At 71.4% G+C, this 112751-nt stretch carries 103 protein-coding genes, 1 tRNA gene, 3 pseudogenes and 1 riboswitch (2 of these 108 cut by a window edge); of the genes and pseudogenes, 54 read left to right on the top strand and 53 right to left on the bottom strand.

From position 1 onward, the window contains the following. From rho to ACO0M4_RS02575, 7 genes are all read right to left on the bottom strand, one after another. On the bottom strand, positions 1-162 hold the 5' portion of the coding sequence (rho, locus tag ACO0M4_RS02605) for a transcription termination factor Rho (protein WP_430367871.1). 1893 nt of this gene lie to the left of the window's left edge; only the first 162 of its 2055 coding nucleotides appear in the window; the start codon lies at positions 160-162; its stop codon lies beyond the left edge, outside the window. A 373-nt stretch (positions 163-535) separates the two neighbouring features. Beyond that, positions 536-1453 carry a homoserine kinase gene (gene thrB / locus ACO0M4_RS02600; RefSeq protein ID WP_430367869.1) on the bottom strand — a complete coding sequence of 306 codons (918 nt, stop codon included), beginning with the start codon at positions 1451-1453 and terminating at the stop codon, positions 536-538. Between the two features lie 347 nt (positions 1454-1800). Next, a complete protein-coding gene (gene thrC / locus ACO0M4_RS02595) occupies positions 1801-2886 on the bottom strand; it encodes a threonine synthase (RefSeq protein ID WP_430367867.1) in 1086 nt (361 codons plus the stop codon). A gap of 8 nt (positions 2887-2894) precedes the next feature. Beyond that, complete coding sequence (locus tag ACO0M4_RS02590) at positions 2895-4187, bottom strand: homoserine dehydrogenase (protein ID WP_430367865.1); 1293 nt, start codon at positions 4185-4187, stop codon at positions 2895-2897. Positions 4188-4344: 157 nt separating this feature from the next. Beyond that, entirely contained in the window at positions 4345-5736 is a 1392-nt protein-coding gene (gene lysA / locus ACO0M4_RS02585; RefSeq protein WP_430367863.1) for a diaminopimelate decarboxylase, read from the bottom strand. Between the two features lie 115 nt (positions 5737-5851). Further along, positions 5852-6865, bottom strand: a complete 1014-nt coding sequence (gene nrtL, locus ACO0M4_RS02580; RefSeq protein ID WP_430367861.1) for an ArgS-related anticodon-binding protein NrtL — start codon at positions 6863-6865, stop codon at positions 5852-5854. 162 nt (positions 6866-7027) lie between these two features. Next, complete coding sequence (locus ACO0M4_RS02575) at positions 7028-7630, bottom strand: response regulator (protein ID WP_430367860.1); 603 nt, start codon at positions 7628-7630, stop codon at positions 7028-7030. A 281-nt stretch (positions 7631-7911) separates the two neighbouring features. Here ACO0M4_RS02575 and ACO0M4_RS02570 point away from each other — a divergent pair. Next, positions 7912-7983 (top strand) — tRNA-Arg (locus tag ACO0M4_RS02570). Positions 7984-8262: 279 nt separating this feature from the next. Here the strand turns inward: ACO0M4_RS02570 and ACO0M4_RS02565 are convergent. Together ACO0M4_RS02565 and ACO0M4_RS02560 are read right to left on the bottom strand one after the other, a co-directional pair. Continuing rightward, entirely contained in the window at positions 8263-8451 is a 189-nt protein-coding gene (locus tag ACO0M4_RS02565) for a hypothetical protein (RefSeq protein ID WP_430367859.1), read from the bottom strand. After that, positions 8448-9097: pseudogene (locus ACO0M4_RS02560) on the bottom strand (response regulator). The gene ACO0M4_RS02565 and the pseudogene ACO0M4_RS02560 overlap by 4 nt, the downstream one beginning before the upstream one ends. Before the next feature lie 227 nt (positions 9098-9324). On the opposite strand from ACO0M4_RS02560, the gene ACO0M4_RS02555 reads away from it, so the two are divergent. The 3 genes from ACO0M4_RS02555 (at position 9325) to ACO0M4_RS02545 (ending at position 12975) form a co-directional block, all read left to right on the top strand. Further along, the gene (locus ACO0M4_RS02555) at positions 9325-10323 is read left to right on the top strand and encodes a DUF3800 domain-containing protein (RefSeq protein WP_430367858.1); all 999 of its coding nucleotides are present in this window, start codon (positions 9325-9327) and stop codon (positions 10321-10323) included. 381 nt (positions 10324-10704) lie between these two features. Continuing rightward, a complete protein-coding gene (locus ACO0M4_RS02550; protein WP_430367857.1) occupies positions 10705-10896 on the top strand; it encodes a hypothetical protein in 192 nt (63 codons plus the stop codon). Positions 10897-11097: 201 nt separating this feature from the next. Continuing rightward, positions 11098-12975, top strand: a complete 1878-nt coding sequence (locus tag ACO0M4_RS02545; protein WP_430367856.1) for a DNA/RNA helicase domain-containing protein — start codon at positions 11098-11100, stop codon at positions 12973-12975. A gap of 81 nt (positions 12976-13056) precedes the next feature. Here ACO0M4_RS02545 and ACO0M4_RS02540 read toward each other — a convergent pair whose 3' ends face one another. The 3 genes from ACO0M4_RS02540 to ACO0M4_RS02530 form a co-directional block, all read right to left on the bottom strand. Further along, positions 13057-14946 (bottom strand): DNA/RNA helicase domain-containing protein, encoded by a 1890-nt coding sequence (locus tag ACO0M4_RS02540; protein WP_430367855.1) that lies wholly within the window; start codon positions 14944-14946, stop codon positions 13057-13059. Positions 14947-15094: 148 nt separating this feature from the next. Continuing rightward, positions 15095-16267, bottom strand: coding sequence for a hypothetical protein (locus ACO0M4_RS02535; protein ID WP_430367854.1), 1173 nt, complete (start codon positions 16265-16267; stop codon positions 15095-15097). 174 nt (positions 16268-16441) lie between these two features. Continuing rightward, positions 16442-17740: a cytochrome P450 gene (locus ACO0M4_RS02530; protein WP_430367853.1), complete on the bottom strand. Its 1299-nt coding sequence runs from the start codon at positions 17738-17740 to the stop codon at positions 16442-16444. A 467-nt stretch (positions 17741-18207) separates the two neighbouring features. Between ACO0M4_RS02530 and ACO0M4_RS02525 the strand changes: the two genes are divergently transcribed. The 4 genes from ACO0M4_RS02525 to ACO0M4_RS02510 all read left to right on the top strand — a co-directional run bounded on the left by ACO0M4_RS02525 (position 18208) and on the right by ACO0M4_RS02510 (position 22690). Next, the gene (locus tag ACO0M4_RS02525) at positions 18208-19593 is read left to right on the top strand and encodes an FtsW/RodA/SpoVE family cell cycle protein (RefSeq protein ID WP_430371211.1); all 1386 of its coding nucleotides are present in this window, start codon (positions 18208-18210) and stop codon (positions 19591-19593) included. Next, positions 19590-21044, top strand: a complete 1455-nt coding sequence (locus ACO0M4_RS02520) for a penicillin-binding transpeptidase domain-containing protein (protein ID WP_430367852.1) — start codon at positions 19590-19592, stop codon at positions 21042-21044. The genes ACO0M4_RS02525 and ACO0M4_RS02520 overlap by 4 nt, the downstream gene beginning before the upstream one ends. A 75-nt stretch (positions 21045-21119) precedes the next feature. Next, positions 21120-21602 carry an HD domain-containing protein gene (locus tag ACO0M4_RS02515; RefSeq protein ID WP_430367851.1) on the top strand — a complete coding sequence of 161 codons (483 nt, stop codon included), beginning with the start codon at positions 21120-21122 and terminating at the stop codon, positions 21600-21602. Between the two features lie 305 nt (positions 21603-21907). Then, positions 21908-22690 (top strand): ABC transporter ATP-binding protein, encoded by a 783-nt coding sequence (locus ACO0M4_RS02510; RefSeq protein ID WP_430371209.1) that lies wholly within the window; start codon positions 21908-21910, stop codon positions 22688-22690. Between the two features lie 12 nt (positions 22691-22702). Here the strand turns inward: ACO0M4_RS02510 and ACO0M4_RS02505 are convergent, their stop codons facing one another. Beyond that, positions 22703-23128 (bottom strand): MarR family transcriptional regulator, encoded by a 426-nt coding sequence (locus ACO0M4_RS02505; RefSeq protein WP_430371207.1) that lies wholly within the window; start codon positions 23126-23128, stop codon positions 22703-22705. A gap of 194 nt (positions 23129-23322) precedes the next feature. Here ACO0M4_RS02505 and ACO0M4_RS02500 point away from each other — a divergent pair, with 194 nt between their 5' ends. Next, positions 23323-24213: an alpha/beta fold hydrolase gene (locus tag ACO0M4_RS02500; protein WP_430367850.1), complete on the top strand. Its 891-nt coding sequence runs from the start codon at positions 23323-23325 to the stop codon at positions 24211-24213. A gap of 79 nt (positions 24214-24292) precedes the next feature. On the opposite strand, the gene ACO0M4_RS02495 is transcribed toward ACO0M4_RS02500, so the two are convergent. Next, entirely contained in the window at positions 24293-25201 is a 909-nt protein-coding gene (locus ACO0M4_RS02495; RefSeq protein ID WP_430367849.1) for an ADP-ribosylglycohydrolase family protein, read from the bottom strand. 78 nt (positions 25202-25279) lie between these two features. After that, a complete protein-coding gene (locus ACO0M4_RS02490) occupies positions 25280-26410 on the bottom strand; it encodes a ferritin-like domain-containing protein (protein WP_430367848.1) in 1131 nt (376 codons plus the stop codon). A gap of 206 nt (positions 26411-26616) precedes the next feature. Here ACO0M4_RS02490 and ACO0M4_RS02485 point away from each other — a divergent pair, with 206 nt between their 5' ends. From ACO0M4_RS02485 to tpx, 4 genes are all read left to right on the top strand, one after another. After that, positions 26617-27543 carry an AurF N-oxygenase family protein gene (locus ACO0M4_RS02485; protein ID WP_430371205.1) on the top strand — a complete coding sequence of 309 codons (927 nt, stop codon included), beginning with the start codon at positions 26617-26619 and terminating at the stop codon, positions 27541-27543. A 73-nt stretch (positions 27544-27616) separates the two neighbouring features. Next, complete coding sequence (locus ACO0M4_RS02480; RefSeq protein ID WP_430367847.1) at positions 27617-28357, top strand: TetR/AcrR family transcriptional regulator; 741 nt, start codon at positions 27617-27619, stop codon at positions 28355-28357. A 10-nt stretch (positions 28358-28367) separates the two neighbouring features. Then, positions 28368-28631, top strand: coding sequence for a hypothetical protein (locus ACO0M4_RS02475; protein ID WP_430367846.1), 264 nt, complete (start codon positions 28368-28370; stop codon positions 28629-28631). Positions 28632-28755: 124 nt separating this feature from the next. Beyond that, positions 28756-29256: a thiol peroxidase gene (gene tpx, locus ACO0M4_RS02470; protein ID WP_430367845.1), complete on the top strand. Its 501-nt coding sequence runs from the start codon at positions 28756-28758 to the stop codon at positions 29254-29256. A 72-nt stretch (positions 29257-29328) separates the two neighbouring features. On the opposite strand, the gene ACO0M4_RS02465 is transcribed toward tpx, so the two are convergent. The 6 genes from ACO0M4_RS02465 to ACO0M4_RS02440 all read right to left on the bottom strand — a co-directional run bounded on the left by ACO0M4_RS02465 (position 29329) and on the right by ACO0M4_RS02440 (position 35657). Then, the gene (locus tag ACO0M4_RS02465; RefSeq protein ID WP_430367844.1) at positions 29329-29541 is read right to left on the bottom strand and encodes a cold-shock protein; all 213 of its coding nucleotides are present in this window, start codon (positions 29539-29541) and stop codon (positions 29329-29331) included. 193 nt (positions 29542-29734) lie between these two features. Next, positions 29735-30991, bottom strand: a complete 1257-nt coding sequence (locus ACO0M4_RS02460; RefSeq protein WP_430367843.1) for a styrene monooxygenase/indole monooxygenase family protein — start codon at positions 30989-30991, stop codon at positions 29735-29737. A gap of 56 nt (positions 30992-31047) precedes the next feature. After that, positions 31048-31608 carry a GTP-binding protein gene (locus ACO0M4_RS02455; protein WP_430371203.1) on the bottom strand — a complete coding sequence of 187 codons (561 nt, stop codon included), beginning with the start codon at positions 31606-31608 and terminating at the stop codon, positions 31048-31050. 91 nt (positions 31609-31699) lie between these two features. Then, positions 31700-32110 (bottom strand): DUF742 domain-containing protein, encoded by a 411-nt coding sequence (locus ACO0M4_RS02450; RefSeq protein ID WP_430367842.1) that lies wholly within the window; start codon positions 32108-32110, stop codon positions 31700-31702. Further along, a complete protein-coding gene (locus ACO0M4_RS02445) occupies positions 32107-32604 on the bottom strand; it encodes a roadblock/LC7 domain-containing protein (protein ID WP_430367841.1) in 498 nt (165 codons plus the stop codon). The genes ACO0M4_RS02450 and ACO0M4_RS02445 overlap by 4 nt, the downstream gene beginning before the upstream one ends. Beyond that, positions 32601-35657 carry a nitrate- and nitrite sensing domain-containing protein gene (locus ACO0M4_RS02440; protein ID WP_430367840.1) on the bottom strand — a complete coding sequence of 1019 codons (3057 nt, stop codon included), beginning with the start codon at positions 35655-35657 and terminating at the stop codon, positions 32601-32603. The genes ACO0M4_RS02445 and ACO0M4_RS02440 overlap by 4 nt, the downstream gene beginning before the upstream one ends. A 621-nt stretch (positions 35658-36278) precedes the next feature. Here ACO0M4_RS02440 and ACO0M4_RS02435 point away from each other — a divergent pair. Continuing rightward, positions 36279-37124, top strand: coding sequence for a hypothetical protein (locus ACO0M4_RS02435; RefSeq protein ID WP_430367839.1), 846 nt, complete (start codon positions 36279-36281; stop codon positions 37122-37124). 147 nt (positions 37125-37271) lie between these two features. Here the strand turns inward: ACO0M4_RS02435 and ACO0M4_RS02430 are convergent, their stop codons facing one another. Further along, positions 37272-37763 carry a MarR family winged helix-turn-helix transcriptional regulator gene (locus ACO0M4_RS02430; protein WP_430367838.1) on the bottom strand — a complete coding sequence of 164 codons (492 nt, stop codon included), beginning with the start codon at positions 37761-37763 and terminating at the stop codon, positions 37272-37274. A 303-nt stretch (positions 37764-38066) separates the two neighbouring features. Between ACO0M4_RS02430 and ACO0M4_RS02425 the strand changes: the two genes are divergently transcribed. Continuing rightward, complete coding sequence (locus tag ACO0M4_RS02425) at positions 38067-38927, top strand: lysozyme (RefSeq protein ID WP_430367837.1); 861 nt, start codon at positions 38067-38069, stop codon at positions 38925-38927. A gap of 63 nt (positions 38928-38990) precedes the next feature. Here the strand turns inward: ACO0M4_RS02425 and ACO0M4_RS02420 are convergent. From ACO0M4_RS02420 to ACO0M4_RS02410, 3 genes and pseudogenes are all read right to left on the bottom strand, one after another. Further along, positions 38991-39200, bottom strand: a pseudogene (locus ACO0M4_RS02420) (S16 family serine protease); the annotation flags it as partial. 138 nt (positions 39201-39338) lie between these two features. Beyond that, a complete protein-coding gene (locus tag ACO0M4_RS02415) occupies positions 39339-40517 on the bottom strand; it encodes a methyltransferase domain-containing protein (protein WP_430367836.1) in 1179 nt (392 codons plus the stop codon). Between the two features lie 1040 nt (positions 40518-41557). After that, positions 41558-41770: a hypothetical protein gene (locus ACO0M4_RS02410; RefSeq protein ID WP_430367835.1), complete on the bottom strand. Its 213-nt coding sequence runs from the start codon at positions 41768-41770 to the stop codon at positions 41558-41560. A gap of 112 nt (positions 41771-41882) precedes the next feature. On the opposite strand from ACO0M4_RS02410, the gene ACO0M4_RS02405 reads away from it, so the two are divergent. Continuing rightward, entirely contained in the window at positions 41883-42719 is an 837-nt protein-coding gene (locus ACO0M4_RS02405) for a helix-turn-helix domain-containing protein (protein ID WP_430367834.1), read from the top strand. Further along, entirely contained in the window at positions 42716-42928 is a 213-nt protein-coding gene (locus ACO0M4_RS02400) for a DUF397 domain-containing protein (RefSeq protein WP_430367833.1), read from the top strand. The genes ACO0M4_RS02405 and ACO0M4_RS02400 overlap by 4 nt, the downstream gene beginning before the upstream one ends. A 261-nt stretch (positions 42929-43189) precedes the next feature. Here ACO0M4_RS02400 and lon read toward each other — a convergent pair whose 3' ends face one another. The 3 genes from lon to ACO0M4_RS02385 all read right to left on the bottom strand — a co-directional run bounded on the left by lon (position 43190) and on the right by ACO0M4_RS02385 (position 47717). Then, positions 43190-45625, bottom strand: a complete 2436-nt coding sequence (gene lon / locus ACO0M4_RS02395) for an endopeptidase La (protein WP_430367832.1) — start codon at positions 45623-45625, stop codon at positions 43190-43192. Positions 45626-45774: 149 nt separating this feature from the next. Further along, positions 45775-46728 (bottom strand): pentapeptide repeat-containing protein, encoded by a 954-nt coding sequence (locus ACO0M4_RS02390; RefSeq protein WP_430367831.1) that lies wholly within the window; start codon positions 46726-46728, stop codon positions 45775-45777. 134 nt (positions 46729-46862) lie between these two features. Next, positions 46863-47717 (bottom strand): rhomboid-like protein, encoded by an 855-nt coding sequence (locus ACO0M4_RS02385; RefSeq protein ID WP_430367830.1) that lies wholly within the window; start codon positions 47715-47717, stop codon positions 46863-46865. A 203-nt stretch (positions 47718-47920) separates the two neighbouring features. Between ACO0M4_RS02385 and ACO0M4_RS02380 the strand changes: the two genes are divergently transcribed. The 8 genes from ACO0M4_RS02380 to ACO0M4_RS02345 all read left to right on the top strand — a co-directional run bounded on the left by ACO0M4_RS02380 (position 47921) and on the right by ACO0M4_RS02345 (position 58449). Then, positions 47921-48685 (top strand): spermidine synthase, encoded by a 765-nt coding sequence (locus ACO0M4_RS02380; RefSeq protein WP_430367829.1) that lies wholly within the window; start codon positions 47921-47923, stop codon positions 48683-48685. Between the two features lie 83 nt (positions 48686-48768). After that, positions 48769-49509 carry a response regulator transcription factor gene (locus ACO0M4_RS02375; RefSeq protein ID WP_274913320.1) on the top strand — a complete coding sequence of 247 codons (741 nt, stop codon included), beginning with the start codon at positions 48769-48771 and terminating at the stop codon, positions 49507-49509. After that, on the top strand, positions 49506-50621 hold the full coding sequence (locus ACO0M4_RS02370) for a sensor histidine kinase (RefSeq protein ID WP_430367828.1): 1116 nt from the start codon (positions 49506-49508) through the stop codon (positions 50619-50621). Before ACO0M4_RS02375 ends, ACO0M4_RS02370 begins: the two co-directional genes overlap by 4 nt. Positions 50622-50858: 237 nt before the next feature. Continuing rightward, on the top strand, positions 50859-54647 hold the full coding sequence (locus tag ACO0M4_RS02365) for a multifunctional oxoglutarate decarboxylase/oxoglutarate dehydrogenase thiamine pyrophosphate-binding subunit/dihydrolipoyllysine-residue succinyltransferase subunit (protein WP_430367827.1): 3789 nt from the start codon (positions 50859-50861) through the stop codon (positions 54645-54647). 170 nt (positions 54648-54817) lie between these two features. Beyond that, positions 54818-54997 carry a DUF6104 family protein gene (locus tag ACO0M4_RS02360; RefSeq protein ID WP_004937694.1) on the top strand — a complete coding sequence of 60 codons (180 nt, stop codon included), beginning with the start codon at positions 54818-54820 and terminating at the stop codon, positions 54995-54997. Positions 54998-55203: 206 nt separating this feature from the next. Next, on the top strand, positions 55204-56112 hold the full coding sequence (locus tag ACO0M4_RS02355; RefSeq protein ID WP_430367826.1) for a DUF4097 family beta strand repeat-containing protein: 909 nt from the start codon (positions 55204-55206) through the stop codon (positions 56110-56112). A 2-nt stretch (positions 56113-56114) separates the two neighbouring features. After that, positions 56115-57362, top strand: coding sequence for a helix-turn-helix transcriptional regulator (locus ACO0M4_RS02350; RefSeq protein WP_430367825.1), 1248 nt, complete (start codon positions 56115-56117; stop codon positions 57360-57362). A 322-nt stretch (positions 57363-57684) separates the two neighbouring features. Further along, entirely contained in the window at positions 57685-58449 is a 765-nt protein-coding gene (locus tag ACO0M4_RS02345) for an antibiotic biosynthesis monooxygenase (RefSeq protein WP_430367824.1), read from the top strand. 27 nt (positions 58450-58476) lie between these two features. Here ACO0M4_RS02345 and ACO0M4_RS02340 read toward each other — a convergent pair whose 3' ends face one another. Together ACO0M4_RS02340 and ACO0M4_RS02335 are read right to left on the bottom strand one after the other, a co-directional pair. Continuing rightward, on the bottom strand, positions 58477-59439 hold the full coding sequence (locus ACO0M4_RS02340) for a zinc-binding dehydrogenase (RefSeq protein ID WP_430367823.1): 963 nt from the start codon (positions 59437-59439) through the stop codon (positions 58477-58479). A gap of 192 nt (positions 59440-59631) precedes the next feature. After that, complete coding sequence (locus ACO0M4_RS02335; RefSeq protein WP_430367822.1) at positions 59632-60861, bottom strand: NAD(P)-dependent malic enzyme; 1230 nt, start codon at positions 60859-60861, stop codon at positions 59632-59634. 563 nt (positions 60862-61424) lie between these two features. On the opposite strand from ACO0M4_RS02335, the gene ACO0M4_RS02330 reads away from it, so the two are divergent. The 3 genes from ACO0M4_RS02330 (at position 61425) to ACO0M4_RS02320 (ending at position 64236) form a co-directional block, all read left to right on the top strand. Further along, on the top strand, positions 61425-62408 hold the full coding sequence (locus ACO0M4_RS02330) for an ABC transporter substrate-binding protein (protein WP_430367821.1): 984 nt from the start codon (positions 61425-61427) through the stop codon (positions 62406-62408). Between the two features lie 83 nt (positions 62409-62491). Then, positions 62492-63430 (top strand): amino acid ABC transporter permease, encoded by a 939-nt coding sequence (locus tag ACO0M4_RS02325; protein WP_430367820.1) that lies wholly within the window; start codon positions 62492-62494, stop codon positions 63428-63430. 53 nt (positions 63431-63483) lie between these two features. Then, positions 63484-64236 carry an amino acid ABC transporter ATP-binding protein gene (locus ACO0M4_RS02320; RefSeq protein ID WP_390014961.1) on the top strand — a complete coding sequence of 251 codons (753 nt, stop codon included), beginning with the start codon at positions 63484-63486 and terminating at the stop codon, positions 64234-64236. A gap of 101 nt (positions 64237-64337) precedes the next feature. Here ACO0M4_RS02320 and ACO0M4_RS02315 read toward each other — a convergent pair. Continuing rightward, positions 64338-65022, bottom strand: a pseudogene (locus ACO0M4_RS02315) (class I SAM-dependent methyltransferase). Positions 65023-65109: 87 nt separating this feature from the next. On the opposite strand from ACO0M4_RS02315, the gene ACO0M4_RS02310 reads away from it, so the two are divergent. Beyond that, entirely contained in the window at positions 65110-65757 is a 648-nt protein-coding gene (locus ACO0M4_RS02310) for a CGNR zinc finger domain-containing protein (protein ID WP_430367819.1), read from the top strand. Here the strand turns inward: ACO0M4_RS02310 and sodX are convergent. Further along, positions 65679-66125 (bottom strand): nickel-type superoxide dismutase maturation protease, encoded by a 447-nt coding sequence (gene sodX, locus ACO0M4_RS02305; protein ID WP_430371201.1) that lies wholly within the window; start codon positions 66123-66125, stop codon positions 65679-65681. The genes ACO0M4_RS02310 and sodX overlap by 79 nt on opposite strands. Positions 66126-66290: 165 nt before the next feature. On the opposite strand from sodX, the gene sodN reads away from it, so the two are divergent. Then, complete coding sequence (sodN, locus tag ACO0M4_RS02300; RefSeq protein ID WP_390014633.1) at positions 66291-66686, top strand: superoxide dismutase, Ni; 396 nt, start codon at positions 66291-66293, stop codon at positions 66684-66686. A gap of 183 nt (positions 66687-66869) precedes the next feature. Here the strand turns inward: sodN and ACO0M4_RS02295 are convergent, their stop codons facing one another. Further along, positions 66870-67829: a LysR family transcriptional regulator gene (locus ACO0M4_RS02295; protein WP_430367818.1), complete on the bottom strand. Its 960-nt coding sequence runs from the start codon at positions 67827-67829 to the stop codon at positions 66870-66872. 243 nt (positions 67830-68072) lie between these two features. Between ACO0M4_RS02295 and snpA the strand changes: the two genes are divergently transcribed. Further along, positions 68073-68735 (top strand): snapalysin, encoded by a 663-nt coding sequence (snpA, locus tag ACO0M4_RS02290; RefSeq protein ID WP_430367817.1) that lies wholly within the window; start codon positions 68073-68075, stop codon positions 68733-68735. 241 nt (positions 68736-68976) lie between these two features. Here snpA and crcB (ACO0M4_RS02285) read toward each other — a convergent pair whose 3' ends face one another. From crcB (ACO0M4_RS02285) to crcB (ACO0M4_RS02275), 3 genes are all read right to left on the bottom strand, one after another. Further along, complete coding sequence (gene crcB / locus ACO0M4_RS02285; RefSeq protein ID WP_430367816.1) at positions 68977-69345, bottom strand: fluoride efflux transporter CrcB; 369 nt, start codon at positions 69343-69345, stop codon at positions 68977-68979. Further along, entirely contained in the window at positions 69342-69686 is a 345-nt protein-coding gene (locus tag ACO0M4_RS02280) for a DUF190 domain-containing protein (RefSeq protein WP_430371199.1), read from the bottom strand. The genes crcB (ACO0M4_RS02285) and ACO0M4_RS02280 overlap by 4 nt, the downstream gene beginning before the upstream one ends. A 125-nt stretch (positions 69687-69811) precedes the next feature. Next, positions 69812-70249 (bottom strand): fluoride efflux transporter CrcB, encoded by a 438-nt coding sequence (gene crcB, locus ACO0M4_RS02275; protein WP_430367815.1) that lies wholly within the window; start codon positions 70247-70249, stop codon positions 69812-69814. 222 nt (positions 70250-70471) lie between these two features. Between crcB (ACO0M4_RS02275) and ACO0M4_RS02270 the strand changes: the two genes are divergently transcribed. Then, positions 70472-71248, top strand: coding sequence for a FadR/GntR family transcriptional regulator (locus tag ACO0M4_RS02270; protein ID WP_430367814.1), 777 nt, complete (start codon positions 70472-70474; stop codon positions 71246-71248). After that, a complete protein-coding gene (locus ACO0M4_RS02265; RefSeq protein WP_430367813.1) occupies positions 71248-72525 on the top strand; it encodes a CynX/NimT family MFS transporter in 1278 nt (425 codons plus the stop codon). Before ACO0M4_RS02270 ends, ACO0M4_RS02265 begins: the two co-directional genes overlap by 1 nt. Before the next feature lie 48 nt (positions 72526-72573). Here the strand turns inward: ACO0M4_RS02265 and corA are convergent, their stop codons facing one another. Together corA and ACO0M4_RS02255 are read right to left on the bottom strand one after the other, a co-directional pair. Further along, complete coding sequence (corA, locus tag ACO0M4_RS02260) at positions 72574-73659, bottom strand: magnesium/cobalt transporter CorA (RefSeq protein WP_430371198.1); 1086 nt, start codon at positions 73657-73659, stop codon at positions 72574-72576. A gap of 138 nt (positions 73660-73797) precedes the next feature. Then, a complete protein-coding gene (locus ACO0M4_RS02255; RefSeq protein WP_430367812.1) occupies positions 73798-75357 on the bottom strand; it encodes an MFS transporter in 1560 nt (519 codons plus the stop codon). A 158-nt stretch (positions 75358-75515) separates the two neighbouring features. Here ACO0M4_RS02255 and ACO0M4_RS02250 point away from each other — a divergent pair, with 158 nt between their 5' ends. The 4 genes from ACO0M4_RS02250 (at position 75516) to ACO0M4_RS02235 (ending at position 80475) form a co-directional block, all read left to right on the top strand. Beyond that, entirely contained in the window at positions 75516-76529 is a 1014-nt protein-coding gene (locus ACO0M4_RS02250) for a helix-turn-helix transcriptional regulator (RefSeq protein WP_430367811.1), read from the top strand. An 86-nt stretch (positions 76530-76615) separates the two neighbouring features. Further along, positions 76616-78886, top strand: coding sequence for a heavy metal translocating P-type ATPase (locus ACO0M4_RS02245; protein ID WP_430367810.1), 2271 nt, complete (start codon positions 76616-76618; stop codon positions 78884-78886). Positions 78887-79063: 177 nt separating this feature from the next. Then, positions 79064-80002, top strand: coding sequence for a beta-ketoacyl-ACP synthase III (locus tag ACO0M4_RS02240; RefSeq protein ID WP_430367809.1), 939 nt, complete (start codon positions 79064-79066; stop codon positions 80000-80002). 68 nt (positions 80003-80070) lie between these two features. Continuing rightward, positions 80071-80475: a VOC family protein gene (locus tag ACO0M4_RS02235; RefSeq protein WP_430367808.1), complete on the top strand. Its 405-nt coding sequence runs from the start codon at positions 80071-80073 to the stop codon at positions 80473-80475. A 160-nt stretch (positions 80476-80635) separates the two neighbouring features. On the opposite strand, the gene ACO0M4_RS02230 is transcribed toward ACO0M4_RS02235, so the two are convergent. From ACO0M4_RS02230 to ACO0M4_RS02220, 3 genes are all read right to left on the bottom strand, one after another. Continuing rightward, complete coding sequence (locus ACO0M4_RS02230; RefSeq protein ID WP_430367807.1) at positions 80636-80869, bottom strand: hypothetical protein; 234 nt, start codon at positions 80867-80869, stop codon at positions 80636-80638. A gap of 103 nt (positions 80870-80972) precedes the next feature. Continuing rightward, positions 80973-81890, bottom strand: coding sequence for a glutaminase (locus tag ACO0M4_RS02225; protein WP_430367806.1), 918 nt, complete (start codon positions 81888-81890; stop codon positions 80973-80975). A gap of 10 nt (positions 81891-81900) precedes the next feature. Next, a complete protein-coding gene (locus tag ACO0M4_RS02220; protein ID WP_430367805.1) occupies positions 81901-82704 on the bottom strand; it encodes a helix-turn-helix domain-containing protein in 804 nt (267 codons plus the stop codon). A 103-nt stretch (positions 82705-82807) separates the two neighbouring features. Between ACO0M4_RS02220 and ACO0M4_RS02215 the strand changes: the two genes are divergently transcribed. Then, positions 82808-83041, top strand: coding sequence for a hypothetical protein (locus tag ACO0M4_RS02215; protein ID WP_430367804.1), 234 nt, complete (start codon positions 82808-82810; stop codon positions 83039-83041). 58 nt (positions 83042-83099) lie between these two features. Beyond that, complete coding sequence (locus ACO0M4_RS02210; RefSeq protein ID WP_430367803.1) at positions 83100-84023, top strand: 1-aminocyclopropane-1-carboxylate deaminase/D-cysteine desulfhydrase; 924 nt, start codon at positions 83100-83102, stop codon at positions 84021-84023. 24 nt (positions 84024-84047) lie between these two features. Here ACO0M4_RS02210 and ACO0M4_RS02205 read toward each other — a convergent pair whose 3' ends face one another. Beyond that, entirely contained in the window at positions 84048-85640 is a 1593-nt protein-coding gene (locus ACO0M4_RS02205) for a Na+/H+ antiporter (RefSeq protein WP_430371196.1), read from the bottom strand. 66 nt (positions 85641-85706) lie between these two features. Between ACO0M4_RS02205 and ACO0M4_RS02200 the strand changes: the two genes are divergently transcribed. The 4 genes from ACO0M4_RS02200 (at position 85707) to ACO0M4_RS02185 (ending at position 88251) form a co-directional block, all read left to right on the top strand. Continuing rightward, positions 85707-85967: a UBP-type zinc finger domain-containing protein gene (locus tag ACO0M4_RS02200; protein ID WP_390014589.1), complete on the top strand. Its 261-nt coding sequence runs from the start codon at positions 85707-85709 to the stop codon at positions 85965-85967. Positions 85968-86032: 65 nt separating this feature from the next. After that, the gene (locus ACO0M4_RS02195) at positions 86033-86521 is read left to right on the top strand and encodes an N-acetyltransferase family protein (protein ID WP_430367802.1); all 489 of its coding nucleotides are present in this window, start codon (positions 86033-86035) and stop codon (positions 86519-86521) included. A 307-nt stretch (positions 86522-86828) separates the two neighbouring features. After that, positions 86829-87242: an anti-sigma factor gene (locus ACO0M4_RS02190; RefSeq protein WP_003985353.1), complete on the top strand. Its 414-nt coding sequence runs from the start codon at positions 86829-86831 to the stop codon at positions 87240-87242. Between the two features lie 43 nt (positions 87243-87285). Beyond that, on the top strand, positions 87286-88251 hold the full coding sequence (locus ACO0M4_RS02185; protein ID WP_430371194.1) for an RNA polymerase sigma factor SigF: 966 nt from the start codon (positions 87286-87288) through the stop codon (positions 88249-88251). A gap of 133 nt (positions 88252-88384) precedes the next feature. Here ACO0M4_RS02185 and ACO0M4_RS02180 read toward each other — a convergent pair whose 3' ends face one another. Next, entirely contained in the window at positions 88385-88846 is a 462-nt protein-coding gene (locus tag ACO0M4_RS02180; protein ID WP_430367801.1) for a hypothetical protein, read from the bottom strand. Between the two features lie 95 nt (positions 88847-88941). Between ACO0M4_RS02180 and ACO0M4_RS02175 the strand changes: the two genes are divergently transcribed. Beyond that, the gene (locus tag ACO0M4_RS02175) at positions 88942-89925 is read left to right on the top strand and encodes a diacylglycerol/lipid kinase family protein (protein ID WP_430367800.1); all 984 of its coding nucleotides are present in this window, start codon (positions 88942-88944) and stop codon (positions 89923-89925) included. Between the two features lie 320 nt (positions 89926-90245). Continuing rightward, entirely contained in the window at positions 90246-90503 is a 258-nt protein-coding gene (locus ACO0M4_RS02170) for a WhiB family transcriptional regulator (RefSeq protein ID WP_003983230.1), read from the top strand. 186 nt (positions 90504-90689) lie between these two features. On the opposite strand, the gene ACO0M4_RS02165 is transcribed toward ACO0M4_RS02170, so the two are convergent. Further along, positions 90690-92162 carry a sensor histidine kinase gene (locus ACO0M4_RS02165; protein ID WP_430367799.1) on the bottom strand — a complete coding sequence of 491 codons (1473 nt, stop codon included), beginning with the start codon at positions 92160-92162 and terminating at the stop codon, positions 90690-90692. A 409-nt stretch (positions 92163-92571) separates the two neighbouring features. After that, entirely contained in the window at positions 92572-93195 is a 624-nt protein-coding gene (locus ACO0M4_RS02160; protein ID WP_430367798.1) for a TetR/AcrR family transcriptional regulator, read from the bottom strand. Between the two features lie 138 nt (positions 93196-93333). Here ACO0M4_RS02160 and ACO0M4_RS02155 point away from each other — a divergent pair, with 138 nt between their 5' ends. Together ACO0M4_RS02155 and nagB are read left to right on the top strand one after the other, a co-directional pair. Next, positions 93334-94107, top strand: a complete 774-nt coding sequence (locus ACO0M4_RS02155) for an SDR family oxidoreductase (RefSeq protein WP_430367797.1) — start codon at positions 93334-93336, stop codon at positions 94105-94107. A 177-nt stretch (positions 94108-94284) separates the two neighbouring features. Beyond that, positions 94285-95067, top strand: coding sequence for a glucosamine-6-phosphate deaminase (gene nagB / locus ACO0M4_RS02150; RefSeq protein WP_430367796.1), 783 nt, complete (start codon positions 94285-94287; stop codon positions 95065-95067). 344 nt (positions 95068-95411) lie between these two features. Here the strand turns inward: nagB and ACO0M4_RS02145 are convergent, their stop codons facing one another. The 4 genes from ACO0M4_RS02145 to ACO0M4_RS02130 all read right to left on the bottom strand — a co-directional run bounded on the left by ACO0M4_RS02145 (position 95412) and on the right by ACO0M4_RS02130 (position 100180). Beyond that, positions 95412-96938, bottom strand: a complete 1527-nt coding sequence (locus ACO0M4_RS02145; RefSeq protein WP_430367795.1) for a glycoside hydrolase family 3 protein — start codon at positions 96936-96938, stop codon at positions 95412-95414. 3 nt (positions 96939-96941) lie between these two features. Beyond that, positions 96942-97772, bottom strand: a complete 831-nt coding sequence (locus tag ACO0M4_RS02140; RefSeq protein ID WP_390014564.1) for a carbohydrate ABC transporter permease — start codon at positions 97770-97772, stop codon at positions 96942-96944. Further along, positions 97769-98743: a carbohydrate ABC transporter permease gene (locus ACO0M4_RS02135; protein ID WP_430367794.1), complete on the bottom strand. Its 975-nt coding sequence runs from the start codon at positions 98741-98743 to the stop codon at positions 97769-97771. Before ACO0M4_RS02135 ends, ACO0M4_RS02140 begins: the two co-directional genes overlap by 4 nt. Before the next feature lie 168 nt (positions 98744-98911). Further along, positions 98912-100180, bottom strand: a complete 1269-nt coding sequence (locus ACO0M4_RS02130) for an extracellular solute-binding protein (protein ID WP_430367793.1) — start codon at positions 100178-100180, stop codon at positions 98912-98914. A 241-nt stretch (positions 100181-100421) separates the two neighbouring features. Here ACO0M4_RS02130 and ACO0M4_RS02125 point away from each other — a divergent pair, with 241 nt between their 5' ends. The 3 genes from ACO0M4_RS02125 (at position 100422) to mctP (ending at position 103371) form a co-directional block, all read left to right on the top strand. Then, on the top strand, positions 100422-101183 hold the full coding sequence (locus tag ACO0M4_RS02125; RefSeq protein ID WP_390014948.1) for a GntR family transcriptional regulator: 762 nt from the start codon (positions 100422-100424) through the stop codon (positions 101181-101183). A 266-nt stretch (positions 101184-101449) separates the two neighbouring features. Beyond that, positions 101450-101707: a DUF3311 domain-containing protein gene (locus ACO0M4_RS02120; protein WP_430367792.1), complete on the top strand. Its 258-nt coding sequence runs from the start codon at positions 101450-101452 to the stop codon at positions 101705-101707. Next, the gene (mctP, locus tag ACO0M4_RS02115; protein ID WP_430367791.1) at positions 101707-103371 is read left to right on the top strand and encodes a monocarboxylate uptake permease MctP; all 1665 of its coding nucleotides are present in this window, start codon (positions 101707-101709) and stop codon (positions 103369-103371) included. Before ACO0M4_RS02120 ends, mctP begins: the two co-directional genes overlap by 1 nt. Before the next feature lie 82 nt (positions 103372-103453). On the opposite strand, the gene ACO0M4_RS02110 is transcribed toward mctP, so the two are convergent. Next, positions 103454-104041 (bottom strand): Uma2 family endonuclease, encoded by a 588-nt coding sequence (locus ACO0M4_RS02110; RefSeq protein WP_430367790.1) that lies wholly within the window; start codon positions 104039-104041, stop codon positions 103454-103456. A 134-nt stretch (positions 104042-104175) separates the two neighbouring features. Here ACO0M4_RS02110 and ACO0M4_RS02105 point away from each other — a divergent pair, with 134 nt between their 5' ends. From ACO0M4_RS02105 to ACO0M4_RS02090, 4 genes are all read left to right on the top strand, one after another. Further along, a complete protein-coding gene (locus ACO0M4_RS02105) occupies positions 104176-104679 on the top strand; it encodes a GNAT family N-acetyltransferase (protein WP_430367789.1) in 504 nt (167 codons plus the stop codon). 142 nt (positions 104680-104821) lie between these two features. After that, positions 104822-104975, top strand: a riboswitch (cobalamin riboswitch). Positions 104976-105140: 165 nt separating this feature from the next. Next, complete coding sequence (locus ACO0M4_RS02100) at positions 105141-107546, top strand: ribonucleoside-diphosphate reductase subunit alpha (RefSeq protein WP_430367788.1); 2406 nt, start codon at positions 105141-105143, stop codon at positions 107544-107546. After that, entirely contained in the window at positions 107546-108595 is a 1050-nt protein-coding gene (locus ACO0M4_RS02095) for a ribonucleotide-diphosphate reductase subunit beta (protein WP_430367787.1), read from the top strand. The genes ACO0M4_RS02100 and ACO0M4_RS02095 overlap by 1 nt, the downstream gene beginning before the upstream one ends. Positions 108596-108712: 117 nt before the next feature. Next, positions 108713-110671, top strand: a complete 1959-nt coding sequence (locus tag ACO0M4_RS02090) for a transglycosylase domain-containing protein (RefSeq protein WP_430367786.1) — start codon at positions 108713-108715, stop codon at positions 110669-110671. Positions 110672-110707: 36 nt separating this feature from the next. Here the strand turns inward: ACO0M4_RS02090 and def are convergent, their stop codons facing one another. From def to ACO0M4_RS02075, 3 genes are all read right to left on the bottom strand, one after another. Then, a complete protein-coding gene (gene def, locus ACO0M4_RS02085; protein WP_430367785.1) occupies positions 110708-111337 on the bottom strand; it encodes a peptide deformylase in 630 nt (209 codons plus the stop codon). Positions 111338-111406: 69 nt separating this feature from the next. Continuing rightward, on the bottom strand, positions 111407-112405 hold the full coding sequence (locus ACO0M4_RS02080; RefSeq protein WP_430367784.1) for a tetratricopeptide repeat protein: 999 nt from the start codon (positions 112403-112405) through the stop codon (positions 111407-111409). A gap of 330 nt (positions 112406-112735) precedes the next feature. After that, positions 112736-112751 carry the final stretch of an HD-GYP domain-containing protein gene (locus ACO0M4_RS02075; RefSeq protein WP_430367783.1) on the bottom strand. Its footprint extends 1340 nt past the window's final position, so 16 of the gene's 1356 nt are visible here — the last part of the coding sequence; its start codon lies beyond the right edge, outside the window — the gene reads right to left on this strand; it ends in the stop codon at positions 112736-112738.

Below are 112751 nucleotides of genomic sequence, written 5' to 3'. Positions count from 1 at the left end.
GAGGCCGGAGGCAATCTGCTGCAGCTCTGCCAGGACCATGCCCTCAAGGCCGGTGCCGGAACGGCGGCGCCGCGTGGTGGCAGGCGCGGCGGGAGCGTCCGTGGCGGGCGTGGTGGCACTGCCATCGGTGCGCGCGCCCATCAGATCGGTGGTGTCGCTCACGAAGGGTCCTTCCCTGGAGCGGGCGTCGGCCTGTCTGGCTCGGCGACCGGTTGTGCTGTCCGGCTGGGTCCTTGGTCTTGCGGACCGGGCCGGGGCGGTGGTCCCGCCGGATACGGCGGAAAGATCAATTCAGGGCTCCGGCGTGAAGATCTGGGGTGTGACTGTTGTCGTCACGCCGATTCCGGAGCGTGCTCACTTCTGCTCAGGCCATTGCTCCAAGCAGTTTGGGAGGCTCCCGGAAGAAAGTGGTCCCGATGGGGGACACGAAGCACCGCGCCACACTGGCGTCGAGTACTGACTTGAGGTTAACACTACCGGATCCAACAAACATTCCCCCTCTCAAAGACCGGCAATCGTCGATCACTGGTCGTGGTCACCCGGCGAGCGGCAGCACACACGTACCGGCCGCGTCGAGGGTCAGCCGATTGGCCGCCCACCCCTCTCCCGCCAGCGCCGCGACCTTGTCGGCCGCCGCTTCTTCGACCAGTGCGAGCACCGTCGGGCCCGCACCGGAGATGACTGCGGGGACGCCGTCCGCGCGCAGTCGGTTCACCAGGGCCGTGCTCTCCGGCATCGCGGGGGCGCGGTATTCCTGGTGAAGTCGGTCCTCGGTCGCGGCGAGCAGCAGCTCGGGGCGCCTGGTCAGGGCCTCGACGAGCAGTGCGGCGCGACCGGCGTTGACCGCGGCGTCCACATGCGGGACGGTACGCGGCAGCAGTCCGCGAGCGGTCTCGGTCAGCACCGGTTTTCCGGGCACGAAGACCACCGGAACGATGGAATCAGCGGGATCCATCCGGATCGCCCGGGCGGTGCCGGTTTCCATCCAGGCAAGGGTGAAACCGCCGAGCAGACAGGCCGCGACGTTGTCGGGGTGGCCCTCGATCTCGTTGGCGAGTTCCAGCAGCGCGGCGTCGTCGAGTTTCTGCTCGCCGCCTATGGTCACGGCGCGGGCGGCGACGATCCCGGCACAGATGGCGGCCGACGAGGAACCCAGACCGCGGCCGTGCGGAATGCGGTTGGCGCAGACGATCTCCAGGCCGCGCGGCTGCCCGCCGAGCAGGTCGAAGGCGGTGCGCATGGCCCGTACGAGCAGGTGGCTTTCGTCGCGCGGCAGTGTGTCGGCCCCCTCGCCGGCGATGTCTACGTGCAGACCGGAGTCGGCCACCCGCACCACGACGTCGTCATACAGGCCCAGGGAAAGTCCCAGGGCATCAAAGCCGGGGCCGAGATTGGCGCTGGTAGCGGGGGTGCGCACCCGGACGGCGGCGGCGCGAAACGCGGGACCGGCCATCGCTCGATGACTCTCCTTGATTGAAACTGCGGTACTGCCCCCGAGCACAGCGCCGCGGCACCGAGGTGCCTGGCCGGCTCGTGGGGTCTGTTCTGACCTGCCCTGCGCACCACTGCGTTATGCCGTGGGGAGGGGAGTTGGGTGCCAGCCTATCGAAGGAAGGTTCTGTCGCGACATAGGGCGCACAGGAGGCGCACGATGCGTGTCGCGCGCCACCACATGCCCCAACACCGCCTTTGCAGTGTTTGCCCGGGCTTTGCGCAAGGTGCCGTACGGGGGACGGCGGGCGACTGGCCGGCCCGTCGTCCCCGTACGTATCCGCAGGTCCCGGGGGGTGTCCGGGACGGTCAGCCGAGGCCGAGTCGCTCGGCGGCGGCGTCCGCGTCGATCGGGACCGTGACCGGCTGCGGGGCACCGGCCACCGCCCAGTCCGGATCCTTGAGGCCGTTGCCGGTGACCGTGCAGACGATCCGCTGGCCGGGGTCGACCTTGCCCTCCTCGGCGGCCTTGAGCAGACCGGCGACCGAGGCGGCCGAGGCAGGCTCCACGAAGACGCCCTCCTTCGCGGCCAACAGGCGGTAGGCAGCGAGGATTTGACGGTCCGTCACCTCATCGATGAGGCCGCCGGACTCGTCCCGGGCGCGCTCGGCGAACTCCCACGAGGCGGGGTTGCCGATCCGGATCGCGGTGGCGATGGTGTGCGGGTCCTTGACGACCTCACCGCGCACGATCGGGGCGCTGCCGGATGCCTGGAAGCCCCACATCCGCGGGGTGTGCGCGGCGATGCCGTCGGCCGCGTACTCCCGGTAGCCCTTCCAGTAGGCCGTGATGTTGCCGGCGTTGCCGACCGGCAGCACATGGATGTCCGGGGCGTCGCCGAGCATGTCGACGATCTCGAAGGCGGCGGTCTTCTGCCCCTCGATGCGCACCGGGTTAACGGAGTTCACAAGTGCGACCGGGTACTTCTCGGAGAGGCTCCGGGCCAGCGTCAGACAGTCATCGAAATTTCCGTCGACCTGGAGGATCTTGGCGCCGTGTACCAGCGCCTGGCCCATCTTGCCGAGCGCGATCTTGCCCTGCGGGACCAGTACCGCGCAGACCATCCCGGCCCGGACCGCGTAGGCGGCGGCCGAGGCGGAGGTGTTGCCGGTGGAGGCGCAGATGACCGCCTTGGCGCCCTCCTCCTTGGCGCGGGTGATGGCCATCGTCATCCCGCGGTCCTTGAAGGAGCCCGTGGGGTTGGCACCCTCGACCTTGAGATGCACCTCGCAGCCGGTGCGCTCGGACAGCACCTGGGCCGGTACGAGAGGCGTACCGCCCTCTCGGAGGGTGACGACCTCGGTCGTGTCGCTGACCGGAAGCCGGTCACGGTATTCCTCGATGATTCCGCGCCACTGACTGCTGGTGGTGGTCACGGTGGAATTGGCAGACATGGGTTCCTTTACTCCCCTTCGACCCGCATGATGCTGACGACACCGCGGACGGTGTCCAGCTCGCGCAGTGCCCCGACCGTCGACGACAGGGCCGCGTCGGTCGCTCGGTGGGTGACGACGACGAGGTCGGCCTCGCCGTCCTTCCCCTGCTGACGGACCGTATCGATCGATACGCCGTGTTCGGCGAAGACCGTCGCGACCTGAGCCAGAACGCCCGGCTTGTCGGCCACGTCGAGACTGATGTGGTAGCGGGTGACGACCTCACCCATGGGGCTGACGGGCAGCGCGGTGTACGCGGACTCCCCCGGCCCGGTGGCACCGGCGAGCTTGTTGCGGCAGACCGCGACGAGGTCGCCGAGGACCGCGGAGGCGGTCGGCGAACCGCCCGCACCCGGCCCGTAGAACATCAGCTGGCCGGCCGCGTCGGCCTCCACGAAGACCGCGTTGTACGCCTCGCGCACGGAGGCCAGCGGGTGCGTCAGCGGAATCATCGCCGGGTGCACCCGCGCGGTCACCGACGCACCGTCCGCGGCCCGCTCGCAGATGGCCAGCAGCTTGACGGTGCAGCCCATCCGCTTGGCGGAGGCGATGTCCGAGGCGGTGACCTCGGTCAGCCCCTCGCGGTGCACGTCGTCGATGGTGACGCGGGTGTGGAAGGCGATCCCGGCGAGGATCGCGGCCTTGGCGGCGGCGTCGAAGCCCTCGACGTCGGCGGTCGGGTCGGCCTCGGCGTACCCCAGCGCGGTGGCCTCGTCGAGCGCCTCACTGTAGCCGGCGCCGGTGGTGTCCATCTTGTCGAGGATGAAGTTGGTGGTGCCGTTGACGATGCCCAGGACGCGGTTGACCTTGTCCCCGGCGAGCGACTCGCGCAGCGGCCGCACCAGCGGGATCGCGCCGGCGACCGCCGCCTCGTAGTACAGGTCGGCGTTGTGCTTCTCGGCCGTCGCGTGCAGTGCGGCACCGTCGGCCGCCACCAGCGCCTTGTTGGCCGAGACCACGCTCGCACCGTGCTCGAAGGCGGTGGTGATCAGCCCGCGGGCTGGCTCGATCCCGCCGATCACCTCGATGACGACGTCGATGTCGCCGCGTTTGACGAGGGCGGTCGCATCGGTGGTGATCAGCTCGGCCGGGATCCCGGCCCGCACCCGCTCCGGGCGGCGGACGGCGATCCCGGCGAGCTCCACGGGCGCGCCGATGCGGGCCGCGAGGTCGTCGGCGTGCGTCGTCATGATGCGCGCCACCTCTGAGCCGACCACACCACAGCCCAGCAGCGCCACCTTCAGCGGACGCGTACGCATCATTCGACCTCGTCTTTTCTTCGATCCAGCAGTTTCATGCTCGGTCACGCACCAGTTTCCTGGTCATGCACCAGTCTCACGCACCGGACGGCGGTTTCTGCCGTTCGTCCGGATGCCGAGACATTTATTTCATCCGGGGCCCGGTCCCGGCGATCCGCCCCTACCCGACATCCAACCGCAGGAGATCTTCCTCCGTCTCCCGCCGGACGATCACCCGGGCCGCACCGTCCTTGACCGCCACCACCGGCGGCCGCAGCGCGTGGTTGTAGTTGCTCGCCATGGACCGGCAGTACGCACCGGTGGCCGGCACCGCGAGCAGGTCCCCCGGCGCGACATCGCCGGGCAGGAAGGCGTCCCGGACGACGATGTCCCCGCTCTCGCAGTGCTTGCCGACGACCCGCGAGAGCATCGGCTCGGCGTCGGAGGTGCGGGAGACCAGCGCCACGCTGTACTCCGCGTCGTACAGCGCGGTGCGGATGTTGTCCGACATCCCGCCGTCCACGGAGATGTACGTCCGCAGCCCTTCCAGCTCCTTGACCGTACCGACCTCGTAGAGCGTGAAGGCGGTCGGGCCGACGATCGCCCGGCCCGGCTCGACCGACAGCCGCGGCACCCGCAGCCCGGCCGTCTCGCACTCGCGGCCCACGATCTCGCGCAACGCCCGGGCGATCTCGTGCGGTGCGCGCGGGTCGTCGTCGGAGGTGTAGGCGATGCCCAGTCCGCCGCCGAGGTCGATCTCCGGCAGCTCCACGCCGTGCTCGTCCCGCACCTCGGCGAGCAGCTGCACCACTCGCCGCGCGGAGACCTCGAATCCGGCCATGTCGAAGATCTGCGATCCGATGTGGCTGTGGATCCCGATGAGTTCGAGTCCGTCCAGCTTCAGCGCGCGCCGCACCGCCTCGGCGGCCTGGCCGCCGGCCAGCGCGATCCCGAACTTCTGGTCCTCGTGCGCGGTCGCGATGAACTCGTGGGTGTGCGCCTCGACACCGACCGTGACCCGGATCTGCACCCGCTGCCGCTTGCCGAGCCGCTCGGCGATGTGCGCGACCCGCACGATCTCCTGGAACGAGTCGAGCACGATCCGCCCCACCCCGGCCTCGACGGCCCGGGTGATCTCCTCGGTGCTCTTGTTGTTGCCGTGCAGCGCGATCCGCTCGGCGGGCATTCCGGCGTCCAGCGCCGTGGCCAGCTCGCCCCCCGAACAGACATCGAGGTTGAGGCCCTCCTCGGTCAGCCACCGCACGATGGCCCGGGACAGGAACGCCTTGCCCGCGTAGAAGACGTCGGCGTCCGGCCCGAACGCGTCCCTCCAGGACCGGCAGCGGGCCCGGAAGTCGTCCTCGTCCAGGAAGTACGCCGGCGTGCCGAACTCCTCGGCGAGCGCGGTCACGGCCAGCCCGCCGACCGTCACCACACCGTCGGCGTCGCGCCGGACGGTACGGGACCAGACCTGCGGGTCAAGGGAGTTGAGATCGGCGGGCGGCCCGGCGTAGTGCCCCTCGGGCAGTACGTCGCCATGGCGGGGCCCTGCGGGATGCGCGGAACGGCTCATAACGGAAACGGTCCCCTCAAGATCGTTCAGAGGTGCTGAGCGGGGCGGTCGTCGGCGCGCCCTGCCGGTGTGCGGACGCGTACATCAGACATTTCCAGACTCAGGCATAGGTGGTTCAGACGTGTTCAGGAGCAGAGATGCCGAGCAGGCGCAGGCCGTTCCCCAACACCGTCCCCGTGGCTTCGGCAAGGGCCACCCGGGCGCGGTGCACGGCCAAGGGTTTCTGCTCGCCGACGGGCAGCGGCCAGAACTCCTCCTGCCAGCGCAGATAAGCGTCCGCGGTGGCTTCCAGGTGGCGCACCACCCGGTCCGGCGCGCAACGCCGCGCGGCGGTCGCGGTGACCGTCGGATACGTGGCGAGAGCACTCTCCAGCGTCTGGAGGCCCCGCGCGTCCCCGTCGGCAGCGTCCGCCGTCACGTCCCCCGGCTCGCCGACGAACCCCAGCTCGCCGGCGTTCCGCACCATCGCGCGGGTCCGGGCGTGGGCGTACTGCACCCGGAACCGCGGGTTGTCCGCGTGCTGCACCGGCCGCTCCGGCGCCCGCACCGGGTCGTGCGCCGCGGGCTTGAGCAGCACCCACCGCGCCTCGTCGCCCCCGAGCCGGGCCACCAGTCGGGCCCATTCCCCGTCACCGGTGTCCAGCGTCAGCGGCCGTTCCGCACGTACCTCGTCCCGCCCGAGCCGGGCCAGGACCTCGCCCACGACGGTCTCCCGGGCCTCGGCCCACTCCCCCGCGTATCGCGCCGGCCCGCCGCCCCGTCCCGGTCCCTCCGCACCGGACGCAGGGGCCTGGCCGTAACGCTCCCCGCGGGCCAGTACCTCCCCCACCAGACCGGCCGACGCCCCGTCCCCCAACGTGAAATTCAAGAACCCCGGCCCGGCGATCTCGACCCGGGCGATCCCGGCGCTCCCCACCAGCCGCCTCCGCAGGATCTCGGCCACTTCGCGTGCGGGCCGCCCCGCCTGCTTCGCGAGCTGGAGCGCCACATTGGACGCGTAATCCCCACACCCGGGCCGCGGCGGCGGCTGCACCACGATCCGCGCCGGCACGGGCACGGAGAGCTCCCGCTCCTCAACGGCACCACGCACGGAGCGCAGGACGGTACGGGAGAGCTCGGCCGGGGTCACAGGACAAGCGTATGGGAGGAGGGGGGTGCCCACGCGAACGGGTTTCGCGTGGTGGACACCGGGCCACGGTCCGTAGGAGAACGGACCGGCGTACGGCGGCCTACGAGCCGACGACGGAAGCGGGGAACGAGCAAGCTCCCCGCTCAAAGGGACCGCAATGCGTCACCCGGCGGCCCGCCCTCCCCCGCTGCCCGGCTCACCGCCCGCCGGGCCACCGCTCTCCACACCGTCCCCCGGAGCGGCCTCCTCGGACACCCCACCGCCCGCCCCCGCCATGTCGCCCCGCGGCGCCTCACCCCGGCCACCGGCACCCTCGTGCTCCGCACCACCCCCGGCGCCCTCGGGGCAACCCCCGCGCCCCTCATCCCCCGGGTGCTCCCGCTGCTGCCGCCCCTCGCGCACCAGCATCCCCACCGTGCGCACCAACTCCGTCGGCTCGAACGGCTTGGCCAGAAAGGCGTCGATCCCCACCGACTCCCCGTTGTCCACCTCGCCCTGCGTGCACGCACTGACGATGGCGATCGGGATGTCCCACGTCCGCGGGTCGGAACGCAGCCGTGCCGCGGTGTGCAACCCGCCCAGCCGCGGCATCACGACATCGAGGGTCACCACGTCGGGTCTGACCTGATGCACGACATCCAGACACTCGGCACCATCAGCCGCGGTCACGACCTCGAAGCCCTCCAGCTCAAGGTTGACCCTGATCAACTGCCGGATCACTTTGTTGTCATCGACCACAAGGATCCGACCGGACAAGCCAGGCACACCATGAGACTAGGTGCGCCCTTGTAGCTGCGTCCCGGTTTTGCCCACTTCCGCCCCCGTGCGAGGGACCTTTCGGCGACCACCGCCGACCCGTCCTCCGCATGCGGTAAGGGCGACCTTCCTTAGGCCCCCGAGACGCCCCTCGCCACACCCCTCGCCCCCTTCCTCGGACCCCCGGACCCACCCCGCCCGCCGGCTCCGCGGCCGACCATCAAAACGTTCATGACCACCCCATCGGAGCTGGTAGTGTTCTACCCGTCGCCGCAACGAGTGGCGACAACGCCCCCGTAGCTCAGGGGATAGAGCAACGGCCTCCGGAGCCGTGTGCGCAGGTTCGAATCCTGCCGGGGGCACCTCAGAGAAGGTGCCGAAAATCCCTTGACTGGCGAGAAGCCGGTCAAGGGATTTTTTGTTGTCCGGGATTTCCGCCCGGGATTTCCGCCCGGTTTTATCGCTTGGGTCTACTCGGGTTTGTTCGGGTTCATTGCTCGGGTTTTTGTTGCGTGCGTTTTCATTGCCGGCGTTTTTGTTGCCGGTTGCGGATTCTCAGTGGTGCGCGTTCAGGGGAAGGCGGCACGTCACCCGCCAGCCCGACGCCTCCGTTCCTGGTTCCAGGTCGGTCGGACCGGCCGTCAGGGTGCCGCCCAGGGGGCGTTGCGGGTGGTGAGGGTGGGTGGGGCGAAGGGGGCCGGGGCGAGCATCGCGCCGGCGGCGGCGTACGTGCACGTGCGCCGGCGGCGACTGCGGCGGTGTAGGGGCGGCGTGGTCGGGTCCGGGGGCGGGGCGGGTAAGGCGGGGGCGGGGAAAAGCGGTTGGGTCATGGGGTACGGCCGGTTGCGTCGCCCGATTCCCTGGCGCGGACGGCTAGTCCGACACAGTTACGGACGCCAGCTTCCGTTGGATGCCGGCGAGGTCGGTCTTGACCGTGCCGGGCGAGATGAAGGGTTCCGCGGCGACTTCGGAATTGGTCATGCCTTGGGCGAATTTGCCGGCGATCTCAATTTCGCGGTGGGTGAGGAGGTTCTCGTTCCGGCGGAGTTTTCGGGAGCGGCGGCCGTGGTTTCGCTCGACCGAGTTGCCGGTGAGGTGCTGGAACAGTCGGACGGTGTTGGAGGGGCTGATGGGGCTGTCGCCCGCCATCGCGGCCCGGGCGCCTTCGATGAGCAGCGCCGGGCCGGAGCGTTTGAGCAGGAAGCCCGAGGCGCCGAACCGCAGTGCGGGGTAGACGTAGGCGTCGAGGTCGAAGGTGGTGGCGACGACCACATGGACCGGGTGCGGCGCCTCGGGGCCGGCCAGCAGCCGGGTCACCTCCAGGCTGTCCCGCCGCGGCATCCGGATGCCAACCGGGGCCACATCGGGGGTGAGCCGCCGCGCCGGCTCCACCGCCTCCACGCCGTCGGCCGCCTCACCGACGACTTCCATGTCCGGCTGGCGCTCCAGGATCCGCCGCATTCCGCGGCGGACCATCTCCTGGTCGTCGGCGATCAGCAGGCGAACGGGCACGGGAGGTTGTGCCGGATGGCAGGGGCTCAAGCTCCGCTACGGCCCGCTGCCGATGGGCGGCTCCACACGACGGCCTCGGTCGCATCGCTTTTCAGCCAGGCGCATTGCCCGGCACCAGGCTCTCCCCTACCCTGCTCAGCAGTACGAACACCACCGCTGCGACCGGGCTCTTGTCCGGCGTGGCACCTCCTATGGCCGTCCCCCGGGGATCTGGGGCCGGCCATAGCTGTTTCTGGACTTGGGGGAGTCTCTTGTACCTGTGTTATCTCGACGAGTCCGGGACCGGCCAGACGTTGAATCCGGCAGTGGCCGACTCGGTGCCGGTCATGGTCATCGGCGGGTTCACGGTCCCGGAGAACCAGGTGCAGGGTTTGGTGTGGGACTTCCTCGAACTGAAAAAGAGGTTCCGGCCCGAACTGCGCAAACTTCCCTCTCTGACGCAGGTGGTGCACCACGAGGTCAAGGGCGAAGCGCTACGCAAGAGCTTCCGTCGCCAGGGGCGCAATCAGCGGCGCATGGCACACGGCTTCCTCGATCACCTGATCAACATTCTCGAGCGGCGTGACTGCACGGTCATGGCCCGGATCTGGGTCAAGCAGGACGGCGCCCAGAACGACGAATCCGCCATGTACGCCGCGGCGGTGACCACGTTGTGCGCGACGTTCGAGCACTATCTGGCCGAGCGGTCGAGTAGCGGTATCGCCGTTCTCGACAGCCGGAATCCCCATGACAACACGGGAAATGTGCATTGCGTGACCACGCGGCGGTTCGGCAAAGACGAGGACCGTCTACCGCACCTTCCCGAGTCACCCGTGTTCGGGCACAGCAATACGCACATCGGGCTGCAGATCGCCGATCTCCTGGTGTCCGCGGTGCTGGCGCCGGCAGCTGCCGTGACCTATGCGGCGGACCTCAGCAGCACCAACGTCCATTGCCACCCGGGATACCGCACGGTCCGCGAACGGCACTGCCCGCGCATCGGCAAGCTGCAGCACCGTTACCGCTCGACCACCGGCAAGTGGGCCGGTGGAGTGGTCGTTTCGGATGCACGGGGCCAGGAGTCAGCTGGAAAGCTGTTCGCTCCGGTGATGACGATGCGCAGGGACGACGGGCCGCTCACCGGTGTTCCCGAACAGGTGTCACCGCGCGACTTGGCCACGGCCCCTCCGGCCGCTTCGCCCACTTCGTAGCGGACAAGAAAAGACTCATCGGTCAGAATTGCGGACCGGAACGGAACAGTCTTGCCACTTCGTCGATCACTGCGTACCGTATCGAACTCAATTTCGGCAACAACAGACTTCCGAGGTCCCCTCGGACAGGTCTTCCGCCTACGTATGGAGTGCGCACGTGCCTTTCCTCCCGCTCGACGGCCGACTCCCGCCGTCGACCCCCGAGCCGTCGGTGTTCGGACAGTAGCCGAGCGACCGGGCCGCCACAGCACAGCCAAGCGGGCTTCGAAGCATCGCCTGAGTCCACTTCCTCGTCCGCGACCTGCCCGGATCACGAGGAAACGTTCCTGCTTTGGGTGACGCCCCCTTGTGTGACGACGCAGTCCCTCGAAGGGAACCGCCGTGCTGTCCGATCCCGCCGTCCTCGCGGCTTGCACGTCCGCTGCCGTCGTGGCGTGCTGCGCGCTCATCGTCGCCGGCAAGATCGCCGGTGATGCGCTGCGCGGCAGTCGCTCCAGCGACCGTTCGCAGATTCTCCGCTCGCTGGCCGACGTATTCCGATATCTCCTGACGCCCTGGAGGCGCCGCAGGTAATCCCCCGGGTCTGGGAGGTGCGCAGTTCCGGCGCACCTCCCGGATCCGGACCCGAACCGCCGAGAACCGCAGAGTTAGAGTTGATACCCATCATTCAAGCGGCCCGCCGGGCTTCCACTCCTGACGGAGAAATACCGTCCAGGTGCTCGAAGGACATGCCCCCACCCGCTCCAGCGATTTCGTGCTGCCTGGGGGCTTTTCGTGCTTTTTCGTGAATCCGTCGAGCGGGTGGCCGCCCGCAATGTTGAAGGAATGCTGGAAGAGCAGTTGGCCGAGCAGTTCGTGCATGTGCACGGCTATCGCCCCGGCGATTCCGAGGTTCGCTCCTGGCGGCGCAGCATTCCGGCGCTGACCGGTGCACTGCTCGACGCGGGTCTCGACCAAGTCGAGATGCTGATCGAGTACGGGCTCCCGCTCACCAGCAAGCGGGCGGACGTGGTACTCGCCGGCGTCCACCCGGATACCCAGGAGCCCTCGTACGTCGTCGTGGAACTGAAGCAGTGGAGCGAGGCGTATCCGGACGAGGACGATGAGCCGACGCTGTGCCGGGTCGACGCGTACGCCCGCCCGGTGCTGCACCCGATAGAGCAGGTCCGCGGGTACTGCGCGTACCTGGTCTCGTTCAACGGTGCGCTCGCGCAGAATCCGGAGCAGATCGCCGGCGTCGCCTATCTGCACAATGCGACCGAATTCGGCGTGAGCGGTCTCTATGCGACGCAGCAGGACGAGCACGGGCGGATGTTCACGGCGGACCGACGGGGGGAGTTCGTCAGCTACCTGCGGTCGAGGCTGGCCCCGGCACCGGGCGCGGAGGCGGCGGACGCACTGATCGCGGGCAAGACCCAGCCATCCCGGCAGCTGATGGCGGTGGCCGCGGACGAGGTCCGGGAGCGGGAGCAGTTCGTCTTGCTGGACGAGCAGCGGGTGGCGTACGAGTTGGTGCTGCGAGCCGTCCAAAGAGCACATGGGTCGGACCACAAGGAAGTGGTGATCGTGACGGGTGGCCCTGGCACGGGGAAGAGCGTCATCGCCCTGTCACTGCTGGGTGAGTTGTACCGCCAGGGGCTTCCCGCGCTGCACGCGACCGGGTCACAGTCCTTCACGAAGACGATGCGGAAGGTCGCGGGCTCCCGCAAGCGTCAGGTCCAGGACCTCTTCAAGTACTTCAACAGCTTTATGACGGCGAAGCGGAACAGCCTGGACGTGCTGTTGTGCGACGAGGCGCACCGCATTCGGGAGACCTCGGCGAATCGCTACACCCGGGCCGAGCACCGTACGGGGAGGCCACAGATCGATGAGTTGATCGATGTGGCCCGGGTGCCGGTGTTCCTGCTCGATCAGCACCAGGTCGTTCGGCCCGGGGAGATCGGCAGGGTCGAGGAGATCAAGGCGGCCGCCACCCGGAGAGGGCTGCAGTGCCGGGAGGTTTCGCTGGACAGTCAATTCCGGTGCGGCGGCAGCGACGCCTATCTGCAATGGGTCGTGCGGCTGCTCGGGCTCGAGGGCGACGGCCCGGTGTCCTGGGAGCCTGACGGCCGGATGGAACTGGAGGTCGCCGACTCCCCCGCGGAGTTGGAGGCGTTCCTGGAGGACCGCCGCTCGCAGGGGTACGGGGCCCGGATGTCGGCCGGCTACTGCTGGAGATGGTCGGAGGCCAAGCCCGGGGAGCCGCTGCCCGAGGACGTGGTGATCGGCGACTGGGCACGTCCCTGGAACCTCAAGGGCGAGCGCTCGGTCATGGGTGCGCCGCCCTCGGCTCTGTGGGCCACCGACCCGGCTGGGTTCGGCCAGGTCGGCTGCGTCTACACGGCGCAAGGTTTCGAGTACGACTGGAGCGGAGTGATCCTGGGGCCTGACCTGGTCTGGCGGACCGACCGCTGGGTGGTTGACCGGACGGCGTCCAAGGACCCGGTCTTCAAACGGTCCACGCCGGACGAGGACGTGGACCGGCTGATCCGAAACACGTACAAGGTCCTTTTGACCCGCGGCATGATCGGAACGGTCATCTACTCGACTGACCGGGAGACCCGGGCCAGGCTGCGTGAGCTGATGGGCCGGCCGGGGAGCGTCACCGAGTAGGCCGCAGCCCGGCCCGGGCCCGAGGGCCGTCGGCACGGCGCGATGGCTCTCGAGGCCCGGGCCGGGCACCCAGTGGGCGGGCTATGAGGGGTCGTGCCCCCTCCCCCCACGGACGAGTTCGTTGAGCTTCGCTCGGGTTTCCGGGTCCGGAGAGTAGAGGACGGTACCGGCCATTCCCCGGGTGAGCAGGACCTTGTAGGTGTTCTTGATCAGCCGGTCGAAGTCAGCATCGGATGCCCCGTTCAGTGCGGTGTCTCGGCTTTCCGATCTGTCGGATCGCCAGTTTTGACCGCGCCAGACAAGGTCCGGGCCGAGGATGACTCCGTTCCAGGCGTATTCGAAGCCCTGTGCCGTGTAGATGCATCCGATCTGCCCGAATCCTGCGGGGTCGGTCGCCCACAGGTCCGAGGGGGGCAAGCCACCCACCCCGTGGGGTGCGCTGATGTTCCACGGACGTCGCCATGGGCCTATGGAGACGTCGTCCACCAGCGTTCCGTCCTTGTTCGGGCGGCTCCACGGCCAGCAGAAGCCCGCCGTGATACGCGCGGAGTGGCCCTCGTCCCGCCTAGCCCGCAGGAAGTTCTCGAGTTGCGCGGGGCTGTCGGCCACCTGCACCTCGAAGTTGTCATCGCCACGCCAGGTGTGCGGACCCCCCGGTGCCAGCCCCAGCAGCTGCAGCACCCAAGCCTCGTAGGCGCGGCTGCCACCACAGCGGAACTGCGCATCGAGGTCGACGTGACGCACGATGATGCCCCGTTCAGCGGCCGCCTTCTCGATGGCCTCAGCCGTTCCCGTCTCACCCGGGCGCACGACCTGGTGCTCGTCCAGCAGGAACACGGGGACCCGTGCCGCCTCGATCAGTTCGTCGATCTGGCGCTTGGTGGCCCACTTGCTGCCCGGCGGAGCTCCGTTCGAGGTCTCGCGGAGCCGGTGTGCCTCGTCGAGGATGAGGACATCGAGGTCGTTTCCCCTGGCCCTCTCGAAGCTGTTGAAGTAGGTGAACAGCTTGCCGGTTCCGGATCGCTCCTCGGTGACCTTCCGCTGCAACGTTGTAGTGAAGGACTTGGATCCTGTGGCGTGCGCCACCGAGCGGCCCCGTCGGGAGAGTTCCCCCAGAAGCGACAGCGCTATGACGCTCTTACCCGACCCCGGCCCACCGTTGACGAGAACGATCTCCTTACGCCCGTTCCCCTCCCGGTCCACCTCAGCCAAGGTCCGCAGCACCAGGGAGAACGCCTTCTGCTGTTCACCGAGCAGGGTGAAGTGGCGGCGGTGGAGCACCTCGTCCGCGGCAGCCTCAAGGAGGGTGAGCGTCGGAGCGCACCGGCTGGTGAGCAGGGCATCCGCCGCCAGGTGGTCCGGGTCGGGGATGAGTCGTTCGTGGAGGAACGTGAGGAAGGCGTTCCTGCTCGTGTTGGTGAAGAGGCGGCCATCGGCGACGGGCGCCGACAACAGGCTCGACACGTCCCGGTCTTCGGCATTGTGCAGAAACGCCGCACCGCTCACCCGATGCCCGTGCCCGTCCAGCACCCGGGTGAGATCGACGAGATACTCGCAGTAGCGGCGCACCTGCGCGACGGGATGCATCTGCGCTCGGCGCGGGACGGTCCCGCGGACCTCGCAGAGGTCTTCCGAGCCCCGGATGGCCTGGGCGGCACTCCACTGTTTGAGCTCCACGACGACATACGCAGGTTCGCCCGTCCGGGGGTGGACTCCCGCAAGCACGACGTCGGCGCGCAGGCTGCACATCGGCAGCGGGTACTCGACCAACATCTCCACGTCCGCGAGGCCCGCGCTGACGAGCAGCCGCGCCAGCTCGTGCAGGCTCACGTGCCAGGAGTTAATTTCGGCACGGGACGGCTGCTGCCGGTAGGCGAAGTAGTAGGCGGATTTCAGGTCCTCGACGTACTGCCGGCAGTCGGGCGCCGCATCCTCGGCCAGCGAACGGGCTGACGTACGCAGCAAGGTCACGGAACTCCCCCAGGGCACACGAGTGGTCTCGTGCGGGTGGGGGCGTTTCCCTGTGTGGAAGCCCGTCGGGCCGCATCACTTCAGCACAACTCTAGCCAGGCCCGCCCGGTGGCTTCGACGCGATGTGACGTCGGCCGTCCAACGGACGTCAGCGGAATTCTCTGTCGAGTTGGATGCACTTCTCCGACGCCTGCAGGGCGCTGGCCGCCTGCCGGATGAGGACGTCGAAGTCCCTGGCGTCTGCGGGGGCGGTGAGGTCGCTGGGGAGCACGAAGACGGGTACGCGTGCGGCCTTGATCATCGTTTCCAGCAGCGGAGCGATATGGTCCGGCCCCCCTCTGCCAGGCCGCGGCAGGGCCTCCACGGACCGCAGCCAAGGCTCCTCGCAGAACAGCACGTCGCACACCGGGAAGGCGGCGGTGCATGGTCCGGAGAGCACCCGGGTGGTGTAGCCAGCGCGGTTGAGGGTGTTCTCCGCCGAGCTGACCAGCCGGCTCCCGTGGGCCGCCGTGGTTCCGGTCACCACCAGAACGCTCTTGTCCTGTGCGGTGTACGCGGCCCGCACCGAGTCCAACACGAAGCGCTGAGCGGCTGCGGGATCCGACGCCAGCCGGAAGCCACTGCCATGCCACTGGAGCTGGCCCCGCGGGTCCAGCCCTTCGAGCCTGGCGTGTACCGGCCCCGCGGCGAAGAGCTCCGCCGCGGGTCGTCCCGGAGCCGCGGTGAGCCGCTCCCGCAGGAATCTGATCAGTGCGCCACGGGAGTCACGTGTGAAGAGGTGCGACAGACCCGTACGCGGGTAACGGAGCAGGTCCGTAACGTCGCTGTCAGCCGCGTTGTGTAGGTAGGTCAGGCCGGCCAGACGCGCTTCGTTTCCCACGAGGGCGGAGTGTGACTTGATCAACGCGCGACAGAAGTCCGCCGTCTGCTCGGCCGGGTGCCGCTTTGGCTTGCCGGTCTGGTTCGCGACCACGAAGCGCCCAGCACGGTCGGGGGCGGCGGTGACGCGCCTCCACTGTTTGAGCTCGGCGACGACGTAGGAGGGAGCGTGCGTCGCGGGGTGCACGCCGGCGAGGATGACGTCCGCCGGCCCTCTTCTCCCCGGCAGTTTGTACTCGATCATCATGTCCACCGCCCCCAGGCCGGCGTCGCGGAGGTCCCGGGCCACGGCGGGGAGACTGTGTCGCCAGGCCCTTTTCTCCCCGTCGCTCGTCTCGCCGGCCCGGCCCTGCTCGACCTCCGCTGCCTCGAGCGCGGGCACCAGGCCGTTGCGTAACTGCAGGGCGTGCAGTTCGTCGGCGGACAGCCGCATCAGATACATCTCTCCCCCTCAGCCGGGCGACTCGGGGCACGAGAGTACGGCGGATCCGACGGCGGATCCGACGGCGGGCCCGACGGCAGCCCCAAGTTCCCCGGCCGGGTGCCCGCCCGGGCCGGTGTGGGCCCGGTCGGGAGGTGGGGGCGGGGCGGGAAGTGGGGGCGGGGGGCGTCGTGGTTAGGCGTCGAGGCGGACCGGGAGGGAGTCCAGGCCGTAGACGATGGAGAGCTTGCGGAATTCCAGGTCTTCGGGGCGGGCGGCGAGGCGCATGGTGGGGAAGCGGCGGACCAGGGCGGGGTAGGCGGCGCGGAGTTCCATGCGGGCGAGTTCGGCGCCCACGCAGCGGTGGATGCCGTAGCCGAAGGCGAGGTGGGAGGGGATCTTGGCGCGGTGGGGGTCGAACTGTTCCAGGTCGGGGCCGAGTTCGCCGTCGCGGTCGGCGCCGCTGAGGGAGCACAGGACGACGTCCCCGGCGGAGATCTGGACGCCGCCGATCTCCAGGTCCTCGCGGGCGAAGCGGGGGAAGGCGACCTGGACGACGGTGAGGTAGCGGAGGAGCTCTTCGACGTAGCGGTCGACGGCGTCGTCGCCGTCCTTGAGGGCGGCGAAGTGCTCGGGGTCCTGGAGGAGGACCAGGGCGCCGAGCGCGAGCATGCTGGCGGTGGTTTCGAAGCCGCCGGTCAGGACGCCGTCGGCGAGGCCGGCCAGCTCCTCGTCGGTGACCGAGTCGCCGTGTTCGCGGACGATCATGCCCAGGAGGCCGTCGCCCGGGTTTTCGCGCTGCTTCTTGACGACGTCGCGGAAGTAGGAGAGCGATTCGGATATGGCGCCGAAGGAGGCGTTGGCGCCGCTGAAGAGGTCGAAGCGGGCGGCGCTGAGGCGCTCGAAGTCGGCCCGGTCCTCGTAGGGGACGCCGAGGAGCTCGCAGATGACGAGGGAGGGGATGGGGAGGGCGAAGGCGGCGACGAGGTCCACCGGGTCGCCGTTGCGGCCGGCCTGCTCCATGGCGTCGAGGCGTTCTTCGACGATGTCGTGGATGCGGGGGGTGAGCCGGCTCAGGCGGCGCATGGTGAATTCGGGGGTGAGGAGCCGGCGGAGGCGGGTGTGCACGGGCGGGTCGGCGAAGCCCAGGCCGCCGGGGTTCTGCTCGGCGCCGGCGCCGGCCTTGCCGACGAGGTTGGTGAAGTCGGAGCTGAAGGCGTCGGCCTTGCCGAGCACCGCCTTGACCTCGTCGTAGCCGGTGACCAGCCAGACGTTGGCGGCTATCGGCACCGGGAGCTTGCTGATGGGCTCGCGCTCGCGGACGGCGGCCAGGTCGGGCACCGGGTCGAGTCCGTCCCGACGCAAGGGCATCAGGACGGCGTCCGGCAAGAAGGACATGCGGGAAAGGTCGAAGCCCTTCTTCCGTGTTCTCGCCAGGTAGAGGCGGCCGGCCCAGGCGAAGATCCGGGAACGGAGGGTCGTCATGGCGCTCATACTGCCTTTCGTCGCGGGGGACGGTCACCCGCGCTCGGCCGCCCCCGTGGGCCGAAACGGCGCGGGACCTTCACTCGGCGTGCTTGGTGTCGTACGCCATAGCCCCTCGCGTGCGGCGCCATGGCGCGTGTCCATGGCGTCGACCGGTGCAATCGGTCGTCCGCGTCAGCGTGACGAGCTCGGCCTTCTGCTTTTCGTTCTGACCGAGTTTACAAACTGCCATTGGCATCGTTCACAGAACAGCCCGGACCTACCCCTATGAGGTCCCTGATTCTCCCCCTAGGGGCCGGTCGACCGGGCCCGTCCGCGTCCGCCGCCCGGACCGGGGTCCGCCCGGCAGCCGGTGCGCGGCGGGTGCAACAACGGCACCTATGGGCGTTATGGGCGAAATGCTGGGATTTGCTTGCTACGTTGCCGATGTGGATGTGGCGGACGGGGCGGATACGGCCGAGGTGCGGGCGAAGGCGGTGGACGGTGGGCGGGTGGCGGACGGGGTCCCGGCGCCGCCGCGGCCCAAGAGGCGGGGGGTCGAACTGGCCCTCCTCGTAGGTGCCGTGCTCATCAGCGTCTGCGGCTATCTGGCGGTGGGGCTGGCCAGGACGCACGCGGTGCCGGCCGGGGCGCTCCGGTACGCGGCGGGGCTGGGCGGGCTGGCGCTGCTGGCGCACCTGGTGGTGCGGTTCGGCGCCCCGTACGCGGATCCGCTGCTGCTGCCGACCGCGGTGCTGCTCAACGGGCTCGGGCTGGTGCTGATCTTCCGGCTCGATCTGGAGACGCCGGCCGATCAGGCCGCGCCCGCGCAGTTGGTGTGGTCCACGGTGGGTGTGACGTTGTTCATCGGGGTGGTGGCGGTGCTGCGGGACCATCGGGCGCTCCAGCGGTGCGCCTACGGGTGCGCGGCGCTGGCGCTGGCGCTGATGGTGGTGCCGATCGCCTTCCCGGCCGTCAACGGGGCGCGGATCTGGATCCGGGCGGCCGGGTTCTCGCTGCAGCCGGGCGAGTTCGCCAAGGTGCTGATCACGGTGTTCTTCGCGGCGTACCTGGCGGCCAACCGGGAGGCGCTGGCGCACACCGGGAAGGTGGTGTGGCGGCTGCGGCTGCCGGCGGGCCGGGTGCTCGGGCCGGTCGTCGCCATCTGGCTGGTGAGCGTGGGGGTGCTGGTCCTCGAACGGGACCTGGGGACGTCGCTGCTCTTCTTCGGGGTGTTCGTGGTGCTGCTGTATGTGGCCACGGGGCGGACCGGGTGGATCGCGGTGGGGGTGCTGCTGGCGGCAGCCGGGGCGGCGGCGGTGGGCACGTTGGAGCCGCATGTGCACGTCCGGGTGGAGGACTGGTTGCGGCCGTTCGCCGGGATCGCGGCGGGCCGGGGGCCGGGGCAGTTGGCCCAGTCGCTGTTCGCGTTCGCCGCGGGCGGGACGTTCGGGACGGGGTTGGGGCAGGGGCACTCGTCGCTGATCGGGTTCGCGATGAAGTCGGACTTCATCCTGGCGACGCTGGGCGAGGAGCTGGGGCTGGCCGGACTGAGCGCGCTGTTCCTGCTGTACGCGCTGCTGGCGGCGTGCGGCTACCGGGCGGCGCTCGGGCTGCGCGACCCCTTCGGCAGTCTGCTGGCGGTCGGGCTGGCGGCGCTGCCCGCCCTCCAGGTCTTCGTCATCGCGGGCGGGGTGATGGGGCTGATCCCGCTGACCGGGATGGCGATGCCGTTCCTGGCCCAGGGCGGCTCGTCGGTGGTGACCAACTGGATCATCGTCGCGCTGCTGGTGCGGATCAGCGACCGGGCGCGCGGGCCGCGGACCGGGGACGCCGCCCGGCCGGCCCGCGCCGCCCCGGACGTCGTCGGGGCGCTCCGGTGATCCGCGGCATCCGGCACACCGCCGCGTTCTCCTTCCTGCTGCTGGCCGCGCTGCTGGTCAACGCGGTCCGGGTGCAGGTCTTCGAGGCGGACCGCTACACCGGCAACTCCGCCAACCGGCGGGCCGCCATCGCCCGGTACGCCCAGCCCCGCGGTGCGGTGCTGGTCGGCGGCCGCCCGGTCACCGGCGCGCGGGACAGCGGCGGGCGGCTGCGCTACGAGCGCACCTACACCGACGGCCCGCTGTACGCGCCGGTCACCGGCTTCGCCTCGCAGACGTACGGCACCTCGCTGCTGGAAGGCGCCGAGGACGGCATCCTGGCCGGGACCGACGACCGGCTCGTCACGTTCCCGTGGTGGGACCGTTTGATCCGCCGCCGGCCGCCGGGCGGTCGGGTCGAGACCACCGTCGATCCGGCGATGCAGCGCGCCGCGTTCCACGGGCTGGCCGGCCGCAAGGGTGCGGTGGCGGCGGTCGAACCGCGCACCGGGCGGGTGCTGGCGCTGGTCAGCTCGCCGTCGTACGACCCCGGTGAGCTGTCCGGGAACGGGCGGTCGGTGACCGGTGCCTGGCGGCGGTTGAACGAGGCGGCGGACCGGCCGATGCTCAACCGGGCGCTGCGGCAGACCTATCCGCCCGGCTCCACCTTCAAGGTCGTCACCGCGACGGCCGCGCTGGACAGCGGTCTGGTCAAGGACCTCGACGCCCCGCTGGACGTGCCCGACCCGTACACCCTGCCGGACACCCGCACCCGGCTGGGCAATCCGACGGCGGGCTGTGAGCACGTGGGGCTGCGGGAAGCGTTCCGGCTCTCCTGCAACACGGTCTTCGCGCGGCTGGGGGTCGGTGTCGGGTTGCGCGCGATGGCCGGGACGGCGGAGCGGTTCGGCTTCAACGACCCGGGGCTGCGGCTCCCCTCCCCCGTCGCGCGCAGCACCTTCAACACCAGGATGGACCCGGCGCAGCTCGCGCTCTCCGCGATCGGGCAGTACGACACCGCCGCCACCCCGCTCCAGATGGCGATGGTGGCGGCGGCGGTGGCCAACGACGGCCAGCTGACCCCGCCGTACCTCGTCGAGCGGGTGACCGACGCGCACGGGGTACTGGTCGCCCCCGGGGCGCGGGAGCCCACCCGGCAGGTGATGAATCCGGCCACCGCCCAGCAGTTGCAGGAGCTGATGGCCGAGGTCGTCGAGCACGGCAGCGGGCGGACCGCGGCGATCGACGGGTTCACGGTGGGCGGCAAGACGGGGACCGCGCAGCACGGGGCGCACAACGAGGGCACGCCGTACGCCTGGTTCATCGCGTGGGTGCGGGACCGGCAGAGCCACGAGCCGGTGGCGGCGGTGGCGGTGGTCGTGGAGGACGCGGAGGCCGAGCGGGCGGACATCAGCGGGGGCGGCAGTGCCGGGCCGATCGCGCGGGCGGTGCTGGCGGCGGGGTTGCGGTGAGACGGCGGCCGGCGCGGGGCGGGCCGTCCGGTGGCCGGTGTCCGCGGCGACCCGACCCGCCGTCACAATGGCGCCATGGCTTGTGATGCGGAATCCTCCCCGGCCCCCGCGGCACCCTCGCGGCTCTCGCTCACCGAGGTGGAAGCGCTGGCCCGGCGCGCGCACGAGGGGCAGACCGACAAGGCGGGCCGGCCGTACGCCGAGCATCTGGCGGCGGTCGCGGCGGGGGTGCGGGCGCGCGGTGGCAGTGCGGCACAGATCGCCGCGGCCTGGCTGCACGACGCGGTCGAGGACGGGGCGGTGAGCGCCGCGTGGCTGGCCGGGGCGGCGTTGGACGAGTCGACCAAGGCGATGGTCCTGGCGGTCAGCAAGCGGCCCGGGGAGCCGGTCGAGGAGTACACCGCGCGCATCCTGGCCACGCCCGGTGCGCTGCTGGTCAAGGAGGCGGACCTGGCGCACAACGCCGATCCGGCCCGGCTGGCGGTCCTGGACGCGCCGACCCGGGAGCGGCTGACGGCCAAGTACGCCCGGGTGCGGGCGTTGCTGGGACTGGGGTAATGGGAGGGATGGGAATAAGGGGAGTGATTGAAGTCACTTCCGTGCTCCGGTCACCATCGCGGACTTTCCGGGCCCTTCGGACCTCTGACGGCCTCCGGATGCGTGACGCCCTTCGGACTTCGGCGCATCCCGCCGGCGGGGCGGGCCCGGTCTGCGGAACCGGCGCCCGCCGTTCCACGCATCGGACGCCCACCCAGAAAGGTGTCGTACGCAGCTAATCTGCCGCGATGACTCCCACGCAGCCTTCGGAACCGCAGTCCCCGGACCCTCAACCCACCGACCTGCACCGGCCGGACGCGGGACGGGTGGTCGCCGCGCTGGCCGGCGTCGGCGTCCGCCGCCACGCCACCGACCAGGTCATCCTCGACGGCGTCGACTGGGCCGTGCGCGCCGGTGAGCACTGGGCGCTGCTCGGCGCGAACGGGGCCGGTAAGACCACCCTCCTGCGGCTGATCGGCGCGCTGATGTTCCCCACCGTCGGCACCGTCGAGGTGCTCGGCCACCGGCTCGGCCGGGTGGACGTACGGGAACTGCGGGCCGCCATCGGCCTGGTGTCCGGTGCGCAGAAGGTGCCGCAGGACGCGACCGCGCACACGGTGGTGCTGACCGGCGCGAGTGGCACCGTGCAGCCGCTGTGGCGGACGTACGGCCCGGCGACCCGGGAACGGGCCCGTGAGCTGCTGGCCGAGCTGGACTGCAAGGAGTTGACGGACCGGCCCTACGGTGTCTGCTCGGGCGGGCAGCGGGCCCGGATCCTGATCGCCCGCGCGCTGATGGCCGATCCCCGGCTGCTGCTGCTCGACGAGCCGTTCAACGCGCTGGACCTGCCCTCCCGCGAGGACCTGATCGACGCGCTGCACCGACTGGCCGTGCGACGGCCGGAGTTGGCGACGGTGACGGTCACCCATCACCTGGAGGAGCTGTCCCCGGCCATCGGGCGGGCCGTGCTGCTGCGCGACGGGCGGGTGCAGGCGCTCGGCCCGGTGGCGGAGGTGCTGACCGGTGAGCGGATGACGGCCTGTTTCGGGCGGCCGATCGAGGTGTCCCGGCACGAGGGGCGGTGGCTGGCCCGGTCCGGACGGCGGTAGGCCCGGCGGCCGTCACGTCCCGTCCGCGGCGTCCCGCACCCCCGTCAGGAAGCGCCGGATCGCGGCCCGTTCGTCGGCCTCGAAGGTGTCGAGCAGGGCGAGGGTGCGCGCGATCAGCGGGCCGAAGAATGACTGGCCCAGGGTGACCGCACTCGGGTCCACGGCCAGCAGGACGCGCCGCCGGTCGCGGGTGTCGCGGACCCGGCGGAGGTGCCCGAGCCGCTCCAGGCGGTCGACCAGCGCCGTGGTGCCCGCGGAGTTCAAGCCGAGCCGGGCGCCGAGCCGCCCGGCGGTCAGCTCCTCGCCGGCCCGGGCCGCGTCCAATAGGGCGATCAGGGCCCGCAGGTCGGTGGGGTGCAGGCCGTTGCGGGCGGCGAACTCCCCGCCCGCGAGGTCGAGTCGGACCGTCACCTCGCGCAGGAGATGGACCAGGTCCATGCCCTCCGGTTCCCGCTCCCGCGCCACCTTCACCGATCTCCGCCTCTCCTGCGCCCGGCCCGTACGTCCCGCACCGGCAACCTCACGCGGCCGGGGCGCGTACGATCGCCAATTACCTCGCTCAGCAAGATACTTGCTGAGCGAGCCAATCGTCACCCGTCCGTCTGCCGTCGTCCTCGCCGCGGAGGCGCACCATGACCGCCGAACCCACACCCCCCACCGCCGCCGCACCGTCGGTGCCCCCGGTGTCCCCGGCGTTCCGGGCCGCCTACGGGCAGGCCCTGGCGCTCTGGCCCGTCCCGGTCGAACCGCTCACGCTGGACACCGAGTTCGGCACCACCCGGGTCAACGCCTGCGGGCCGGCCGACGGGCCGCCGGCCGTGCTGCTGAGCGGCGGCGGGACCACCTCCGCCGGCTGGTACGCGCGGGTCGCCGCCCTCGCGCGCACCCACCGGGTGCACGCCGTGGACCTGATGGGCGCGCCGGGGCTGAGCGTGCCCAGTGGGCGGCCATTGCGCCGGCCGGCGGACCTGATGGTCTGGCTGGACGGGGTGCTGACCGCGCTTGGGGCCGAACGGGCCGCGCTGCTGGGGCACTCGTACGGGGGCTGGCTCGCGCTGGGGTACGCGGTGCACGCCCCGGACCGGGTGGACCGGCTGGCGCTGCTCGACCCGACGCAGTGCTTCGCGGGGTTCCGGGCGGCGTATCTGGTGCGGGCGGTGCCGCTGTTCGTCCGGCCCGGCGAGGACAGTGCCCGGCGGTTCCTGGCGTGGGAGAGCCGGGGCGGCCCGGCGGTGGCGCCGGAGCTGGTCCGGCTGATGGGGGTGGGCGGCCGGGAGTTCCGGGGGCGGCCGGTCACCGGACCGCGGCCGGACGTGGCCCACCTGGGGTCCGCCGCGCCGCCCGCGCTGGTGCTGCTGGCCGGGCGCAGCCGCGCGCACGCGGTGCGGCGGGTCGCGCAGACGGCCGGGCGGACGCTGCCGGGGGCGCGGATCGTGACGCTGCCGGGGACCGGGCACCATGCGCTGCCGGAGCTGCGGTCGGCGGAGTTGGACCGGCGGTTGGTGGAGTTCCTGACGGGGTGACGGGCGGGGGGGGAGGCGGGCCGGGGCCGGCCCGGGCCGGGGGCGAGCCGGCGGCCGGGCGGGGAGGCCCCGGGGGACCTCAGATCCCGGCGACCCAGTCCGGCAGTTGCTCCCGCCGCCGCGCCCACTCCTCCCCCAGTGCCGCGGCCCCGGTGCGGGCGCCCACCACTCCGCCGGTGATGGCGCAGGTGGTGTCCACGTCGCCGAGGCCGGCCGCGGCGGTCCACAGGGCGGCCGCCAGGTCGTCGGGGTGGCCGGCGGCGCACCACAGGGCGAACGGGACGGTGTCGTCGGCGCGGATCCGACGGCCGCTGCCGAGGGCCGCAGCGGCTTCCTCGGGGCCGGTGCCGGGCGGGAGTGCGGCGGCACGCAGCAAGCCCTCGCGGACCGCGCCGTCGGGGGTGCGGTCCGCGATCCCGGTCAGTGCCAGTGGCGCGCCGCGGGCGGCGAGCGCGGCGGCGACGGCGACCGCCACCGCGCCGGCCACGCCCTGGGGGTGGGCGTGGGTGACCTCCGCGGAGCGGGCGGCCTGCGCGGCGGCGCGGTCGAGATCGTGGTGGAACCAGGCGCCGAGCGGGGCGGCGCGCATCGCGGCGCCGTTGCCGAGGCTGCCCTCGCCGCCGAAGAGGGCGTGTGCCAACTCCCGCCATTCCGCCGGCTTGGCGGCGGCCCGGGGCAGCAGGGCGTGCATGCCGGAGCCGTAGCCGCGGCCCGGGTCGGCGCGGTAGGTGGCGGCGAACCGCGCCACCAGGTCCGGCTGCCGGACCTCACCGTGCTCGACCAGGACGGCGAGCAGGTCGAGCGCCATGGCGGTGTCGTCGGTCCAGTGCCACTGGGGCTCGGGCGGCAGGCAGCGGGCGGCGATCAGCTCCCGGGCCGCCGCCTCGGGCCGGAAGAGCCCGAAGAAGCGTTCGCCGAAGGCGTCGCCGTGCGCCAGGCCCTCGATGCTGCCGCGCACCGCGGCGCGCCGTCGGTCGTCGGTGTCCATGGGCGGATCCTGCCATTGGTGCGGGGGCGGGGGCGGCGCTCCGTCCCGTCCGGTGGCAGGTCGTCGGGGCGGCGGCCGTCAGTCCTCGGCGGCGCCCCGGGCGATGGCGTCGGCGACCTCGGCGGTACGGGCCTCCTCTTCGGCGGCGAACCGCTGCGCGTCCAGTTGCTCGGCGAGTTCCTCGTCCTGGGCCATCAGCAGGTCCAGGTTGGCGTCGCCCAGTTCGAAGACGCCGAGGTCCAGGTAGGCGCGTTGGAGGCGGGTACCCCACAGGCCGATGTCCTTGACGCACGGGACGATCCGGCTGAACAGCAGCTTCCGGAAGAGCCGGAGGAACTCCGAGCGCTCGGTGAACTCGGCGGCCTCCTTGGGCGGGATGCCGAAGTTCTCCAGGACCTCCGTGCCGCGCAGCCGGTCGCGCATGAGGTAGCAGCCCTCGATGACGAACTCCTCGCGTTCGCGGAGTTCGGCGTCGGTGAGCTGGCGGTAGTAGTCGCGCAGCGCCATCCGGCCGAAGGCGACGTGGCGGGCCTCGTCCTGCATGACGTAGGTGAGGATCTGCCGGGGCAGCGGTTGGGTGGTGGTGTCGCGGATCATGCCGAAGGCGGCCAGCGCCAGTCCTTCGATGAGCACCTGCATGCCGAGGTAGGGCATGTCCCAGCGGGAGTCGGCGAGGGTGTCGTCGAGCAGTGCCTTGAGGTTGTCGTTGACCGGGTAGAGCATCCCGATCTTGTCCTTCAGGAAGCGGGCGTAGATCTCCGCGTGCCGGGCCTCGTCCATGGCCTGGGTGGCCGAGTAGAACTTCGCGTCGAGGTCGGGGACGGACTCCACGATCCGCGCGGCGCACACCATCGCGCCCTGCTCACCGTGCAGGAACTGGCTGAACTGCCAGGAGGTGTAGTGCTGCCGGAGGTCGCCCCGGTCCTTGGCGGTCATCTTGTCCCAGTACGGGGTGTCGTAGAGGGAGAGGGCGTCGTCGGGGGTGCCGAGCGGGTCCTTGGGGTCCACCTCCAGGTCCCAGTCGATCCGCGTGTTGGCGTCCCACTGCTTGTCCTTGCCCTTTTGGTAGAGGGCAAGCAGTCGGTCGCGTCCGGAGCCGTTCTTTTCCCCGGGATACATGGCCTCCCAGCTGAAGCGGGCCGCGCCGGTAGCCGGCACGGTCCACAGGGAGTCGCCTGGGTCCTGTACGTACAGCTCTCGGGTCGACACCGGCCGCACCTCTTCCGCTCGCCGAACGCCCCCTGTCGGGCGGCCCGTTGGCAGATTCACACGCTTCTTACCGGCGGGTCAATAAGTCGTGCGTGAGGGATTGACGTCCTTACTGACAGGCAGTCTCATAAGAGGCAGCCGCATGTGACCGCGGGTAACTCCGACTATGAGGTGTAGCCAGAGCCATGACGAGCGCGCCCACCGCAATGACCGAAGCGGACCTCGACGTCCTGCGGGATGCCCTCGGGCTGCTCAAGGACCGGGAGCAGATCGCCGAGCGACTGCTCGCCTCCTCCGCCAAGCACTCCTTCGACCCCGACACCGAACTCGACTGGGACGCCCCCTTCGAGGACGGCAAGTGGTTCTGGCCGCCGGAGCTGGTGTCGCTCTACGACACCCCGATGTGGCGGCGGATGAGCGAAGAGCAGCGCATCCTGCTCTCCCAGCACGAGGCCGCGGCACTCGCCTCGCTCGGCATCTGGTTCGAGATCATCCTCATGCAGCTGCTCGTCCGGCACATCTACGACAAGCCCGCCACCAGCGCACACGTCCGGTACGCCCTCACCGAGATCGAGGACGAGTGCCGGCACTCCAAGATGTTCGCCCGGCTGATCTCGCGCGGGGACACGCCCTGGTACCCGGTCAGCCGGGCGCACCAGAACCTCGGCCGCGTCTTCAAAACGATCTCCACCACCCCGGGCTCCTTCACCGCGACCCTGCTCGGCGAGGAGGTCCTCGACTGGATGCAGCGGCTGACCTTCCCGGACGAGCGGGTGCAGCCCCTGGTCCGGGGCGTCACGCGGATCCACGTGGTGGAGGAGGCCCGGCACGTGCGCTACGCACGCGAGGAGCTGCGGCGGCAGATGGTGACCGCACCGAAGTGGTCGCAGGAGTTCACCCGGGTCACCTCCGGCGAGTTCGCCCGGGTCTTCGCCATCGCCTTCATCAACCCCGACGTCTACACCAATGTCGGCCTGGACAAGCAGGCGGCCATGGCGCAGGTGAAGGCCAGCGGCCACCGGCGGGAGGTCATGCAGAACGGCGCCAAGCGGCTGACCGACTTCCTCGACGACATCGGGGTGCTGCGCGGAGTGGGCCGCCGACTGTGGCGCAGCTCGGGACTCCTGGCCTGAACACCCCGCCCGCCGCCCGCTGCGCCCCGAGCATCTGTGCGACGGGAAATCTTCGGCGGTTACGCTGCTGTTCATGAACGGCAGCGGCACCGCCCCAGCAGTACCCAGACCCGCCTACCGCAGGCTGAGCGTGGAGCAGCGCCGCAGCCAGCTGCTGACCGCCGCACTGGGCCTGTTCGCCCAGCGCGTGCCGGAGGACGTCTCGTTGGACGACGTCGCGACCGCCGCCGAGGTCTCGCGGCCGCTCGTCTACCGCTACTTCCCCGGCGGCAAGCAGCAGTTGTACGAGGCGGCGCTGCGCAGCGCCGCGAACGAGCTGGAGCAGTGCTTCGCGGAGCCGGAGACCGGCCCGCTCACCCAGCGGCTGGGCCACGCCCTGGACCGCTACTTGGCCTTCGTCGACCAGCACGATGCCGGGTTCAGCGCCCTGCTCCAGGGCGGCAGCGTGGTCGAGACGTCCCGGACGACCGCGATCGTGGACGAGGTCCGGCGCGCCGCCGCCGAGCAGATCCTGCGCCACCTCGGCGAGCCGGCGCCGGGCCCGCGGCTGCGGACCACGGTCCGGATGTGGATCACCGCGGTCGAGGCCGCCTCACTGATCTGGCTCGACGAGGAGAAGCAGCTCACCCTCGACGAGCTGCGGGACTGGCTGGTGGACCACTTCGTCGCGCTGCTGACCGCCACCGCGGCCCGGGACCCGCAGACCGCGCGGGTGATCCGGGCGGCGCTGAAGCGGGAGGCCCCCGACGGCCCGGCCGGCGAGCTGGCGCGCCGGATCCTGCCCGTCGTGAGCGAGGCCGCCCACCTGCTGTGAGACTGGGTCAGTGCGTAGCGAGAACACCCTCTTCGTCGGCGGCCCCCTGGACGGCCGGGTCCTCCCGGTCCTGGTCGGCCCCACCGGCCTGCCCCCGAAGACTTACGAGATCCCGGTACCCCGCGACGACGGCCGGCCCCCGGAGGTCCACGTCTACCGCCGGGTTCCCGGCCCCACCGGCCGCCTGGGACTGCCGCGCGGCTGGCAGTACGCCTACGACCCGGAGGGCCGGGCCGGCCAGGGCCCCAAGTGGCCCTGGCGGAAGCGGCGTTGACCATCGCGGGCCGACGGACCACCGCACGGCCCGCCGGGCATGCGCCCGACCCGCTCTCCGTGGCCACCTACCCGCCCCCAGTACGATCACGGGGTTGCGACATGACTATCGAAGGAGGAGCCCCATGGCTCAGGTCACGCTGAAGGGCAACCCGGTACAGGTCGACGGCGCGCTGCCCGACACCGGCAGCCAGGCGCCGGTTTTCACCCTGGTCGGCGAGGGGCTGGCGGACAAGTCGCTGAAGGACTTCGCCGGCCAGCGCAAGGTCCTGAACATCTTCCCCAGTGTCGACACCCCGACCTGCGCGGCCTCCGTCCGCACGTTCAACGAGCGGGCCGGTGAGCTCGCCAACACGGTGGTGCTGTGCATCTCCGCCGACCTGCCCTTCGCCCAGGGCCGGTTCTGCGGCGCCGAGGGGCTGGAGAACGTGCAGAGCCTCTCCACCTTCCGCAGCCCGGAGTTCCGCGCGGACTACGGCGTGGCGATCGCCGAGGGGCCGCTCACGGGGCTGGCCGCCCGCGCCGTCGTGGTGCTGGACGAGAACGACACGGTCCTGCACGCGCAGCTGGTGCCGGAGATCAGCGAGGAGCCGAACTACGACGACGCCCTCGCGGTCCTGAAGTAGGCCCCGACGCGGAACGCGAACGGCCCTACCCGGTCACCCGGGTAGGGCCGTCCGCTCTTCCGGAGGGAATGCCTAGCCGACCGGCTGGACCTTGTCGGCCTGCATCCCCTTCTGCCCCTGAACGGCCTCGAAGGTGACCTGCTGGCCCTCCTTGAGGCTCTTGAAGCCGTTCCCCTCGATCGCCCGGAAATGAACGAACAGGTCGGGGCCGGATTCCGGCGTGATGAAGCCGTACCCCTTCTCGTCGTTGAACCACTTCACAGTGCCGTTCTGGCGCTCGGCCACGTTGTCCCCACTCCGTAGTAAGCAGTCATCGTCATCGGCAAAGCCGAAAGGATCATGGCACGCGACTGCCCCCGAGGGCGAGGGAACGGCCCAGAAGCATCGAGAAGGGCGACCTTCCGGCACGTACCAAGGGCCGATGACCGATGACCGTCAACGGCCGGCGACGGCCGCGGGGCCGCTGGTCAGCGGCCCGTCAGGCCCCGGACAGCGACGCCAGGTACGCGGCCGTCTTCTCCGGCTCGAAGAAGAAGTTCTCGAAGTCGGACGGGTCGTCGAAGCCGTTGGCGAACCGGTCGGCGGCCGGCTGGAGCTGGCCGGCGGCACCGAGCAGGTTCAGGACGTGCTCCGGCGGCGGGGCCAGCATCGCGTTGGTCCACTTGGTGACGTGCCGGGCGGTCTCCCAGTAGCGGTCGAAGGCGGTCTGCATCCACTCCGCGTCGAACGGCCGGTCGCCGCGCTCGACGATGGCGGAGAGGTAGGCCGCGGCGCACTTGGAGGCCGAGTTGGAGCCCTGGCCGGTGATCGGGTCGTTGGCGACCACCACGTCCGCGACGCCCAGGACCAGGCCGCCGGAGGGCAGCTTGCCGATCGGGTTGCGGACGGTCGGGGCGTAGCGGCCGGCCAGCGTGCCGTTGGCGTCGGTCAGTTCGACCTTGGCGCTGCGCGCGTACTCCCACGGCAGGAACGTCTTCATCAGGTCCAGCGTGATGGCCAGGTGCTCCTGGGGGTCCCGCACGCCCTGGAAGGCGTCCACCGGGCCGCCGGGGATGCCCTCCCAGAAGAGGATGTCGGCGCGTCCGGAGACGGTCAGGGTCGGCATCACGAACAGCTCGCCGACGCCGGGGACGACGTTGCAGCGCACCGCGTCGTACTCCGGGTGCTCCGGGCGCGGGCCCATGCCGTGGACGTAGGAGACGGCCAGCGCGCGCTGCGGGGCGTCGTACGGCGAGCGGGCGGCGTCCCGGCCGAACATCGACACCAGCTCGCCCTTACCGGCCGAGACCAGCGTCAGGTCGTAGCGCTGTGCGAAGAAGTCCAGGTCGGAGACTGCCGCGCCGTGGATGACCACCTGGCCGCCGCGCTGCGCGAAGGTCTCCAGCCAGCCGGCCATCTTGACCCGCTGGTCGACGGACTGGGCGTAGCCGTCGAGCTTGCCGACCCAGTCGATGGCGCGCTGGGTGCCGCCGGGCTCGGCGTGGCTGCCGGGGGCGGCGACCGAGACGCCCAGGCCCTCGATGCGCGGTGCCTGGCTCTCCCAGAAGTTGAGTGCCAGGTCGCGCTCGTGCTGGAGGGCGGTGTGGAACATGCACTGCGTCGACATGACCCGGCCGGAGCGGATCTCGTCGGCGGTGCGGTTGGACATCAGGGTGACCTCGTAGCCCTGGGACTGGAGGCCGAGCGCGAGTTGGAGACCGGACTGCCCGGCTCCGACGATGAGTATCTTCCGCATGGCGGGCTCTTCTCTGTTCCTGCTGTTCGGGGGTGCTGAGGGGTGGCGTCAGGAGGCTATTCGGGCGTGACGTCCAGTGCGTGGCCGACCAGCGCGAGCAGCGCCTGGATGACGGTGGGCCGGCGCCGCGCGTCCATCACCACGACGGGCACCTCCGGCGGCACGGTCAGCGCGTCCCGGACGTCCTCCACCTCGAACCGCTCGGTCCCCTCGAAGTGGTTGACCGCGACGACGTACGGCAGTCCGCAGCTCTCGAAGTAGTCCAGCGCCGGGAAGCAGTCCTCCAGCCGGCGGGTGTCGGCCATCACGATCGCGCCGATCGCGCCGCGCACCAGGTCGTCCCACATGAACCAGAAGCGCTGCTGGCCCGGCGTACCGAAGAGGTACAGCACCAGTTCCTGGTCGAGGGTGATCCGGCCGAAGTCCATGGCGACCGTGGTCGTGGTCTTCTCCGGCGTCGCGGACAGGTCGTCGGTCGCCTCGCTGGCCTCGGTCATCACCGCCTCGGTCTGGAGCGGGGTGATCTCCGAGACCGATCCGACGAAGGTGGTCTTGCCGACGCCGAAGCCACCGGCCACCACGATCTTGGTGGCGACCGGCGCCTGCGACCGGTCCATCTGCCAGCTCTGCAGCCCCGCGTCGGCGGCGATGGCCGGATCGGCCGGTGCCGTGGAGCCGGCGGCCGGCCTGGTCTCGGCCGCTATCGTGTCAGAGCCTGTGAAGTCCACTCAGCACCCTTTCGAGCAGCGCGCGTTCGGGCCGGCCGGTGCCCTGCCCGGTGCCGTAGACGCGAATCTTTCCCTGGTCGGCGAGGTCGCTGAGCAGGACGCGGACCACGCCCAGCGGCATCTTGAGCAGTGCGGAGATCTCCGCGACCGAGCGCATCCGGCGGCACAGCTCGACGATCGCGCGCATTTCCGGCATCACGCGGTCAAGCCAACCAACCCCCGATGAGGCTGTCAGCTCGCGGCGCTCCTCGGGGGCCTCCAGCGCGGCCACGAACGTCTCGACGAGCAGCACGTGGCCGAACCGCGTCCGGCCGCCGGTCAGCGAGTACGGCCGGACCCGCGCGGGTTTGCGATCCCCGCCGCGCACGGGGAGTTTCGGAGTACTACTCACTGGACGTTCTCCATCGACTTGCGCAGTTCGGTGCGGAGTTCGGGGGTGAGGACGTGACCGGCCCGGCCGACGAACAGCGCCATGTGGTAGGCGATGACGCTCATATCGCAGTCCGGGGTGGCGTGCACGCCGAGCAGCGAGCCGTCGCTGATCGACATGACGAACAGGCTGCCCTCGTCCATCGCGACCATCGTCTGCTTGACGGCTCCGCCGTCCATCAGCTTGGCCGCGCCGTTGGTGAGGCTGCCGAGGCCGGACACGATGGTGGCGAGGTCGGCGCTGGAGCCCCGGGGGCCGTCGTCGTCGCCGGTATGGCCCGGCGTGGCCTCGGCCCGCTCGGGGTCGGAGGACAGCAGCAGCAGACCGTCGGAGGACACCACCGCGACCGAGTGGACGCCGGGCACCTCATCCACCAAATTGCTCAGCAACCAGTGCAGGTTACGCGCCTGGGTACTCAGTCCGTGTCCATAAGCAGTGGGCGCTTGCGCCTTCAATCGCGTGCCTCCTCGCCGATATGGCTTTCTCCCGGGGCCCCCGCTCCGTCGGTGTCCGTCTGTGGGATGGTCTGGTCCGCGGTGCGATCCGCGATCTCGGCCGCCACATCGCGTCGGCCGTTCCGTGCCCCTTGCTGGAAGCCGCCGAGCCGGCGGCGCAGTGCCTCGGCGTTGGCGGAGCCGGTCTTGCGGGGCGCGGCGGGCGCCTTCTTCTGCGCCACGTTCTTCGGGGTGCGCTTGGGTAGCCCGGTGGTGGTCCGGCGTTGCGGCCGGGGCGCACCGGGGGCCTGCGCCGGGGATGCCTGGCCCGGGAGTACCGGGTCCGGGGCGGCGACCGGCTCCGGGGCGCCGTCGGGCGCCCCTTCCGGTGCCGGGCGGGTGTGCTGGTCCGGCCCGATGGCGTACGGGTCGGCGGTGGCGGGCGCCGGGGCGGCGTGCCGCCGCTTGCCGGGTGCCGGGACGGCCGGGGCGCCCTCGGCCGGGGACGCGCCCTCGGCCGGCGGCGTGGTCTCCCCGGGGCGGGTGTGCTCGCCGGTGGTCCCGGCGGTGGTCCCGGCAGTGATCCCGGCGGCGTACGGGCCGGGCGACTGCGGGCCGTACGGGCTCGGTTCGGTTTCGGCAGCGGGCTCCGGGGCGGCGGGCGGCGCGGACGGGCCTTGGGCCTGGGCCGGTACTGCCGGCCTCACCTGCTCGTACGGCTCGGCCGGCGCGTACGGCTCTGCGGGGGCCGCCGGTTCCGTCGGTTCCGTCGGTTCCGCCGCGGTCTGGGTGCCGAATCCGGCCGCGTCGATGGCGCGCTCGGCCGCGGCGACGAACGGGTCGCCGGCGAGCCCGCGACCGCTGGCCGGCTGCTGGGCGGCGGGCTCAGGCTCCGGAGCTGGCGCCGGCTCCGGCTCCGGCGCGGCCTCGGCGGCCGGTGTGTCCGCCGCCGGGGTGGGGACGGCCGCGGGGGGCGTCTCGACGGCCGGCGGTGCCGCCGGGTCGAGCCGGTTCATCCGCGTCTGGAGGGTGTTGGAGTTGGCCTCCGCGATCGAGCCCGGGAGGGTCGGCGCGGACGACATGGCCCGGCTCGCCGTCGGGGCGGCCGGCACCGGCCCCAGCCGGTTCGGCAGGATCGAGCCGGGCAGCACGACGACGGCGGTGATGCCGCCCTGCTTGCGGTCCCGCAGCTGGACCCGCACGCCGTGCCGGGCGGCCAGCCGCACCACCACGTACAGGCCCAGGCCCAGCGCCTCGTCCACGCTCTCGGAGGTCGATGCGGCCTCCGCGTCGGAGAGCCGCTCGTTGACCTCCGCCAGCCGGTCCGCGGTCATCCCGATGCCCTCGTCCTCGACCGAGAGCATCAGCTCGCCGCTCTCCAGCAGCCAGCCGGACAGCTCGACGTGGGCGTCCGGCGGGGAGAACGCGGTGGCGTTCTCCAGGAGTTCGGCGACCAGGTGGCTGACGTCGTCGGCGGCGAACCCGGCGACCTGGGCGTGCGGCGGCAGCGAGGTGATGCGCACCCGCTCGTACCGTTCGATCTCGCTGACCGCGGCGCGCAGCATGTCCAGCAGCGGCACCGGCCCGGCGTGGCTGCTGCCGTGCTGTTCGGCGCCGGCCAGCACCAGCAGGTTCTCGCTGTTGCGGCGCATCCGCGCGCCGAAGTGGTCCAGCTTGAACAGGGTGTCCAGCCGCTCGGGGTCCTGCTCGCTCTCCTCCAGGGACTCGATGACCGCGAGCTGACGCTCCACCAGGCCGAGGGTGCGCAGGGAGAGGTTGACGAACCGGCCGTGGACGCCGGTGCGCAGCACCGCCAGCCGCTCGTTGAGCGCGGCGACCTCTTCCTTGAGGGCCTCCGCCTGCTCCTGGAGGACCTCCCGCTCGGCGACCAGCCGCTGTCGCCCGCCGACCAGCCGCTTGCGCTCGCCCTCCATCTCGGCGGTGCGCCGTGCGGTGTCGGCGATCTGGGCGTGCAGGGTGTTGACGGACCGGACGGTGGCGGCGAACTCGTCGTTGCGGCCCTTGTAGCTGATGGGGTCCTCGTGGCCGGGGTCGGCCGCCAGCCGCTTGGCGCCGATCCGCAGCGCGGCCAGCGGCTGGGTCAGGGTGCGGGCGGCCCAGATGCCGGTGCCGACGGCGACCAGCAGGCAGAGGCCCTCCAGACCGATGGCGATCTCCAGGTCCGTCACGTCGTCGTCGCGCAACTGCCCCAGGCGCTGGACCTCGGCGGTGGCCAGGGCCGACTCGACGCCCCGCATCAGGCCGACCCGGGCCGTGAGGACGGCCTCCACCCGGCGTCGGCTCAGGGCCAGGTCCGTGGCGTCCAGGTAGGGCCGGTCGGTCAGCTTGGTGAGGTAGCGCTCGGCGGTGTCGACGTCGGTGCCGTTGACGGTGCGTTGGAAGCGGTCCCGGGCGTCCTGGCTGGCGATCTGGTTGAAGTCGCCGAGCGCGCCCTGCTCGCGGATGTGGGCGACCTGCGCGGCGGCGGTCAGCCGGGGCTGGGTGCCGCCCGCCTTGAGGCCGGCGAGCAGCAGCGCCCGGGCGGCGGCGGCCTGGTCGACGGCCCGGCCGAGGGCGGGCAGCGCACGGGTGTCGGCCGCCCCGGCGTCGGCCCGGGCGGGCAGTCCGCGGGCGATGTCGTCGCTGATCGTGCCGAGCGCCTGGACGACCTCGCTGTAGGCGTCGTAGACCTGATCGGCGGTGGCGGGCCCGGCGAGCGCCTTCTGGCGGGTCTCCGGCAGCTGCTTGAGGAGCTTGTCGGCGGCGGCGAACGCGCCGGTGTCCCCGGCCACCCCCTGGGCCTGGCCGCGCAGTTCGTCGATCTGCCGGTCCACCTGGGCGCGCTGGGACTCGGTGGGGGCGGCGGTGACGTTGCGGCCGGTGCGGCCGGCGGCGGCGTACGCGGTCATCGCGTCCCGCTCGTCGGCGAGGGCGTGCGCGAGGGTGCTGGCCTGCGCGTTCACCCCGGCCAGGTCGACCAGGTGTTGACTGCCGCTGGCGTTGTCGGCGGCGGTCGCCAGGGCGGGGGCGCCGGCCCCCAGGACGGCGACGGCGACCACGGCGACAGCTCCCATGAGTCGGTTGCGGACCCGCGCGGGACGCCGTCCCGAGCCGTCCGCGCCGTCGCCCGCCGTCCCTGGTCCCGCACCGGGCCCCGTGCCCGGTACCGAGACCGATCCGGCCGGTGACCCCGGCTTCCCTGCGCCGCCCCGAAGCCGCTTCTTCCGCACCGCTGCTCGCATTCCTGTCTCGCCTGCCCACGCCGTGTTGGCGTCGCGGACCCGACTCGCTCACCGCTCGCGGGGCGGATCTGCGCGAAGACCGCGGCAGCGCACAATTCCGCGAAGGGGAACAGTCCGGCTCTGCGCGTCGCGACGGACGTCCTGACTACCCCGGTTGATCCGGGAAACGACCATTCCACCGGCGTCGCGCAGTGGCTCGGCAACACATGCCCGGCCACCTGAACGAGTGAACAGCAATCGGAGTTTGGCCATCAACTTCCGTGCGGCAACAGTTTCGACCGCAACCCTGCGCAACCCCCGGATGGGTTTGGAGATGCGTGCCGGTCCTGGAAGGATGCCCGCCCGCAGCCGGCCCCCGGGCCCTCCGTCGCCGACCGGGCCACCGCTCCCCCCTGAGCCGTCATGGCGGCCTGCCACCGCACCTTTCCAGCCACCTCCGGCAGACTTTCCGACATGCGCATCGCACTCGCCACCGAGCCGGGCGATCCCCAACGCCCCAACGAGGACTACGCGTCGGTCGCCCTACCTGCCTCCGGGGACGGCGGCGCCCTGGTACTGCTGGACGGGGTGACCCCGCCGACAGGGGACGACGGCTGTGTCCATTCCGTGCCGTGGTTCACCGCGCGGCTCGGGGGCGCAATGCTCGAACTGTCGGTTTCACGCCGCGACATGACGCTGGCTGAGGTACTCGCCGCCGCCCTCGCCAGAACGGCCGACACGCACCGCGCCACCTGTGACCTTTCTCACCCCCGCACGCCCCAGGCAACGGTGGTCGCCGCGCGCTGGTCCTGGGAGACCGTGGAGCACCTGGTGCTGTCCGATTCCGTACTGCTCCTGGAGAAGGCGGACGGCTCGGTGCATCCCGTACTCGACACCCGGCTCGACGACCTGCCGCCCGCGGTCCGCGCCCGGCGCACGGCGGTCCGGGCCCTGCCCCGCGGCTCGGCCGAACGCGCCGCCGCGGCCCAGGAGTACGTCCGCGCGGTGGAGGCGCTGCGGAACGCCGAGGGTGGCTTCTTCACCGCGGCCGCCGATCCGTCCGTGGCCGCCCGCGCGGTCACCGGCACCACCCCGCGCGCCGAGATCCGCGCCCTGACCGCGCTGAGCGACGGCGCGGGCCGCTGGGTGGAGGTCTTCGGCGCCGGCTCCTGGGCCCAGTGCGCGGAACTGGTCGCCAAGGCCGGGCCGCAGGCGCTGATCGACCGGGTGCGGGCCCTGGAGGCGGCGGACCCGGAGTGCGTCGCGCACCCGCGGGGGAAGGCCCGGGACGACGCGGCGGTGGTCCACGTCGCACCGTGACCCGGGCCGGGCGGCCGCGGCTCGGGAGGCGACTGGGGGCCGTCCGGTGGAGCGGGGTCGGATACGCCGCGGATCCGGTCGTGGCCCATCGGACAGGTCCAGGGCCGGTCCGACCCTGACCCACCGGACAGAACAGCCAGAAGCGCCCTAGCCTTCCTCTCCCTCCTGCTCCGCGTTCAGTCGGTGGAGCAGGCGGGCGAGTTCGGCGACCTCGGCGCGGTCCCAGGAGGCGAGGTTGCGGGCGTAGCGGGCGCGGCGGGCGGTGCGGACGCGGTTGAAGCGCTCCCGGCCCTCGTCGGTGATCCGCACCAGGACGGCGCGGCCGTCGGCCGGGTCGGGGGTGCGGGCCACCAGGCCGAGCTTCTCCAGGGCGTTGAGTTGGCGGCTTATGGTCGCCTTGCCGACGCCGAAGAAGGCGGCGAGGTCGGTGGCGCGCTGGGCGCCGGCGTCGGCGAGGCGCACCAGCAGGCCGTAGGCGGCTGGTTCGAGGTCGGGGTGGACCTCGCGGGCGAGTTCGCCGGACGAGGCGCGGGCCCGGCGCAGGAATACCGCCAATTCGCGTTCCAGGGACAGGAATGCGGGGTCCACTCCCATCGGCTCGCCGTCCGCCGTGGTACCGCCGGCTCCGGTGTCGTGCACGTCAGCGCCCTTTCCCGCGTTGTCCCATCCAGAAATTCCCCCGCTGTGCCCTCCGCGCGTTTCCGCCGCCGGAAATTTTCCTTCCCGAGCGGACGGAACCGCAGTTGGGCCAGTATTTCGCAGGATTAGACCAACGGCAGCTCGCAGCCCCCTTTTATCACGGGGGTCTACGCGCGTATCGTCTTTCCTGGCATGGCCACACCAAGTGTGGCGCCGGTTCCTCCCCCTCAAAGATCACTCCGCAAGGTCACTTCTCCGCAAAGTCACCGCACCGAGATCCACCGAGATCTACGGAGGCACGTAATGCCCGTGCTCAGATCCGGCTCCCCCCACCGCTCCGTGCGCTCCCGCGCGACCGTGGCCGGGATCCTCCTCGCGACCGTCTCCCTCCTCGTCGGCCTGCCCGGTACGGCCGGTGCCGCGGCCATCGGGCGCGCGCCCGAGCCCCGCCACCCCGAACAGGACTGGGCCGGCTCCCAGATCGCCAAGCACGAGGGCGCCACGAGCGGCGTGCTGCCGCCGCTGCCCTCGCTGACCGCGTCCGTCGAGGGCGTGGACGTCAGCAGCCACAACGGCAACGTCGCCTGGTCGACGCTCTGGAACAGCGGCGTGAAGTTCGCCTACGTCAAGGCCACGGAGTCGACCAGCTACACCAATCCGTCCTTCGCGCAGCAGTACAACGGCTCCTACAACTCCGGCATGATCCGCGGCTCCTACCACTTCGCCACACCGGACACCTCCAGCGGCGCCGCCCAGGCCAACTACTTCGTCGACCACGGCGGCGGCTGGTCCAAGGACGGCAAGACGCTGCCCGGCGCGCTCGACATGGAGTACAACCCCTACGGCTCAACCTGTTACGGGCTGAGCGCGGCCGGGCTGGTGAACTGGATGAAGGACTGGTTCGCCACCTACAAGGCACGCACCGGGCGGGACGCCGTCATCTACACCTCCACCAGCTGGTGGAAGCAGTGCACCGGCAACTCCTCCGCCTTCGGCAGCAGCAACCCGCTGTGGGTCCCGCGCTACGGCTCGTCGGTCGGCGAACTCCCGGCCGGCTGGGGCTTCCACACCATCTGGCAGTACACCTCGACCGGCCCGACGGTCGGTGACCACAACAGCTTCAACGGGGCGTACGACCGGCTCCAGGCGCTGGCCAACGGCTGAGGCGCGGCAGGCCGGCCCGTCCCCACGGGGGCGGGCCGGCCGTCCACCGGGCCGTTCCGGGCGCTACGCCGCGACCAGGGCCTCGGGCCGCTCCCCGTGCGCGGCCGGCGTCAGGGCGAGTTCCAGCACCTGCCGCACGTCCGCGACCGGGTGCACCTGAAGTGCTTCGAGGATCTCGGCCGGGACGTCGTCCAGGTCCGGTTCGTTGCGCTTGGGGATGATCACGGTGGTGATGCCGGCCCGGTGCGCCGCCAGCAGCTTCTGCTTGACGCCGGTCAAGCCTTGCTCAAACACCTACTTTCGTCGGCGGTCTCCACGTCGTGAGGCTGGGGTTTCCGGATGACCTCGGACATGGAAAGCCCCGGCCGTCAGCCACGGGGGAACGACGGAGGGCCGGGGCCATTCTCGGGGTCAGGCGAACGTCAGAACGTCCGCCGGGTGGTCAAGCCATGCGCGGGTGATCCCGTCCGGGCTGACCGTGAGGCCGAACCGGTCAACGCCGGGCCTGCCCTTCTCGGCCCACCACGTCAGGGCTCGCTCTACCTCGTCCCATAGTCGGCGCGGCCCGGACTGGTAGACCGTGGCGTCCGGCTCGCCACTGCGGAACTCGACGGCGGCCCATGACCGGCTCGTCAGGTCGAAGAACCACGCCTTCCCGGTCCCCTCGCCGGTCGGGTTGACGACGTGGGCACAGTCGGGCACGCAGAGCCCCGCCACGAACCGGGCGGGCTCGTAGCGGCCCCCCATGTCCGCCAGGGTGAGCTGCGTACGGGACACGTCGGCGTCGCCGGGGAAAGCTGGGACGTGCTCGCGGAACTGGTCCCAGTCGAGACGCTGAGCTCGTAGCTTCATGAACTCGACCATGCGCAGGAACGGCCCGGACGCCTGGCCGTCCTCGCCCACGGTCAGCCGGACCAGGGCGTCCTGGTCGCTGTAGTGGGTGCCCCACGGGGCGAGGATGATCCCGCCCGGCCGCGTCTGCTCCAACCAGCGCGGCGGGACGCCTCGCACGCCTGCCGTGACGATCACGCGGTCATACGGTGCCCCGCCGGGCCACCCCTCCCAGCCATCCCCGTGGACTACCTCGGGGTTGAGTCCGGCGCGCTTCAACGCTGCTCGGGCCTGCTCGGCGACGGCGGCGTCAATCTCGACGCTGACCACGTTGGAGCTGCCCAACCGGCGGGCGAGGAGTCCGGCGTTCCAGCCGGTACCGGTGCCGACTTCGAGCACCCGCATGCCTTCGCTCACGTCCAAGTCGCGGAGCATGGCCGCCACGACTGACGGCATGCTCGCGGAACTGGTCGGCACGGTGCCCGGCTCGGTGCCGGTGTGCCGGCCGTCGTCCCACTGGGTGACGAGTGGGACGTTCGCGTACGCGGCTCGCTCCCACGCTTCGGCGTCGTCGGCGCGGGAGACGAGGATGCTGCGGCCGGTGGCCATGTCGTGTGACCAGACGAGATCCGGCAGGAACAGCGCGCGCGGTACCGCCCTGAACGTCTCCGCCCACGCGGGCGTCAGGGCTCCGGCTTCGAGGAGGGACCGCGCCAGCTCGTCACTGGCGCGGCCGTCCTGCTCATGGGTGAGCGTCACTTGCGGTGCGTCCCATCGCCGGGCGGCATCTCACCATCCGGGGGCGGCGGTGGAGGCGGCTCCCAGGGCTGGCCGGGGTGTCCGTCTCCGCCGTCACCCCCGTTCCTCACGATCGGTCCAATCATCGTCAGACCCTCCCTTTCGCGAACTCGTACGGAACCCGTCAGGCGGAGCGCCAAACGAGGGCATGCTGCCCGACCCCGACCGGGGCGGGAGTCTCAACGGCCGGCGCCTCCGCAGGCTGCTCAGATCGCCGTGTAAACGCATCTCCAGCCATGCAAACACCGGCCGAGGGGCTAACGCGCTCATGGCTCCTCCATGGAGCGTTTTCCGCACTTGCGGAACCGCCCCGCAGCGCGCGGCTGCCTTGGACCGTGGTCCACCAGAACTGGGTCTTACCCGGCTACCCGTGGTGGTAACTCGGTGACAAACAGCGGGAGTTCACAGGTGCCCTGTCTATCTCCTCGCAGCGCGGAGACAAGTGGTAGCGACCCTCCCCCACGGCGACGTACCGGATCACTCACTGACGGCCCCTTTTCACGCACACCTGACACGGATACGGACACGGGGGAACGGGCACTCCCCTGCCTCTCGGAATGAACGTGACGCCATCAGCGACGTAACTGTGTTGATCACTGTGTGACTCGTCGGCCTGCGACGTCTTGGTGCGCTGCGGCGCCTCGCGCTTACGCATGGCAGCCCACGCTGAGCTGATGTCGCCACGTCTCCTCGCTGGCCACAGCAGCCGCTGCATAGTCGCAGCGGGCACGCGCCTGATCCCGCGTCTCATCCCACGACTTGCACCCAGCGTAGCCATGGACAGGCTTCGGGTTCAGACCAACGAGTTCGCACAGCGATACGGGGCGCTCCTGGGCCCGGAAGTGATCGCGGAAGTAGTCAGCCATCGCTACCACTTCCGACCGGTGTCTTGCCGCTGTTCGCACCGTCGGACCGCTGATTCTGCTTCGCGTTTTTCGCGCTCAGGTCCGCAGTCGAACCCTTAGCCGTCGGCTTCGCCGGCTCCGGGGAGTCCTTGCCGCTCACTGCCGCGCCGCCTTCACCATGCGGGTAACCCGGGCGATCTGGCTCGGCGTGAGGAGAGGCGGGGCAACACGGGTCGCCTTCAGGCCGTCCTCGTCCGTCACCTGCACCGTGCTGGGCTTGGCGACGATGCCCGCCTCTTTCAGCGCGGCCTCGAGCTTCGCGCCCTCTTCGGCGCACGCCGAGTAGGGCGTGCGGGCAGGGGTGGTCATGGCGCCCTCCTTGCCTCTCTGTAGCGCTTCCGCTACCGGGTAGGTTCAGCGTGGCCCACACCTGGGAAGCGTTCAATGTGTCAGCAAAGGACGGAAGGTCGGCGAACGGACCATGAATAAGAACGAGTTGAACCCAGACGCCTCGCCTCAGGCGGCCTACGGAGCGCGTTTACGCAGCCTGCGGGAGTCTCGCGGCTGGACCCAAGAGGATCTCGCCAACCGCACGGAATATTCCAGTGTGCATATTTCAGCCGTCGAAAATGGTCGGAAGCCTCCAACTCTCCGCTTCTCACGTAGCGTTGACCGCGCACTCGGCCTCGTGGGCGCAGCAGAGTCGTTTGAGCGTGAGTACCGCGAGATCAGGCATGGTGCGTTGCTGGAGGGCTTCCCGGAGTACGTCAAGTACGAGGGCCGGGCAGTGGAGATCCGGCTGTTTCAGATCGGGCTGATCCCCGGCCTGTTGCAGACACCGGAGTACGCGCGGACGGTGGCGGATGGTGACGTGCAGCGCGGGGCCATCACGCCCGAACAAGCGGAGGAACGCGTTTCGTTCCTCGCGGAGAGGCAAGCCGCGCTGGTGAAGCCCCGGCCGCCCATGGCGCTTGTAGTGATGGATGAGAGCTGTCTTCGTCATGCGGTCGGCGGCGCAGAGGTCATGGAAGCTCAGTTTCGCCGATTGGTCGAAGTCGCCTCTCTCCCCAACTGGGTATTGCAGGTGTCACCCTTTGAGATAGGAGCGCGGCGATCGTTCAACCTGCCGGTTAACCTCCTCACTCTGGCTGACCGATCCGTTGTCGCGTATGCCGAGTCACAGGCACGGGGACACTTGGAGCGCGACGTCACAGCCGTGGTGCCCATACTGACGGCCTACCATCAGTTGCAGGCTGAGGCGCTTTCTCCGGCGGCGTCTGTGGCCATGATCAACGAGTTACGAAAGGGCACCCCGTGACGACCGACGATTCCCCCCGCTGGCTCAAGTCCTCCTACAGCAGCAACGGCGGTGATTGCGTCGAGGTTGCCCCAAACCTTGTCGCCTCGCGCGGCGTGGTCCCCGTCCGTGACAGCAAGGACCCGCACGGCCCGGCCCTCACGCTCTCCCCGAACGCATGGGCCTCCTTTGTCGCTGCAACCCAGCGCGGAGACTTCCCTGCTGCCTGACCTGAAGCCCAGTGAGGCCCCGCCACTCCACCATCTTCGGAGCAGCGGGGCCTTTCGCTACCCTGCTTCGCAGGAGTAGACCAACGGAAGCCCCGCGACCCCCTTTTGCCACGGGGATCTACGCGCGTACCGTCAGTTCTGGCATGGCCACACCAATCACTGGGCGCCAGTTCCTCCGCCCTCAAGGACACTTCTCCTCCAAGTCACCGCACCGAGATCCACCGGGCGGCGGGCTCGGACGGACCGACCGCCGCCGGAGCGTTACGCCGCGACCGGGACCCCGGGCTCGGCCCCGTTCGCCGCCGGGGTCAGTGCCAGTTCCAGCACCTGCCGGACATCCGCGACCGGGTGCACCTCCAGCGATTCCAGGATCTCCGCGGGCACATCGTCCAGATCCGGCTCGTTGCGCTGGGGGATGACCACCGTGGTGATCCCGGCCCGGTGCGCCGCCAGCAGCTTCTGCTTGACGCCGCCGATCGGCAGCACCCGCCCGGTGAGCGAGACCTCACCGGTCATCGCGACGTCCGGACGGACCGGGCGGCCGGACAGCAGCGAGGCCAGCGCGGTGGTCATCGTGATGCCGGCGCTGGGGCCGTCCTTGGGGACGGCGCCGGCCGGGACGTGCAGATGGACCCCGCGCTCCTTGAGGTCGCCCACCGGCAGCTCCAGTTCGGCGCCGTGCGAGCGCAGGAAGGACAGCGCGATATGCGCCGACTCCTTCATCACGTCGCCCAGCTGACCGGTCAGCTGCAAACCGGAGGCACCGGTCTCCGGATCGGCCAGCGACGCCTCCACGTAGAGCACGTCTCCGCCGGCACCGGTGACCGCGAGACCGGTGACCACACCGGGCACCGCGGTCCGCCGCCCGGCCGGTTCCTGGGCCGACTCCGGGGTGTGGTGCGGGCGCCCGAGGAGCGGGCGCAGCCCGTCCACCCCTACGGTGCAGGGCAGCTCGCGCTCGCCCAGTTCGTGCTGGGCGGCCACCTTGCGCAGCAGCCTGGCCACCGACCGCTCCAGATTCCGTACGCCCGCCTCGCGGGTGTACTCACCGGCCAGCTTGCGCAGCGCGTCGTCCGCCACGGTCACCTCGCCCGGCGTCAGGCCGGCCCGCTCCAGTTGGCGCGGCACCAGGTGGTCGCGGGCGATGACGACCTTCTCGTCCTCGGTGTAGCCGTCCAGCCGGACCACTTCCATCCGGTCCAGCAGCGGTTCGGGGATCGCCTCCAGGACGTTGGCGGTGGCCAGGAACACCACGTCGGACAGGTCCAGTTCGACCTCCAGGTAGTGGTCCCGGAAGGTGTGGTTCTGCGCCGGGTCCAGCACCTCCAGGAGGGCGGCGGCCGGGTCGCCCCGGTAGTCGGAGCCCACCTTGTCGATCTCGTCGAGGAGGACGACCGGGTTCATCGAGCCGGCCTCCTTGATGGCCCGCACGATCCGGCCGGGCAGCGCGCCGACGTACGTCCGCCGGTGGCCGCGGATCTCCGCCTCGTCCCGGACGCCGCCGAGGGCGACCCGGACGAACTTCCGCCCCATGGCCCGCGCGACGGATTCGCCGAGCGAGGTCTTTCCGACGCCCGGAGGCCCGACGAGCGCCAGGACGGCGCCGCCGCGGCGCCCGCCCACCAGGCCGAGCCCGCGCTCCGACCGCCGCTTGCGCACCGCCAGGTACTCGGTGATCCGCTCCTTGACGTCCTCCAGCCCGGCGTGGTCCGCGTCCAGGACCCGCTTGGCGCCCGCGATGTCGTAGGCGTCCTCGGTCCGTTCGTGCCACGGCAGTTCCAGGACGGTGTCCAGCCAGGTGCGGATCCAGGAGCCTTCGGGACTCTGGTCGCTGGCCCGCTCCAGCTTGTCGACCTCCTTGAGGGCGGCCGTGCGGACCTCCTCGGGCAGGTCGGCGGCCTCGACCCGGGCGCGGTAGTCGTCGCCCTCGTCCTCCGGGTCGCCGTTGAGCTGGGCCAGTTCCTTGCGGACCGCCTCCAGTTGGCGCCGCAGCAGGAATTCCCGCTGCTGCTTGTCGACGCCCTCCTGGACGTCCTTGGCGATGGACTCGGCGACGTCCTGCTCGGCCAGGTGGGAGCGGAGCACGTCGGTGGCGTACTTCAGCCGGGTGACCGGGTCGGTGGTCTCCAGCAGCTGGAGCTTCTGCTCGCTCGTCAGGAACGGCAGGTATCCGGCGTTGTCGGCGAGCGTGGGGACGTCGTCGATGCCGGTGACCCGGTCCACGACCTGCCAGGCGCCACGCTTGCGCAGCCAGCTGGTGGCCAGCGCCTTGTACTCCGTGACGAGTTCGCCGACCGCGCCGGGGAGGGGGTCCGGCGCCGTCTCCTCGACGGGGGTGCCCTCGACCCAGAGCGCGGCGCCCGGGCCGGTGGTGCCCAAACCGATCCGCACCCGGCCCAGCCCTCGGATCAGGGCCCCGGGGTCACCGTCGGACAGCCGTCCGACCTGCTCGATCCGTCCGAGCGTGCCGATCGCCGCGTACGTCCCGTCGATCCGCGGCACCAGCAGCACTCTGGGCTTGCTGCCCGACGAGCCTGACGAGCCTGACGAGGCGGCGGCCTGGGCGGCCTCCACTGCGGCCCGCACCTCGGCGTCGGACAGGTCCAGGGGCACCACCATGCCGGGCAGAACGACCTCGTCGTCGAGGGGCAGCACGGGCAGGATGAGCGTGGTGGACGCCGTCGACTCAGCGGTCATGATCTCCCCTTCGGCAAGCAAGTTGAGCTTTACCCACTCAATGCCGAGCGGCCTGCCGTTGTTCCCCGGCACGTGTTCGCTGTGAGCGATCAGGTGCGGGTAACTCGGTTACGGGGCAGGGGTCGTGGGCCCCACCGGGAGGGGAGGCGCTACCAGTGGGCGGGGCTGCGCAGCCCGCGCGGCAGCCGGGTGGTCGCGTCACCCCGGGCGGCGTTCACCTGGGCCTGCGTCAGGAAGATGCTGCCGGTGAGGTCGGCGCCGCGCAGATCGGCGTCCCGGAGGTCGGCGCCGATCATGTCCGCGGACCGGAGGTCGGCGCCGCGGAGGTCGGCCGCGATGAGGTACGCCCCGCGCAGGTTGGCACCCCGGAGGTCGGCGCCCTTGAGCCGCGCCCCCATCAGGTCCGCGCCCCGCCGCTCCTTCTTACGGCCCGGGACGTTCGCCCGGACCAGCTCGCTGACCCGCAGCAGCAGGACGTTGACCACGCCGCGGTGGGCGGCCACGTCCAGCCCGGCCAGCTCCTCGGCGGTGCCCAGCGTCAGCCGCTCGGTCTCCTCCAGGGCGGCCTGCAGCTCATCGCGCACCGCAGCGGGCAGCACGGCACCAGCCGTTCCGGTGATTGGGGCCTCCCCTGCTCGAACGGAGTTGAGAGCTTGGGGAACGGCGCGGGCGCCGGACGGGAGCGCCACCGCCTCCGTCAGGTACCAGAGCAGCTCGTGCAGCTGGCGCATCACGGCGAACGCGTCGAACATCGGCCGGGCGGTCTCCGGCGCGGTCCGCCAGTCCTTCCCCTCGAAGGTGACCTGGGAGATCTTCTGGCCGGCGCCGAAGCACTCGAAGACCGTGCAGCCGGAGAAGCCGCGCTGCCGCAGGTCGCGGTGGACGCCGCAGCGGAAGTCGGTCCGGAGGTTCGGGCAGGGCCGGCCGGCCTCCTTGTCGAGGGCGAAGTCCGCCGAGCGCGCGAACGGCAGCGCCACACAGCACAGACCGAAGCAGTTGCCGCAGTCGGAGAGCAGCGGGAGCCGGGCGGCGTCCGGACCGTCCGGGCTCTGCGGCGGGGCGGACGTGCGGTCCTGGGCGGGGCGGCGGCGCTCGTGCGACACGATTCTTCTCTGCTCCTGCGGCCGGCGGACGCCCTCCGTCACAGCGCCCGCGAAGGACCCCATTCTCCGCGACGTTCTCCGCGACCGGCGCCGCCGGTGCGCCCGGCGGGCCGTCCGCGCGACCGGCGCCGGGGTCAGGACGTCCGGGTGGCCCGCAGCGCCGGGTGCCCCAGGTCGCCCAGCAGCGGGGCGGGCCCGGAGCGCTGCGCCCGCCAGTACCGGAGCAGCGGCCAGGCGGCGACGCCCAGGGCGAGCGAGAGCAGGTGGCCCCAGTCGGTCATCGGGTCGACGTAGGCGAGCAGGCCGGACACCGCCTGGTAGCCGGCGCCGACCAGCAGCGGCCAGCGCACCCAGGCGGGCAGCAGTCCGGCGAGCGCTCCGACGCAGGTCATCACGCCGAAGCTGATGCCGTAGTCGAGGCGGTGCAACGCGCTGTCCGGCAGCCCCCCGGCGGCGACCGAGAAGCCGACCGGCATCTCGGTGGCGAGGGTGGCCAGCGCGTGCCCGCCGAAGAACACCGCCGCGGCGCGCACCCCGCCGATCCGCCGCTCCAGCGCGGTCAGGACGAAGAGGAAGGCGACGGCGTACCCGGAGAGCAGCCCGCCGGCGATCCACAGGGCGCTGGCGACCAGCACCAGCAGCGGCGCCTGGGCGAGGTGGACCACGTCCGTACTGGAGCCCTGGAGCAGTGCGGAGACCAGGGAGGGGTCGCCCTGCTCGGCGAAGAGCGAGGTGGCCACGAGCAGCAGCGCGTAGCAGAAGGTGAAGGGGGCGCCGGTCGGAGTGGGGAGCAGCCGCCAGGGGTGCAGGCGCGCGCGGGGGCGGCGGGCCGGGGCGTCCGAGGGCTCCGCCACGACCGGCGGGGCGTCCGCGGCCGGTGCGGCCGCGCCACCGCGCTGCCGGGGCATCCCGGGGAGGAGCACCGGAGCGCCCTCACCTGCCCCGTCCCCGGCCGGCGCACCGCCGGCCGTCTCCACCGCACTCGCCATCCCAGGTCCTTCCACGACCCCGCGCACCGTCCGGGATCCACTGTGCACGGCCAACCCATGAGTCAGCTGTGTGAGTGATATCCCTCACAGTCCTCAACCCTCGTGCGGTGCACTGCGTCCGCTGCTCCGGCCGCCGTACCCGCCCCGTCCCACCGTCCGTCCGGCGCTGGACCACCGCACGCGGAGTTGGCCAAGATGGCTGCATGGATCCCGCCCACCCCTGGCATCCGACCGCCGTCGCCGAGCCGGCCGTACGCACCCTCGACCGGCGTGCGGGCCCCTACGGAGAGGTGGTGCTGCGGCGCCGGGACCCGGCCACTCGGGACCCCAACGCCCTTGCCCCGCCCGGGAAGGGGGACGGCCCGGTCTACGAGATCATCGCCAACGGCTGTTTCCTGATGGACACCTCCGACGGACGCTCCGAACGACTGCTGGTCGACGCCGCGCTGACCGCCCTGCCGCCCGACCGGGCACGGCCCTCGGTGCTGATCGGCGGACTGGGCGTGGGCTTCTCCCTGGCCCGGGCGGCCGCCGAGCCGCGCTGGGGCCGGATCGCGGTCGTCGAGCGGGAGGCGGCGGTGATCGACTGGCACCACACCGGCCCGCTGTCGGCGATCTCCGGACCGGCGCTGGCCGACCCGCGCACCGAGGTCCGGCACACCGACCTGGTGGCGTACTTGCGCGAGGGCGCCGGCCAACTCACGTACGACGCGCTGTGCTTGGACATCGACAACGGCCCGGACTGGACCGTCACCGAGGACAACGACGGGCTCTACTCCCCCGCCGGCCTGGCCGCCTGCCGGGACCGGCTGACCCCCGGCGGGGTGCTCGCCGTGTGGTCGGCCCAGCCGTCGTCGGAGTTCGAACGGGCGCTGGGAAATGCCGGATTCGAGGGTGTACGGACCGAAGAGATCCCGGTTGCCCGAGGCGTCCCGGACGTGGTCCACCTGGCGCTCCGGTCCGCGTAGGGCGCGTAGCCGACTGTCACATCATGCCCTTACGCTGCTGCCCAGCAAGACGCGACCACGCAGGGCACATGCAGGGGCGGGCGATGGACCAGACTCAGACAACCCAGGGCGGCACCACCGCGGCCACGCCGGGCGCCCAGCGCCGGGTGCTGGTCGTGGAGGACGATCCGACGATCGTCGATGCCATCGCGGCCCGGCTGCGCGCGGAGGGCTTCCAGGTGCAGACCGCCACCGACGGCCCGGCCGCGGTCGACACGGCCGAGGCGTGGCAGCCTGACCTGCTCGTCCTCGACGTGATGCTGCCGGGCTTCGACGGCCTGGAGGTGTGCCGCCGGGTGCAGGCGCAGCGCCCGGTGCCGGTGATGATGCTCACCGCCCGCGACGACGAGACCGACATGCTGGTGGGCCTCGGGGTCGGCGCCGACGACTACATGACCAAACCGTTCTCCATGCGGGAGCTGGCCGCCCGGGTGCACGTCCTGCTGCGTCGGGTCGAGCGGGCCGCACTGGCCGCGCACACCCCGCGCAGCGGCATCCTGCGGCTGGGCGAGCTGGAGATCGACCACGCGCAGCGCCGGGTGCGGGTACGCGGCACCGACGTCCACCTCACCCCCACCGAGTTCGACCTGCTGGTCTGCCTGGCGAACACCCCGCGTGCGGTGCTCTCCCGCGAGCAGCTGCTGGCCGAGGTCTGGGACTGGGCGGACGCGTCGGGGACGCGGACGGTGGACAGCCACATCAAGGCGCTGCGCCGCAAGATCGGCGCCGAGCGCATCCGCACGGTCCACGGCGTCGGGTACGCCCTGGAGACCCCGCCCGCATGATCCGTCGGTGGCGGCCGCGGGCACGGGACCTGTGGGACCGGGTCTGGGACGCGTTGCGGCCGCTGGACCCGTACCGCTCGGTCAAGGCGGCGCTCGGGGCCCTGGTGATCGTTTCGGTGATCATCACCACGCTCCTGGTGTTCGTGGCGATGCACTCCGCGACCGAGCTGCGGGTGATCACGGTCTTCTCGATCATCGCCTCGCTGCTGATCACCCAGTTCGTGGCCACCGGGCTGACCGCCCCGCTCGGCGAGATGACCGAGGTGACCCGGGCGATGGCGCACGGTAACTACACCCGCCGGGTCCGCGCGGACCGCCGCGACGAGTTCGGCGACCTGGCCGACGCCTTCAACCGCATGGCCGCCGACCTGGAAGCGGTGGACACCCACCGCAAGGAACTCGTCGCCAACGTCTCGCACGAGCTGCGCACCCCCATCGCGGCGCTGCGCGCGGTGCTGGAGAACGTCGTCGACGGCGTCTGCGAGCCCGACGCCGACACCATGCGGACCGCGCTGAAGCAGACCGAGCGGCTGGGCCGGCTGGTGGAACACCTGCTGGACCTGTCCCGGCTGGACAACGGCGTGGTGCCGCTGCACGCCCGCCGCTTCGAGGTCTGGCCGTACCTGTCCGGGGTGCTCAAGGAGGCCAACATGAGCCGCGGCGCCTCCACGCTCTCCGGCACCGGCACCCACACCCGGGCGGACGTCCACCTCCACCTCGACGTCTCCCCGCCGGAGCTGACCGCGTACGCCGACGCCGAGCGGCTCCACCAGGTCGTCGCCAACCTCATCGACAACGCGATCAAGCACAGCCCGCGGCACGGCCGGGTCACGGTGCGGGCCCGGCGCGGCGACGGGCCGGAGAGCCTGGTGCTGGAGGTGCAGGACGAGGGCCCCGGCATCCCGGAGTCCGAGCGCTACCGGGTCTTCGAACGGTTCAACCGCGGCGGACCCGCCCCCTCGGGTCCGGGCACCGACGGCGGGACGGGGCTGGGCCTGGCCATCGCGCGCTGGGCGGTGGACCTGCACGGCGGACGGATCGGGGTGGCCGAATCACCCCGAGGTTGCCGGATCCGGGTCATTCTTCCGGGGCTGGAGTCATCCCGGGGTTGACGCCGACTGACGTAGGGTCGGTGGTGGGAGCACTCATTCCGGGGTGCGACGGCGATGCCCGCTACCCGCACGCAGGCAAACCACGGGTGTTTCCCGCCAAGTCAGCCCCTGAAACCCTTCGGTGAATGTGATGTGCGCGACGAGTGACCCTCCCGGACTGCACCGAAGGTCACAAGAGGCGTAGCCTTTATTCCCGCTGTCCACCACCTTAGGAAGCGGAAGAGGGCGGTTGCCGCCGTGTCGCTACAGTCCCCCAACAGTGCGAGTGTCTCGACCGAACAGGAAGAGCAGCGGAAGAATCCCGCTGCCGCGTTCGGCTCCAACGAGTGGCTCGTCGACGAGATCTACCAGCAGTACCTCCAGGACCCGAACTCGGTAGACCGAGCCTGGTGGGACTTCTTCGCCGACTACAAGCCGGGCGGCGCCACCGCGCCGAGCCAGCCGACGACCGACGCTGCCCCGGCAGCTCCGGCCCCGTCGGCCCCGGCCCCTGCGGCGGCCCCCGCCGCGGAGGCTCCGAAGCCCCCCGCCGCGGCCCCGGTCGCCCCGGCGAAGCCGGCCGCGAGCGCTGCGCCCGCGCCCGTCAAGAGCGCCCCCGCGAAGCCCGCGGCGAAGCCGGCTCCGGCTGCCAAGCAGTCCCCCGCCGGTGAGGCACCCGAGGGTCCCGAGTTCGTCACCCTGCGCGGCCCGTCGGCGGCCGTCGCGAAGAACATGAGCGCGTCCCTGGAGCTGCCGACGGCCACGTCCGTCCGCGCGGTCCCGGTGAAGCTGCTGTTCGACAACCGGATCGTCATCAACAACCACCTCAAGCGCGCCCGTGGCGGGAAGGTCTCCTTCACGCACATCATCGGGTACGCGATGGTGCAGGCCCTCAAGGCCATGCCGTCGATGAACAACTCCTTCGCGGAGAAGGACGGCAAGCCGACGCTGGTCAAGCCGGCGCACATCAACCTCGGCCTGGCCATCGACCTGGTGAAGGCGAAGGGCGAGCGCCAGCTGGTCGTCGCGGCCATCAAGAAGGCCGAGACGCTGAGCTTCTTCGAGTTCTGGCAGGCGTACGAGGACATCGTCCGCCGGGCCCGGGACAACAAGCTCACGATGGACGACTTCACCGGGGTCACCGCGTCGCTGACGAACCCCGGCGGCATCGGCACCGTCCACTCGGTGCCGCGCCTGATGCCCGGCCAGTCCATGATCATGGGCGTCGGCTCGATGGACTACCCGGCCGAGTTCCAGGGCACCTCGCAGGACGCCCTGAACAAGCTGGGTGTCTCCAAGGTCATGACGCTGACCAGCACCTATGACCACCGGGTGATCCAGGGCGCCGCCTCCGGCGAGTTCCTGCGGATCATGAGCCAGCTGCTGCTCGGCGAGAACGACTTCTACGACGACATCTTCAAGTCGCTGCGGATCCCCTACGAGCCGATCCGCTGGCTGCGCGACATCGACGCCTCACACGACGACGACGTCACCAAGGCCGCGCGGGTCTTCGAGCTGATCCACTCCTACCGGGTCCGCGGCCACGTCATGGCCGACACCGACCCGCTGGAGTACCACCAGCGCAAGCACCCCGACCTCGACATCACCGAGCACGGCCTCACCCTGTGGGACCTGGAGCGCGAGTTCGCGGTCGGCGGCTTCTCCGGCAAGTCCATGATGAAGCTGCGCGACATCCTGGGCGTGCTGCGCGACTCGTACTGCCGCACCACCGGCATCGAGTTCATGCACATCCAGGACCCCAAGCAGCGCAAGTGGATCCAGGACCGGGTCGAGCGCGCGCACAAGTCCCCCGAGCGCGACGAGCAGCTGCGCATCCTGCGCCGGCTGAACTCCGCCGAGGCGTTCGAGACGTTCCTGCAGACCAAGTACGTCGGTCAGAAGCGCTTCTCGCTGGAGGGCGGCGAGTCCGTCATCCCGCTGCTGGACGCGGTCATCGACTCCGCGGCCGAGGCGCGGCTGGACGAGGCCGTCATCGGCATGGCCCACCGCGGCCGGCTCAACGTGCTGGCGAACATCGTCGGCAAGTCGTACGCCCAGCTCTTCCGCGAGTTCGAGGGCAACCTCGACCCGAAGTCGATGCACGGCTCCGGCGACGTGAAGTACCACCTGGGCGCCGAGGGCACCTTCACCGGTCTGGACGGCGAGCAGATCAAGGTCTCGCTCACCGCCAACCCCTCCCACCTGGAGGCCGTGGACCCGGTCGTCGAGGGTGTCGCCCGCGCCAAGCAGGACATCATCAACAAGGGCGGTACGGACTTCACGGTCCTGCCGATCCAGCTGCACGGTGACGCGGCGTTCGCCGGTCAGGGCGTGGTCGCGGAGACGCTGAACATGTCCCAGCTGCGCGGCTACCGCACCGGCGGCACGGTGCACGTCGTCATCAACAACCAGGTCGGCTTCACCGCCGCGCCGGAGTCCTCGCGCTCCTCCATGTACGCCACCGACGTGGCCCGCATGATCGAGGCGCCGATCTTCCACGTCAACGGCGACGACCCCGAGGCCGTCGTCCGGGTCGCCCGGCTCGCCTTCGAGTTCCGCCAGGCGTTCAACAAGGACGTGGTCATCGACCTGATCTGCTACCGCCGCCGCGGCCACAACGAGCTCGACAACCCGGCCTTCACCCAGCCGCTGATGTACGACCTGATCGACAAGAAGCGTTCGGTGCGCAAGCTCTACACCGAGTCGCTGATCGGCCGGGGCGACATCACCCTCGAAGAGGCGGAGCAGGCGCTCCAGGACTTCCAGGGCCAGCTGGAGAAGGTCTTCACCGAGGTCCGCGACGCCGCGACGACCCCGGCCGTGCCGGAGGTCCCGCAGCCGCAGGCCGAGTTCCCGGTCCACGTGGAGACCGCGGTCTCCCAGGAGGTCGTCAAGCGGATCGCCGAGTCGCAGGTCAACATCCCCGACCACATCACCGTCCACCCGCGGCTGCTGCCGCAGCTGCAGCGCCGGGCGACGATGGTCGAGGAAGGCACGATCGACTGGGGCATGGGCGAGACCCTGGCCATCGGTTCGCTGCTGATGGAGGGCACCCCGGTCCGGCTCGCCGGCCAGGACTCCCGCCGCGGCACGTTCGGCCAGCGCCACGCGGTGCTGATCGACCGGAAGACCGGCGAGGACTACACGCCGCTGCTGTACCTGTCCGAGGACCAGGCCCGCTTCAACGTCTACGACTCGCTGCTCAGCGAGTACGCGGCGATGGGCTTCGAGTACGGCTACTCGCTGGCCCGTCCGGACGCGCTGGTGATGTGGGAGGCGCAGTTCGGTGACTTCACCAACGGCGCGCAGACCGTCATCGACGAGTTCATCTCCTCCGCGGAGCAGAAGTGGGGCCAGACGTCCGGCGTCACCCTGCTGCTCCCGCACGGCTACGAGGGCCAGGGCCCGGACCACTCCTCGGCCCGGATCGAGCGCTTCCTCCAGCTGTGCGCGCAGAACAACATGACCGTCGCGATGCCGACGCTCCCGTCGAACTACTTCCACCTGCTGCGCTGGCAGGTGCACAACCCGCACCACAAGCCGCTGATCGTCTTCACCCCGAAGTCGATGCTGCGTCTGAAGGCCGCGGCGTCGAAGGCGGCGGAGTTCGTCACCGGCGGTTTCCGTCCGGTCATCGGCGACGCCGTGGTCAAGCCCGAGGACGTCCGCAAGGTCGTCTTCTGCTCCGGCAAGGTCTACTACGACCTGGAGGAGGAGCGGGTCAAGCGCGGCGCGTTCGACACCGCGCTGGTCCGGATCGAGCGGCTGTACCCGCTGCCCGGCAAGGAGCTCCAGGCGGAGATCGCCAAGTTCCCGAACGCCGAGAAGTACCTGTGGGCGCAGGAGGAGCCGGCGAACCAGGGTGCCTGGCCGTTCCTCGGCCTCAACCTGATCGACCACCTGGACCTGGCGGTCGGCGCCGACGTCCCGCACGGTGAGCGCCTGCGCCGCATCTCGCGGCCGCACGGCTCGTCGCCGGCGGTCGGCTCGGCCAAGCGGCACCAGGCCGAGCAGGCTCAGCTGGTGGCGGAGGTCTTCGACGCGTGAGCGTCTAGCCGCCGCTGACCACGGTCCGCGAAGGGCCCGCCCCACCGTTCGGTGGGGCGGGCCCTTCGGGCTGTCCGGGGGCGGTGCGGGCCGCCCCCGGCCGGTGGCACGGCGGGTCCCCGCGGCTGCCTATCCTGGCCGCAATGTCCCTTTGACCTGGTGGAGAGCACGTGTATTTCACTGACCGCGGCATCGAGGAGCTGGAGAACCGGCGCGGCGAGGAGGAGGTCACCCTCGGGTGGGTGGCCGAGCAGCTCCGGACGTTCGTCGACCTCAACCCGGACTTCGAGGTTCCGGTCGAGCGGCTGGCTACCTGGCTGGCTCGGCTGGACGACGAGGACGATGAGTAGGGGCATAGCGGCGTAGGGGCGTAGGGGCGGACATCGGCTCGTTGGGCGCGTAGCCGGCGGGCCGGGTCGGCGTCACCTAGGGGAACGGCAGGGGCGTATCAGGGCAGGGTCGGGGTTGGATCCGCTTGACTCCCGCGGGCTGCGATATATCGTGTCTAACGAAGACGCGATATGTTGCGTGTCTGCCTACCCAGGGGAGGCCAGGTATGTCAGCCCGGACCGAGTGGACGGTCTCCGCACCACGCACACTGGAGATCGAGGAACCCGTCAGCGCCCTCTCCGTGCGCCTGATGGGCGGCACCGTCAACGTCGTCGGCACCTCCGAGGGCGGGCCGGCCCGGCTGGAGATCTCCGAGCTGCACGGCCCGCCGGTGACGGTCTCCTACGAGGACGGCACCCTCTCCGTCGGCTACGACGACCTGCCCTGGAAGGGCTTCTTGAAGTTCCTGGAGCGCAAGGGCTGGAACCGCAGCGCGGTGGTCTCGGTGACGGTGCCGGCCACCACCCGCGTCGAGGTCGGGGTGGTCGGCGCCGCTGCGGTCGTCTCCGGCGTCTCGGGGCGCACGGAGCTGCGCGGGGTCAACGGGGACTGCACCCTCGTCGGCCTCTCCGGTCCGGTCCGCGCCGACACCGTCGCCGGCAACGTCGAGGCGCAGGCCCTGACCGGCGACCTCCAGTTCAACTCCGTATCGGGCGATCTGACGGTCATCGAGGGCACCGGCGGCGCGGTGCACGCCGACTCCGTCAGCGGTGACATGGTCCTGGACCTGGACCCGGCGGCGGGGGCGGAGATCGACCTGACCACGGTCTCCGGCGAGATCGCCATCCGGCTGCCCGATCCGGCCGACGCCAAGGTGGACGCGGGCACCACCACCGGCGCGGTCACCAACGCCTTCGACGACCTGCGGGTCACCGGCCAGTGGGGCGCCAAGCGGATCACCGGCTCGTTGGGGGCCGGCACCGGCCGACTCAAGGCCACCACCATCTCCGGCGCCCTCGCCCTGCTGCGCCGCCCCGCCGACGAGGAACCGCACGGCCTCGCCGACGAGCCGGGCGGCGGACCGGGCGACGGCCCCTCCCCCACGACCCCACCCGCCGGGAAGAAGGTGCTCTGAGCATGCCCCCCGTCTTTGCCCACGGCCGCCTGCGGCTCTACCTCCTCAAGCTGCTCGACGAGGCCCCGCGGCACGGCTACGAGATCATCCGCCTCCTGGAGGAGCGCTTCCAGGGGCTCTACGCCCCGTCCGCCGGCACGGTCTACCCCCGGCTGGCCAAGCTGGAGGCCGAGGGCCTGGTGACCCACGCCACCGAGGGCGGCCGCAAGGTCTACTCCATCACCGACGCCGGCCGCGCCGAACTGGCCGACCGCGGCGGGGAACTCGCCGATCTGGAGCTGGAGATCCGCGAGTCGGTGGCGGCCCTCGCCTCCGACATCCGCGCGGACGTCAGCGGCTCGGCACGCGATCTGCGCCGGGAGGTCCGGGAGGCCGCCCAGCAGGCCCGGGCGGGCGCCGGAAAGGCCGGCGCGGGGAAGGCCGATGCGGGGAAGGCTGGCGCCGCGCAGAGCGGGCGCAAGGGCCCGGCCGGCGGACGGCCGTTCCCGGAAGCCTCGGACTACTTCGACGGCGCGTTCGGCGACAAGGACGCCTGGCGCCAGGCGAAGGAGGAGTTCCGGCGCGCCAAGGAGGAGTGGAAGGAGCAGGCCCGCCGCGCCAAGGAGGAGAGCCGCCGCGCCAAGCAGGACGCCCAGCGGGCCCGCAAGCAGGCCAGGGACGCCCAGGTGTTCGCCCGCGAGGAGATCCAGCGGGTCATCAAGCACGTCCAGGAACAGGCCCAGGGGGCGGTGCGCACCGGCGACTGGTCGGCGGCGGTGCGGGACGCGCTGTCCGAGGTGTCCCGCGAGGTCGGCCGGTACACCGGCGCCACGTCCGGCACCGATGCGGCCGACGAGCACGGGCGGACCGCCCCGGACGCCGCGGACCGCAGCGCCGCCGCGGACCACGGCACCGCCCAGGACGGCCCGCGGATCACGGTCGAGCGGATCGACCTCACCAAGGAGGCCCCCGAGGCGCCGGCCCCGGAGTCCCCGGAAGCGCCGACGGCCCGGGCGGCGCACGCCCCCGAGGAGCCCGCCGCGCCCGCGTGGGCCACCGAGCCGGGCGGCGACGACCCGGCCCGCGACTTCGACCGCCTGCTGGACCGCTTCCGGGACGACCTGCGGGACGCCGCCCGCGACCACGGCGTCACCGCGGCACAGCTCACGGAGTCCCGCCGCCGGCTGGCGGCCACCGCCGCCCACATCGGCACACTGCTGCGCCGCCCGGGGACGGACGGCACGCACACACAGGCGGACCGGGAGGCGTAGCGGCCGGTCCACCGGTCCACGCCGGGTGCGGTCCGCACGGGGGACGGACCGCACCGGGGTCAGTGAGCCAATCCGTACGAGGGGACGGTCCGCACCGGGGTCGTGGGTCGGTCCGTCGGTCCGTCGGTCCGCGCCGGGGGCCGACGGTCTCCCGGCGGTCCAACAGCGCGAGCAGCAGCTCCGGTTCAGCGACGGTGGGGCTGCCGGTGTGGTCCGCGTGTTCCACCCCGGCACGCGCCAACCCCCTTGACCTCAACCGAACTTGAGGGGGCAGCATCGTGCCCGAGATCCCAGGACCGCCCCGGCACGACAAGGAGCCCCCATGCCCCCGACCGCCTCCACCCCGGCCCCCGTTCCCTCCCCCGGTTTCCCGGACGTCCGGCGGCCCGACGCCGGCACCGTCCTGATCAGCCCCTGGGTGGTACCCGCGGCCCGCTTCCAACGCGCGGCGGCCGACGCGGTACTGGCCGCCTGGGAGGAGCAGCAGCGCCCGGCCGCGATGCTGGCGCTCACCACGTTCCTGAGTACCGACGGCAGCCATGTCCTCAACTACGCACAGTGGAAGGACGACGCTGCCCACCGGGAATGGGTCCGCACCCGGCGTCCCGCGGCCATCGGCCCCATCGACCGGGCCATCCCGGGCATCCGCCGTCCGGCCCTGATCCGCTATCGCCGCCACCGCAGTCATGTGGCCGAGGAACGCGCCACCCGGACGCCGGCGTTCCTGGTGACCCCGACGTTCGCCACCACCGGGCCGGAGGCCCAGCGCACCCTCGCCGACACCGCGCTCCGGATAGTGGCCGAGGAGCCGGTACCGGGGCTGCTCGGCGCGCACTTCCACCTCTCGCAGGACGGCGGACGGGTGCTCAACTACGGGGAGTGGGTGGATGCTTCGGCCTGGCGGACGTTCGCGGCCGGCGCCACCGCGGCCAGGCTCCGGGCGACGATCGAGGCCCTGCCCGGAGTCACCCCCACCCCGGCGGTACCACTGGACGACACGGGCGCGGGCACGCCCGGCGTACGGGACGTGCCCGCCTACGTCCTGCACCGGAGCCTGGTCAACGTCCCACCGCCCGGCCGCGGCTGACGCCCGGGACGGGCCCGGCCCGGCGGCTCAGACGGTCAGCACGATCTTCCCGAAGAGCTCGCCCTCGGCCATCTTCTCCAAGCCCTCGCGCGCCCGGTCCAGCGGCAGCGTGGAGTCGATCACCGGCCGGATGCCCTTGGCGGCGCAGAAGCTGAGCAGCCCGGCCAGTTCCTCCTTGCTGCCCATCGTCGAACCGACGATCTTCAGCTCCAGGAAGAAGATCCGGTTGAGCTCCCCGCTCTTCGGCGTGAAGCCGCTGGTGGCGCCGGAGATGACCAGGGTGCCGCCGGGCCGCAGCGACTTCACCGAATGCGACCAGGTGGCGGCGCCGACCGTCTCGATCACCGCGTCCACCCGCCGGGGCAGCCGCTCGCCGGACGCGAACGCCGCCTCGGCGCCCAGCTCCACCGCGCGCTTGCGCTTGGTCTCGTCCCGGCTGGTGGCGAAGACCCGCAGGCCCGCTGCGGCGCCCAGGACGATGGCGGCGGTCGCCACCCCGCCGCCGGCGCCCTGGACCAGCACGCTGTCCCCGGGCCGGACCCCGGCGTTGGTGAACAGCATCCGGTACGCGGTCAGCCACGCGGTGGGCAGGCAGGCGGCCTCCGCGAAGGACAGCTCCGCGGGCTTGGGGAGGACGTTCCAGGTGGGCACGGTGACCCGCTCGGCGAAGGTGCCCTGGTAGCGCTCGGTGAGGATGGACGGCTTCTCGTTCGGGCCGACTCCGTGGCCGGTCTGCCCGATGACGGAGTGCAGGACGACCTCGTTGCCGTGCTCGTCGATGCCGGCGGCGTCACAGCCGAGGATCATCGGGAGCGACTCCTCGGTGATCCCGACGCCGCGCAGCGTCCACAGGTCGTGGTGGTTGAGGGAGGCGGCCTTGACGTCGACGGTGGTCCAGCCGGGGCGGGCGGCGGGGGCCGGACGCTCCCCCAATTCGAGGCCGTTCAGCGGCTGGTCGCGGTCGATGCGGGCGGCGTAGGCAGCAAACATGATCCCAACGTAGGCCGCGGGCGGGCCCCGCGACAGCGGACGCGGGTGTGACACGCGCCGCCCCTCCGGGGTCGCGGACGACCGGATTCCCACCGCTCTTTCCGGCCATCGCCCCCATGCCGGACGGGCCGGGCCGTCACCCGCGAGGGGTGCCGGCCCGGCCCGTCAGCGATCTGCGCGGGGGACGGGAGGTCAGCGCCGGGCGACGCCCTCCGCACGGGCGGCGGCGGCGACGGCCGCGGTGACGGCCGGGGCGACCCGCTCGTCGAACGGCGAGGGGATGACCTTGTCCGCGCTGAGCTCGTCGGCGACGACGGCGGCCAGCGCCTCCGCGGCGGCGAGCTTCATGCCCTCGGTGATCTGCGAGGCGCGCACCTGCATGGCGCCGGCGAAGATGCCCGGGAAGGCCAGCACGTTGTTGATCTGGTTCGGGAAGTCGCTGCGCCCGGTGGCGACCACCGCGGCGTACTTGTGGGCGACGTCCGGGTGGATCTCCGGGTTGGGGTTGGCCATCGCGAAGATCATCGATTCCTTCGCCATCTTCGCCACCGCCTCCTCCGGCACCGTGCCGCCGGAGACGCCGATGAAGACGTCGGCGCCGTCCAGCGCGGTCTCCAGGGAACCGGTCAGGCCCGCCTTGTTGGTGAAGCCGGCCAGCTCGCGCTTGACGTCCGTGAGGTCACCGCGGTCCGCGGAGACGACGCCCTTGCGGTCGCAGACCGCCACGTCGCCGATGCCCGCCTCGACGAGGATCTTGGCGATGGCGACCCCGGCCGCACCGGCGCCCGAGATGACCGCCCGCAGGTCGCCGAGCTCGCGCTGGGTGAGCTTGGCGGCGTTGCGCAGCGCGGCCAGGGTGACCACGGCGGTGCCGTGCTGGTCGTCGTGGAAGACCGGGATGTCCAGGCGTTCCTTGAGCTTCTGCTCGATCTCGAAGCACCGGGGCGCCGAGATGTCCTCCAGGTTGACGCCGCCGAAGGACGGCGCGAGGCGGACGACGGTGTCCACGATCTCGTCGGCGTCGGTGGTCGCGAGGGCGATCGGGACCGCGTCCACACCGCCGAACTGCTTGAAGAGGATGGCCTTGCCTTCCATCACGGGAAGGGATGCCTCCGGTCCGATGTCGCCGAGGCCCAACACCGCGGTGCCGTCCGTGACCACGGCCACGACCTGGGACTTCCACGTGTAGTCGTGCACGAGCTCGGGCCGCTCGGCGATGGCGCTGCACACCTTGGCGACGCCCGGCGTGTACGCGAGGGACAGGTCGTCCTTGTCGCGCACCGGGACGGTCGCTTGGATGGCCATCTTGCCGCCGCGATGCAGCGCGAAGGCCGGGTCGAAGAGTTCGTCGGACGTACCGTCCGCGCCTTCTTCCGCGCCCGTCGCGTTGTCGCTGCGAGGATTGACGATCTCCGCTGCCACTGTTCTCTGACCCCTTTGTCGTAAATCTGTTGAGGGTGGCCACTCCCTGGTTGGGGGGTGGGCGGGCACCGCGTCCGCGCCCTGCACAGCGGATAGCCACCGCGCGGGGGGAGGTACGGACGCCGGGCGCGCCGCACACGCGCCCTGAGCCCCGGATGAGGGGTGTAACGACCCTTTCTACCGGACGGGCGTGCAGGGCGACGAGTTAGATTCGTTACCTACCGGTACAGGGCTCCGACATTAGCGACGGAACGCCCGAAATCGCCGAAGATCCCCCGTGACTGTCCGAATTCCGAGACAAGGCCCGCCCCCCCTCACTTCGCCTTCGGTATCGGCGAGAGGCCATTCCCCTTGTGCGGCAAGGCCGACGACGCACCACGCTCGTCCGTTATCCGATTTTGACCTGTGCGACAGTCCGAATACCGGAGTCCGGATGGCAAGATTCCGTCACCGACCGAGGGCCGACGCCCAAAGATGCCCAAAGGTGTGTGCCCACCCCCTTCTCACCAGCACATCGGCTGCCCACACTGGCACGTCGGTTACCCATCCGCAGGAGGATCCGCATGACCGCAGACTCCACCCGTCGCGCGGCGGCCGGCAGGTCCGGTAAGTCCGTCAAGACGGCCGCCGCAATAGCCACGGTCACCGCTTCGCTGTTGCTGCTCAGCGCCTGCGGTGACCAGACCGACGCGGCGATCGCCCGGCGGGAGGCGGCCAAGAACCGCAATCCGCACGCCCCGCTCTTCAGCAAGCTCCCCAAGGACGTTCAGGACAAGGGGATGCTCCAGGTCGGCTCGGACATCACGTACAAGCCGGTGGAGTTCCGCTCGAACGGCAAGGTGGAAGGGATCGATCCGGATCTCGCGGCGGCAATCGGCAAGGAATTGGGCATCAAGCTCAATTTCAACAACGCCACCTTCGACACCCTCATGGGTGGGCTGAAGTCCCAGCGCTATGACCTCGCGATGTCGGCGATGACGGACACCAAGGACCGCCAACAGGGCATCGACAGCACCACCGGTAAGAAGATCGGCGAGGGTGTCGATTTCGTCGATTACCTCAACGTCGGCGTCTCGGTCTATACCCAGAAGGGCAAGACCAAGGGCATCGACGGCTGGGAGACCATGTGCGGCAAGAAGCTCGCCGTCCAGCGCGGCACCGTCTCCCACGACCTGGCCAAGGACAAGTCCAAGACCTGTGAGTCCAATGGCGACCAGCCGATCTCCATCGAGGCGTTCGACAACGACTCCGAGGCCCAGACCCGCCTGCGGACCGGTGGCGTGGACGCGGTCTCCAGCGACTACCCGGTCGCGGCCTACGCGGTGAAGGTCTCCGGCGGCGGCAACGACTTCCAGATGGTCGGCGGCGCCCCGCTCAAGGCGGCCCCGTACGGCATCGCCGTCCCCAAGGGACAGGGGCAGCTGCGCGACGCGATCAAGGCGGCCGTGGAGCTGGTGATCAAGAACCACGCGTACGACGGCGTCCTGGCCAAGTGGAACGTCAGGGACGCCGCGATCAAGGAAGCGCAGATCAACGGCGGCACCTGAGCCGGCGACCGGTCCCGCTCCACCGGCGCGCCCCGCGCGGCCCACCCACGCCTCTCCCGCCACACGCTGAAAGGCTTTCCTCCGTGTCAGTTGACGTCGACAAGCCGGCCGAGCCGCCGGCGGCCGCTCCGCCGGCCCAGCCCGAGCCCATCAAAGCCATACCGGTCCGCCACTACGGGCGCTGGGTCGCCGCGCTCGTCGTCATCGGGCTGCTGGTGCTGCTCGTCCGGGCCTTCGCCTCCGGCAAGGTCAACTGGGGCGCGATACCGGAGTACATGTTCAACGCGGACATCCTCAAGGGCCTGCGCAACACCCTGTGGATCACCGTGCTGGCGATGGTGATCGGCATCGTGCTGGGCGTGATCCTGGCGGTCATGCGGCAGTCCAAGAACCCGGTGACCAAGTCCGTGGCGTGGTTCTACGTCTGGTTCTTCCGCGGCACCCCGGTCTACGTCCAGCTCTTCCTGTGGTTCAACCTCGGCCTGGTCTTCCAGTACATCGACATCATGCCGATCTACAAGGACGAGTGGTCGGACTTCATGACCCCGTTCCTGTGCGCGCTGCTCGGTCTCGGACTCAACGAGGCCGCGTACATGGCCGAGATCTGTCGGGCCGGTCTGAACGCCGTCGACGAGGGCCAGACCGAGGCGGCGCACGCCCTGGGCATGAGCCACGGCAGGACGCTGCGCAGGATCGTCGTGCCGCAGGCGATGCGGGTGATCGTGCCGCCGACCGGCAACGAGGTCATCAACATGCTCAAGACCTCGTCCCTGGTCATCGCGGTCCAGTATTACGACCTCCTCCAGGCCGCACAGAACGTCGGCCGGGACTCCGGTGTGGTGGTCGAGATGCTGATCCTGGCCGCCGCCTGGTACCTGATCGCCACGACGGTCCTCAGCATCGGCCAGTACTACCTGGAGCGCTACTACGCCCGCGGCTCCAGCCGCCAGCTTCCGCCCACCCCGTTCCAGCGCGTCAAGGCGAAGCTGGCCGGCCTGAACCGCGCCGGAGGTACGGCATGAGCAAGAGCAAGAGCAAGACCGTGAGCACCGGCTCCGGCAAGGCCGCGGTCCCGATGGTCAAGGCCGAGGGCGTCCACAAGTCCTTCGGTTCGGCGCACATCCTCAAGGGGATCGACCTGGAGGTGGCGCCCCGGGAGGTCTTCTGCCTGATCGGCCCGTCCGGTTCCGGCAAGTCGACGTTCCTGCGGTGCATCAACCACCTGGAGAAGATCAACTCCGGTCGGCTGTCGGTCGACGGCGAGCTGGTCGGCTACCGCGAGAGCCACGGCAAGCTCTACGAGCTGCGCGACCGCGAGGTCGCCGCCCGCCGCCGCGACATCGGCATGGTCTTCCAGCGCTTCAATCTCTTCCCGCACATGACCGCGGTGGAGAACATCATGGAGGCGCCGGTCCAGGTCAAGGGCGAGTCCAAGGCGTCCGCGCGGGAGCGGGCGGTCAAGCTGCTGGACCGGGTCGGACTGGCCGACAAAGCCGGCAACTACCCCTCGCAGCTCTCCGGCGGCCAGCAGCAGCGGGTGGCGATCGCCCGGGCCCTGGCCATGGAGCCCAAGCTGATGCTCTTCGACGAGCCGACCTCGGCCCTCGACCCGGAGCTGGTCGGCGACGTCCTGGACGTCATGAAGGACCTGGCGGCCGACGGCATGACGATGGTCGTGGTGACCCACGAGATGGGCTTCGCCCGTGAGGTCGGCGACTCGCTGGTCTTCATGGACGACGGCGTGGTCGTCGAGTCCGGCCACCCGCGCGACGTGCTCACCAACCCCCAGCACGAGCGGACCCAGTCGTTCCTCTCCAAGGTCCTCTGAGGACCCCGGGCCCGGACGTTCCCGGACCTGCCGCGGCGGCGCGGCGGGCGGCACCCTCGCGGTGCCTCCTGCCGCGCCGCGCGCCGTTCCGACGCCGGGCGTTACTTCAGCGCCAGGACGAGGCTGTCGGTCGGCGAGGCCCACACCGGGCGCACCTCGGCGAACCCGGCGTCACGCAGCGCCCCGACGTGCCACTGCACGGCGGGCGTCTCGCCGTCCGCGTGCTCGCCGTAGATCTCGAAGCGCTCGGCGGTCGGCCCGGCCAGCCGCGGATCGGCGGCGGCCAGCCGCCACCACTCGGCCCAGTCGACCGCGCCGGCCTCCTTGGCCCGCGCCATGTGGGCGTGCCGGAACTCCCTCCCCCATGCCTAAAGGGCATGGGAGGTACCCCCTGGCGGCGTTGATCCGCGGGGTGGTCTCGTCGGGCATGCGGTCGGCGTTGAGGAACACCCCGCCGTCCCTGAGCAGGCCGCCCAGCCGCCCGTACAGCCTGCGCAGCTCCGCGGTCCGCAACCAGTGCAGTGCGGTGGCGGTGAGCACCGCGTCGAAGGAGTCGTACGGCAGCTTCGCGGCCCACTGCGGGTCCGTCAGGTCGGCCCGGACGAACCGGATCCGCCGCTCGTCCGCGAAATACCCCTCCGCGATGGCCAGCAGTGCCGGGTCCAGGTCGACGCCCACGCTCTCGGCCTTCGGGAACCTCTTCAACAGCCGGTCCGAGATATTGCCGGTCCCAACTGTCCTGCCACGCCTGCCAGTCACCGCCGACAACGGTCTCGGTCGTCGCAACCCCTCCGACCCGTAATACCCTCGTACTGACAACACCCATTACGCATGGGTACTCGCACCTTAGACGCGCCCCCGTAAGGACTACAAGTGGAACTGGCCTATTACTCGGATTACGCCGTGCGACTGGTCAACACCGAACAGCCCGAGCGCGGCGGAGACTCCCTGACCTCGGTCGAAGCGGTCCGTGAGCTCTTCGGCGCGGCCCAGCAGGCCGCCCGGCGGGCCACCGAGAGCGACGTCACCCGGCTGCGCACGGTCCGCGCCCGGCTGCGCGCGGTCTTCGAGGCCGCCGACCGCGGCGACGAGGTGCTCGCCGTCGACCTGCTGAACGCGCTGATGATGGAGTTCCCGGTCAGCCCGCAGATCTCCGGCCACGAGACCCGCGGCGATGGGGGCACCTCCCGCTCGAACGGAGCCGAGAGTGGGGGAGGCCGCCCCCATTGGCACATGCACATCGCCGACCACGCCGCCAACGCCACCGCCGGCTACACCGCGACCGCCTGCATGGGCCTGGCCTTCCACCTCACCGAGCTCGGCGTGGACCGCCTGGGCATCTGCGAGGCCAAGCCCTGCCGCAACGCCTACCTGGACACCTCCACCAACCGGTCCCGGCGCTACTGCTCGGACCGCTGCGCCACCCGCGCCAACGTCGCCGCCTACCGCGCCCGCAAGCGCCGGGAGAGCGGCCGCACCGCCGAGAGCACCCAGGAGGCCACCGCCCGCGGCGAGCACTGAAGCCCGCGCGGCGGCCGCACCCGCAGCCAGGCCCGGGCGATCACCAGCTCGTCGGGGACCACCCCGAACTCCCGGCTGTCGTTCTCCACGTACGGATTGTCGCCGCGCACCCACCAACCGCCGTCCCGCCGCTCCACCGCACGCTTGACGATCAGCAGGTCCTGCCGGAACGGATGCCGCAGCACGACCACGTCACCGGGGCGCACCACCGCGCCGTACTGGACCACCAGCTGGTCCCCCGGTTGGAGGGTCGGCACCATCGACGGGTTGTAGACCTCCGCCAACCCGAACGCCCGCAGCGGCCCGCCGCGCACCGGCTCCGCGCCGCCGCCGCTCTCCCGCTCCGGCTCGCGCACCCGCTCCGGCATCCGTACCTCCCGGTCCCGCCTCCGTACGACCCTCACCGGACCATCCTCCATCAGTCCCGGTCCGGCACCGGACTTTTGCCCTAAGACCCCCGGGGCGCCCGAGAAAAGCCTTCCCGCACCGAGTAATCTCGCACCTGAGAAGACGATCACGAGGAAGGACTGAACATGCTCTCCCGCCTGTTCGCCCCCAAGGTCAAGGTCAGCGCCCACTGCGACCTGCCTTGCGGTGTCTACGACCCCGCCCAGGCCCGCATCGAGGCCGAGTCGGTCAAGGCCGTCCAGGAGAAGTACCAGGCCAACGAGGACCAGGACTTCCGCACCCGCGCCGTCCTGATCAAGGAGCAGCGGGCCGAGCTGGCCAAGCACCACGTCTCGGTGCTGTGGAGCGACTACTTCAAGCCTCCGCACTTCGAGAAGCACCCGGAGCTGCACCAGCTGGTCAACGACACCCTCAAGGCCCTCAGCGCGGCCAAGGGCTCGAACGACCCGGCCACCGGCCAGAAGGCCCTGGACCTGATCGCCCAGATCGACAAGATCTTCTGGGAGACCAAGAAGGGCTGAGCTCGCCTCATCCCTGCTGACCTGCGGTCTCCCTGATCGCCTGGTCGTTGACCGCACCCGGTCCGCACACCGCCGCAACCCGGCGGCGCTGGCGGGCCGGGTGCGGTCGTTCCGGGGCCGGGACGAAAAGCCCCGGGCCGCTCCGCGACCGGCGATAGCCCCGAGCTATAAGTCCCTGACGTCTCAGTGCCCGGAGGCCAGCACGCCGCCGTGCCGAACCAGCCAGTCGTGGTACGCCTCGCTGGCCCAGGCGATCTCCATGTAGGCGGCGGTGAGGTCGGCGAACAGGTCGTCGGCGGAGGCGTCCGGCGGGCCGTCCAGGCGGCAGGCCATGAAGAGCCGGACCGCCAGCGGGTCGCCGTACAGCGGGCGGATCGCCATGCCGGGGCGGGAGCGGGCGGTGGGCTGGCAGGGGGTGACCACCTCGCCGGCCATGACCAGGTCCACGGCGGTGAGGTAATCGCCGTGCACCACCCGGGGGTTGATGCCGGCCGCGGCCCAGATACGGCGCAGGCCGGCCCATTCGCCGTCCACGGTCGGGTCGACCATCCACTGGTCGGCGGCCAGGTCACAGACCCGGACGACGGTCTGCCCGGCCGCCGGATGGCTCTCCGCGAGGGCGATGAACTGCGGCTCCCGGGCGAGGAGTTCGTGCGCCTCCAGGCCGTCGGGGACCCGGAGCGGGGCGCCCTCGACCTCGTGCACGAAGGCCGCGTCGAGCTGCCCCATCGCGACCATGTGGAGCAGGGCGTTGGCGGACACGTCGGTCCGTATCGTGGTGTCGGTCTCCGGGAGTCGGGTGCGCAGCCGGCGCAACCAGCCCGCGACGGCAGGGCTGTTCGTGCTGCCGATCCGCAGCCGGGTGCCTTCCTCCCGGACCGATACCGAGGCGATGTCCTCGACAAGCGCGCGCATTTCGGCCACTATCGGCCGGGCGCGGCAGAGCACCGAGTGCCCGAGCGGGGTGGGGCGACTGCCGGTCGGCTCGCGGAAGAAGAGCTGGCCGCCGAGGGCCTTCTCGATCCGGTGGAGCTGGGTCGTCAAGGAAGGCTGCGTCATCCCCAGCTGCCGGGCCGCCTTGCGCACGCTGCCGGTGTCGGCGATGGCGCACAGGGCGCGAAGATGCCTTACCTCTAGCTCCACGCCGGGAGCATAAACGTGCGGGCGCGGCTCACACCAGACTCTCAGGCCGGTCCGAACCACGGCTCTTCACCAGCACGTTGGCCCGCGGCCACCAGAGGTATTGGCTCGCGCTATCGCTACCTGGCATCTCCGCCCCACGGGTGAACTCCGTCCACACTCAACGGCACCAAGAAATCCGCAGGGCCCCGGCCGCCGCCCCACACGGCGGCCGTACGGCCTCTCGGAAATTAAGGAGCCCCCCACATGAGATCTCCCAAGACGGCGCTGTCGGCTGCGCTCGGTCTGGGCCTTGCCGCCGCGCTCGCCGCGGCGGCCCCGGTGTCGGCCACGTCCCTCACCGCACACTCCGCCCCCCACCACAGCACCCCCGCCTCGATCGCCGCCTACGCCGGTTCGACGGCGGAGAAGGCGAACACCAAGGCGTTCTTCGAGGCCGTCATGAAGTCGGCCCGGGCCAAGCTGAAGGCCAACCCGCACCTGAAGTCGGTCAGCGTCACCTACGACGCGAGCGCCGCCCCGACCTTCGCGAACGAGATATCCCAGAGCGCCTCGATCTGGAACAGCGCCGTCCAGAACGTCAAGCTGCAAGCGGGCAACGGCGGCGACTTCCAGTACAAGGAGGGCAACGACCCGCGCGGTTCGTACGCCAGCACCGACGGCCACGGCAAGGGCTTCGTCTTCATCGACTACAGCCAGGCCAAGCAGTACAACTCCACCCGCGTGGTCGCGCACGAGACCGGTCACGTACTGGGCCTGCCGGACCACTACGAGGGTCCCTGCAGCGAGCTGATGTCCGGTGGCGGGCCCGGCCCCTCCTGCCAGAACACCCAGCCGGACAGCAATGAGCGCGCCCAGGTGGACCAGCTCTGGGCGAACGGCCTGGCCGGGGCCCGCTTCGGCGGCTGACCTGCAAGGCCGTCCCTGGACGCGGCACGGCGGTCGGCCCGCCGTCCCCCGGCCGGGCTGACGGCGGCCGGGCAGATGACGGGCCCGGGCTGACGGAGCCGGTACCTGGCGGCCGGCTCCGTTCCCCCCACCAGCCCTCGCAATCCGTACGTCCGCCCATGCGGTGGGGCTCTTCCCCGAGCCCCACCGCTCGCGCATGTGGGGGGACTTGCGGGAGTGTCAGGGGGGCCTCGGGAACGGGTCAAAGGGCGTGGCCGAGGGCCACTCCGGCGCAGGCGGCGGCCAGTCCGACCGCCAGGCTCACCCCGATGTTGAGCATGGCGTACCGGCGCGCCCCGTCGGCGGCCAGCCGGAGCGTCTCGTAGGAGAAGGTCGAATAGGTCGTCAGCGCCCCGCACAGGCCGGTGCCGAGCAGCAGTTGGACGTGCGGCGGCGCGGCACCGGCGGTGGCCGCGCCGGTCAGCAGGCCGAGGATCAGCGCGCCGACGACGTTGACGGTCCAGGTCCCCCAGGGGAAGACCGTGTCGTGCCGGGCCTGGACGAAGCGGTCGGCGAGGAAGCGCAGCGGTGCCCCGACCATGGCACCGGCCACCACCAGCAGCCAATTCACCCGGTCGTGCCCTCCCCGCCGGTGGCTCCGCCCAGCCTGCTCCGGAACGCCAGCACCTCGCACGGGTCGAGGGTCACCAGGCCCCCGCCCGCCAGGAGTTCGGTCAGCTGCGGGAGGAACGCCCGCACCCGCTCCTCGGTGTCCACCACGATCACCGCCACCGGCAGCTCCTCGCTGAGCGACAGCAGCCGCTGGGTGTGGATCAACGAGGTGGCCCCGAAGCCCTCGACGCCGCGGAAGGCGCTCGCCCCGGCGAGGCCGGCCGCCCGGGCGCGATGCACGATCTCCGCGTAGAGGGGCCGATGGTGCCAGACGTCCTGCTCGCCGACGAGGACGGTCAGCCGCAGGGCGGGACGTCCGACCGGGCCCGCGGCCGGCTGCGCCGGGCCGTCCGCCGGGCCGGGCGTCCCGCCGCCCGTCGCGCCGTCCGGCCGGTGTTCCCTCCGGTGGTCCCTCCGGTGGTCCGTCATGCCGTCCGCCGCCTCAGCCCGAAGAGCGTCCTGGTGGCGCTGCTGGCGAGCGCCACCGCCGCGAGCGCGGCGAGCAGGGTGCCGGCCAGGTAGGCCAGTGCGAGCGTCAGTCGCCCGGCGGCCAACAGGCGCTGGATGTCCACGGTGTAGGTCGAGAAGGTGGTGAAGCCGCCGAGGATGCCGGTGCCCAGGAACGGGCGGAGCAGCCGGTGAGCCGTCCACACCTCGGTGATCAACACCATCAGGACGCCCATCAGGGCGCAGCCGACCACGTTGACCAGCAGCGTGGTCCAGGGGAAGGACGCGCCGTCGGTCGGCCAGAGCAGGCCGGCGCCGTAGCGGGCCGTGGCACCGATGGCGCCGCCCACCGCCACCGCACCGATCACCGGCCACTCGCCCTGCCAGGGCAGCGGCCGGCGGGCTCGTTCTTCCATGGTCCGCGGGTCTTTCTGTCCGTGTGTGCTGCCGGCGCCGGAGTCGTCCACCGGGTGGCCGGCCGGCCCGCCCCGCCAAGGGGCATCGCCGCCCTCAGGCTAAGCCCGGTCATTTGACAGCGCTAAACATGGGATGTTCCCATCACCGGTAGAATTCGATGTCCTGCCGGTGGGGCACCGCCACCCGCGGCCCCGCGGAACGCGAACGAGAGGACGGCGCCGATGCCGCTGCGCAGTACCGCCCGCACCAGCCTCGTCGAGCTGGTCATCGAGCAGATGGAACGGCTGATCGCCGACGGCGAGTGGCCGGTCGGCGCGAAGATCCCGGCCGAGCCGCTGCTGGTGGAGCAGTTGGACGTCGGCCGGAACACCGTCCGCGAGGCGGTCCGCGCCCTGGTGCACACCGGGATGCTGGAGCCGCGGCAGGGCGATGGGACGTACGTCCGGGCCCGCAGCGGCTTCGGGGCCGCGGTCCAGCGTCGACTGCGCCGGGCCGCCAACCTGGAGGCGTACGAGGTCCGCGCCAGCCTGGAGCGGGACGCCGCCCGGCATGCGGCCGAGCGCCGCACGGACCAGGACCTGGCCGCGCTGCGGGAGGCGCTGGCGGTGCGCGGCCGGGCCTGGGAGGCCGGCGACGTGGCCCAGTTCATCGAGGCGGACATGCGCTTCCACCAGGCGGTGGCGGCCGCAGCCCACAACAGTCTGCTGGCCGAGCTGTACGAGCAGTTCAGCGACGCCCTGCGGGGAGCGCTACGGGCCGTGGTCGGCACGCCGCTGCTGCCCGACGCGGTCCGCCACCAGATCGACGCGCACACCGCCATCGTCGACGCCATCGAGGCCCGGGACCCGGACGCCGCCGAGCGGGCGGCGCTGGCTCACCTCGCCGAGGCGGCCGACGCCCTGCGCGCGGAGCCGGCGGACGGCAACGGCACCCCGGACGGAACGGCAACCGGGGCCGAAACAAACGGACATGACGGGACACCGGAGGAACCCCAGTGATGACAGACGGACCGGCATCGGGCATAGCGGAGGCCGGGCCCCGGCCGACCGGCGCGGCGACGGCCGCGGTACCGGACCTCCCGGTGCCCCCCGGCGCCACCGGCCGCCGCGCCCGCTACCTCGGGCTCGGGGTCGTCCTGCTGGCGCTGAACCTGCGCCCCGCGCTGGTCGCGGTCTCCCCACTGGTCGGCACCATCCGGTCCGACAGCGGGATGTCGGCGGCCGCCACCAGTCTGCTGACCGCGCTGCCGCTGCTCTGCTTCGGACTGCTGGCGCCGCTCGCCCCACGGCTGGGCCGGCGCTTCGGCATGGAGCGGTCACTGCTCGGCACCATGGTCCTGATCTGCCTGGGCACCGGGCTGCGGCTGCTGGACTCGGTGGTGGCGCTGTTCGCCGGGACGGTCGTGATCGGTGCCGGGATCGCCGTCGCCAACGTCCTGCTGCCCGGTCTGATCAAGCGGGACTTCCCGGCGAAGGCGGGCCTGATGACCGGGCTCTACTCGATGTCGCTGTTCGGCGGCGCGGCGCTGGCGGCCGGCGTCACCGTGCCGGTGCAGCAGGCCGCCGGGCTCTCCTGGCAGGCCACGCTGGCCTGTTGGGGCGTGCTGGCACTGCTGGCGCTGGTCCTCTGGCTGCCGCAGCTCCGCAACCGTAGCCAGGTGGGCGAGGCCGCCGCCCGCCAGGCCGCGCACCCGGTCCGCGGTCTGTGGCGCTCCCCGCTGGCCTGGCAGGTCACCGGCTACATGGGGCTCCAGTCGCTGAGCTACTACGCGGCCGCCGCCTGGCTGCCGACGATGCTCAAGGACGCCGGGCTGAGCGCGGGCGACGCCGGCTGGATGCTGTCGTTCTCCTCGCTGCTGGGGATCGCGGGCTCGTTCCTGGCCCCGGTGATCGTCGGACGCCGGCTGCGGGCCGGCACGCTGGCCGCGCTGGGCGCGGTGCTGTGCGCGGCGGGCTTCGTCGGGATCTGGGCGGCGCCGGTCGGCGGCGCGTACCTGTGGATGACGCTGTTGGGCCTGGGGCAGGGTGCGGCGATCAGCCTGGCGCTGCTGTTCATCGTCCAGCGCGCCCCGGACACCCGGCACACCGCCCAACTCTCCAGCATGGCCCAGTGCTTCGGCTACGTCCTCGCCGCCACCGGACCGGCGGTGCTGGGCGCCGTGCACGATGCCTCGGGCGCCTGGACGGTTCCGTTGGCGGTGCTGCTGGTGCTGTTGGTGCCGCAGGTGGCGATGGGGTTCGGGGCCGCCCGGCCGCGGCACGTCGCGGGGCGGTGAGCGCCCGGGGCGGTGAGCCGCCCCGGAGCCGCCGTCCGACGACCGGGCCTACAGCCAGCCGTTCCGCTTGAAGCCGCGGTGCATCAGCCAGCAGACCCCCACCATCACGGCCATCACCAGGGGGTAGCCGAAGGTCCAGCTCTTCTCCGGCATGTACTCGAAGTTCATCCCGTAGACGCCGGTCACCATGGTGGGGACGGCCAGGATCGCCGCCCAGGCGGACATCCGGCGCATCGCCTCGTTCTGGGCGTTGGCGACCTGGGCGAGATGTGCCTGGAGTATGGAGTTGAGCAGTTCGTCGAAGCCGGTGATCCGCTCGCGGACCTGGTCGAGGTGGTCCGCGACGTCCCGGAAGTAGGTCTTGATCCGGGGGTCGATGAACTGCAGGGAACGGGTCGCCAACTCCTGGAGGGGGCGGTCCAGCGGGGTCACCGCCCGCTTGAATTCCAGGAGTTCGCGCTTGAGCTGGTAGATCCGGTCGGCGCCGCGACTGCCGCGCACCGAGAAGACCTCGCTCTCGACGTCGTCGATGTCGTCCTGGACGGCGGCGGCGACGTCGAGGTAGTCGTCCACGACGAGGTCGGCGATGGCGTGCAGCACCGCGGACGGGCCGAGCGCGAGCTGCTCCGGGTCGCGCTCCAGCTGCTCGCGCAGCGGGCCCAGCGAGCCGTGGCCGCCGTGCCGCACCGTGATCACGAAGTCGACGCCGGTGAAGACCATGATCTCGCCGGTGTCGACGACCTCGCTGGTGTCGGTCAGCTGGTCGTGCTCGACGTAGCGGACGGTCTTGAAGACGGTGAACAGCGAGTCGTCGTAGTGCTCCAGCTTGGGGCGCTGGTGGGCGTGGACCGCGTCCTCGACGGCGAGCGGGTGCAGCCCGAACAGCTCGACGATGCCGGCGAACTCCACCTCGGACGGCTCGTGCAGACCGATCCACACGAAGCCGTCACCGGTCCGCCGGACCTGTCGAATGGCTTCCTCGGCCGGCTGGCTGCCCTCCTGGCGCACCCCGGACACGTAGATCGCGCAGTTCACCACGGCGGTGCCGAGCGGCGAACGGGCGGGGTGGCTGAGGTCCACTCCGCCCTGTCGCGGCTGCGGCAGCCGGGCGGCTTTGCGGAGATTGCTGATCATCGACACCCGGTCAGTATCCCCGTTGGGGCACACAGGGGGTACGGCCCGGGCCTGATTTTGCGCACTCCGCACCGTGCCGTGGTCGGAGCCGTGCCGTCCATTTGCCCGCGCGCCCCGGGCGTGCGCTCCGCGCGCCAGTCAGGGGACGAGCGCCGGCTGGTCCGCCGCGGTCCGCTCGGGCGCCGCCCCGGTGGGCGCCGCGGGCTCCTCCTGGGGCAGGCTCTGCACCCGGGCCCGCCGGGGCAGCCAGAACAGCAGGCCGAGGACGAGCACCAGCCCGCCGGCGATCCACCACAGGGCGTGCGTGGTGGCGGCGACGAAACCGGCGCCGCCCGGCCCGTCCACCGCGCCGAAGAACGCCACCGACGACAGCGCCAGCCCCAGCGCCATGCCCACCTGACCCATGGTGTTGAAGATGCCGGAGGCCGAACCGGAGTGTCCGACCGGCACCTCGGAGAGCACGGCATCGGTGATCGGCGCGATGATCAGGCCCATCCCGGCCCCCATGAGGACCATCGCCGGGGCCATCTGCCAGGACTGCATCGCGGTGCCGTAGTGGTCGGCCTGCCAGAGGTAGAGAAGGGTGCCGCCGAGCATGATCAGCGCACCGGCCTGGAGCACCGCGCGGCCGAAACGGGGCACCAGCTTCTGGACGGACAGTCCGGCCGCGGCGGAGCAGGCCAGCGAGAACGGCAGGCCGGTCAGCCCGGCGTGCAGCGGCCCCCAGCCCAGCCCGAGCTGCATGTACAGCGTCCAGATGAGGAAGAACAGGCCGCTGACCACGCCGAACGTGAGCTGGACGCCGACGCCGGCGGCGAAGGTCTTGATCCGGAACAGCGAGAGCTCGACCAGCGGCGAGCCGTCCTTACGGGCCTTGAAGTGCTCGTAGCGGACGAACCCGGCGAGGACCAGCGGCCCGGCCGCCATGGCGACGAAGCCCCAGACGGGCCAGCCGGCCTCGCGGCCGTGGGTGAGCGGGTAGAGCACCAGCAGCAGGCCGAGGGTGAGCAGCGCGGTGCCGACCAGGTCGAGGCGGAGCGCGGTGTCCGAGCGGGACTCGGTCAGGAAGCGGCGGCCGAAGAGGATCCCGACGACGCCGACGGGGAGGTTGATCAGGAAGATCGGCCGCCATTCCAGGCCGAAGAGGTTCCCCTGGGTGAGCAGGGCGCCGATCAGCGGGCCGCAGACCGCGCCGAGGCCGACCACCGCGCCGAACATCCCGAAGACCTTGCCGCGCTCGTGGGCCGGGAAGCTGACGTGGATGATCGCCAGCACCTGCGGCACCATCAGCGACGCCGTCGCGCCCTGCAACACCCGCGCGGCGACCAGCATCGCCGGGTCCGCGGCCAGCCCGCACAGCGCGGAGGCGACGGTGAAGCCGCCCATCCCGAGCAGGAAGAGCTTCTTGCGGCCGTGGATGTCGCCGAGCCGGCCGCCGGTGATCAGACCGATGGCGAAGGCCAGCGCGTAGCCGGCGGTGACCCACTGGAGCGCGCCGAAACCGGCGCCGGTGTCCTGTCGGATGCTGGGCAGCGCGATGTTGACGATGGTCGCGTCGACCAGGTCCATGAAGCTCGCGGTCAGGACGACGGCGAGGGCTATCCACCGTCGCCGGTCGGCGGACGGGGAGCCGTCGCCGGCCGGCGCGGCGGGGGTCTGGTCGGCCGGCGCGGCGGGGGCCGGATCGGGCGGGGTCATGCGGAACTCCTGGCGGTGCCGTGAACGAGGGGGACGGTACGCACCGCCAGCGCCGGGGGCACCCGTTGCGCTGGCGGTGCGTACCGTCCCGGACGTCCTCGACACTAAGCTCCGTCTAGGACAGTTCCCGTCCTACTTTCTGCGCCATCATCGTCCCCATGAGTGAGACATCGGCACGTCTGCTGAACCTGCTGTCGCTGCTCCAGACACCCCGCGAGTGGCCCGGCCGGGAGCTGGCCGGCCGGCTGCGGGTCACCACCCGGACCATTCGCCGCGACGTCGAGCGGCTGCGCGAGCTCGGCTATCCGGTGCACGCCACGATGGGCGCGGAGGGCGGCTACCGGCTGGCCGCCGGCACCGCCATGCCGCCGCTGCTGCTGGACGACGAGGAGGCGGTGGCCATCGCGGTGGGCCTGCGCTCGACCGCCGGGCACACCATCGCGGGCATCGAGGAGGCGTCGGTCCGGGCGCTGGCCAAGCTGGAGCAGGTGCTCCCGGCGCGGCTGCGGCGGCGGGTGGGCACGCTGGGCACCGCCACCGTCCCGATGCCGGTCGGCGACGGCCCGACCGTCGATCCGGAGCACCTGGCGGTGCTGGCCGCGGCGATCGCCAACCACGAGCGGGTGCGCTTTGGCTACCGCGCCGGCGCGGGGGACCTCAGCCGGCGCCTGGTGGAGCCGCACCGACTGGTCGCCGCGGGCCGCCGCTGGTACCTGGTGGCGTTCGACAACGACCGCGACGACTGGCGGATCTTCCGGGTGGACCGGCTGAGCGAGCCGTTCGCCACCGGCGTGCGGACCCCGCCGCGCGAGCTGCCGGCCGCGGACGCCGGGGCGTACGTCCGGGAGCGGATACGCGGGATGGCGGTCACCTACCGGGCGGTGGCGACGGTGTACGGGCCGGCCGAGGAGGTGGCCGGCCGGCTCGGCGGCCGGGCGGCGGGCGAGGTCGAACCGCTCGACGAGGACAGCTGCCGCTGGCACAGCGCGCCCGAATCGCTGGAGTGGCTGGCGATGCGGCTGACACTGCTGGGCCGGGAGTTCACGGTGCACGAACCGGCCGAGCTGACCGGGTACCTGCGGGCACTGGGCGGCCGGGCGCTGCGGGCCGCCGGGGCCGCCGAGCCGGACGCCGCGACGGGGCCCGATGGCGGGAATACCCCAGGGGGGTAAAGTGTTTGCGGGGTCGACGGAGGGTGGACGGGACGCTGGCCGCCCCAAGGTGCCGCACGGCCCCGCGAACAGGAGGAGCAGCCGTCATGACCACCGCGATCGATGGGCCCGTCGTCGAGCTGGAGATCGGCGGTATGACCTGCGCCTCGTGCGCGGCCCGCGTCGAGAAGAAGCTCAACCGCATGGACGGGGTCACCGCCACCGTCAACTACGCCACCGAGAAGGCGCAGGTGACGGTCGCCGAGGGCAGCGGCGTGGCGACCGCCGACCTGATCGCCACCGTGGAGAAGACCGGCTACACCGCCGCGCTCCCCGAACCCCCCGCACCGGAACCGCCCGCCGACGCCGCCGCCGACGGCCCGGGTGCGGACGACGGTCCGCTCGCCGCCCTCCGGCAGCGTCTGCTCATCTCCCTGGCGCTCTCCGTTCCGGTGGTCCTGATGGCGATGGTCCCCCTCCTCCAGTTCACCAACTGGCAGTGGCTGTCCCTGACCCTGGCCGCCCCGGTGGTGGCCTACGGGGCGTGGCCGTTCCACCGGGCCGCCTGGACCAACCTGCGGCACGGCGCGGCCACCATGGACACCCTGATCTCCATGGGCACCCTCGCCGCCTTCGGCTGGTCGCTGTGGGCGCTGTTCTTCGGTACGGCCGGGATGCCCGGGATGACCCACCCCTTCGAGCTGACCATCGCCCGTACCGGCGGCAGCGGCGCCCTCTACCTGGAGGCCGCGGCCGGCGTCACCACCTTCATCCTGGCCGGCCGGTACTTCGAGGCCCGCGCCAAGCGGAAGGCCGGTGCGGCCCTGCGTGCCCTGCTGGAACTGGGCGCCAAGGACGTGGCGGTGCTGCGCGGCGGCCAGGAGGTCCGGATCCCGGTCGGCGAGCTGCGCGCGGGGGACCGCTTCGTCGTCCGCCCCGGGGAGAAGATCGCCACCGACGGCCGGGTGGTGGAGGGCTCGTCCGCCGTGGACGCCTCGATGCTCACCGGCGAGTCCGTCCCCGTGGAGGTCGCCCCCGGCGACACCGTCACCGGCGCCACCGTCAACGCGGGCGGCCGGCTGGTCGTCGAGGCCACCCGGGTCGGCGCGGACACCAAGCTCGCCCGGATGGCCGGGCTGGTGGAGGACGCCCAGAACGGCAAGGCGGCCGCCCAGCGGCTCGCCGACAAGATCTCCGCGGTCTTCGTCCCGGTCGTCATCGCGCTCGCCCTGGCCACCCTCGGCTTCTGGTTCGGCACCGGCCACGGCGCGGTCGCCGCGTTCACCGCCGCGGTCGCCGTGCTGATCATCGCCTGCCCGTGCGCGCTCGGCCTGGCGACCCCGACCGCCCTGATGGTCGGCACCGGCCGCGGCGCCCAGCTCGGCATCCTGCTCAAGGGGCCCGAGGTCCTGGAGACCACCCGCACCGTCGACACCGTCGTCCTGGACAAGACCGGCACCGTCACCACCGGTGTGATGACCCTGACCGACGTCCACCTGGCCGACGGGGTGACCCGCGCACAGGCGCTGCGCCTGGCCGGTGCGCTGGAGCACTCCTCCGAGCACCCCATCGCCCGGGCCGTCGCCACCGCCGCCCAGGAGGCCGAGCCCACCGGCACCCTGCCGGTCCCCGAGGGCTTCGCGAACATCCCCGGCCTCGGCGTGCGCGGCTCCGTCGAGGGACACGCCGTCCTGGTCGGCCGGGAGCGGCTGCTGAACGACCGCGGCCAGCAGTTGCCGCCCGCGCTGGCCGCCGCCAAGGACGCGGCCGAGCGGGCCGGGCACACCGCGGTCACGGTCGGCTGGGACGGTGCGGCCCGCGCCGTGCTGGTGGTCTCCGACGCGGTCAAGCCCACCAGCGCCGAGGCGGTCCGCCGGCTGCGCGCGCTGGGGCTGACCCCGGTCCTGCTGACCGGCGACAACCGCGCGGTGGCCGAGTCGGTCGCCGCGGAGGTCGGCATCGACGAGGTGATCGCCGAGGTCCTGCCCGAGGACAAGGTCGCCGTCATCGAGCGCCTCCAGGCTCAGGGCCGCTCGGTCGCCATGGTCGGCGACGGGGTCAATGACGCGGCCGCGCTGGCCCGCGCCGACCTGGGCCTGGCGATGGGCACCGGTACCGACGCCGCCATCGAGGCCGGTGACCTCACCCTCGTCCGCGGCGACCTGCGCACCGCGGCGGACGCCATCCGGCTCGCCCGGGCCACCCTCGGCACCATCCGCACCAACCTGTTCTGGGCGTTCGGCTACAACGTCGCCGCGCTCCCGCTGGCCGCCGCGGGCCTGCTCAACCCGATGATCGCCGGCGCCGCGATGGCGTTCTCCTCCGTCTTCGTGGTCGGCAACAGCCTCCGTCTGCGGCGCTTCCGCGCCCTGGTCTGAGCCGCTCCCCGCCCGCCCCGGCCCCGGCCCCGGCCGCGCACCGCGCCGCCGGGGCCGACACGCGTCGGAAGCCTCTAGTTCTGGCCACGGAACGTTGGTGGTTCGCACAGCCGTCCGGCGCCGCCGAGGGGCGAGACTGTGCGGACACCACCCGCTCCACGTACCGCAGGGGATCCCATGACCGGGTCGCGCATCCTGGCCCTCGGCCATTACCAGCCCTCTCGTGTGCTGACCAACGACGACCTCGCCGGGATCGTCGACACCGACGACGCCTGGATCCGCAGTCGCGTCGGCATCCGCACCCGCCACATCGCGGCGCCGGAGGAGACGGTGGACGCGATGGCCGCCGAGGCCGCCGGCAAGGCGCTGGCCGCCGCCGGCCTGGACGCACAGGACATCGACCTGGTGCTGGTCGCCACCTGCACCGCCACCGACCGCAGCCCCAACACCGCGGCCCGGGTCGCGGCCCGGCTGGGCCTGGCCTCCCCCGCCACGATGGACCTCAACGTCGTCTGCGCGGGCTTCACCCACGCCCTGGCCACCGCCGACCACGCCATCCGGGCCGGCTCGGCGACCCGTGCCCTGGTCATCGGCGCGGAGAAGTTCACCGACGTGGTCGACTGGAGCGACCGCACCACGTGCGTCCTGGTCGGCGACGGCGCCGCGGCCGCGGTGGTCACCGCCTCCCCGGAGGCCCGGATCAGCCCGGTCCTGTGGGGCTCGGTCCCCGAGATGGGCAACGCGGTCCGTATCGAGGGCAACCCGGCCCGCTTCGCCCAGGAGGGCCAGACCGTCTACCGCTGGGCCACCACCCAGCTCCCCGCCATCGCCCGGCAGGTCTGCGACCGGGCCGGTCTCCGCCCCGAGGAGTTGGCCGGCGTCGTCCTCCACCAGGCCAACCTGCGGATCATCGAGCCGGTCGCGGAACGCCTCGGCGCGGTCAACGCGGTCATCGCCCGCGACGTCGTCGACTCCGGCAACACCTCCGCCGCCTCCGTGCCGCTCGCCCTCGCCAAGCTGGTCGAACGCCGCGAGGTCCCGGTCGGCGCCCCGGTCCTGCTCTTCGCCTTCGGCGGCAACCTCTCCTACGCCGGCCAGGTCGTCCGCGTCCCCTGACGGCCGGCCCGGGCCGGCGTCCGATTCCTTCAAGACGGCGCCCGCCCACCGCTCCTACGCTCGCCGTCATGAGCACCTCACCCGTACCCCGCCTCGACGCGATCGGCCTGGTCGTGGCCGACATGGCCGCCTCCCTGGCGTTCTACCGCCGCCTGGGCCTCACCGTCCCCGACGGTTCCGACACCGCCCCGCACGCCGAGGCGCAGCTTCCCGGCGGCCTCCGCCTGATGTGGGACACCCACGAGGTCGCCCGCTCCCTCACCCCCGACTGGACGCCGCCCCCGGCCGGCACCCCCACCGGCCTGGCCTTCGCCTGTGCGGACGCCGCCCATGTCGATGCGGTGTACGCGGACCTCACCGCCGCCGGTTACGCCGGTGAAAAGGCCCCCTGGGACGCCGTCTGGGGTCAGCGCTACGCCGTCGTCCAGGACCCCGACGGCCACGGCGTGGACCTCTTCGCCCCGCTGTCCTAGCGGTCCGTCTGATCCGGCCGGACCAGACGGACCGGCCGGATCAGGCCGTGCGACCGGTCCGCGCGGGGGACGACCGGGCCGGCGCCGGCCCGGTCGTCCCCCGACGCCCGCCACCTCATCCGATTCCTGCTGTTCCTGCTGTTCCTTCGATTCCTTCGCTTCATTCGATGTCCTGCGGATGCTCCTCCAGGTACATCACGCCGCAGGTGCGGCAGAACGGCTGTGCCGCGTCCGTCCCCCACGTACCGGCCGATTGGGTGGCGGCGGCCGGTGCCAGCGGCTGGCCGCACATCGCGGTGGTCGCGCCCACCCGGGTCATGTGCCACTTCTTGACCGGCGTGTCCTCGTGCGGCAGCACGCCCTCCGCATACTCCGCGCGCATCTCATGCTCCATGGCAGGTGCACCTCCTACCGCCCACCATGCGCCGCCGCTCCCGACCCCACAACGCCAACCCACCCGGCCTGGCCCCGTCCGGTGGATCAGGGTCGGACCGGCCCTAAAAGATCGACCACCCGGTGAGCGTCGTGAACTGGTCCAGCGCCGCCATGCCCGCCACGGAGTTCCCCCGCGCGTCCAGCCCCGGGCTCCACACGCACAGCGTGCACCGCCCCGGCACGACGGCCACGATGCCGCCGCCCACACCGCTCTTCGCCGGCAGGCCCACCCGGTACGCGAACTCCCCCGCCGCGTCATACGTCCCGCAGGTCAGCATCACCGCGTTGATCCGCTTGGCCTCGCGCGCCTCCAGCAGTCGGCTTCCGTCGGCGCGCAGCCCGTGCCGGGCCAGGAACCCGCCGGCCACCGCCAGGTCCCGGCACGACATCTCGATCGAGCACTGCCAGAAGTAGTGCTCGATCACGCTCGGCACGGGATTCTCCAGATTCCCGAACGAGGCCATGAAGTGCGCCAGCGCCGCGTTCCGGTCCCCGTGGTCGGCCTCCGAACCGGCCACCGCCTGGTCGAACGCCAGCTCCGGATTCCCGCTCTCGTCCTGGAGGAACTCCAGCATCGAGGTGCTTGCATCACCGGTCATCGTCAACAGCCGGTCCGTCACTACCAGCGCCCCGGCGTTGATGAAGGGATTCCGCGGAATGCCGTGCTCCCACTCCAACTGCACCAGGGAGTTGAACGGCGTCCCCGAGGGCTCCCGCCCGACCCGCTGCCAGATGTCGTCGTCCCCGTGGGACCCGGCCATCACCAGCGCCAGCGAGAACGCCTTGGAGATCGACTGTATGGAGAACGGGACCTCCCAGTCGCCGGTCCCGTACACCTCGCCGTTGATGTCCGCGACGGCGATCCCGAAGCGGTCCGGGGACACCCGCGCCAACGCCGGAATGTAGTCGGCGACGTGCCCGCGCCCCACGAACGGCCTCGCATAGGCCGCCACCTCCTCAAGAACGGCCTGGTAGTCCATAGCGGACACGCTATCCCGCGCGCAGCAGCGCCCCCATCGGAGCCCCTGCGAGTGACTTCACCTCGCGCGCCAGATGGGCCTGGTCCGCGTAGCCGGCCCGCGCCGCGACCTCCGCGTACGGGACGCCGGCACGGGCCAGGTCCAACGCCCGCACCAGCCGCAGCACCCGGCCCAACGTCTTCGGCCCGTACCCGAACGCCGCCAGGCTGTGCCGGTGCAGCTGCCGCTCGCCCATCCCCACCAGGTGGGCCACCTCCGCCACCGGCCGGCCGCGCCCGAGCCCGGAGACGATCGCCGCGGTCCGGCCGTCCCGCCCGGGCACCTCGCCGTCCGGCGCGCCGGACGGGCCGGCCCACCGGTCGGCGGCCCGCAGCCGGTCCCGCGCGGCCTCCTCCAGTACTGCCCCCGGGCCGCCGGCCGCCGCCCGCTCCGCCAGTTCCCGGGCCCGCCGGGCGCCCCACAGGTCCTCCAACGGCACCCGCCGGTCGCGCAGTTCGTGTGCCGGCACCCCGAAGACCGCCGGCCCCTGCCCCGGTGCGAACCGCAGCCCCGCCCAGCGCGTCCCGGCCGGCACCGCGGCGTCCGGCGCCTGCGGTCCGGTGTCCGGCCCGGCCACCAGGAGCCGTCCCGCGCTCCAGATCAGGTCGGTGCAGCCGTCGGGCAGCACCGGTCCCGCCCCCGGCACCGTGGTGGTGGCCCACAGCACCGCCCCCGGCAACCGCGACGCCCGCTCCTGGTACGTCCCACGGACGGCCCGGTCGGCGTCCGCCCCGGATGCGCCAACCGGCCCACCCACCTCGCGTTCCTCGCCCACATCCCCCAGCCTGGCACGGGAACCCCACGGCCGTCCCCGCCGTTGATCCCTTACGCAACCGACACCGATCGGGTCCACCGACCCACCCGCCAGGGAGGCAGCAATGTCAGGGTTTCTCGACCGCGCCAAGGAGCAGGCCAAGCAGGGACTGGCCCAAGGCAAGCAGAAGGTCGACGAGTTGCAGCAACAGCGAGCCGGGAACGACCTTCTGAGGAAGCTCGGCGCCGCCTACTACGCCGAGCGTCGCGGCAGCGGCGCCCCCGAGGCCACCCAGAGCGCGCTCACCGCCCTCGAAGCCCACATCAGCGCCCACGGCGACGGCTTCCTCCACGACTGACGACCACCCCCTCACCGCACCCCCGTCCCTTCCCCTCCTCCCCCTCTCTCCGCTCCCCATGAACAGCCCCGGCCCCCAGGCGCTCCGCCCCCGCCTCCCCTCTCCCCTCCGGTCCGTCGACGACGAGCGGTTCGCCCGCCGCGGCGTCCGCCTCGTCCTGAAACGGGACGACCTCATCCACCCCGCCCTCCCGGGCAACAAGTGGCGCAAGCTGGCCCCCAATCTGCGGGCCGCGGCCGAAGCGGGCGACCGCGCGCTGCTCACCTTCGGCGGCGCATACTCCAACCACCTGCGGGCCACGGCCGCCGCCGGCCGGCTGCTCGGCTTCCGCACCATCGGCGTGGTCCGCGGCGACGAGTTGGCCGGCGCCCCGCTCAACTGGTCCCTGGCCCGTTGTGCCGCCGACGGGATGACGCTGCACTTCGTCGACCGGGCCACCTACCGCCGCACGTCCGACCCGGAGGTCCTCGCCGCCCTCCACGACCGGTTCGGCGCCTTCCGCGTCATACCGGAGGGCGGCAGCAACTCCCTCGCCGCGCAGGGCTGCGCGGAGCTGGGCCGGGAGCTGCGCGGGCGGGCCGACACGGTCGCGGTGGCCTGCGGCACCGGCGGCACCCTGGCCGGGCTCGCCGCGGGCCTGGGCCCCGGCCAGCGCGCGCTGGGCGTCCCGGTCCTCAAGGGCGGCAGCCCGCACTTCCTCAACGGTACGGTCGCGGGCCTCCAGCGCGCGGCCTTCGGCGGCGTCCGCGGCGACTGGTCGTTGGCGGAGGACTTCCACTTCGGTGGCTACGCCCGCCGCACCCCCGAACTGGACGCGTTCGCCGACGCCTTCGAGGAGCGGCACGGCCTGCCCGTCGAGCGGGTCTACGTCGCCAAGCTGCTGTTCGCCCTGACCGCCCTGGCCGAGCGGGGCGCCTTCCCGCCCGGCAGCACCGTCGCCGCCGTCATCACCGGCACCGAGGCCGGCACCGACGCCGGGTAGGCCCGCCCTACGGGCCGGGGGTCGCTAGGACGCGGCCTCCCGGTAGGCCGCCGCCTCCTCCAGGTCCAGTCGCCGCAGCAGCGTCCGCATCATCTCGTCGTCGATCCGGCGCGCGTCCCGCAGCTCCACGAAAACCCGCCGCTCGGCGTCGATCATCTCCCGGGCCAGCCGTCGGTAGGTGTCGTCGGCGGACTCCCCGGTCACCTCGTTCACCGCGCCCAGCCGCTCCCACACCGCGTTGCGGCGCCGCTCCAGGACCGTGCGCAGCCGGTCGGCGAGCGGCCCGGGCAGGGCGTTGTGCTCGTCCTGGAGGAGGGTGTCGAGCCGGGCCTCGGCGGCCCGGGACGCCTCGTTCTGGGCCTGTGCCTCGGCCAGCGTCTCGGCCTGGGCGTCCCGGCCGGGCAGCCGCAGCGCCCGGATCAGCGGCGGCAGCGTCAGCCCCTGGACGACCAGCGTGCCGATGACGGTGGTGAAGGTCAGAAAGAGCACGAGGTTGCGGGCCGGGAAGGGGCCGCCGCCGGGCAGTTCCGGGGGGATGGAGAAGGCGATGGCCAGCGAAACCACCCCGCGCATCCCGGCCCAGCCGACGATGACCGGCGCACTCCAGGTCGTGTCCGGTTCGCGGGTCCGGATCCGGGCCGACAGCAGCCGCGGCAGGTACGTCGCGGGGAAGACCCACAGGAAGCGCGCCAGCACCACGACGCCGAACACCACCGCCGCGTACCCGAGGGCCCCCGCCGTACTGAACTCGCCCAGGCCGCGCAGCACCACCGGCAGCTGGAGCCCGATCAGCGCGAAGACCGCGGACTCCAGCACGAAGGAGACCATCTTCCAGACCGCCTCCTCCTGGAGCCGGGTCTCGAAGTCGACCTGCCAGGAGCGGTGCCCCAGGTAGAGGCCGACGACCACGACGGCCAGCACCCCGGAGGCCCCGACCTGTTCGGCGGCGGCGTACGCGGTGAACGGGATGAGCAGCGAGAGGGTGTTCTCCAGGAGCGCCGATTCCCGCAGCCGGCAACGGAGCCAGTGCAACGGCACCATCAGCACGACGCCGATCCCGATGCCGCCCAGGGACGCCACGGCGAACTCCTTGAGGCCCTGGCCCCAGGTGGCGCTGACTCCCACGGCGGCGCCCAGCGCCACCTTGTACGCGGTGATCGCGGTGGCGTCGTTGACCAGCGATTCGCCTTGGAGGATCGTCGTGATCCGGTGCGGCAGGCCCAGACTGCGGGCGATCGCGGTGGCCGCGACGGCGTCCGGCGGGGCGACGACGGCGCCCAGCACGAGCGCGACGGTCAGCGGCAGGTCCGGGATGACCAGGTACGCCACGTACCCGACGGCCAGCGTCGCGAACAGCACGTAGCCGACCGAGAGCAGTGCCACCGGCCGCAGGTTGGCCCGCAGGTCCAGGTAGGAGCTGTCCAGGGCGGCGGTGTGCAGCAGCGGGGGCAGCAGCAGGGGCAGCACGATGTGCGGATTGAGAGTGTAGTCCGGAATGCCCGGGATGTAGGCGGCGCCGAGGCCCACGGCGACCAGCAGCAGCGGTGCCGGCACCGGAGTCCGCCGCGCCAACCCGGCGACCCCCGCACTCCCCGCGACCAGCAGCAACAGCGGCATCACATCCACGCCCGCACCGTCCCCACACTCCCCCGCCGGCCGTCCCGGCGATCTAACCTGGCCATCATGAGCGAGTGCACGCACGTTCCCGAACTCCCGCGCGCCGAACCGACGCCGTTGAGCGCGACCTGCCTGGAGTGCCTGGCCGTCGGCAGCCACCCGGTGCAGTTGCGACTCTGCCTGGCGTGCGGGCACGTCGGCTGCTGCGACTCCTCGCCGTACCAGCACGCCACCGGGCACTTCAAGGAGACCGGTCACCCGGTGATGCGGTCGTTCGAGCCGGGCGCCTCGTGGCGGTGGTGCTTCGTCGACGAGGTGCTGGTCTGAGGCGGTCGGCAGGGTGGCCGGACACCCCCGCGGGGCGCGCCGGGGCGCCGGTTTAGCCTTACGGCATGATCCGCGAAGCGACACCCGACGACGTCCCCGTCATCCTCACCATGATCGGCGAACTGGCCGCCTACGAACGCGTCCCGGAGGCCGCACAGGCCACCGAGCCGCAGCTGAAGGAGGCGCTGTTCGGTCCGCAGCCGGCCGCGTTCGCACTGATCGCGGAGGACGCCGGCGAGCCGGTCGGCTTCGCCCTGTGGTTCCGGAACTTCTCGACGTGGACGGGCACGCACGGTGTCTATCTGGAGGACCTGTACGTCCGCCCCGAGGCGCGCGGCGGCGGCCACGGCAAGGCGCTGCTGGCGGCCCTCGCGCAGATCTGCGTGGCCCGCGGCTACCAGCGTTTCGAGTGGTCGGTCCTGGACTGGAACGAACCGTCCATCGGTTTTTACCGGTCCATCGGCGCCCGCCCCATGGACGAATGGACGGTCTTCCGGCTCACTGGAGATGCGCTGCACGCGCTCGCGGACACCGCGCCTGCCAACGGAGCGTAATCGGGCTCGATTTGACGGTTCCCACCCCTACCACCGTCCGTACCCGAGGTTTTACACTCAGTAACAGACGCGCCGCCGCCGAGCCGGCCGGCACCGTCCGGACGGCTGCCCTGCTCCTTCCGGGCGACACCGGCCCGCCGATCGCGATAGCGTCACAGCCGAACCACGACCCACGCCGGATCGTTCTCCTTGCACCTCGCGAGAGAGCCACCCGGCACGGATCCCCCGAAGTACGCGAAGAACGCGAACCGCAAGAGCTTCATCACGCATTCCAGCTCTACCAGCTTGTGTCACCTTGGAGGTGAGGGTGTCCCAGATCGCAGGCGAGCCCGGGACTCAGGACTTCGTGGAAGTCCGTCTGCCCGCTGCGGGTGCCTACCTGTCCGTGCTGCGTACGGCCACGGCCGGTCTCGCAGCCCGCTTGGACTTCACCCTCGACGAGATCGAGGATCTGCGCATCGCGGTCGACGAAGCCTGCGCAATCCTGCTGCAACAGGCCGTCCCCGGCAGCGTGCTCAGCTGTGTCTTCCGGCTCATCGACGACGCACTGCAGGTGACGGTGTCGGCCCCGACGACCGACGGCCGCGCTCCCGAGCGCGACACCTTCGCCTGGACGGTGCTCTCCGCACTGGCCGGCAAGGTCGACTCCACCGTCGCCGAAGACCGCACGGTCACCATCAGTCTGTACAAGGAGCGCGGCGCCGGTCCCGGACCGTCATGACCGAACAGGGGGCCCCGTGAAAGATCTCGAACGCGGCGCGAGGATGGCGGCGGGCGCGGTCATCCCCGGGCAGCATGCGCAGCCGCACCCGGTGGGAGCGGACGACCACGGCGGCCGGTTGGGCGCGGCGGAGCAGGCAGAGCGGGCGGACCACATGGACCAGAGCGAGCAGCAGGGCCGGCAGGCGGACCGGCAGGATCCGCCGGCTGCCGGCGACCGGCCCCAGGACCGGCGTTCCCCGGCGCCGGGGGGTGCACACGACCGCGGCGGCGCCCGCGCGATGTTCTACGAGCTGCGCAAGCTCCCCGACGGCTCCCCGGAGCGCGCCGAACTGCGCAACACCCTCGTGCGGATGCACCTGCCGCTGGTCGAGCACCTGGCCCGGCGGTTCCGCAACCGCGGTGAGCCGCTCGACGACCTGACCCAGGTCGCCACGATCGGTCTGATCAAGTCGGTGGACCGGTTCGACCCGGACCGCGGGGTGGAGTTCTCCACGTACGCCACCCCCACCGTCGTCGGGGAGATCAAGCGGCACTTCCGTGACAAGGGCTGGGCGGTCCGGGTTCCGCGCCGCCTCCAGGAGCTGAGGCTGTCGCTGACCACCGCGACCGCCGAGCTCTCCCAGCGGCACGGCCGGGCGCCCACGGTCCATGAGCTGGCCGAGCACCTGGGGATCTCCGAGGAGGAGGTCCTGGAGGGTCTGGAGTCGGCGAACGCCTACAGCACCCTCTCGCTCGACGTCCCGGACACCGACGACGAGTCCCCGGCGGTCGCCGACACCCTCGGCGCCGAGGACGAGGCGCTGGAGGGTGTGGAGTACCGCGAGTCCCTCAAGCCGCTACTGGAGGACCTGCCGCCGCGCGAGAAGAAGATCCTGCTGCTGCGGTTCTTCGGCAACATGACCCAGTCGCAGATCGCCCAAGAGGTCGGCATCTCCCAGATGCACGTCTCACGCCTCCTGGCCCGCACCCTGGCCCAACTGCGCGACAAGCTCCTCGTGGAGGAGTAAAGCCCCCAAGCTCCTCGTATGAGGAGAAAGCCCCGGGGAATACCACCCCACCCCACCCAGTTGTGGCCCCGTAGGGGGCGCTCGTGTCCCCTACGGGATCCGTTCGCCCCACCCCTACGGGGCCACCGCGGTGCTAGGGGGTTTCCCGCGGGGCGATGCCCAGCGCCGTGGTCGCCGTCGGGTTGACCAACAGGACGAGTACGACCAGCGCGGCCACCGCCAGCGCGGCGCCGGCGGCGATCAGCGCGCCACCGCCCTTGACCAGTGTCCAGGCGACCGGCAGCGCCACGATCTGGGTGATCAGCGAGGGCCCCCGGCTCCACCGGCGACGCAGCCACAGCCCGCGCGCGGCGACCAGCGGCAGCACGGCCAGCGCCAGGATCGTCACCCCGCCCATCTCCGCCTGCTGCGGACTGTCCGGCGTTCCGACCAGGCCGTTGATCAGCATGTACGCGCCGAGGGCGGCCAGGGCCAGGCCCTCGATGGCGGTGAGCGCCGCGGCGGCGCTGAGCCGGGCGGGCCGGGGTCCTTTGGGCTCGGGCACCGCGGGGGCGCCGGCGGCTCGCTTCGAGGACTGCTTCTGCTGACTGGTCACCCCAGCAGGGTAGCGCCGGGCCGTCGCCGGGCCGGGCGGGCCCGGAGCATGGACGGGAGTGAGAGCGGTACCGGCAGGTAGGTACGCTGCTGCACATGCGCGCACTTCTCGTGGTCAATCCCGCAGCAACCACCACGAGTGTCCGTACCCGTGAGGTACTCACCCACGCACTGGCCAGCGACCTCAAGCTGGAGGTCGCCGAGACGCAGTACCGCGGGCACGCCCGCGACCTGGCCCGGGAGGCCGCCGAGGGCGGGGAGACCGACCTGGTGGTGGCGCTCGGCGGCGACGGCACGGTCAACGAGGTCGTCAACGGTCTCCTGACGACCGGCCCCGACCCGGACTCGCACCCCCGGCTCGCCGTGGTCCCCGGTGGCTCCACCAATGTCTTCGCCCGCGCTCTGGGGCTACCCAACGACGTTGTGGAGGCCACCGGCGCCCTGTTGGACGCGTTGCGTGACCGCAGTGAGCGCACGGTGGGGCTGGGTCTGGCCTCGGGCACGCCGGGCAGCCCCGACGAGGGCGTGCCGGCCCGCTGGTTCACGTTCTGTGCCGGCTTCGGCTTCGACGCGGGCGTGGTCGGCCGGGTCGAGCAGCAGCGCGAGCGCGGCAAGCGCTCCACCCACGCCCTGTACGTGCGCCAGGTCGTCCGGCAGTTCCTGGGCGAGGCCAACCGCCGCCGGGGCACCATCACGTTCGAACGGCCGGGCGAGGAGCCGGGCACCACGGAGGTCATCGAGAACCTCGCGATGTCCATAATCTGCAACACCGCCCCCTGGTCGTACCTGGGCAACCGCCCGATCTACCCCTCCCCCGAGGCGTCCTTCGACACGGCGCTGGACCTCTTCGCGCTGGACAAGTTCTCGGTGCCGGCGGTGACCCGCTACGGATCCCAGCTCCTCGCCTCCACACCGGATCGTGGCCCACGAGGCAAGCACGCCCTCTCACTCCACGACCTCACCGACTTCACCTTGCATTCGCAGGTTCCCCTGCCGTTTCAGATGGATGGTGACCACCTCGGACTGCGGACAAGTGTGACGTTCACAGGCGTACGCCGTGCACTGCGTGTGATTGTGTGAGCAGTAGGGCCTAAAGTCCTTTCACTCGAACGTTTAGGCTGGCCTCCACCCCCTGGAATGACGGCTGTGAGCTAGGCGACACCAAGGAATCAAAAAAAAGTTTCCGGAAGGGGTTGTATCCGTCGCCGAGGTTTGCGAGTCTCTTCATGGCGATCGGGACGGCCGCTTTACCGGCCCCCTTGAGAGCCCGAATCCTCCTCCTCATTCCACAGGACCGCACCAGTCCTTGACTGGCTTTCGGCCCTTCCCTTGTGGAGGGATTCGTGAAAGCGTTCACATTCACAAGCAACGTTCCCGTCATACGAGGAGATGGAGCAGCCATGGACTGGCGTCACCGCGCCGTTTGCCGCGAAGAAGACCCCGAGCTCTTCTTCCCCATCGGCAACACCGGTCCCGCGCTGCTGCAGATCGAGGAAGCCAAGGCCGTCTGCCGCCGCTGCCCCGTTATGGAGCAGTGCCTGCAGTGGGCGCTTGAGTCCGGCCAGGACTCCGGCGTCTGGGGTGGTCTGAGCGAGGACGAGCGCCGCGCGATGAAGCGCCGTGCAGCTCGCAACCGGGCGCGCAACGCCAGCGCCTGAGCCAACCGCCCCGTGGCCCCCGAGCCGCAGCGCGCAGTACCTTCGATGCCCGCCCGGAGCTGAGACCCGGTCGTTATCGCATCGCTATAGCTTTGAGCCCCGGACCGACAACGGTCCGGGGCTTGTTGCTGTCCGGGGCCGAAAGGGCGGTGCGCCTGCCGGCACCCCTCCCTCGGCCCCGCTTCCCTAGTGCGGCTTCTCGGCGCGCACCGGGATGTCGAGGAGCACCTGGGTGCCGCCCTCCGGTCGGCGGACCATGTCGAACGTTCCACCCAACTCCCCTTCCGCCAGGGTTCGCACGATCTGCAGCCCCAGGTTTCCGGTGCGGTGCGGATCGAATCCCTCGGGCAGTCCGCGGCCGTTGTCCTGGACGGTGACCAGGAGCCGGGGCTCGGTGCGGCTGCCGCCACGGACCGCGGCGACCTCGACGGTGCCGTGCTGCTCCTGGTCGAAGGCGTGTTCCAGGGCGTTCTGGAGCACCTCCGTCAGCACCATCGACAGCGGGGTGGCCACCTCGGCGTCGAGGATGCCGAAGCGTCCGGTGCGGCGGGCGGTCACCTTGCCCGGGGCGATCTCCGCGACCATGGCCAGCACCCGGTCGGCGATCTCGTCGAATTCCACCCGCTCGTCGAGGGTCTGGGACAGCGTCTCGTGCACGATCGCGATCGAACCGACCCTGCGTACGGCCTCGTTGAGCGCCTCGCGACCCTGCTCGGATTCCATCCGGCGGGACTGCAGCCGCAGCAGGGCGGCGACGGTCTGGAGATTGTTCTTCACCCGGTGGTGGATTTCCCGGATGGTGGCGTCTTTTGTGATCAGTTCCCGCTCGCGGCGTCGCAGTTCGGTCACATCGCGCAACAGGACCAGCGAACCGATATGCGTTCCCTTGGGCTTGAGGGGAATGGCCCGCAATTGGATCACTCCGTCGTTGCCCTCGACCTCGAATTCCCGCGGGGCCCAGCCGCTGGCCAGTTTGACCAGGGCCTCGTCCACCGGGCCGCGGGCCGGGGCCAGTTCGGCGGTGGCCTGGCCGAGGTGGTGGCCCACCAGGTCGGCGGCGAGGCCGAGGCGGTGGTAGGCGGAGAGCGCGTTGGGGCTGGCGTACTGGACGACGCCGTCGGCGTCGAGCCGGATCAGTCCGTCGCCGGCGCGCGGCGAGGCGTCCATGTCGACCTGCTGGCCGGGGAAGGGAAACGTTCCGGCAGCGATCATCTGGGCCAGGTCGGAGGCGCTCTGGAGGTAGGTCAGCTCCAGCCGGCTGGGGGTACGCACGGTGAGCAGGTTGGTGTTCCGGGCGATCACCCCGAGCACCCGACCCTCCCGGCGGACCGGGATCGACTCGACCCGCACCGGCACCTCCTCGCGCCACTCCGGGTCGCCCTCGCGCACGATGCGGCCCTCGTCCAGGGCGGAGTCCAGCATCGGGCGGCGGCCCCGGGGAACGAGGTGGCCGACCATGTCGTCCTGATAGGAGGTCGGTCCGGTGTTGGGCCGCATCTGGGCGACCGACACGTAGCGGGTGCCGTCGAGGGTGGGGACCCACAGGACGAGGTCGGCGAAGGAGAGGTCGGAGAGCAGTTGCCACTCCGAGACCAACAGGTGCAACCACTCCAGGTCGGAATCGCTCAGAGCGGTGTGCTGGCGTACGAGATCGTTCATCGAGGGCACACCTGGGAGCCTACCGGCGTACGGTATGTGTTGTGCCTGCACGCCCATGGACAGGGAAGAATGGTCTAGTCCAGAATGTGCGGTGCGGCACACCGGGGGAAACCCCGGACCGCTGGAACCTCCGCCCTCCCCGCACAGGAGGGCGGATCGAGGTCCACGGCGCTCTCTGCCCTGACTGCGCCCGGGCCTCCGATCGACCGGTCCCAGGACGGGACCGTGTCCCCGACCGCACAGGGGGCACGTCCCGCCCGTAGTACGGGGCCGGCCGATGTCAGCTCCGGGCTGCGGTGCCGGACAGGTTGAGGGTCCTGTCCCGGCGCCGCGGCCCGCGGGTGTTTTCGGGGGCGGTGCGAGGTCGACCAGGCCCGGGCCCGGCCGGTGGACCAGGGTCGGACCGGCTCTAAACCCGCTCCCCCTTGCGCGGCCAGGCGTTCATCGCGAGCCCCGCGACCGCCTCCAGCGTCGCCCGGTCCGTACCGTCCCGCGCGGACTGCGACATCCCGGCGATGAGCGCGCTCACGTACTCGGCCAGGGCATGGGCGTCCGTGTCGGCGGGGAGTTCGCCGGCGGCGACGTCCGCCCGGATCGCGCGCTCGATCTCCCGGACGTTCGACTGCCGCTTCTCCCGCAGGGACGCGGCGACCTCGACGGAGGCGGGGGCGGTGTTCAGTGCGGCACTGATGACCATGCAGCCCCGCGGGCGGTCCGGGGCGGTGTATTCGGCCGCGGCTTCGCGAAGGGCCCGTTCGACGCCGCGGCGGGCGGTCGACTCCTCCGCCAGTGCGCGGGAGATGAAGCCGCCGTACAACTGCCCGTAGACGGCGATCGCCTCGTCGAACAGGGCCCGCTTGTCGCCGAAGGCGGCGTAGAGGCTGGGGGCGCTGATGCCCATCTCGCGGGTGAGGTCGGAGATGGACGTGGATTCGTAGCCGTACTCCCAGAAGGAACGGATCGCCTTCTCCAGGGCCGTGTCGCGGTCGAACGACCGGGGCCGGCCTCGCTGCTTGGTCTCCTTGGCCACCATGGAGTGAATTCTATAGCGGTCGATAAGAAAGGCGTGCTACGGTTTTTGTGTAGCGAGCACTACAGAAAGGGCTCGCCGGAGGCCCGGCGTGCGTGCGGACGACACGCACGGGCGCACAGACGAAGGGGAGGGTTCACGATGGGTGCACTCAGCGGTAGGACGGCACTGGTGACGGGCGGCGGCCGGGGGATCGGCCGGGCGATCTCGGAGCGACTGGGACGGGACGGCGCCCGGGTCGGCGTGCACTACGCCAGCGATGAGACGGCGGCGAAGGAGACGGCCGCGGCGATCGAGGCGGCGGGCGGCGAGGCGTTCACCCTGCGCGCCGGACTCGGGGAGCAGGGCGACGCCGAGGCGCTGTGGACCGCGTTCGACGCACACGCCGACGGACTGGACATCCTGGTGAACAACGCCGGGATCAACAAGACGCTGGACGGCGCCCTGCGCCCCTTCGGCGAGATGACCCGCGGCGATATCGAGCGCCTCTTCGCGGTCAACGCCACCGCACCGTTCTTCGTGATCCAGGAGGGGTTGTCCCGGCTGCGGGACGGCGGACGGATCGTCAATATCTCCACGCGGCTGACGCACGGCGCGGCCAAGTCCGAGCTGATCGGCTATGCGATGTCCAAGGGGCCGATCGACGTCCTGACCCGCTCACTGGCGAAGGAGCTCGGCCCCCGCGGCATCACGGTCAATGCGGTGGCGCCCGGCGCGGTCGACACGGATATGAACGCCGCCTGGCTGCGTGGCGGGGAGAACGCCGGGGCGCGCGCCGCGACCGGGGCGCTCTCCCCGCTGGGGCGGGTGGCCGACCCCACCGACATCAGCGACATCGTGGGGTTCTTGGCCTCGAACGACAGCCGGTGGGTGACGGGGCAGTGGATAGATGCCACGGGCGGCGCCCTGCTCTGATGGCCGCGCCACCCTGCCGTTCCACCCCGCCTGCCGCCTCGGGCCGGTCACCGAGTCGAGGGATAGCGGTCGGGAAAATGTGCCCTTTCGTTCAGCGACGCCACGGAGTCACGGCCGGCCTCCTCTGCTAGATTGGTCTATACCACATAGCCCATTCTCCAGAACGGCAGGCCAAGCGTGGAAGTTGTCATCGTCCCGGATGCCGCGGCAGGCGGCGAGCTCATCGCGGAGGCCCTTGCCACCCTGGTGCGCCGCAAGCCCGAGGCGCTGCTCGGCGTGGCCACCGGCTCGACCCCGTTGCCCATCTACGAGGCACTGGCGGCGAAGGTCCGGGCCGGTGAGGTGGACGCCTCGCGGGCGCGGATCTGCCAGCTCGACGAGTATGTGGGCCTGCCCGCCGGGCACCCCGAGTCGTACCGCTCGGTGGTGCTGCGCGAGGTGGTGGAGCCGCTGGGGCTCGACGAGAGCGCGTTCATGGGGCCGGACGGCACGGCGGAGGACGTGCAGGCCGCCTGCGAGGCGTACGACGCGGCGCTGCGCGACGCCGGCGGGGTGGATCTCCAGCTGCTCGGGATCGGCACCGACGGGCACATCGGCTTCAACGAGCCCTGCTCGTCGCTGGCTTCCCGTACCCGCATCAAGACCCTGACCCAGCAGACCCGGGAGGACAACGCCCGCTTCTTCGCCAGCCTGGACGAGGTCCCGCACCACGTCATCACCCAGGGCATCGGCACCATCCTGGAGGCGCGCCACCTGGTGCTGCTCGCCACCGGCGAGGGCAAGGCGGACGCCGTGGCACAGGCCGTCGAGGGCCCGGTCGCCGCACTGGTGCCGGCCTCGGCGCTCCAACTGCACCCGCATGCGACGGTGGTCGTCGACGAGGCTGCGGCGTCCAAGCTCAAGCTGGCCGAGTACTTCCGGGCGACCTACGCCGCCAAGCCGGAGTGGCAGGGGCTGTAACGGAACCGACCGACGGCCCGAGGGCCCGTGCCGGTGCCGGCCCCTGACAGGACGGACACGGGCACGGGCCCTCGGTGCGTTGTGGGCGCGGGCCGTCGGTGCGGTGTGGGGCGGGCCGTCGGTGCGGTGTGGGGCGGGGCAACTCCCTATGCGGGTGTGCCCCATCAGGGGGTATGCCCGCCCGGGTGTCCGCTTGCCAGGGCTGGTGTCCGGTCAGGACGTACGCCCTGCCTGGGTGTCCGCTCGCCAGGACCTGTGCCTCGTCAGGGCGTATGCCCCGTCCGGGTGTCGCTCGTCAGGGCCTGTGTCCCATCAGGACCTGCGCCCGTCAGAGCCTGCGCCCGTCAGGGCCTGTGTCCCGTCAGGGCCTCGGCTGCTGCCTGGCTGCAGACGCGGGCGGCGCCGTGGGTGGCGAGGTGGGGGGTGCCCTGGGGCGGTGCCTGGGGGACGCCCATTTCGACGACGGCGGTGTGGGGGCGGACGGTCAACAGGGCGTGCAGGGCGTCGGCCATCCACGGGTGGCGGTGGAGGTCGCGGACGACGGCCACCACGGGGCGGTCGCCGGCGGCGGTGAGCAGGGTGTCGACGAGTGCGCGGGTCCCGGCCGCGGCGTCCTCGGCCGTGTAGGCGGCGGTTTCGGTTCCGGGGAGGAGCCGGGACAGTTCGGCGGCGACGCCCCAGGGGGTTTCGTCCCCGACGGCGATGTTGGCGAGGGGGGTGAAGGCGGCCACGTAGGCGGGGCCGGTCAGCGGCTCGTACGGGGTGGCTGAGGTCAGGCGGAGGGCACGGCGGGCGGCGGTCAGGCCGATCCCGGGGGCGGGCGCGGCCCCCTCCCCCGCGCCCGCGTCCCGGGTCCAGTGCGCCAGGGTGCGGACCCGTGCCGCGGCGTCGGCGAGCCGTTCCTCCGGCAGGTCGCCCTCCCGGACGGCGCGCACCAGGGCGTCGCGCAGCCTCAGCACCGTGTCCTCGTCGGCCAGTCCGCCGCCGACGCAGATCGCATCGGCTCCGGCCGCGAGCGCCAGTACGCTGCCGCGTTCGATGCCGTAGGCCGCGGCGATGGCCCGCATCTCGATGCCGTCGGTGACGACCAGCCCGTCGAAGCCGAGGCCGCCCTCGGTGGCGGGGGCCCGCAGCAGGCCGTGCAGGGCGGCCGGGCTGAGTGTGGCCGGGCGTTCGGCGTCCAGGGCGGGCAGCAGGATGTGGGCGCTCATCACGGCGCGGGTGCCGGCGGCCACCGCGGCGCGGAACGGCACCAGTTCGCGTTCCTGAAGCGTCGTCAGGTCGGCGGTGATGCGGGGGAGGTCGTGGTGGGAGTCGGTGGCGGTGTCGCCGTGGCCGGGGAAGTGCTTGGTGCAGGCGGCGACACCGGCGGACTGCAGTCCCTGGACGTAGGCGGCGGTGTGCCGGGCGACGAGCTCGGGGGCGGCGCCGAAGGAGCGGACCCCGATGACGGGGTTGGCGGGGTTGGAGTTGACGTCGGCGGAGGGGGCCCAGTTGAAGTTGATACCGCAGTCGGCCAGTCGGCGGCCGAGTTCGCGGGCGACGGCGTGGGTCAGTTCGGGGTCGTCGACGGCGCCGAGCGCGAGGTTGCCGGGGAAGGAGGAGCCGCCGCGCACTTCGAGGCGGGTGACGTCGCCGCCCTCCTCGTCGATGGCGACCAGCAGGTCCTCGCGGATGCCGCGCAACTGTCCGGTGAGTGCGGCGAGTTGTTCGGGGCCGTGCACGTTGCGGCCGAAGAGGGCGACGGTCACCAGGCCCTCGTCGAGGCGGTGCAGGAGCCAGTCGGGGGCGGTGGTGCCGGTGAAGCCGGGCTGGAGGACGGCGAGCGCGTCCCGGGTGAGGGTGTCGGCGGAGCGGATGACGGTGGCCATGGGCTATCCCTTCACTGCGCCGGAGGTGAGACCGCCGACCGCCTTGCGTTGCAGGAACAGGAAGAGGATCAGGATCGGGACGGCGAAGAGGGAGGCGGCGGCCATGGTGGCGCCCCAGTCGTCGCCGAACTGGGTCTGGAACTGCGAGAGCCACAGCGGCAGGGTGCCGGCGCCGGGCTCCTTGTTGAGCACCAGCACGAGCGGGAACTCGTTCCAGGCCGTGATGAATCCGAAGAGGGAGGTGGCCATCAGACCGGGGGCCAGCAGCGGCAGGACGACCTTGACGAACGCCTGGCGGCGCGAGCAGCCGTCGACCATCGCGGACTCCTCCAGTTCCTTGGGCACCGCGGCGACGTAGCCGCGCAGCGTTAGGAGGGTGAAGGGGAGCACCATCAGCATGTAGAAGAAGGTGAGCGGCAGCAGGCTGTTGAGCAGGTCGGCGTCCCGGACGATCATGTAGATCGAGATCACCATGACTTCCCAGGGCGCCATTTGGGCGACCATGAAGGTCAGCAGGATGCCCTTGCGGCCCTTGAACCGCATCCGGGCGATGGCGAACGAGCCGCACAGCCCGATCACCAGCGACAGCCCGACGGCAAGCACAGTCACCAAGACCGAGTTGCCGGCCAGCCGCCAGAAGTTCGGGGCGTCCACGGCCGTCGCGAAGTGGGCGAAGGTGCCATGGAACGGGAACCACACCGGGTCCTCGCTGAGGATGTCCTGGGTCGGCTTGAAGGCCGTGGCGAACATCCAGTAGACGGGGAAGACGAACAGCAGCGCGAGGACGGCGGCGGTCGCGTTGGGCCAGATCCGGCCGACGAGTGAGCGCTTCACAGCGCGTCCTCCTCTTGCTTGAGCGTCAGGCGCAGGTAGTACGCGGTGAGGGCGAGCAGCACGACGATGGTCAGGACGGAGATCGCGGCGCCCATGCCGAAGTGGAGGTTGCCGACGCCCTCGGTGAAGGCGTAGATCGGCAGCGTCTCGGTGAGCCGGTCGGGGCCGCCCTGGTTGATCGCGAAGATCTGCGGGAACGCCTTGAAGACCCAGATGACTTCGAGGAACGTCGTGGCCATGAAGAAGGGGCGCAGGAAGGGGAAGGTGACGGAGGTGAAGATCTTCCAGGTGCCGGCGCCGTCCATCCGGGCCGCTTCGTAGAGCTCCTTGGAGATGGTCGTGGTGGCCGCGTAGAGGTTGAGGGCCACGAAGGGCAGCGACTGCCAGACGATCAGGACGGTGATGACGAAGAAGGTGGACAGTTGCGTGCCGACCCAGTCGTAGTGGGCCATGGCGTGCCAACCGAGGTGGTCCAGCAGCCAGTTGACGACGCCGTAGCGGGAGTCGAAGAGCCACTGGAAGACGGTGGTGGCGGCGATCGACGGCATCGCCCAGGCCAGTACCAGCGCCATCGACAGCACCAGGCGCATTTTCGTGCCGAGCCGGGCCAGCAGTAGTCCGAGCAGGGTGCCCAGCACCATGATCAGGACGACGTTGACGGCGGTGAAGGTGATGGTGCGCGCGGTGACCCGCCAGAACTGCTCACTGCCCAGGACGTCCTGGTAGTTGCCCAGGCCCCGCCAGTCGGTGAGGTGCTGGATCAGCTCCTTCATGTTGAGGTTCTGGAAGGAGAGCACCAGGTTGCGGACGAGGGGCCAGCCCAGGAAGAGCGCGGTGGCGAGCAGGGCCGGGAGCAGCAGGAGGTAGGGGGCGGCCCGCCGGCCACCGGGGCCGCTCCGGGCGGGCGGTGCGCCGCCCTTGCCGGTCCGCGGCGCGGTCCTCCCCGCCGCTGCGTCGAGCTGCACTGCCATGAGCGTGTGGTCCCCTCGTTCCCGTGGATGCGCCGGGTGTTCCGGTGGAGGCGGCCGCCGGCCCCGCGGGGTGCCGGCCCGGCGCGGTGGCGGCGGCCGCGGTCGCTGCCCGGGGCGTACGGGCGGGGTCCCGAAGGGCCGCCCGGCCCGTACGCGTCCGGTGGCCGGCTATTCCTTGGCGAGTCGGGCGTTGATCTCGGACTCGATGTCCTTGGCGGCGTCGGTCGGGGCCTTACCGTTCAGGACCGCGGTCATGTAGTTCTTGATCGGGTTCGGCACGTTCTCGACCGCGGCCCACTGGGGGATCAGCGGGGTGGTGCCGCCGGACTTCTCGGCGGCCGGGGCGGCGGCCGCGGCGGCCGGGTTGTCCTTGGCGGCGCCGGCCAGGGCCGGGGACTTGGGGGTCCAGCCGGATTCCTTGACCATTTGGGCGTCGTTGTCCTTGGAGAGGGCGACCTTGAGGAATTCCTTGGCGAGTTCCTGGTTCTTACTCATTCCGGCGACCGCGAAGTTGGAGCCGCCGAGGAAGACGCCCTCGGGCTTGGCGGCGGTCTCCCCCGGAATGGTGAAGAATCCGATGTCGTCCTTGATCTTCGGGTTGGCCTTGATGGCGGTGGCGGCTTCATAGCCCATGGCAATGAGGGCGCCGGTCTTCCCCTTGGCGAAGATTTCGGCCTGCTGCGGGGTGGCCTCGTCCTTGTTCTTGGGGGCGGTACTGAACGCCTGGTACTGCTTGTAGATGTCCATCGCCTTGGCGACCTTGGGGTCAGCGAAATTGGAGACCCATTTGCCGCCTTCCTTCTTCACCAGTTGCGCACCGGTGCCGATGGTCAGGCCGTCGAGGAAGTACCAGTTCTGGCCGGGCAGGTAGAGCGGCTCGGCGTTGGTCTTCTGCTTGATGGTGTCGAAGTCGTGGAACAGCTCGGCGCGCGTGGTGGGGTTCTTGGTGATCCCGGCCTGGGCCCAGATCTTCTTGTTGTACATGACCACGCGGTTGCCGGCGAACCACGGCAGCGCGTACTGCTTCCCGTCCGCCATCGCGGCCTTGTTGAAGGCGTCGTTCCAGTCGGCGCCGATCTCCTTCTTCAGGTCGCCGAGGTCGACCAGGGCACCGGCCTTGGCGTAGGCGGCGGTCTGGGTGTTGCCGATCTCGACGACGTCCGGCGGAGTGTCCTCCGAAAGGGCGGTGCTCAGCTTCTGCTGAATGCCGTTCCACTGCTGGACCTTGAATTCGACCGTGGCGCCGGTCTTCTTCTTGAATTGGTCGGAGACCTGCTTGGTCCATTGCTCCGGATTGGACCCGGACATCACCCATACGGTCAGCTTCTGGCCCTTGAAGCCGTCGGCACCCGCATTGTTTCCGCCGCTCGACCCACAGGCAGCGACACTCACCAGCATTCCCGCGACCGCGGTCGCCGCTATGAGCCCACGCTTCATCGCGCTCTCCCCCTCAAGGACGGGTGTGGCTTTAATGGTTTAGACCAGTTCCCGCAGCTTGGCCTAGACCTTTAGGGGTGTCAAGGGTGTATAAGAGTCGCTGTCAGGTCCGTTACCGGACCGACATCTGGCGGGCCGGGACCCGCGTGGGCGCATGGGCACCCCGTCCGTGCCACGATGTGAGCCGCTACGTACGGAGGAGCCGGTGACGGCAGCACGACAGGCATCGGAGAGGCGGGTCATGGACACCGAGGCGGGCAGCGCCGAGACCGGCGGCAGTGGCGCGCGAACCGCCCGGGTGCCCAAGTACTACCGCCTCAAGCGGCATTTGCTGGAGATCACCGAGACCCTGCCGCCGGGCACCCCGGTACCGCCCGAGCGCACCCTCGCCGCCGAGTTCGACACCTCCCGCACCACGGTCCGTCAGGCCCTCCAGGAACTCGTCGTCGAGGGCCGCCTGGAGCGCATCCAAGGCAAGGGCACCTTCGTCGCCAAGCCCAAGGTCTCCCAGGCGCTGCAACTGACCTCCTACACGGAGGACATGCGGGCCCAGGGTCTGGAACCGACCTCCCAACTGCTGGACATCGGCTACGTCACCGCCGACGACCGGCTGGCCGGGCTGCTGGACATCACCCCCGGCGGCCGGGTGCTGCGCATCGAGCGGCTGCGGCTGGCCAGCGGCGAGCCGATGGCCATCGAGACCACCCACCTTTCGGCCAAGCGGTTCCCGGCGCTCCGCCGCAACCTCGTCAAGTACACCTCCCTGTACACCGCGCTGGCCGAGGTCTACGACGTCCGGCTGGCGGAGGCCGAGGAGACCATCGAGACCTCGCTGGCCACCCCGCGCGAGGCCGGTCTGCTGGGCACCGACGTCGGCCTGCCGATGCTGATGCTCTCCCGGCACTCGCTGGACGCCCAGGGGCAGCCGGTGGAGTGGGTGCGCTCGGTCTACCGCGGCGACCGCTACAAGTTCGTCGCCCGCCTCCAGCGCCCGACGGACTAGGGCCTGTCCGAGCCTGACCCACCGGGCGGGCCCTGGCAGCCCGCGCCCGTCACCCGGGTCCGCCCGGTCGGCCGGCCGGCCGGATTCCGGACGGACCGCCGCCGGCGCGCCACCCCACGAGGCCCGGCCCCGACCCCACCTCGGGTCAACTCCCCCTCGGTAACCGCCTCGTACCGATATGCGGACAGCTAGTGACGCGCGCCACGACCCTGGCTTAGATTTCCAGCCGATTACCTAGGAGTTCACCAGGGACGGGAGCCACGGTCATGGCCGAGAAAGCCGCACCACCGGACCGCAGACCGGTCGTCACACCCACCCGGGTGGTGGCCGGACTGTGTCTGGTCGCCCCGTTCATCGCGATGCTGTGGGTGAGTTCGTACGCCAGGATCGAGCCGACGCTGATCGGGATCCCGTTCTTCTACTGGTACCAGATGGCGTGGGTGCTGATCTCGACGGTGCTGACGATGGTGGCCTACAAGCTGGTCCAGCGTGAGCAGCGCGCCCACAAGGGCGGTGCGGCCTGATGACGAACCCGGTCACGACACTCGCCGCCGCCTCCCAGGGCGTCAACGGCGTGGCGCTCGCCGTCTTCATCTTCTTCTTCCTCGCCGTCACGGTCATGGGCTTCCTGGCCGCGCGCTGGCGCAAGGCCGAGCAGTCCGACAGCCTCGACGAATGGGGCCTGGGCGGGCGCAGCTTCGGCACCTGGGTGACGTGGTTCCTGCTCGGTGGCGACCTCTACACCGCGTACACCTTCGTGGCCGTCCCGGCGGCGATCTACACGGCGGGCGCGTCCGGCTTCTTCGCCGTCCCGTACACCATCCTTGTCTACCCGCTGATCTTCACCTTCCTGCCCCGGCTGTGGTCGGTGTCGCACCGGCACGGCTACGTCACCACCTCCGACTTCGTCCGCGGCCGCTTCGGTTCCAAGGGCCTGTCGTTGGCGGTGGCGCTCACCGGACTACTCGCCACGATGCCGTACATCGCGCTCCAACTGGTCGGCATCCAGGCCGTCCTGGACGTGCTGGGCGTCGGCGGCGGCGAGCACGCCAACTGGTTCGTCAAGGACCTGCCGCTGCTGATCGCGTTCGCCGTGCTGGCCGCGTACACCTACTCCTCGGGCCTGCGGGCGCCCGCGCTGATCGCGTTCGTCAAGGACGGGCTGATCTACCTCGTCATCGCGGTGGCGATCATCTACATCCCGATCAAGCTGGGCGGCTTCGGCGAGATCTTCCACACGGCCAAGCAGACGCTCGCCGTGCACGGGCCGACCGGCAAACCGCGCGGTGAACTGGCCAGCGGCCCCAACGCGCAGTGGGCGTACGCCACGCTCGCGCTCGGCTCGGCGCTGGCGCTGTTCATGTACCCGCACTCGATCACGGCGACGCTCTCCTCGCGCAGCCGCAACGTCATCCGCCGCAACACCACGATCCTGCCGCTCTACTCCCTGATGCTGGGCCTGCTCGCGCTGCTCGGCTTCATGGCGATCAAGGCTGGCACGGACACCCACGGCAATGCGCAGCTGGCGATCCCGCAGCTCTTCGAGGACATGTTCCCCAGCTGGTTCGCGGGGGTGGCGTTCGCCGCGATCGGCATCGGCGCGCTGGTGCCCGCGGCGATCATGTCGATCGCCGCCGCCAACCTCTTCACTCGGAACGTCTACAAGGACTTCCTGAAGCCCAGCGCCACGCCCGAGCAGGAGCACAAGGTCGCCAAGCTGGTCTCCCTCCTGGTCAAGGTCGGCGCACTGGCCTTCGTCCTCACCATGGACAAGACCGTCGCCATCAACTTCCAGCTGCTGGGCGGCATCTGGATCCTGCAGACCATGCCGGCGCTGGTCGGCGGCCTCTTCACCCGCTGGTTCCACCGCTGGGCGCTGCTGGCCGGCTGGGCGATCGGCATGGTCTACGGCACCCTCGCCGCGTACGGGGTGGCCAGCCCGACCCAGAAGCACTTCGGCGGCTCCAGCGCGGAGATCCCCGGCATCGGCCAGATCGGCTACATCGGTCTCACCGCCTTCGTCCTGAACGTCGTGGTGACGGTCGTCCTGACGTTCGTCCTGAGGGCCCTCAAGGCCCCTGAGGGCACCGACGAGACGGTCCCCTCGGACTACACCGCCGACGTCGGCGACGCGGGCGTCACCGCCGACCTGCCGCCCGCCACGGCGGAGGCGGCGGCGGGGCACTGAGCGTCGTCAACTACGGCGGAGGGCCGTCGCGTTCGTCAGGGACGCGGCGGCCCTTTCGTGCGCGACGCGGCAACCGGGCCGGTCAGTGGACCCAATCCTTCAGCGGCGCAGTGTCGAGCGCGATGCCCACCGGGTCCGGAAGGGGAAGGGACTTGCCGAACGGAACGGTGTGCACGTCCTCATAGCGCTGGCCGTCGGGCTCGCTGTAGAGCGACACCTGGCACGACTTCCGGTCGATCAACAGGTAGAGCGGAATGCCCGTTTCGGCGTAGGCCCTGGGCTTCTCAACCCTGTCACTTTGCTCGGTGTCGGAGTCGTACGACGTCACCTCGACGACCATCAGGACGGGGTCAGGGTCGACCCATTCGCCCTGGCCGACAAAGGCGTCCATGGGGGCGAGCGTGCCGTCCGGCCGGGCGCGGCCACTCCGGTACGACTGCACCTTGATACCTTGGGAAGGGTCGAGCCAAAGCTCGGGCCGGTGCTGCATGCAGATACGCGTGAGCCACTGAATGATCCGCCCGTGGTCCCCGTCCGGCATGGGCTTGCTCCTGACCTTCCCGTCGATGAGTTCCAACCGCGCGCCCTCTTCCAGGCGGGCGAGTATCCGGGCGGCCTCTTCGAAGTGCTCGGGAACAGTGATGTGCGGCGGGTCGGCGAGCGCGGTCATGGCGCCTTCTCCTTGCTGTCGGAGCGAGCAGGGAACGTAAGACCGACGGTAGTCGAGCCCACTGACAGTCACGCGTTGATCACCATTCGCCACCTCGGCCGTGCTGTCGGGCGGTCGTCGCCACACTGGCCCCCATGGACATCACGATCAGGCCCATACGCCAGGCGGAGTTCGACACGGTCGGCGAGTTGGTGGTGGAGGTGTATCTGAGCGACGGGCTGCTGTCCGGCGGGGTGGACGATCCGTACGCGGCGGTGCTGCGGGAGGTGGCGCACCGGGCGGAGCACGCCGAGGTGTTGGTGGCCTCGGACGGGGCGGACGGGGCGGTGCTGGGGGCGGTGACGTTCGCGACGCACGGGAGTCCGTACGCGGATCTGGCCGGGCCCGGCGAGGGCGAGTTCCGGATGTTGGCGGTGCGGCCCGCGGGGCGCGGACGGGGCATCGGTGAGGCGCTGGTGCGGGCCTGTCTGGCGCGGGCGCGGGCGCTGAGGCTGCGCCGGATGGTGCTGTCGAGCCATCAGCACCTGCTGCCGGCGCACCGGCTCTACGGGCGGCTGGGGTTCGCGCGGGCGGCGGAGCGGGACTGGGATCCGGTGCCCGGCATCACCCTGTGGGCGTTCGCCCGCGAGCTGGTCTGAGCCGCCTTCCGGGGGCGTTCCGAAGGCTTTGCGGCGGCGTTCAAAGGGAGCCCGGGCGGCCCGGCCCTTCGTATGCCTGGGGGAATGCTATGCGGCAACGACACAAGATGTGGGGGTGCGTGCGGGGAGCGACACAAGATGTATGCTCTTCCTCGCTGTCGCCGCAGGGGAATCCGGTGCGAATCCGGAACTGTCCCGCAACGGTGTGAGAGCGCAGTCCACCGGCCGTTTCCCAACGGTACGGACCCGGCGGTGCGCTCCCTAGTCCGAGGACCTGCCGACGGTACGTCCGCACCGCCATCGGTGCGGCGTCGATACGTCCGGGCCCCGAGGGATGGGCCGATGGACGCCGCGCGGCCGGCCCGCGCACCCCCGGTTCGCCGCGGGGTGCGGCCCTGCCCGCGCGGCTCCCGTCGCACCACTGTCCCTCCCGGCCCCCGCCGAGTGAGGGAGAGCATCAGGTGACCATCGCGCCAACGGAGCCCGCGTCAGACGCCGAGGTCGTGCAGCCCGTCGTGGCCGCGCCTGGCGCGTACGAAGACGGCCCGGGCGTCGCCCTGCTGCGGACGCTGACCGAGTTGACCGCGGACCTGACCGCGACCGATCCCGGCAAGGTGGCCGCCGCCGCGCTGCGCGGCCGGCACCCCGGGTCCGACGCGGCGGAACTGCGCTCGCTGGCGACCGAGGCCGCGGCCGGCCTGATCGCCGACGAGCCGCAGTACTCCAAGCTCGCCGCGCGCCTGCTGACCCGCGCCATCGCCGAGGAGGCCGCCGGCCAGGGCGCCACCTCCTTCTCGGCCTCGATCGCGGTCGGCCACCAGGAGGGGCTGATCGCGGACGCCACCGCGGAGTTCGTCCGCACCCACGCGGCGCGGCTAGACGCGCTGGTGCGCGAGGCGCTGGCGGCCGGCGCCGACGACCGGTTCGGGTACTTCGGGCTGCGCACCCTCCATTCGCGCTACCTGCTGCGGCACCCCACCACCCGCCAGGTGATCGAGACGCCCCAGCACTTCCTGCTGCGGGTGGCCTGCGGCCTCGCCGAGGACAACGGCGCGCGGGCGCTCGCGGACGTCGCCGAGCTGTACCGGCTGACCAGCACGCTCTCCTACCTGCCGTCCTCCCCCACGCTCTTCAACTCCGGCACCCGGCACCCGCAGATGTCCTCCTGCTACCTGCTGGACTCCCCGCTGGACGAGCTGGACTCGATCTACGACCGCTACCACCAGGTGGCCCGGCTCTCCAAGCACGCCGGCGGCATCGGCCTCTCGTACTCCCGGATCCGCGCCCGCGGTTCGCTGATCCGCGGCACCAACGGGCACTCCAACGGCATTGTGCCGTTCCTGCGCACCCTGGACGCCTCGGTGGCCGCGGTCAACCAGGGCGGCCGCCGCAAGGGCGCGGCCTGTGTCTACCTGGAGTCCTGGCACGCCGACATCGAGGAGTTCCTGGAGCTGCGGGACAACACCGGCGAGGAGGCCCGCCGGACCCACAACCTCAACATCGCGCACTGGATCCCGGACGAGTTCATGCGCCGGGTGGAGGCGGACGCGGACTGGTCGCTGTTCTCCCCGTCCGACGTGCCCGAGCTGGTCGACCTGTGGGGCGCGGAGTTCGACGCCGCCTACCGGGCGGCGGAGGCCGCGGGCAAGGCCCGTAAGCAGGTCCCGGCCCGGGTGCTGTACTCCCGGATGATGCGCACCCTGGCGCAGACCGGCAACGGCTGGATGACGTTCAAGGACGCCGCCAACCGCACCGCCAACCAGACCGCCGAGCCCGGCCGGGTCGTGCACTCCTCCAACCTGTGCACGGAGATCCTGGAGGTGACCGACGACGGGGAGACCGCCGTCTGCAACCTCGGGTCGGTCAACCTGGCCGCGCATCTGGGCGAGGACGGCGAGCTGGACTGGGAGCGGCTGGACGCCACCGTCCGCACCGCCGTGACCTTCCTCGACCGGGTCGTGGACATCAACTTCTACCCGACCGAGCAGGCCGGCGCCTCCAACTCCCGCTGGCGGCCGGTCGGTCTGGGCCTGATGGGCCTCCAGGACGTGTTCTTCCGGCTGCGGCTGCCGTTCGACTCGGCCGAGGCGCGGGAGCTCTCGACCCGTATTTCCGAGCGGATCATGCTCGCCGCCTACGAGGCATCCGCCGACCTCGCCGAACGGCACGGCCCGCACCCGGCCTGGTCCGCGACCCGTACGGCCCGCGGCGTGCTGCACCCGGACCACTACCCGAACGCCGAACCGCGCTGGGCGGACCGCTGGGCGGCGCTGCGCACCCGGATCGCCACGTCCGGGATGCGCAACTCGCTCCTGCTGGCCATCGCGCCGACCGCCACCATCGCCTCCATCGCCGGCGTCTACGAGTGCATCGAGCCGCAGGTCTCCAACCTCTTCAAGCGCGAGACGCTGTCCGGAGAGTTCCTCCAGGTCAACACGTATCTGATCGAGGAGCTCAAGGAGTTGGGCCTGTGGGACGCGCGGACCAGGGACGCGCTCCGGGAGGCCAACGGCTCCGTTGCGGAGCTGGCCTGGATCCCCGCGGACGTCCGGCACCGCTACCGCACCGCCTGGGAGATCCCCCAGCGGGCCCTGATCGACATGGCCGCGGACCGCACGCCGTACCTGGACCAGAGCCAGTCGCTCAACCTCTTCATGGCGTCGCCGACCATCGGGAAGCTCAGCTCGATGTACGCGTACGCCTGGAAGCGCGGCATCAAGACCACGTACTACCTGCGCTCCCGGCCGGCGACCCGGATCGCCCAGTCGGCCCGCGCCGCATCCGCCCCCGCCCAGCTGCCGGTGGCCGACCCCGACGCGGTCGCCTGCTCCCTGGAGAACCCCGAGTCCTGCGAGGCCTGCCAGTAATGACCACCGCGCCCGAGAACACTGCCGCCGGCGACCGCCCCGGCCGTACCAAGAACCTCCTCGACCCCGGCTTCGAGCTGACCCTGCGCCCCATGCGCTACCCGGACTTCTACGACCGGTACCGGGACGCGATCAAGAACACCTGGACGGTGGAGGAGGTCGACCTGCACTCCGACGTCGCCGACCTCGCCAAGCTCTCCCCCGGTGAGCAGCACCTCATCGGCCGTCTGGTGGCCTTCTTCGCCACCGGCGACTCGATCGTCTCCAACAACCTGGTGCTGACCCTCTACAAGCACATCAACTCCCCCGAGGCGCGGCTCTACTTGAGCCGTCAGCTCTTCGAGGAGGCGGTGCACGTCCAGTTCTACCTGACGCTGCTGGACACCTACCTGCCCGATCCGGACGACCGTGCCGCCGCCTTCGACGCGGTGGAGAGCATCCCGTCCATCCGGGAGAAGGCCCAGTTCTGCTTCCGGTGGATGGACCACGTCGAGGAGATCGACCAGCTCACGACCAAGGCCGACCGCCGCCGCTTCCTGCTCAACCTCATCTGCTTCGCGGCCTGCATCGAGGGCCTGTTCTTCTACGGCGCGTTCGCGTACGTCTACTGGTTCCGGTCGCGTGGCCTGCTGCACGGTCTGGCCACCGGCACCAACTGGGTCTTCCGGGACGAGTCGATGCACATGGAGTTCGCCTTCTCTGTGGTGGACACCGTCCGCCAGGAGGAGCCCGAGCTCTTCGACGACGCACTCCAGCAGCAGGTCGTCGACATGCTCAAGGAGGCCGTGGAGGCCGAGCTGCAGTTCGCCCACGACCTGTGCGGTGACGGCCTGCCCGGGATGAACACCGCGTCGATGCGCGAGTACCTCCAGTGCGTCGCCGACCAGCGGCTGCGCCGGCTGGGCTTCCCGGCCGTCTTCGGCTCGGAGAACCCGTTCTCCTTCATGGAGCTGCAGAACGTCCAGGAGCTGACCAACTTCTTCGAGCGGCGCGCCTCGGCCTACCAGGTCGCCGTCGAGGGCTCGGTCTCGTTCGACGACGACTTCTGATCCCGGTCGTCCGACCCGCCGTCCCACCTGCCGTCCGGCTGCCTGCCGATTGTGAGCGTTCGATTAGCGGGCGGCCGGAGCGGCAACCCGAACCTGTGCTTCCGCATCTACGCAGATATGGAGGGCAGGAAGAAAAGTCGCCGATACATCGACTATCCCCGCCTGGGCCGGAAGGGGGTGCGTCGTTGGCTGCCGTCGTGGCGCCTGTGGCTGGGCACGTGCACCTTCGTCCTGGCCTGCCTGGCGGGGCTGTTCGCGTTTGTCTACGCGAAGATCGACATCCCCAACGAGAACGCGCTCGCCGCCCGCGAGGCCACCGTCTACTACTGGGCGGACGGCAGCCAGATGGTCAGCGTCGGCGCCGTCAACCGCCAGAACGTCACCCTCGACAAGGTGCCCAAGCACGTCCAGAACGCGGTGATAGCAGCGGAGAACGCCACCTTCTACGAGGATCACGGGGTCTCGCTCACGGGCATCGCCCGGGCCGCGGTGAACATGGTCTCCGGCGGGGACACCCAAGGCGGTTCGACCATCACCCAGCAGTACGTGAAGAACACCTATCTCTCGCCGGATCAGACCGCGACCCGCAAGGTGAAGGAATTCATCATCTCGCTGAAGGTCAACAACCGGAAATCCAAGGCGGATATTCTTCGGGGCTATCTCAACACCAGCTGGTTCGGCCGCGGTTCGAACGGCATCCAGGCCGCCGCGCACGCCTATTACGGCATCGACGCCAAGGACCTCAATCCCAGCCAGGGCGCCTTGCTGGCCGCCCTCCTGAAGGGCTCCGAGCAGTACGACCCGGGGCTGAGCAAGGCCAACCACGCCCGGGCGGTGTCCCGTTGGAAGTGGATCCTCGACCGGCTGGTCGCCACCGGCGCGATGAGCAAGGAAGAGCGGGCGCAGTACCGTGAATTCCCCGAGCCGCGCCCGGTGACCAAACCCACCAGCCAGGCCGGCCAGATCGGCTATCTCATCGACATCGCCAACAAGTTCGTGAAGAGCGCCACCGGCCTGACCGACAAGGACCTGGCCCGCGGCGGCTACCGCATTCACACCACGTTCGACAAACAGCGCACCCACCGCCTGGAAAACGCCGTCGCCGACGTCCGCAAGCAGAAGCTCGATTCGAAGCATCGCCCCTCGGACACCTTCGTGGAATTCGGTGCGGCCTCGGTGCGTCCCACGGACGGCGCGATCCTCGCGCTCTACGGCGGTGCGGACGCCACCCGGCACTTCAGCAACAACGCCGACACCACCGCGGTCCCGGCCGGCTCCGCCTTCAAGCCGTTCGTACTGGCCACCGCCCTCCAGCAGGAGGCCGAGCAGTACGGCGACCAGCCGCGCCCGGTGGACAGCCCCAGTCAGTCCGATGCGCTGCTCAGCGCCTTGATGCAGGGCTCGAACGTCCCGTTCGTGCAGGCCGGGAAGAAGCTCGGACTGGAGCGGATCCGGGACCTGACGCTCAGCCTGGGGCTGCGCAAGGAGAGCCTGGCGCAGCTGGAGCAGACCTTCCCGCTGGGCACCTCGGCGCCCAGCGCCGTCCGGATGGCCAGCGCGTACAGCACCTTCGCCAACGGCGGGCGGCACGCCGAGCCGTACGCCGTCTCGAAGATGACCTACCAGGGCAAGGCGGTGGCCGGCTTCGAGCGCGCCGAACCGCAGCAGGTGGTCACCCCGGCGGTCGCACAGGTGGTGACCAACATGCTGGCGGGGCTGGGCTGGCGCAGTCTGCCGCCGGGCGGCACCAAGACGAGGATGCAGCCGCCCGCCGCCGCGGCCACCGAGCCCGGGGACCGGATGAAGTCGGCGTGGTTCGTCGCCACCCCGCCGCCGGGCGGCGCCGCCGACCTGGCCGCGAGGGTGCGTCCGGATCCGGCCGCCGGCTCCGGTGTCCGTGCCGACCGCGCGCCCGGTGCCGGGGACGGCGCCGAGCCCACCACCGCGATCACCCTCTTCCGGAACAAGCCGGGCGCGCCCCAGCTGCTGCCCCTGAACGGCGTCGGCGGCCCCGACACCGGGCTGGGCACCTCGCTCCCGCCCCAGGTCTGGGCCGCCTATCAGAACGTCACGTAGGGCCGTACAGGGCCGGAGCCCCGCTCGGCCGTCGCGTCAGTCGTTGGCGACGACGGGGTAGCGGGGCTCCCGCTCGGCCATCTGCTTCAGCGCGTCCTTGCGGTCGCGCTTGGAGAGCCGGTCGATGTAGAGGTAGCCGTAGAGGTGGTCGGTCTCGTGCTGGAGGCAGCGCGCGAAGTAGCCGGTGCCCGCCACCACGATCGGCTCGCCCTTGGCGTTCTGGCCGCGGACCACCGCGTAGTCGGGACGGGCCAGCTCGGCGTACGCGCCGGGCACGGAAAGGCAGCCCTCGTTGGAGTCGTCCAGCACCCGGCGCCCGGCGGGCAGCTCGTCCAGGACGGGGTTGCAGACCGCCCCGACGTGCCGGACGCCCTCGTCGTCCAGGCAGTCGTAGACGAAGACCTTGAGGTCCACGCCGATCTGGTTGGCGGCCAGGCCGACGCCCTCGGCGGTGCGCTGGCTGGCGAACATGTCGTCGATCAGCTGCGCCAGCTCGTCGTCGAACGCGGTGACGTCCTTGCACTCCTTGTGGAGGACCGGATTGCCGACCACGGTGATCGGACGGGAGGTGCCGCGCTCCCGGTGGGCCGCCTCGCGCTCCTTGGCGTCCGTGACGTCGTCGATGAATTCGACGCTCTCCTGCTGATCACTGTCCTGCTGGGCCATCTCCGCCGTACGCCTTCCTGCAAAACCCTGGGGGAACGCCCTACAGCCTACGGGGACGCGGTCGTCCGCTCAGCAGACCTCTTCAAGATCGCGCCATTCCCGGGTGTCCGGGCTGTCCGCGACCCAACCGTCCAGCAGCCCGCGCACCAGGGCCGCGGGCGCCGCGATGCCGCACTCGCGCTCCGGGGCCCACAGCGAGCCGGAGCCGGCGGTGCGGTGGCCCAGCGGCCCGGGGTGGCCTGGTTCGCTGTGGTCGTGCGGGTCCAGGTGCTCGCCGTCGCCCTCGTCGCTGGGCATCCGGCTCTCGGAGCAGGTGCGGCACAGCAGCCGCACGGACGACGACCAGTCCTCGGCGGCGAAGCCGGCGTCGGCCGCCAGCTGCTCCAGCGCGTCCCGGTCGGCCTCGGTGGCGGCCTCCAGGAGCACCACCCAGGTGGGTACCGGGGAGGGCGCCCACAGCTCGATCTCGTCGAAGACCGGGAACGTCCGGGTCTCGCCGGCGGCCCCGGTGGTGGTCCGCTCGCCGTGCGGGACGCCGTCGTGCAGCACCACCTCGCCCCAGCGCCGCCCGGAGGACGGCAGCGGGATGGAGAGCACCTCGATCCGGGCCGGGTCCAGCCGCCGGCCCCAGACCACCTCGGCCTCGCCCTCGGGCGAGAGCCGCACCGCGGCACTGCCCAGCGCCATCCCCAGCGGCTCCCCGGACGGCGAACCCTCACTGGGGACCTTCAGGCCGTACGCCTGCCAGGCGCGGCGGGCCAGCGGCCAGTCCTGGAGGGCGGTGGCGGCGATGCCCACGTTCCACCAGTCGGGCGCCCCGGTCTCGCGGTCCAGCAGCGCCACCGCGCGCAGTCCGGCGGCCCGGGCCTGCTCCCAGTCGTGCCGGAACTTGTGCAGCAGCGCGAGGTTGAACCAGGACTCCGACAGCCACGGCTCCATGTCCGCCGCGCGGGTCAGCAGCGCCCCCGCGTCCTCGTAACGGCCGTCGCCGATCAGCGTGAAAGCGCGGTCGGTCGCCTGCCGCCACGAGGCGGAGGGCCGGTGCCGTACCTTGCCGAAGATCCTCACGATTCCCGCCTGCTGGTTGCTCTTGTGCCGCTCCGGAGGTGTCCCGGGCGGTTACCCGGGGCCTTCTGGGGGCCCACTCGACAACCTGCCACAGATTGCCGTCGGGCTCAGCCTGGTGTGCTGCGCCCCCCGTGCGGCTCATGCCCTGCGCCGACCCCCTGAACCCCCCTTCAGGGGGCTCCCTTCGCATCCAACCATGCCCATCTCGCGGGGCGCTCATTACCCATGGGTTCCCGGTCGGTGGACGGGCCGGGAACACTGTGCGACAGGGGTGTGCGAGGCCCCCGCCGGGGGCGTGCGAACCGGTTCCGCGCCCCGACGCACCAGGGCTCAGCCCGCCCGGTCG

This window comes from Streptomyces sp. RGM 3693 (assembly GCF_050471125.1).
In the GTDB taxonomy this organism is placed as follows: domain Bacteria; phylum Actinomycetota; class Actinomycetes; order Streptomycetales; family Streptomycetaceae; genus Streptomyces.
This window is presented reverse-complemented; position numbering and strand designations above follow the sequence as displayed.

What these genes read in the sequence shown, in the direction of transcription:
- ACO0M4_RS02175 (WP_430367800.1), top strand. Translation starts at nt 88,942, where the DNA reads ATGCGCGCACTTCTCGTGGTCAATCCCGCAGCAACCACCACGAGTGTC.
- ACO0M4_RS02535 (WP_430367854.1), bottom strand. Translation starts at nt 16,267, where the DNA reads ATGTATCTGATGCGGCTGTCCGCCGACGAACTGCACGCCCTGCAGTTA.
- ACO0M4_RS02425 (WP_430367837.1), top strand. Translation starts at nt 38,067, where the DNA reads ATGCCCGTGCTCAGATCCGGCTCCCCCCACCGCTCCGTGCGCTCCCGC.
- ACO0M4_RS02380 (WP_430367829.1), top strand. Translation starts at nt 47,921, where the DNA reads ATGGATCCCGCCCACCCCTGGCATCCGACCGCCGTCGCCGAGCCGGCC.
- mctP (WP_430367791.1), top strand. Translation starts at nt 101,707, where the DNA reads ATGACGAACCCGGTCACGACACTCGCCGCCGCCTCCCAGGGCGTCAAC.
- ACO0M4_RS02460 (WP_430367843.1), bottom strand. Translation starts at nt 30,991, where the DNA reads ATGCGGAAGATACTCATCGTCGGAGCCGGGCAGTCCGGTCTCCAACTC.
- ACO0M4_RS02230 (WP_430367807.1), bottom strand. Translation starts at nt 80,869, where the DNA reads ATGGAGCATGAGATGCGCGCGGAGTATGCGGAGGGCGTGCTGCCGCAC.
- ACO0M4_RS02590 (WP_430367865.1), bottom strand. Translation starts at nt 4,187, where the DNA reads ATGATGCGTACGCGTCCGCTGAAGGTGGCGCTGCTGGGCTGTGGTGTG.
- tpx (WP_430367845.1), top strand. Translation starts at nt 28,756, where the DNA reads ATGGCTCAGGTCACGCTGAAGGGCAACCCGGTACAGGTCGACGGCGCG.
- ACO0M4_RS02405 (WP_430367834.1), top strand. Translation starts at nt 41,883, where the DNA reads ATGAATAAGAACGAGTTGAACCCAGACGCCTCGCCTCAGGCGGCCTAC.
- ACO0M4_RS02255 (WP_430367812.1), bottom strand. Translation starts at nt 75,357, where the DNA reads ATGACCCCGCCCGATCCGGCCCCCGCCGCGCCGGCCGACCAGACCCCC.
- sodN (WP_390014633.1), top strand. Translation starts at nt 66,291, where the DNA reads ATGCTCTCCCGCCTGTTCGCCCCCAAGGTCAAGGTCAGCGCCCACTGC.
- ACO0M4_RS02240 (WP_430367809.1), top strand. Translation starts at nt 79,064, where the DNA reads ATGACCGGGTCGCGCATCCTGGCCCTCGGCCATTACCAGCCCTCTCGT.
- ACO0M4_RS02210 (WP_430367803.1), top strand. Translation starts at nt 83,100, where the DNA reads ATGAACAGCCCCGGCCCCCAGGCGCTCCGCCCCCGCCTCCCCTCTCCC.
- sodX (WP_430371201.1), bottom strand. Translation starts at nt 66,125, where the DNA reads ATGCCGGAGCGGGTGCGCGAGCCGGAGCGGGAGAGCGGCGGCGGCGCG.
- ACO0M4_RS02485 (WP_430371205.1), top strand. Translation starts at nt 26,617, where the DNA reads ATGACCGAAGCGGACCTCGACGTCCTGCGGGATGCCCTCGGGCTGCTC.
- ACO0M4_RS02250 (WP_430367811.1), top strand. Translation starts at nt 75,516, where the DNA reads ATGAGTGAGACATCGGCACGTCTGCTGAACCTGCTGTCGCTGCTCCAG.
- ACO0M4_RS02170 (WP_003983230.1), top strand. Translation starts at nt 90,246, where the DNA reads ATGGACTGGCGTCACCGCGCCGTTTGCCGCGAAGAAGACCCCGAGCTC.
- ACO0M4_RS02375 (WP_274913320.1), top strand. Translation starts at nt 48,769, where the DNA reads ATGGACCAGACTCAGACAACCCAGGGCGGCACCACCGCGGCCACGCCG.
- ACO0M4_RS02565 (WP_430367859.1), bottom strand. Translation starts at nt 8,451, where the DNA reads ATGACCCAACCGCTTTTCCCCGCCCCCGCCTTACCCGCCCCGCCCCCG.
- ACO0M4_RS02505 (WP_430371207.1), bottom strand. Translation starts at nt 23,128, where the DNA reads ATGGACCTGGTCCATCTCCTGCGCGAGGTGACGGTCCGACTCGACCTC.
- ACO0M4_RS02370 (WP_430367828.1), top strand. Translation starts at nt 49,506, where the DNA reads ATGATCCGTCGGTGGCGGCCGCGGGCACGGGACCTGTGGGACCGGGTC.
- ACO0M4_RS02320 (WP_390014961.1), top strand. Translation starts at nt 63,484, where the DNA reads ATGGTCAAGGCCGAGGGCGTCCACAAGTCCTTCGGTTCGGCGCACATC.
- ACO0M4_RS02495 (WP_430367849.1), bottom strand. Translation starts at nt 25,201, where the DNA reads ATGGACACCGACGACCGACGGCGCGCCGCGGTGCGCGGCAGCATCGAG.
- ACO0M4_RS02120 (WP_430367792.1), top strand. Translation starts at nt 101,450, where the DNA reads ATGGCCGAGAAAGCCGCACCACCGGACCGCAGACCGGTCGTCACACCC.
- thrB (WP_430367869.1), bottom strand. Translation starts at nt 1,453, where the DNA reads ATGGCCGGTCCCGCGTTTCGCGCCGCCGCCGTCCGGGTGCGCACCCCC.
- ACO0M4_RS02355 (WP_430367826.1), top strand. Translation starts at nt 55,204, where the DNA reads ATGTCAGCCCGGACCGAGTGGACGGTCTCCGCACCACGCACACTGGAG.
- lon (WP_430367832.1), bottom strand. Translation starts at nt 45,625, where the DNA reads ATGACCGCTGAGTCGACGGCGTCCACCACGCTCATCCTGCCCGTGCTG.
- crcB (WP_430367815.1), bottom strand. Translation starts at nt 70,249, where the DNA reads ATGGAAGAACGAGCCCGCCGGCCGCTGCCCTGGCAGGGCGAGTGGCCG.
- ACO0M4_RS02090 (WP_430367786.1), top strand. Translation starts at nt 108,713, where the DNA reads ATGGAGGGCAGGAAGAAAAGTCGCCGATACATCGACTATCCCCGCCTG.
- ACO0M4_RS02110 (WP_430367790.1), bottom strand. Translation starts at nt 104,041, where the DNA reads ATGACCGCGCTCGCCGACCCGCCGCACATCACTGTTCCCGAGCACTTC.
- ACO0M4_RS02200 (WP_390014589.1), top strand. Translation starts at nt 85,707, where the DNA reads ATGAGCGAGTGCACGCACGTTCCCGAACTCCCGCGCGCCGAACCGACG.
- ACO0M4_RS02095 (WP_430367787.1), top strand. Translation starts at nt 107,546, where the DNA reads ATGACCACCGCGCCCGAGAACACTGCCGCCGGCGACCGCCCCGGCCGT.
- ACO0M4_RS02160 (WP_430367798.1), bottom strand. Translation starts at nt 93,195, where the DNA reads ATGGTGGCCAAGGAGACCAAGCAGCGAGGCCGGCCCCGGTCGTTCGAC.
- ACO0M4_RS02235 (WP_430367808.1), top strand. Translation starts at nt 80,071, where the DNA reads ATGAGCACCTCACCCGTACCCCGCCTCGACGCGATCGGCCTGGTCGTG.
- ACO0M4_RS02350 (WP_430367825.1), top strand. Translation starts at nt 56,115, where the DNA reads ATGCCCCCCGTCTTTGCCCACGGCCGCCTGCGGCTCTACCTCCTCAAG.
- ACO0M4_RS02105 (WP_430367789.1), top strand. Translation starts at nt 104,176, where the DNA reads ATGGACATCACGATCAGGCCCATACGCCAGGCGGAGTTCGACACGGTC.
- ACO0M4_RS02125 (WP_390014948.1), top strand. Translation starts at nt 100,422, where the DNA reads ATGGACACCGAGGCGGGCAGCGCCGAGACCGGCGGCAGTGGCGCGCGA.
- ACO0M4_RS02225 (WP_430367806.1), bottom strand. Translation starts at nt 81,890, where the DNA reads ATGGACTACCAGGCCGTTCTTGAGGAGGTGGCGGCCTATGCGAGGCCG.
- ACO0M4_RS02340 (WP_430367823.1), bottom strand. Translation starts at nt 59,439, where the DNA reads ATGTTTGCTGCCTACGCCGCCCGCATCGACCGCGACCAGCCGCTGAAC.
- corA (WP_430371198.1), bottom strand. Translation starts at nt 73,659, where the DNA reads ATGATCAGCAATCTCCGCAAAGCCGCCCGGCTGCCGCAGCCGCGACAG.
- ACO0M4_RS02165 (WP_430367799.1), bottom strand. Translation starts at nt 92,162, where the DNA reads ATGAACGATCTCGTACGCCAGCACACCGCTCTGAGCGATTCCGACCTG.
- def (WP_430367785.1), bottom strand. Translation starts at nt 111,337, where the DNA reads ATGGCCCAGCAGGACAGTGATCAGCAGGAGAGCGTCGAATTCATCGAC.
- ACO0M4_RS02215 (WP_430367804.1), top strand. Translation starts at nt 82,808, where the DNA reads ATGTCAGGGTTTCTCGACCGCGCCAAGGAGCAGGCCAAGCAGGGACTG.
- ACO0M4_RS02440 (WP_430367840.1), bottom strand. Translation starts at nt 35,657, where the DNA reads ATGGGAGCTGTCGCCGTGGTCGCCGTCGCCGTCCTGGGGGCCGGCGCC.
- ACO0M4_RS02500 (WP_430367850.1), top strand. Translation starts at nt 23,323, where the DNA reads ATGACCGCCGAACCCACACCCCCCACCGCCGCCGCACCGTCGGTGCCC.
- ACO0M4_RS02345 (WP_430367824.1), top strand. Translation starts at nt 57,685, where the DNA reads ATGCCCCCGACCGCCTCCACCCCGGCCCCCGTTCCCTCCCCCGGTTTC.
- ACO0M4_RS02480 (WP_430367847.1), top strand. Translation starts at nt 27,617, where the DNA reads ATGAACGGCAGCGGCACCGCCCCAGCAGTACCCAGACCCGCCTACCGC.
- ACO0M4_RS02130 (WP_430367793.1), bottom strand. Translation starts at nt 100,180, where the DNA reads ATGAAGCGTGGGCTCATAGCGGCGACCGCGGTCGCGGGAATGCTGGTG.
- ACO0M4_RS02330 (WP_430367821.1), top strand. Translation starts at nt 61,425, where the DNA reads ATGACCGCAGACTCCACCCGTCGCGCGGCGGCCGGCAGGTCCGGTAAG.
- ACO0M4_RS02145 (WP_430367795.1), bottom strand. Translation starts at nt 96,938, where the DNA reads ATGGCCACCGTCATCCGCTCCGCCGACACCCTCACCCGGGACGCGCTC.
- ACO0M4_RS02135 (WP_430367794.1), bottom strand. Translation starts at nt 98,743, where the DNA reads ATGGCAGTGCAGCTCGACGCAGCGGCGGGGAGGACCGCGCCGCGGACC.
- ACO0M4_RS02270 (WP_430367814.1), top strand. Translation starts at nt 70,472, where the DNA reads ATGCCGCTGCGCAGTACCGCCCGCACCAGCCTCGTCGAGCTGGTCATC.
- thrC (WP_430367867.1), bottom strand. Translation starts at nt 2,886, where the DNA reads ATGTCTGCCAATTCCACCGTGACCACCACCAGCAGTCAGTGGCGCGGA.
- ACO0M4_RS02455 (WP_430371203.1), bottom strand. Translation starts at nt 31,608, where the DNA reads ATGGACCGGTCGCAGGCGCCGGTCGCCACCAAGATCGTGGTGGCCGGT.
- ACO0M4_RS02185 (WP_430371194.1), top strand. Translation starts at nt 87,286, where the DNA reads ATGGCGGCGGGCGCGGTCATCCCCGGGCAGCATGCGCAGCCGCACCCG.
- ACO0M4_RS02195 (WP_430367802.1), top strand. Translation starts at nt 86,033, where the DNA reads ATGATCCGCGAAGCGACACCCGACGACGTCCCCGTCATCCTCACCATG.
- ACO0M4_RS02410 (WP_430367835.1), bottom strand. Translation starts at nt 41,770, where the DNA reads ATGACCACCCCTGCCCGCACGCCCTACTCGGCGTGCGCCGAAGAGGGC.
- snpA (WP_430367817.1), top strand. Translation starts at nt 68,073, where the DNA reads ATGAGATCTCCCAAGACGGCGCTGTCGGCTGCGCTCGGTCTGGGCCTT.
- ACO0M4_RS02515 (WP_430367851.1), top strand. Translation starts at nt 21,120, where the DNA reads ATGGCTTGTGATGCGGAATCCTCCCCGGCCCCCGCGGCACCCTCGCGG.
- ACO0M4_RS02555 (WP_430367858.1), top strand. Translation starts at nt 9,325, where the DNA reads ATGGCCGTCCCCCGGGGATCTGGGGCCGGCCATAGCTGTTTCTGGACT.
- ACO0M4_RS02205 (WP_430371196.1), bottom strand. Translation starts at nt 85,640, where the DNA reads ATGCCGCTGTTGCTGCTGGTCGCGGGGAGTGCGGGGGTCGCCGGGTTG.
- lysA (WP_430367863.1), bottom strand. Translation starts at nt 5,736, where the DNA reads ATGAGCCGTTCCGCGCATCCCGCAGGGCCCCGCCATGGCGACGTACTG.
- ACO0M4_RS02530 (WP_430367853.1), bottom strand. Translation starts at nt 17,740, where the DNA reads ATGAGCGCCATGACGACCCTCCGTTCCCGGATCTTCGCCTGGGCCGGC.
- ACO0M4_RS02435 (WP_430367839.1), top strand. Translation starts at nt 36,279, where the DNA reads ATGCGCATCGCACTCGCCACCGAGCCGGGCGATCCCCAACGCCCCAAC.
- ACO0M4_RS02385 (WP_430367830.1), bottom strand. Translation starts at nt 47,717, where the DNA reads ATGGCGAGTGCGGTGGAGACGGCCGGCGGTGCGCCGGCCGGGGACGGG.
- ACO0M4_RS02155 (WP_430367797.1), top strand. Translation starts at nt 93,334, where the DNA reads ATGGGTGCACTCAGCGGTAGGACGGCACTGGTGACGGGCGGCGGCCGG.
- ACO0M4_RS02245 (WP_430367810.1), top strand. Translation starts at nt 76,616, where the DNA reads ATGACCACCGCGATCGATGGGCCCGTCGTCGAGCTGGAGATCGGCGGT.
- ACO0M4_RS02265 (WP_430367813.1), top strand. Translation starts at nt 71,248, where the DNA reads ATGACAGACGGACCGGCATCGGGCATAGCGGAGGCCGGGCCCCGGCCG.